107 protein-coding genes, 2 tRNA genes and 2 pseudogenes (2 of these 111 only partly in view) are annotated in these 112702 nt (G+C 66.2%); 67 read left to right on the forward strand and 44 right to left on the reverse strand.

Annotated elements, in window-relative coordinates:
- On the reverse strand, positions 1-908 hold the 5' portion of the coding sequence (locus E0E05_RS04050; RefSeq protein WP_131615556.1) for an ABC transporter substrate-binding protein. It extends 601 nt beyond the left edge of the window; only the first 908 of its 1509 coding nucleotides appear in the window; it begins with the start codon at positions 906-908; the stop codon falls past the left edge of the window.
- Between the two features lie 196 nt (positions 909-1104).
- Between E0E05_RS04050 and E0E05_RS04055 the strand changes: the two genes are divergently transcribed.
- Together E0E05_RS04055 and E0E05_RS04060 are read left to right on the forward strand one after the other, a co-directional pair.
- On the forward strand, positions 1105-2088 hold the full coding sequence (locus E0E05_RS04055) for an ABC transporter ATP-binding protein (RefSeq protein ID WP_244597917.1): 984 nt from the start codon (positions 1105-1107) through the stop codon (positions 2086-2088).
- The gene (locus E0E05_RS04060; RefSeq protein WP_131615557.1) at positions 2085-3074 is read left to right on the forward strand and encodes an ABC transporter ATP-binding protein; all 990 of its coding nucleotides are present in this window, start codon (positions 2085-2087) and stop codon (positions 3072-3074) included. The genes E0E05_RS04055 and E0E05_RS04060 overlap by 4 nt, the downstream gene beginning before the upstream one ends.
- A 37-nt stretch (positions 3075-3111) precedes the next feature.
- Here the strand turns inward: E0E05_RS04060 and nagA are convergent, their stop codons facing one another.
- From nagA to murA, 5 genes are all read right to left on the reverse strand, one after another.
- Complete coding sequence (gene nagA / locus E0E05_RS04065) at positions 3112-4254, reverse strand: N-acetylglucosamine-6-phosphate deacetylase (protein ID WP_131615558.1); 1143 nt, start codon at positions 4252-4254, stop codon at positions 3112-3114.
- Positions 4251-5291: an SIS domain-containing protein gene (locus E0E05_RS04070; RefSeq protein ID WP_158629268.1), complete on the reverse strand. Its 1041-nt coding sequence runs from the start codon at positions 5289-5291 to the stop codon at positions 4251-4253. Before E0E05_RS04070 ends, nagA begins: the two co-directional genes overlap by 4 nt.
- Complete coding sequence (locus E0E05_RS04075) at positions 5291-6094, reverse strand: GntR family transcriptional regulator (RefSeq protein WP_244597919.1); 804 nt, start codon at positions 6092-6094, stop codon at positions 5291-5293. Before E0E05_RS04075 ends, E0E05_RS04070 begins: the two co-directional genes overlap by 1 nt.
- 82 nt (positions 6095-6176) lie before the next feature.
- On the reverse strand, positions 6177-7070 hold the full coding sequence (locus E0E05_RS04080; protein ID WP_131615561.1) for a glucosamine kinase nucleotide-binding domain-containing protein: 894 nt from the start codon (positions 7068-7070) through the stop codon (positions 6177-6179).
- Positions 7067-8326, reverse strand: coding sequence for a UDP-N-acetylglucosamine 1-carboxyvinyltransferase (gene murA / locus E0E05_RS04085; RefSeq protein WP_131615562.1), 1260 nt, complete (start codon positions 8324-8326; stop codon positions 7067-7069). Before murA ends, E0E05_RS04080 begins: the two co-directional genes overlap by 4 nt.
- Positions 8327-8530: 204 nt before the next feature.
- Here murA and E0E05_RS04090 point away from each other — a divergent pair, with 204 nt between their 5' ends.
- Complete coding sequence (locus tag E0E05_RS04090) at positions 8531-9454, forward strand: N-acetylmuramic acid 6-phosphate etherase (protein WP_244597921.1); 924 nt, start codon at positions 8531-8533, stop codon at positions 9452-9454.
- A gap of 70 nt (positions 9455-9524) precedes the next feature.
- Here E0E05_RS04090 and E0E05_RS04095 read toward each other — a convergent pair.
- The 4 genes from E0E05_RS04095 to E0E05_RS04110 all read right to left on the reverse strand — a co-directional run bounded on the left by E0E05_RS04095 (position 9525) and on the right by E0E05_RS04110 (position 13710).
- Positions 9525-9601 (reverse strand) — tRNA-Arg (locus E0E05_RS04095).
- 232 nt (positions 9602-9833) lie between these two features.
- The gene (locus tag E0E05_RS04100; RefSeq protein WP_131615563.1) at positions 9834-11357 is read right to left on the reverse strand and encodes a sensor histidine kinase; all 1524 of its coding nucleotides are present in this window, start codon (positions 11355-11357) and stop codon (positions 9834-9836) included.
- Positions 11358-11435: 78 nt separating this feature from the next.
- Positions 11436-12863 (reverse strand): dihydrolipoyl dehydrogenase family protein, encoded by a 1428-nt coding sequence (locus E0E05_RS04105; RefSeq protein WP_131615564.1) that lies wholly within the window; start codon positions 12861-12863, stop codon positions 11436-11438.
- 58 nt (positions 12864-12921) lie between these two features.
- Positions 12922-13710, reverse strand: a complete 789-nt coding sequence (locus tag E0E05_RS04110) for a TVP38/TMEM64 family protein (protein WP_131615565.1) — start codon at positions 13708-13710, stop codon at positions 12922-12924.
- Positions 13711-14042: 332 nt separating this feature from the next.
- Between E0E05_RS04110 and rpmH the strand changes: the two genes are divergently transcribed.
- The 17 genes and pseudogenes from rpmH (at position 14043) to E0E05_RS04190 (ending at position 27562) form a co-directional block, all read left to right on the forward strand.
- Positions 14043-14180, forward strand: coding sequence for a 50S ribosomal protein L34 (gene rpmH / locus E0E05_RS04115; protein WP_131615566.1), 138 nt, complete (start codon positions 14043-14045; stop codon positions 14178-14180).
- A gap of 60 nt (positions 14181-14240) precedes the next feature.
- The gene (rnpA, locus tag E0E05_RS04120; RefSeq protein WP_131615567.1) at positions 14241-14639 is read left to right on the forward strand and encodes a ribonuclease P protein component; all 399 of its coding nucleotides are present in this window, start codon (positions 14241-14243) and stop codon (positions 14637-14639) included.
- On the forward strand, positions 14632-16482 hold the full coding sequence (yidC, locus tag E0E05_RS04125; RefSeq protein WP_131615568.1) for a membrane protein insertase YidC: 1851 nt from the start codon (positions 14632-14634) through the stop codon (positions 16480-16482). The genes rnpA and yidC overlap by 8 nt, the downstream gene beginning before the upstream one ends.
- 128 nt (positions 16483-16610) lie before the next feature.
- Positions 16611-17273: a CatB-related O-acetyltransferase gene (locus E0E05_RS04130; protein ID WP_131615569.1), complete on the forward strand. Its 663-nt coding sequence runs from the start codon at positions 16611-16613 to the stop codon at positions 17271-17273.
- Between the two features lie 147 nt (positions 17274-17420).
- Positions 17421-17972 (forward strand): annotated as a pseudogene (locus E0E05_RS17530) (fasciclin domain-containing protein); the annotation flags it as partial.
- A 60-nt stretch (positions 17973-18032) separates the two neighbouring features.
- Positions 18033-18563: a fasciclin domain-containing protein gene (locus E0E05_RS17535; RefSeq protein WP_244598043.1), complete on the forward strand. Its 531-nt coding sequence runs from the start codon at positions 18033-18035 to the stop codon at positions 18561-18563.
- 155 nt (positions 18564-18718) lie between these two features.
- The gene (gene yihA, locus E0E05_RS04140; RefSeq protein ID WP_131615571.1) at positions 18719-19399 is read left to right on the forward strand and encodes a ribosome biogenesis GTP-binding protein YihA/YsxC; all 681 of its coding nucleotides are present in this window, start codon (positions 18719-18721) and stop codon (positions 19397-19399) included.
- A 75-nt stretch (positions 19400-19474) separates the two neighbouring features.
- Positions 19475-20593 carry an acyltransferase family protein gene (locus E0E05_RS04145; RefSeq protein WP_131615572.1) on the forward strand — a complete coding sequence of 373 codons (1119 nt, stop codon included), beginning with the start codon at positions 19475-19477 and terminating at the stop codon, positions 20591-20593.
- Positions 20594-20726: 133 nt separating this feature from the next.
- A pseudogene (gene dnaJ, locus E0E05_RS04150) lies at positions 20727-21859 on the forward strand (molecular chaperone DnaJ).
- Positions 21849-22484 carry a class I SAM-dependent methyltransferase gene (locus E0E05_RS04155; RefSeq protein WP_244597925.1) on the forward strand — a complete coding sequence of 212 codons (636 nt, stop codon included), beginning with the start codon at positions 21849-21851 and terminating at the stop codon, positions 22482-22484. The pseudogene dnaJ and the gene E0E05_RS04155 overlap by 11 nt, the downstream one beginning before the upstream one ends.
- A gap of 65 nt (positions 22485-22549) precedes the next feature.
- Complete coding sequence (locus tag E0E05_RS04160; RefSeq protein WP_131615573.1) at positions 22550-23122, forward strand: NADPH-dependent FMN reductase; 573 nt, start codon at positions 22550-22552, stop codon at positions 23120-23122.
- Positions 23119-23829 carry an orotidine-5'-phosphate decarboxylase gene (gene pyrF, locus E0E05_RS04165; protein WP_131615574.1) on the forward strand — a complete coding sequence of 237 codons (711 nt, stop codon included), beginning with the start codon at positions 23119-23121 and terminating at the stop codon, positions 23827-23829. The genes E0E05_RS04160 and pyrF overlap by 4 nt, the downstream gene beginning before the upstream one ends.
- Positions 23830-23957: 128 nt before the next feature.
- Positions 23958-24269 carry a hypothetical protein gene (locus E0E05_RS04170; protein WP_131615575.1) on the forward strand — a complete coding sequence of 104 codons (312 nt, stop codon included), beginning with the start codon at positions 23958-23960 and terminating at the stop codon, positions 24267-24269.
- Positions 24270-24475: 206 nt separating this feature from the next.
- On the forward strand, positions 24476-24769 hold the full coding sequence (locus E0E05_RS04175; protein WP_131615576.1) for a DUF1330 domain-containing protein: 294 nt from the start codon (positions 24476-24478) through the stop codon (positions 24767-24769).
- A gap of 225 nt (positions 24770-24994) precedes the next feature.
- Complete coding sequence (locus E0E05_RS04180; protein WP_131615577.1) at positions 24995-26257, forward strand: polyhydroxyalkanoate depolymerase; 1263 nt, start codon at positions 24995-24997, stop codon at positions 26255-26257.
- A gap of 34 nt (positions 26258-26291) precedes the next feature.
- Entirely contained in the window at positions 26292-26813 is a 522-nt protein-coding gene (locus tag E0E05_RS04185) for a GNAT family N-acetyltransferase (RefSeq protein ID WP_131615578.1), read from the forward strand.
- Positions 26814-26968: 155 nt separating this feature from the next.
- Positions 26969-27562, forward strand: a complete 594-nt coding sequence (locus E0E05_RS04190; protein WP_192900436.1) for a transglutaminase-like cysteine peptidase — start codon at positions 26969-26971, stop codon at positions 27560-27562.
- A 42-nt stretch (positions 27563-27604) separates the two neighbouring features.
- Here the strand turns inward: E0E05_RS04190 and E0E05_RS17460 are convergent, their stop codons facing one another.
- Both E0E05_RS17460 and mbfA read right to left on the reverse strand, forming a co-directional pair.
- Positions 27605-27742 (reverse strand): hypothetical protein, encoded by a 138-nt coding sequence (locus E0E05_RS17460; protein ID WP_192900437.1) that lies wholly within the window; start codon positions 27740-27742, stop codon positions 27605-27607.
- 191 nt (positions 27743-27933) lie between these two features.
- A complete protein-coding gene (gene mbfA, locus E0E05_RS04195) occupies positions 27934-28917 on the reverse strand; it encodes an iron exporter MbfA (RefSeq protein WP_131615579.1) in 984 nt (327 codons plus the stop codon).
- A 111-nt stretch (positions 28918-29028) separates the two neighbouring features.
- Between mbfA and E0E05_RS04200 the strand changes: the two genes are divergently transcribed.
- From E0E05_RS04200 to lepA, 4 genes are all read left to right on the forward strand, one after another.
- Positions 29029-29520, forward strand: a complete 492-nt coding sequence (locus E0E05_RS04200) for a CYTH domain-containing protein (RefSeq protein ID WP_131615580.1) — start codon at positions 29029-29031, stop codon at positions 29518-29520.
- Positions 29517-30422, forward strand: a complete 906-nt coding sequence (locus tag E0E05_RS04205) for a CHAD domain-containing protein (protein ID WP_131615581.1) — start codon at positions 29517-29519, stop codon at positions 30420-30422. Before E0E05_RS04200 ends, E0E05_RS04205 begins: the two co-directional genes overlap by 4 nt.
- Before the next feature lie 81 nt (positions 30423-30503).
- Positions 30504-31337 (forward strand): C40 family peptidase, encoded by an 834-nt coding sequence (locus E0E05_RS04210; protein ID WP_131615582.1) that lies wholly within the window; start codon positions 30504-30506, stop codon positions 31335-31337.
- 64 nt (positions 31338-31401) lie between these two features.
- Positions 31402-33210 carry a translation elongation factor 4 gene (lepA, locus tag E0E05_RS04215; protein WP_131615583.1) on the forward strand — a complete coding sequence of 603 codons (1809 nt, stop codon included), beginning with the start codon at positions 31402-31404 and terminating at the stop codon, positions 33208-33210.
- A 169-nt stretch (positions 33211-33379) separates the two neighbouring features.
- On the opposite strand, the gene E0E05_RS04220 is transcribed toward lepA, so the two are convergent.
- Positions 33380-33453: transfer RNA gene (locus tag E0E05_RS04220), tRNA-Gln, on the reverse strand.
- A 189-nt stretch (positions 33454-33642) separates the two neighbouring features.
- Here E0E05_RS04220 and E0E05_RS04225 point away from each other — a divergent pair.
- The 3 genes from E0E05_RS04225 to E0E05_RS04235 all read left to right on the forward strand — a co-directional run bounded on the left by E0E05_RS04225 (position 33643) and on the right by E0E05_RS04235 (position 37865).
- A complete protein-coding gene (locus E0E05_RS04225) occupies positions 33643-35178 on the forward strand; it encodes a Ppx/GppA phosphatase family protein (RefSeq protein ID WP_131615584.1) in 1536 nt (511 codons plus the stop codon).
- 1 nt (position 35179) lies between these two features.
- Positions 35180-35872, forward strand: coding sequence for an RlmE family RNA methyltransferase (locus E0E05_RS04230; protein ID WP_131615585.1), 693 nt, complete (start codon positions 35180-35182; stop codon positions 35870-35872).
- A gap of 355 nt (positions 35873-36227) precedes the next feature.
- Positions 36228-37865: a DUF262 domain-containing protein gene (locus E0E05_RS04235; protein WP_131615586.1), complete on the forward strand. Its 1638-nt coding sequence runs from the start codon at positions 36228-36230 to the stop codon at positions 37863-37865.
- Between the two features lie 287 nt (positions 37866-38152).
- Here E0E05_RS04235 and E0E05_RS04240 read toward each other — a convergent pair whose 3' ends face one another.
- Together E0E05_RS04240 and E0E05_RS04245 are read right to left on the reverse strand one after the other, a co-directional pair.
- Complete coding sequence (locus E0E05_RS04240; protein ID WP_131615587.1) at positions 38153-39199, reverse strand: permease; 1047 nt, start codon at positions 39197-39199, stop codon at positions 38153-38155.
- Positions 39196-39507 (reverse strand): ArsR/SmtB family transcription factor, encoded by a 312-nt coding sequence (locus tag E0E05_RS04245; protein ID WP_131615588.1) that lies wholly within the window; start codon positions 39505-39507, stop codon positions 39196-39198. The genes E0E05_RS04240 and E0E05_RS04245 overlap by 4 nt, the downstream gene beginning before the upstream one ends.
- A 159-nt stretch (positions 39508-39666) precedes the next feature.
- On the opposite strand from E0E05_RS04245, the gene guaB reads away from it, so the two are divergent.
- Positions 39667-41169, forward strand: a complete 1503-nt coding sequence (gene guaB, locus E0E05_RS04250) for an IMP dehydrogenase (protein ID WP_131615589.1) — start codon at positions 39667-39669, stop codon at positions 41167-41169.
- 279 nt (positions 41170-41448) lie between these two features.
- Here guaB and E0E05_RS04255 read toward each other — a convergent pair whose 3' ends face one another.
- The 3 genes from E0E05_RS04255 to E0E05_RS04265 form a co-directional block, all read right to left on the reverse strand.
- Positions 41449-42285 carry a hypothetical protein gene (locus tag E0E05_RS04255; RefSeq protein ID WP_131615590.1) on the reverse strand — a complete coding sequence of 279 codons (837 nt, stop codon included), beginning with the start codon at positions 42283-42285 and terminating at the stop codon, positions 41449-41451.
- A 148-nt stretch (positions 42286-42433) separates the two neighbouring features.
- Complete coding sequence (locus E0E05_RS04260; RefSeq protein WP_131615591.1) at positions 42434-44023, reverse strand: hypothetical protein; 1590 nt, start codon at positions 44021-44023, stop codon at positions 42434-42436.
- A gap of 57 nt (positions 44024-44080) precedes the next feature.
- Positions 44081-45415, reverse strand: a complete 1335-nt coding sequence (locus tag E0E05_RS04265) for an SAM-dependent methyltransferase (protein WP_131615592.1) — start codon at positions 45413-45415, stop codon at positions 44081-44083.
- Between the two features lie 182 nt (positions 45416-45597).
- On the opposite strand from E0E05_RS04265, the gene E0E05_RS04270 reads away from it, so the two are divergent.
- Positions 45598-46887 (forward strand): RsmB/NOP family class I SAM-dependent RNA methyltransferase, encoded by a 1290-nt coding sequence (locus tag E0E05_RS04270; RefSeq protein ID WP_131615593.1) that lies wholly within the window; start codon positions 45598-45600, stop codon positions 46885-46887.
- 70 nt (positions 46888-46957) lie between these two features.
- Positions 46958-47485 carry a TspO/MBR family protein gene (locus E0E05_RS04275; RefSeq protein ID WP_131615594.1) on the forward strand — a complete coding sequence of 176 codons (528 nt, stop codon included), beginning with the start codon at positions 46958-46960 and terminating at the stop codon, positions 47483-47485.
- Positions 47486-47559: 74 nt separating this feature from the next.
- Here E0E05_RS04275 and E0E05_RS04280 read toward each other — a convergent pair whose 3' ends face one another.
- The gene (locus E0E05_RS04280) at positions 47560-48048 is read right to left on the reverse strand and encodes a YciE/YciF ferroxidase family protein (protein ID WP_131615595.1); all 489 of its coding nucleotides are present in this window, start codon (positions 48046-48048) and stop codon (positions 47560-47562) included.
- A gap of 216 nt (positions 48049-48264) precedes the next feature.
- Between E0E05_RS04280 and E0E05_RS04285 the strand changes: the two genes are divergently transcribed.
- The 3 genes from E0E05_RS04285 (at position 48265) to E0E05_RS04295 (ending at position 51902) form a co-directional block, all read left to right on the forward strand.
- The gene (locus E0E05_RS04285) at positions 48265-48684 is read left to right on the forward strand and encodes a GFA family protein (protein ID WP_192900438.1); all 420 of its coding nucleotides are present in this window, start codon (positions 48265-48267) and stop codon (positions 48682-48684) included.
- A complete protein-coding gene (gene guaA / locus E0E05_RS04290) occupies positions 48681-50243 on the forward strand; it encodes a glutamine-hydrolyzing GMP synthase (RefSeq protein ID WP_131615596.1) in 1563 nt (520 codons plus the stop codon). The genes E0E05_RS04285 and guaA overlap by 4 nt, the downstream gene beginning before the upstream one ends.
- Positions 50244-50306: 63 nt before the next feature.
- A complete protein-coding gene (locus E0E05_RS04295; RefSeq protein WP_131615597.1) occupies positions 50307-51902 on the forward strand; it encodes an endonuclease NucS domain-containing protein in 1596 nt (531 codons plus the stop codon).
- Between the two features lie 334 nt (positions 51903-52236).
- On the opposite strand, the gene E0E05_RS04300 is transcribed toward E0E05_RS04295, so the two are convergent.
- A complete protein-coding gene (locus E0E05_RS04300) occupies positions 52237-52884 on the reverse strand; it encodes a glutathione S-transferase family protein (RefSeq protein ID WP_131615598.1) in 648 nt (215 codons plus the stop codon).
- Positions 52885-52915: 31 nt separating this feature from the next.
- Positions 52916-54418: a CoA-acylating methylmalonate-semialdehyde dehydrogenase gene (locus E0E05_RS04305; protein ID WP_131615599.1), complete on the reverse strand. Its 1503-nt coding sequence runs from the start codon at positions 54416-54418 to the stop codon at positions 52916-52918.
- 100 nt (positions 54419-54518) lie between these two features.
- Between E0E05_RS04305 and E0E05_RS04310 the strand changes: the two genes are divergently transcribed.
- Positions 54519-55397 (forward strand): LysR family transcriptional regulator, encoded by an 879-nt coding sequence (locus tag E0E05_RS04310; RefSeq protein ID WP_131615600.1) that lies wholly within the window; start codon positions 54519-54521, stop codon positions 55395-55397.
- A gap of 27 nt (positions 55398-55424) precedes the next feature.
- Here the strand turns inward: E0E05_RS04310 and E0E05_RS04315 are convergent, their stop codons facing one another.
- On the reverse strand, positions 55425-55892 hold the full coding sequence (locus tag E0E05_RS04315) for an Lrp/AsnC family transcriptional regulator (protein ID WP_131615601.1): 468 nt from the start codon (positions 55890-55892) through the stop codon (positions 55425-55427).
- Positions 55893-56041: 149 nt separating this feature from the next.
- Between E0E05_RS04315 and E0E05_RS04320 the strand changes: the two genes are divergently transcribed.
- Genes E0E05_RS04320 through lpdA form a run of 9 tightly spaced genes read left to right on the forward strand, consistent with a single transcriptional unit; the run spans position 56042 to position 65624 of the window.
- Positions 56042-57193 carry an acyl-CoA dehydrogenase family protein gene (locus E0E05_RS04320; protein ID WP_131615602.1) on the forward strand — a complete coding sequence of 384 codons (1152 nt, stop codon included), beginning with the start codon at positions 56042-56044 and terminating at the stop codon, positions 57191-57193.
- A complete protein-coding gene (locus E0E05_RS04325; protein WP_131615603.1) occupies positions 57190-58245 on the forward strand; it encodes an enoyl-CoA hydratase/isomerase family protein in 1056 nt (351 codons plus the stop codon). Before E0E05_RS04320 ends, E0E05_RS04325 begins: the two co-directional genes overlap by 4 nt.
- The gene (gene mmsB, locus E0E05_RS04330) at positions 58242-59114 is read left to right on the forward strand and encodes a 3-hydroxyisobutyrate dehydrogenase (RefSeq protein WP_131615604.1); all 873 of its coding nucleotides are present in this window, start codon (positions 58242-58244) and stop codon (positions 59112-59114) included. The genes E0E05_RS04325 and mmsB overlap by 4 nt, the downstream gene beginning before the upstream one ends.
- Entirely contained in the window at positions 59111-59884 is a 774-nt protein-coding gene (locus E0E05_RS04335) for an enoyl-CoA hydratase-related protein (protein WP_131615605.1), read from the forward strand. The genes mmsB and E0E05_RS04335 overlap by 4 nt, the downstream gene beginning before the upstream one ends.
- A 31-nt stretch (positions 59885-59915) precedes the next feature.
- Positions 59916-60683, forward strand: a complete 768-nt coding sequence (locus E0E05_RS04340; protein WP_131615606.1) for an SDR family NAD(P)-dependent oxidoreductase — start codon at positions 59916-59918, stop codon at positions 60681-60683.
- Between the two features lie 7 nt (positions 60684-60690).
- A complete protein-coding gene (locus tag E0E05_RS04345) occupies positions 60691-61920 on the forward strand; it encodes a 3-methyl-2-oxobutanoate dehydrogenase (2-methylpropanoyl-transferring) subunit alpha (protein ID WP_131615607.1) in 1230 nt (409 codons plus the stop codon).
- Position 61921: 1 nt separating this feature from the next.
- Positions 61922-62935 carry an alpha-ketoacid dehydrogenase subunit beta gene (locus E0E05_RS04350; protein ID WP_131615608.1) on the forward strand — a complete coding sequence of 338 codons (1014 nt, stop codon included), beginning with the start codon at positions 61922-61924 and terminating at the stop codon, positions 62933-62935.
- Positions 62936-62937: 2 nt separating this feature from the next.
- A complete protein-coding gene (locus tag E0E05_RS04355; RefSeq protein ID WP_131615609.1) occupies positions 62938-64236 on the forward strand; it encodes a dihydrolipoamide acetyltransferase family protein in 1299 nt (432 codons plus the stop codon).
- Positions 64233-65624, forward strand: a complete 1392-nt coding sequence (gene lpdA / locus E0E05_RS04360; RefSeq protein ID WP_131615610.1) for a dihydrolipoyl dehydrogenase — start codon at positions 64233-64235, stop codon at positions 65622-65624. Before E0E05_RS04355 ends, lpdA begins: the two co-directional genes overlap by 4 nt.
- 51 nt (positions 65625-65675) lie before the next feature.
- On the opposite strand, the gene E0E05_RS04365 is transcribed toward lpdA, so the two are convergent.
- The 8 genes from E0E05_RS04365 to E0E05_RS04400 form a co-directional block, all read right to left on the reverse strand.
- Positions 65676-67037: a TRAP transporter large permease gene (locus E0E05_RS04365; RefSeq protein ID WP_131615611.1), complete on the reverse strand. Its 1362-nt coding sequence runs from the start codon at positions 67035-67037 to the stop codon at positions 65676-65678.
- Positions 67038-67067: 30 nt separating this feature from the next.
- Positions 67068-67535, reverse strand: a complete 468-nt coding sequence (locus E0E05_RS04370; protein ID WP_158629269.1) for a TRAP transporter small permease subunit — start codon at positions 67533-67535, stop codon at positions 67068-67070.
- 140 nt (positions 67536-67675) lie between these two features.
- Positions 67676-68710, reverse strand: a complete 1035-nt coding sequence (locus E0E05_RS04375; protein WP_210215756.1) for a TRAP transporter substrate-binding protein — start codon at positions 68708-68710, stop codon at positions 67676-67678.
- On the reverse strand, positions 68697-69518 hold the full coding sequence (locus E0E05_RS04380) for an SDR family NAD(P)-dependent oxidoreductase (RefSeq protein ID WP_158629270.1): 822 nt from the start codon (positions 69516-69518) through the stop codon (positions 68697-68699). The genes E0E05_RS04375 and E0E05_RS04380 overlap by 14 nt, the downstream gene beginning before the upstream one ends.
- The gene (locus E0E05_RS04385; RefSeq protein ID WP_131615614.1) at positions 69515-69937 is read right to left on the reverse strand and encodes a PCC domain-containing protein; all 423 of its coding nucleotides are present in this window, start codon (positions 69935-69937) and stop codon (positions 69515-69517) included. The genes E0E05_RS04380 and E0E05_RS04385 overlap by 4 nt, the downstream gene beginning before the upstream one ends.
- Positions 69937-70485, reverse strand: coding sequence for a PPC domain-containing DNA-binding protein (locus tag E0E05_RS04390; protein WP_131615615.1), 549 nt, complete (start codon positions 70483-70485; stop codon positions 69937-69939). The genes E0E05_RS04385 and E0E05_RS04390 overlap by 1 nt, the downstream gene beginning before the upstream one ends.
- Positions 70482-72077: an acyl-CoA synthetase gene (locus tag E0E05_RS04395; protein WP_131615616.1), complete on the reverse strand. Its 1596-nt coding sequence runs from the start codon at positions 72075-72077 to the stop codon at positions 70482-70484. Before E0E05_RS04395 ends, E0E05_RS04390 begins: the two co-directional genes overlap by 4 nt.
- 10 nt (positions 72078-72087) lie before the next feature.
- On the reverse strand, positions 72088-73257 hold the full coding sequence (locus tag E0E05_RS04400; RefSeq protein ID WP_131615617.1) for an acetyl-CoA acetyltransferase: 1170 nt from the start codon (positions 73255-73257) through the stop codon (positions 72088-72090).
- Positions 73258-73441: 184 nt separating this feature from the next.
- Between E0E05_RS04400 and E0E05_RS04405 the strand changes: the two genes are divergently transcribed.
- From E0E05_RS04405 to E0E05_RS04430, 6 genes are all read left to right on the forward strand, one after another.
- Complete coding sequence (locus tag E0E05_RS04405) at positions 73442-73843, forward strand: Lrp/AsnC family transcriptional regulator (protein WP_244597929.1); 402 nt, start codon at positions 73442-73444, stop codon at positions 73841-73843.
- 507 nt (positions 73844-74350) lie between these two features.
- On the forward strand, positions 74351-75880 hold the full coding sequence (locus E0E05_RS04410; protein ID WP_428977600.1) for a peptide ABC transporter substrate-binding protein: 1530 nt from the start codon (positions 74351-74353) through the stop codon (positions 75878-75880).
- 62 nt (positions 75881-75942) lie between these two features.
- Positions 75943-76866 (forward strand): ABC transporter permease subunit, encoded by a 924-nt coding sequence (locus tag E0E05_RS04415; protein WP_131615620.1) that lies wholly within the window; start codon positions 75943-75945, stop codon positions 76864-76866.
- A complete protein-coding gene (locus E0E05_RS04420) occupies positions 76863-77780 on the forward strand; it encodes an ABC transporter permease (protein ID WP_131615621.1) in 918 nt (305 codons plus the stop codon). Before E0E05_RS04415 ends, E0E05_RS04420 begins: the two co-directional genes overlap by 4 nt.
- A gap of 61 nt (positions 77781-77841) precedes the next feature.
- Entirely contained in the window at positions 77842-78780 is a 939-nt protein-coding gene (locus tag E0E05_RS04425; protein ID WP_131617889.1) for an ABC transporter ATP-binding protein, read from the forward strand.
- Positions 78773-79813 (forward strand): ABC transporter ATP-binding protein, encoded by a 1041-nt coding sequence (locus tag E0E05_RS04430; protein ID WP_131615622.1) that lies wholly within the window; start codon positions 78773-78775, stop codon positions 79811-79813. Before E0E05_RS04425 ends, E0E05_RS04430 begins: the two co-directional genes overlap by 8 nt.
- A gap of 10 nt (positions 79814-79823) precedes the next feature.
- Here the strand turns inward: E0E05_RS04430 and E0E05_RS04435 are convergent, their stop codons facing one another.
- Positions 79824-80234: an MAPEG family protein gene (locus tag E0E05_RS04435; protein WP_131615623.1), complete on the reverse strand. Its 411-nt coding sequence runs from the start codon at positions 80232-80234 to the stop codon at positions 79824-79826.
- A 165-nt stretch (positions 80235-80399) separates the two neighbouring features.
- Between E0E05_RS04435 and sbmA the strand changes: the two genes are divergently transcribed.
- Complete coding sequence (sbmA, locus tag E0E05_RS04440; RefSeq protein WP_131615624.1) at positions 80400-81698, forward strand: peptide antibiotic transporter SbmA; 1299 nt, start codon at positions 80400-80402, stop codon at positions 81696-81698.
- Positions 81699-82056: 358 nt separating this feature from the next.
- On the opposite strand, the gene bmt is transcribed toward sbmA, so the two are convergent.
- The 5 genes from bmt to E0E05_RS04465 form a co-directional block, all read right to left on the reverse strand.
- Positions 82057-83073 (reverse strand): betaine--homocysteine S-methyltransferase, encoded by a 1017-nt coding sequence (bmt, locus tag E0E05_RS04445; RefSeq protein WP_131615625.1) that lies wholly within the window; start codon positions 83071-83073, stop codon positions 82057-82059.
- A 76-nt stretch (positions 83074-83149) separates the two neighbouring features.
- On the reverse strand, positions 83150-83788 hold the full coding sequence (locus E0E05_RS04450) for a class I SAM-dependent methyltransferase (RefSeq protein ID WP_131617890.1): 639 nt from the start codon (positions 83786-83788) through the stop codon (positions 83150-83152).
- A 39-nt stretch (positions 83789-83827) separates the two neighbouring features.
- Positions 83828-85066, reverse strand: coding sequence for a BtaA family protein (locus E0E05_RS04455; protein ID WP_131615626.1), 1239 nt, complete (start codon positions 85064-85066; stop codon positions 83828-83830).
- A gap of 61 nt (positions 85067-85127) precedes the next feature.
- Positions 85128-85955 (reverse strand): UDP-2,3-diacylglucosamine diphosphatase, encoded by an 828-nt coding sequence (locus E0E05_RS04460; RefSeq protein ID WP_131615627.1) that lies wholly within the window; start codon positions 85953-85955, stop codon positions 85128-85130.
- Between the two features lie 224 nt (positions 85956-86179).
- Entirely contained in the window at positions 86180-88741 is a 2562-nt protein-coding gene (locus E0E05_RS04465; protein ID WP_131615628.1) for a GcvT family protein, read from the reverse strand.
- A 64-nt stretch (positions 88742-88805) separates the two neighbouring features.
- On the opposite strand from E0E05_RS04465, the gene E0E05_RS04470 reads away from it, so the two are divergent.
- Positions 88806-89099, forward strand: a complete 294-nt coding sequence (locus tag E0E05_RS04470; protein WP_131615629.1) for a hypothetical protein — start codon at positions 88806-88808, stop codon at positions 89097-89099.
- A 16-nt stretch (positions 89100-89115) separates the two neighbouring features.
- Here E0E05_RS04470 and E0E05_RS04475 read toward each other — a convergent pair whose 3' ends face one another.
- The gene (locus tag E0E05_RS04475; RefSeq protein ID WP_131615630.1) at positions 89116-90699 is read right to left on the reverse strand and encodes a trimethylamine methyltransferase family protein; all 1584 of its coding nucleotides are present in this window, start codon (positions 90697-90699) and stop codon (positions 89116-89118) included.
- A gap of 191 nt (positions 90700-90890) precedes the next feature.
- Here E0E05_RS04475 and E0E05_RS04480 point away from each other — a divergent pair, with 191 nt between their 5' ends.
- The 6 genes from E0E05_RS04480 to E0E05_RS04505 all read left to right on the forward strand — a co-directional run bounded on the left by E0E05_RS04480 (position 90891) and on the right by E0E05_RS04505 (position 98880).
- Entirely contained in the window at positions 90891-92570 is a 1680-nt protein-coding gene (locus E0E05_RS04480) for an NADH-ubiquinone oxidoreductase-F iron-sulfur binding region domain-containing protein (RefSeq protein WP_131615631.1), read from the forward strand.
- Positions 92571-92573: 3 nt separating this feature from the next.
- Positions 92574-93059: a GNAT family N-acetyltransferase gene (locus E0E05_RS04485; protein ID WP_131615632.1), complete on the forward strand. Its 486-nt coding sequence runs from the start codon at positions 92574-92576 to the stop codon at positions 93057-93059.
- Entirely contained in the window at positions 93052-93690 is a 639-nt protein-coding gene (locus E0E05_RS04490) for a LysE family translocator (RefSeq protein ID WP_131615633.1), read from the forward strand. The genes E0E05_RS04485 and E0E05_RS04490 overlap by 8 nt, the downstream gene beginning before the upstream one ends.
- Positions 93687-94049, forward strand: a complete 363-nt coding sequence (locus E0E05_RS04495) for a hypothetical protein (RefSeq protein WP_131615634.1) — start codon at positions 93687-93689, stop codon at positions 94047-94049. Before E0E05_RS04490 ends, E0E05_RS04495 begins: the two co-directional genes overlap by 4 nt.
- A complete protein-coding gene (fdhF, locus tag E0E05_RS04500; RefSeq protein ID WP_244597931.1) occupies positions 94046-97003 on the forward strand; it encodes a formate dehydrogenase subunit alpha in 2958 nt (985 codons plus the stop codon). The genes E0E05_RS04495 and fdhF overlap by 4 nt, the downstream gene beginning before the upstream one ends.
- Positions 97004-97224: 221 nt before the next feature.
- The gene (locus E0E05_RS04505) at positions 97225-98880 is read left to right on the forward strand and encodes an ABC transporter substrate-binding protein (protein WP_131615635.1); all 1656 of its coding nucleotides are present in this window, start codon (positions 97225-97227) and stop codon (positions 98878-98880) included.
- Positions 98881-98935: 55 nt separating this feature from the next.
- On the opposite strand, the gene E0E05_RS04510 is transcribed toward E0E05_RS04505, so the two are convergent.
- Positions 98936-99964 (reverse strand): SDR family oxidoreductase, encoded by a 1029-nt coding sequence (locus E0E05_RS04510; RefSeq protein ID WP_131615636.1) that lies wholly within the window; start codon positions 99962-99964, stop codon positions 98936-98938.
- A gap of 117 nt (positions 99965-100081) precedes the next feature.
- Positions 100082-100414 (reverse strand): TraR/DksA family transcriptional regulator, encoded by a 333-nt coding sequence (locus E0E05_RS04515; protein ID WP_039722872.1) that lies wholly within the window; start codon positions 100412-100414, stop codon positions 100082-100084.
- Positions 100415-100466: 52 nt separating this feature from the next.
- Here E0E05_RS04515 and E0E05_RS04520 point away from each other — a divergent pair, with 52 nt between their 5' ends.
- The 9 genes from E0E05_RS04520 to E0E05_RS04560 all read left to right on the forward strand — a co-directional run bounded on the left by E0E05_RS04520 (position 100467) and on the right by E0E05_RS04560 (position 107367).
- The gene (locus E0E05_RS04520) at positions 100467-101042 is read left to right on the forward strand and encodes an NnrU family protein (protein ID WP_131615637.1); all 576 of its coding nucleotides are present in this window, start codon (positions 100467-100469) and stop codon (positions 101040-101042) included.
- 74 nt (positions 101043-101116) lie between these two features.
- The gene (locus E0E05_RS04525; protein WP_131615638.1) at positions 101117-101788 is read left to right on the forward strand and encodes a tetratricopeptide repeat protein; all 672 of its coding nucleotides are present in this window, start codon (positions 101117-101119) and stop codon (positions 101786-101788) included.
- Between the two features lie 3 nt (positions 101789-101791).
- The gene (gene der, locus E0E05_RS04530; protein ID WP_131615639.1) at positions 101792-103219 is read left to right on the forward strand and encodes a ribosome biogenesis GTPase Der; all 1428 of its coding nucleotides are present in this window, start codon (positions 101792-101794) and stop codon (positions 103217-103219) included.
- Positions 103220-103382: 163 nt separating this feature from the next.
- Positions 103383-104510: a cell wall hydrolase gene (locus E0E05_RS04535; protein WP_244597932.1), complete on the forward strand. Its 1128-nt coding sequence runs from the start codon at positions 103383-103385 to the stop codon at positions 104508-104510.
- 185 nt (positions 104511-104695) lie between these two features.
- Positions 104696-105106, forward strand: a complete 411-nt coding sequence (locus E0E05_RS04540) for an AtpZ/AtpI family protein (protein ID WP_131615640.1) — start codon at positions 104696-104698, stop codon at positions 105104-105106.
- Positions 105107-105185: 79 nt separating this feature from the next.
- Complete coding sequence (locus E0E05_RS04545) at positions 105186-105938, forward strand: F0F1 ATP synthase subunit A (RefSeq protein WP_039722868.1); 753 nt, start codon at positions 105186-105188, stop codon at positions 105936-105938.
- 62 nt (positions 105939-106000) lie between these two features.
- The gene (locus tag E0E05_RS04550) at positions 106001-106228 is read left to right on the forward strand and encodes a F0F1 ATP synthase subunit C (protein ID WP_039722867.1); all 228 of its coding nucleotides are present in this window, start codon (positions 106001-106003) and stop codon (positions 106226-106228) included.
- 91 nt (positions 106229-106319) lie between these two features.
- Positions 106320-106862: a F0F1 ATP synthase subunit B gene (locus tag E0E05_RS04555; protein ID WP_131615641.1), complete on the forward strand. Its 543-nt coding sequence runs from the start codon at positions 106320-106322 to the stop codon at positions 106860-106862.
- Positions 106863-106884: 22 nt separating this feature from the next.
- Complete coding sequence (locus E0E05_RS04560; RefSeq protein WP_131615642.1) at positions 106885-107367, forward strand: F0F1 ATP synthase subunit B; 483 nt, start codon at positions 106885-106887, stop codon at positions 107365-107367.
- A 66-nt stretch (positions 107368-107433) separates the two neighbouring features.
- On the opposite strand, the gene rnhB is transcribed toward E0E05_RS04560, so the two are convergent.
- Both rnhB and E0E05_RS04570 read right to left on the reverse strand, forming a co-directional pair.
- Positions 107434-108096 (reverse strand): ribonuclease HII, encoded by a 663-nt coding sequence (gene rnhB / locus E0E05_RS04565; protein ID WP_131615643.1) that lies wholly within the window; start codon positions 108094-108096, stop codon positions 107434-107436.
- 183 nt (positions 108097-108279) lie between these two features.
- Complete coding sequence (locus E0E05_RS04570; RefSeq protein WP_131615644.1) at positions 108280-109443, reverse strand: PA0069 family radical SAM protein; 1164 nt, start codon at positions 109441-109443, stop codon at positions 108280-108282.
- A gap of 122 nt (positions 109444-109565) precedes the next feature.
- Here E0E05_RS04570 and E0E05_RS17320 point away from each other — a divergent pair, with 122 nt between their 5' ends.
- Positions 109566-110090: a glycosyltransferase family protein gene (locus tag E0E05_RS17320; RefSeq protein WP_158629271.1), complete on the forward strand. Its 525-nt coding sequence runs from the start codon at positions 109566-109568 to the stop codon at positions 110088-110090.
- Here E0E05_RS17320 and moaB read toward each other — a convergent pair.
- The 3 genes in view from moaB to E0E05_RS04590 are tightly spaced (at most 3 nt apart) and all read right to left on the reverse strand, a layout consistent with a single transcriptional unit that may run on beyond the window.
- On the reverse strand, positions 110082-110639 hold the full coding sequence (moaB, locus tag E0E05_RS04580) for a molybdenum cofactor biosynthesis protein B (RefSeq protein ID WP_131615646.1): 558 nt from the start codon (positions 110637-110639) through the stop codon (positions 110082-110084). The two genes, E0E05_RS17320 and moaB, sit on opposite strands and share 9 nt — an antisense overlap.
- Positions 110626-111582: a 4-(cytidine 5'-diphospho)-2-C-methyl-D-erythritol kinase gene (locus E0E05_RS04585; protein WP_244597934.1), complete on the reverse strand. Its 957-nt coding sequence runs from the start codon at positions 111580-111582 to the stop codon at positions 110626-110628. Before E0E05_RS04585 ends, moaB begins: the two co-directional genes overlap by 14 nt.
- Before the next feature lie 3 nt (positions 111583-111585).
- Positions 111586-112702 carry the 3' portion of a tetratricopeptide repeat protein gene (locus E0E05_RS04590; protein WP_158629272.1) on the reverse strand. Its footprint extends 629 nt past the window's final position, so only the last 1117 of its 1746 coding nucleotides appear in the window; its start codon lies beyond the right edge, outside the window; it ends in the stop codon at positions 111586-111588.

The following is a 112702-nucleotide window of genomic DNA, read 5'->3' on the forward strand; positions in this document are numbered from 1 at the left end:
CCCGCGCCGAACAGGGCGGCGGCGACGATGTCGTCGCGGTTGATCGCGTAGTTGATCGCCTCGCGCACCTTTTCGTTGTCGAAGGGCGGCCGCGTGACGTTGATGCCGATCAGCGAATAGGCCAGTTCAAGCGTGTCCTGCAGCTTGACGCCGGGCCGACCCTGGAACTGCTGCGCGGTGACGCCGTCGATGTTGGGAAGCATCTGGTACTGGCCCGACGTCAGGCCGACCTGGCGCGTGGCCGCTTCCGGCACGATGTTGAAGACGACGCCGTCGAGTTCCGGCTTGCCCTCCTGCCAGTAGTCGGCATTGGCCTCGAGCGTGATGGCGACGTCCGGCTGCCAGGACACGAAGGTGAACGGACCGGTGCCGTCCGGCGCGCGCTGCAGCGATTCCGTGTCGCCTTCGTACTTCGCCGGCACGATGGCGATCGAGGTCAGCGAGGAAAGAAGCGGCGCCGAGGGCGCCGAGAGATTCAGCACGACCGTCTGCTCGTCCGGCGTCTCGATGCTTTCGACGGCCGCAAGGCGGCTGGCCAGCGGCGAACCGGTCGTCTCGGCGAGCACCCGGTTGAGGCTCGCGGCCACATCGGCCGACGTCATCGTCCCGCCGCCGTGGAACTGCACGCCCTCGCGCAGGGTGAAGGTGTAGGTCTTCTTGTCCTCGGAAATCTGCCAGTCCGTTGCGAGGCCGGGCACGATGTTGAGCCCGGCATCGAGCGCGGTCAGCCCCTCATAGACAGTGCCGTCGATGATCTGGAACGACGAGAAGGCGGTGACGATGTGCGGATCGAGACCGGAGGGCGACTGCTCGACGGCGATGTCCAGCGTCGCCGCCATGGCCGGAACGGCCAGCATGCCGGCCACGGAAACGCCGCAGGCCAGAGTGAAGGTGCGAAGGCATTTCATGTTATGACGTTCTCCCAAAAATCGTTTCGCCGGTGACACGCGTGTTGACAATCCGCAGCCAAGCTGATGACCTAGTCCACCTCAATACCATTTCCCATGTCCTGACCGTTGTCAATATAACCAGTAAAGTACGAATTGGCGGTTGGGCGTGGCGAAATTCCCCCCTGACGAGGCCAGTCCCGGAGCGTACGAATTCGTGAAGCAGAGTTCAAACGAGCAGTCCGAGACCGCGCCATTGCTGGCGATCGAGGGGCTTCGCCTGTCGACCCGTTCGGCCGAGCTGGTCGAGGGCATCAGCCTCAGCGTCGGGCGCGGCGAGATGCTCGGATTGCTCGGCGAGTCGGGCTGCGGCAAGACGATCACGGCGCTGTCGGTGCTCGGCCTCCTGCCCAAACATGCCGTCCGTGTCACCGGCGGCCGGATCCTGTTCGAGGGCAGGGACATCGCCGACCTTGGCGAGGACGAACTCAACCGCATCCGCGGCAACCGCATCGCCATGATCTTCCAGGAGCCGATGACCTCGCTCAATCCGATCATGACGATCGGCGCGCAGATCGGCGAGGCGCTGCAGATCCACCGGCGCATGCCAGCAGCGAGCCGCAGGGCCGAGATCAAGCGGCTGCTGGGACTGGTCGGCCTGCCGAGCGAGGACGCGCAACTGGACCGCTATCCGTTCCAGCTTTCGGGTGGACAGCGCCAGCGCGTGATGATCGCGATCGCGCTCGCCTGCGAGCCGGCCCTTCTGATCGCCGACGAGCCGACGACCGCGCTCGACGTGACGATTCAGGCGCAGATCCTCGACCTCATCGCCGAGATGCGGCGGCGCTTCGGGATGGCCTGCGTGATGGTCACCCACGACCTCGGCGTCGTCGCCGAGACCTGCGACCGCGCGATCGTCATGTATGCCGGGCGCGTCGCCGAGGAGGGCCCGGTGGACGAACTGTTCGGCGCGCCGATCCACCGCTACACCGAGGCGCTGGTCGGCACCATTCCCGCCGCCAATCCGCCCGGCGCGCGCCTACCGGCGATCCCGGGCGCCGTGCCGCCGCCGGGTGACCGGCCGGCCGGCTGCGCCTTCGCCGGCCGCTGCGACCACGCGCTCGATGTCTGTGCCAGCCGGCCGCCGCCGGAAGTGCGCCGCGGCGCCCATGTCGGCTATTGCTGGAACCCCGCGTCATGAGCGCGCTTTTGTCGGTCCGCGATCTGGTCAAGCACTACCCCGCAGGCGGTGGCGGCAAGGTGCTGGCGCTCGACGGCATCTCGTTCGATCTCGACGAGGGCGAGATCCTCGGCATCGTTGGCGAATCGGGCTGCGGCAAGAGCACGCTCGGCCGCACCATCATGCGCCTTGACGATCCGACCAGCGGCCAGATCGTCTATGACGGCCGCGACATCGCCAAGATCGGCAGGCGCGAACTCAAGCAGGCGCGGCGCGACATCCAGATGGTCTTCCAGGACCCGTTCGGATCGCTCAACCCGCGCCATACCGTCGGCACCATCGTCGGCGAGCCGCTCGTCGTGCACGGCATCGCGAACCGCCGGGCGCGCATCGCCGAACTCCTCGATCTGGTTGGCCTGCCGCAGAGCGCGGCCGACCGGCTGCCGCATCAGTTCTCGGGCGGCCAGCGCCAGCGCATCGCCATCGCCCGCGCCCTGGCGATCAACCCGCGGATCATCGTCGCCGATGAGGCCGTCTCCGCGCTCGATGTCTCCATTCAGTCCCAGATAATCAACCTTCTTGCCGACCTGCGGCGGGAACTCGGCCTCTCGATCATCTTCATCAGCCATGACCTGTCGGTGGTACGCCACGTCAGCGACAGGATCGGCGTGATGTATTTCGGCCGGCTCGTCGAATACGGGCCCGCGCAGGCGATCTTCGAGACACCGCGCCATCCCTATACGCGTGCGCTTTTGTCGGCGGTCCCGCGTATTCCCGGAAGGGAGCTGGCGCAGGCCGCCGTCGCCGAGCGGATCGTGCTGACCGGCGATGTCCCCAACATCGCGCACCGGCCGCAAGGGTGCCTGTTCCACCCGCGCTGCTACTGGAAGCAGCCGCACTGTGAGACCGAGGCACCCGCGCTGCGCCGGCTGGAGGACGACCGGTTCGACGCGCGGACATGCGCATGCCATTTCGCCGATGACCGGGCGGTGACCGAACCGGCCTGACAGATCGGCGCCAACGGCTTTCGGCGCGGCCGCGTCCTCACATGCAGGGCATACCGGCGAGAAACATCGCCTCGATCCGCAGGTCCGCGCCGAGCGCGACGATGTCCGCCCGCGCGCCCCGGCTGAACGTGCCGTGCGCCGTGAGCCCGAGCATGCGCGCCGGGGCCGATGTCGCCATCCGCAGCGCGTCGACCGGAGCGACGCCGCAGGCCTGCACGCACAGGCGGATCGCCGAGATCATGTCCAGATCGGAGCCCGCAAGCGTGCCGTCCTCGAGCGTCAGCCGCCCGTTGGCGCGCTTCACCGTGCGGCCGTTCAGCGTGAAACTGTCCGACCGGTCGCCGACCGACGACATGGCGTCGGTGACGAGGGACAGCCTGTCGCGCGGTCCGTTCGCAAAGACCATCGACAGGACCGCTGGGTGGACGTGGTGGCCGTCCGCGATCAGGCCGATATGGACCGACGGGTTCTCGAGCGCCGCACCGATCAGGCCCGGCTCGCGGTGGTGCAGCGGCTCCATCGCGTTGAACAGGTGCGTCACCGCCCGCGCGCCGGCCGCGAAATAGCGCCGGGCCGCATCGTGGTCGGCGGCGGTGTGGCCAAGGCTGACGATCACCCCGGCATCGTCGAGCGCGGCGACGTCCTCCGGCGTGGCGTTCTCCGGCGCGATCGTCGCAACAACGCGGCCAAGACCGCCCCGGCACAGCATGGCGCGATCGGCGTCCTCCATCGGCCGGATGAACCGGGGCGCGTGCACGCCCTTGCGGGCGACGGAGATGTGCGGTCCCTCGAAATGGATGCCGATGATGCCCCGGCTGCCGCGTGCGATCGCCGCCGCTGCGGCATCGGCGGCCGCGCGCGTGACCACCACCTCGTCGGTGATGACCGTGGGCACCAATGCGGTGGTGCCGTAGGGCCGGTGCGCATCGGCGATCCGCTCGAGGCCTTCGGGGCTCGGATCGTCGTTGAACAGCACCCCGCCGCCGCCATTGACCTGCCAGTCGACAAAGCCCGGCGACAGAAGTTCGGCCTGCGTGTCGACGATCCGCGCGCCGGCGGGCGCGTCGTCGAGATGCGCCAGGCCCGTGACGATGCCGTTCTCGACGACGAGCTGGCGGTCGCGGTGGACGACCCAGCCGTCGAAGATCGTGCGTGCCCTGAAGACGGTGGCCGAACTCATACCGTCTCGGTGACCTTGCGGAGCAGTTTCGGCTGGTCCGGATCGAGGTCGAGATGCCCCGCATAGCGTTCCGCGAAGACGTAGAACGTCGCGATCTGGCTGATGCCGTCGAGCATCGCATCGGGCGCCGGCGCGCAGGGCAGGTAGGTGATGCCGGGACGGTCGACCGGCCGTTCGGCGGCGGGATCGGCGACGAAGACCCTCATGCCCGTGTCGGCCATGCGCGCCACGGCATCGATCAGCCCCTGGCGCGCCGCGTCGCGGGTCAGGAAGACAAGCGCGGCAAGCCCGCCCGCGGCAAGCTGGATTGGGCCGTGCAGCACCTCGGCGGAACTGTAGCTCTCGGCATGCACCTCGCAGGCTTCCTTGAACTTCAGTGCCGCCTCCTGGGCGATCGCCAGTCCAGGGCCACGGCCGATCACATAGAGCGACTGCCCCGGTTCGAGCGCTTCGACCAGCGGTTGCCAGTCGCAGCCAAGGGCCTCGTCAAGCGCGGCGGGCAGGGCATCCAGCGCGGACAGCAGGCGGTCTTCGCCGGCGAAATGGCCGGTCAGCGCCGCGAGCGCGGTCAGCGACAGCACGAACGACTTGGTCGCGGCCACCGCCTTTTCCTCGCCCGATGCGACTGGAAGCAGGCACTGGGCGCCCTCGGCAAGCGGACTGTCGAGCGTGTTGACGAGGGCAAGGTTGAGCGCCTTCTGCGCGCGCGCCATGGTCTGGAACGCGACGAGGTCGGGGCTTCGTCCCGACTGGGAGATGGAAAGGCATGCGGCGCGGTCGAGCCGCATCGACCGGCCATAGACCGAGGCGACCGACGGGCCGACCGATGCGACCGGAATGCCCGCGATCAGTTCGAACAGGTATTTGAAGTAGAGCGCCGCGTTGTCCGACGAGCCCCGCGCCATGGTGACCACCAGCGCGGGATCGAAATCGGCCATCTGGCGCGCGGCGTCGTGATAGGTGGCCGAATGGTCGCGAAGCTGCGCGGCGACCAGCGAGGGGATCTGCCGTGTCTCGCGGTGCATCAGGCTTGCCATCATGTCTCTCCTTTCATTGTCCTGGCGTGCGCGCCCGGCAGCGTCAGTTCGGCGAGGAAGTCATAGCGGTCGCCGCGATAATAGGACCGGGTGAACTCGATCGCGCGACCGCTTTCCAGCCGGGACAGGCGCTCGATGTAGAGCGCGGGCTCGCCTTCCTCGCATTCGAGCAGTTGCGCCTCGAACGCCGGAAGCCGGCAGGCATGCATGCGCTGCAGCGCCTTTTCGGGCAGGACGTTCTTGGCTTCCAGCGTCTTGTAGAGCGATTCCCGCATCCGCTCGACATCGGGCAGGATGCTGGCCGGAACCACCGCCATCTCGACGGCAAGGGGCTCGCCGTCGGCCAGCCGCAGCCGGTGGAGGCGGGCGACTTGTTCGCCCGGCGACAGGCCGAGCATCATCGTTTCCTCCATCGAGGGGTTGCCGATCGACCGTTCGATCCAGCGGGCGCTCGGCACGTGCCCGAGCGAGTGCATGTCCTCGCTGAAGCCGGTCAGCGTGCCCAGCGACTGTTCGATGCGATCGCTTTCCTCGCTGACATAGGTGCCCGAGCCGTGCCGCTGCTGAAGCAGGCCCTCCTTGACGAGAAGTTCGAGCGCCTTGCGGATCGTCACCCGTGACAGGCTGGTCGCCTCGACGATGCTGCGCTCGGACGGCAGTGCCTCGCCCGCCTTCCAGCTTCCCTCCCGGATCAGCTCGCGGATGCGGTTGGCGAGCTGGATGTAGCGCGGCGTCGGATTGTTCTCGTCGATCGGACTTTGATCCTGGAATATCTTGTCGAGTGAGATCGGTTGTGCCCTCAAAACATGCCACCTCTTGTCGAGCTTCGCGCGGCCGGCGCGGCGCCGCATCCATGTGCGATGATGCTGTCGCCGCCCCGCCGCATCATTCCACCGTCGCGGGTCGTCCGGCGAGAATCGCCGCGCCATCGAGACTGTCACCGAGTTGCGGGCTCAGTCGCCGGCGCAGGTCCGGCGCCAGCCAGCTCTCGATCACGCTCGCCAGTCCGCCGATCAGCGACAGCCGTTCCGCCCCCCGTTCGAACAGCGTCCGCCCGATCGTCTCGATCGCGGCAGCCGCATCCTGCATGATCCGGCGCGCGGCCGGATCGCCCTCGTCGGCATGCCGCACCACGATCGGGGCGAAGGCCGCGTAGTCGGTCGCCGTCGCGCGGTCCATCCACTGCACCGCCTGGCCCGGATCGTCGTCGAACCGCCCCATGATCTCGCCCAGAAGCGCGGTTCTGGCGATCCGCCCGTCATGGGCCATCATAGCCGCGCGCACCACGCGCAGGCCCAGATAGGCGCCGCTTCCCTCGTCCGAGATCGGAAAGCCGTAGCCGCCGATCTTGATCGTTTCGCCGGCAAGGCGCGCCAGACCGCAGCTGCCGGTGCCGACGATGACGATCGCGCCGTCCCGGCCGCCATGGGCGCCAAGGCAGGCGATCTCGCCGTCGCTTGCGAACCGCACCGAAGCGAACGGGTGCGCCCTGGCCTCGAGCGCTTCGCGCGCGCCCTGCCGCGAGAGGCCAGCAACGCCGATGCCGGCACGGATGTGGCCGGCCGCATCGCGGGCGATCCCGGCCTCGGCGAGCGCATTGCCGAACGCGGTCGAAATCGCCGCCCACGACGCGTCGATGCCGATCCGGGTCGCCGCCGGGCCGGCGAGACCACCGCCCAGAACCTTCCCGTCCGCCGTCTCGAGACGGGCCCGGCAGCCGGTGCCGCCGCCGTCGACCGCCATGAACAGCGCCCCGCCATCGCCCGCCGCCATCGTCATTCGGCGACCCGCTCGATCACCGCGCCGCAGCGGCGCAGCTTGCCTTCGATGTCCTCGAATCCCCGGTCGAGATGATAGACCCGGTGCACGATCGTCTCACCGCGCGCGACCAGGCCGGCAAGGACCAGTGACATGGAAGCGCGCAGGTCGGTGGCCATGACCTCGGCGCCGTGCAGTTCGCCGACGCCTGTGACGATCGCCGTCGCGCCATCCTGGCGGATCTGCGCGCCCATGCGCTGCAGTTCGGGCACATGCATGAAGCGCTGTTCGAACACCCGTTCGCGGATCGTCGAGACGCCCTCGGCCAGGCACATCAGCGCCATGAACTGCGCTTGAAGATCGGTCGGAAAGCCGGGGAAGGGTTCGGTCGTCACGTCGACGCTCCTGAGCGCGCCCCCGCGCCGGGCGATCAGTCCGCGATCGGAGGGGTATATGACGATGCCGGCCTGTTCGAGGATGTCGCAGGCCGCGCCCAGATGTTCGAGGCGCCCGCCGATGATCTCCAGTTCACCGCCGGTCATCGCCGCGGCGATCAGATAGCTCGCCGCCTCGATCCGGTCGGGCACGATCGTGTGGGAGACATCGTTCCAGCTTTCGGCGCCTTCGATCTGTACCTTGTAGGTGCCCGCGCCCTCCACCCGCGCGCCCATCGCGGTCAGGAAGGCGGCCAGATCGGCGACTTCGGGTTCGCGCGCGGCATTGACGATCTCGGTGGCGCCGCGCGCGCCGGCCGCCGCCATCATCGCCGTGTGGGTCGCCCCGACCGAGGCGATCGGCAGCACGATGCGCGCGCCCCTGAGCCCGTCCGGCGCGCGCACGTCATAGACGCCGCCGGCAAAGTCGACCTCGGCGCCCAGCGTCTCGAGCGCCTTCAGATGCAGATCGACCGGACGTGTTCCGATCGCGCAGCCGCCCGGCCGCGAGATGCGGGCCCGGCCGAACCGCACCAGAAGCGGTGCAAGGACCAGGAACGAGGCGCGCATGCGGCGCATGATGTCGTAGGGCGCATCGGCGGGACGCAGCCGGTCGGTGGAAAAGGCCAGCCGGCCATGCACCGGGGCCGGCGTCTCGATGCCGCATAGGGCGAGAAGGCCGAGCATGGAGCGGACATCTGTGACGTCGGGCACGTTGGAAAGGCGCACCTGCCCGTCACCGAGCATGGCGGCGGCGAGGATCGGCAGGGCGGCGTTCTTGGCGCCGGCCACCTGCATGGAGCCGGCGAACGGTTGACCGCCCCTGATGATCAGCTTGTCCAACACGACCCCGCTTTGTGACGACCGCCGGTGTCCATTATCGGATAAATCCAATCATTGTCCACTTCAAACCGTCTCGCCGGTGGCGGAGCACGCTTTCTGCTGGTGATCGCCGATTGTGGCTTGAAATCCAATGGTCGCGCGGTACAAATCATCGCCGACGCATGGCAAATTGGTCATGTTTTGGTATTACAAGGAGCGCTGATCGTGACCGGAACCGCCGAGGGTGCCGACCGTCCGGGGACCGAAACGCTGGAGCACGACGCGCCGTATCTCGACACGCTCGACGACGGGGCGCTTTTTGCGACCCTGCTCGGCAGCCAGGCCAAGGCCATCGGCGCGGTCAAGCGCGCCCGGCCGGCCCTGATCGGCGCCACCGTCGCCGCCGCCGAGGCGCTGCAGGAGCCGGGCTCGCGGCTGATCTATTGCGGCGCCGGCACTTCCGGCCGGGTCGCGCTGCTCGACGGGGTCGAACTCAATCCCACGTTCAACTGGCCCGAGGCGCGGCTGCACATTCTGGTCGCCGGCGGTTCGGCCAGCATCGTCGAGGCGCAGGAGGGGGCCGAGGATGACGGCGCCTCGGCCACGCGTGCGCTCGACGAACTGCGGCTCGGCGCCGGCGATGTCGTCGTCGGCCTCGCCGCCAGCGGCACGACGCCGTTCGTGCTGGCTGCCCTGGAGGCCGGAAACAGGGCCGGCGCGCTGACGATCGGCATGGCCAACAATGCCGGCACGCCGGTGCTTGCCGAGGCGCGCTGCCCGGTTCTGCTCGAGACCGGTGCCGAAGCGCTGGCCGGCTCGACCCGGCTTGCCGCCGGCACCAGCCAGAAGATCGCGCTCAACATCTTCTCGACCGCGCTCATGGTGCGGCTGGGCAAGGTCTATCGCGGCCGGATGATCGACATGCGCGTGACCAACCGCAAGCTGCAGGGCCGCGCGGTCGCGATCGTGCGCGATATCGTCGGCTGCGACGAGGCCCGCGCCCGCGAAGCGCTCGCGGCCTGCGAATTCGACGTCAGGCAAGCGATCCTCGTCGCGCGCGGCGCAACGCGCGCCCAGGCGCTGGCCTTGCTCGAACGGCACGGCGGCCGGATCGCCGACGCCGACCGGGAACTGACGCAGCAGGGCTGATCAAGCGCGGACGGGATGAAAGTCCCAAGCGCCGGTCAATCCGGCACAGCGTCTGCAATGCATGGGGGAATGGCGCACCCGGGAAGATTCGAACTCCCGACCCCCAGATTCGTAGTCTGGTGCTCTATCCAGCTGAGCTACGGGTGCTTTGCGCCGGCAACCCTCGGGGCCGGCAAGGCGGCTTGGTAGTCCGTGCCGCCGCAAATTGCAAGCGCCGTCAAGGCGATTTTTGGCGTGCCGTGACCGTCAGATGGGGACGCCGCAACGGCTTGCCAAGCGTACCTCGAAGCCGGCGACGTGACGGGTCGGATCGCGTGGTCGAACGCAACGCGCGGCAATGGGCCGGCTCGTCCGAAAGATCCCCCGCGCCCTCGGCCGCTCAGCGGCGATCGGCGGCCTTGCCGTCGCTCGCGGCGACGCGCAGTTCGGGACGGCGCGGCGTGCCCGGCCGGACGGTGTCGGGCGAAGCGTCCGGCAGTCGGATCTCGAAACGGGTTCCGACGGCGCGGTCCTCGCGCAGTTCCAGCGTGCCGCCATGGGCGCTAACCAGTTCGTGCGCGATCGCGAGCCCAAGCCCCGTGCCGCCCCTGCGGCCCGATCCGGAGAACGGGGCGAACAGATGCTCGCGCGCCTGCGCGGGAAGGCCCGGCCCCGTGTCCTCGACCGAGATGATCGTCGTCGCGCCCATCCGGCCGGCCGAGATCGACACGCGCTTGACGGTCGCCGGATCGTCGTCGCCGCGCAGCGCCTCGACCGCGTTGCGCACAAGGTTCATCAGGACACGGAACAGCTGTTCGGGATCGGCATCGACCTCAAGATCGTCCGGCACGTCGGTCGCGAACTGCACGCCGCCGTCGGGCTCGAGGCCAAGCAGATCCTCGACGTCGGCGACAATGCGCGCCAGCCGCACCCGCCGGCGCACCGGCGCCTTCTCCTGGGCCTTGCCGTAGGACAGGACGTCCGAGGTGTAGTTGGCGGCACGGTCGAGCGCGCGGATCAGCTTGGGCGCGAAGCGCTGCACGGCCGGATCGTCGGTCTCGGTCAGCCGGTCGCCGAGCAGTTGCGCCGAAGCGAGGATGTTGCGCATGTCGTGATTGATCTTGGAGACGGCGAGCCCGAGATCGGCCAGCCGTTTCTGGCTGCGCAGGGTCGACTGAAGCTGCGCCTGCATGCTCGCCAGTTCGCGCTCGGCAAGACCCAGCTCGTCCGATCGCGCCTCGGGCACGATCACCGCATCGGCGTCGGACGGGTTCTCGGCAAAGCGCAGCATCGACCGGGTCATCCGCTCGATCGGCCTGATCATGATCCGGTTGATGGCGAGGAAGACCAGCGTGGCGCTGATCAGCGCAATGATGATCGACAGAATCGCGATGTTGCGCGCGTAGATCAGCATCGCCGTGCGCAGATAGTCGTCGCTCATCACGAGTTCGATCCGGCCGTCGCTGTCGCCGATCGGTCCGGTCACGCGCAGCGACTTGTCGCCGCCGAAGAACAGCGTGGCGAACGCGTCGCGGATCGCGCCGAACGGCGAGAAGTCGGCGACGTCGACGTGCTGGTCGACCTCGTCCGGCATCTCGCTGACCACGAGCAGGTGCGAGCGGCCCTCCATGCGCAGCGCGATCGTCTTGGCGCCGATCGCCATCAGCACGTCGTTCTGCACCTGTTGCGGCAGGTCCGCGGTCGCTTCGGCCGTGATCAGCACGCTGGCCGCGGCGGCCGTGTTCAGCCGCTGTTCGAGCCAGGTGATGCGGAAATTGGCGACCGAGGGCACGAAGATGAGCACCTCGGCGATCATCACGAACAGGATGGTGAGCAGCAGCAGCTTGGCCGAAAGCCGCCGCCGGGGCCGCGCTGCGGCCGGCGGGCGTGGGTCGGGTCTGTCGTGTCCGGCCGTCTCGTTCATGTGGTCAAGATAGAGCGTTGCGCGCCGATCCGCCACGGCGCGGGGCGAAGATGGTCAATACGGCCATCCGCCGCCATCTCAGCCGAACCGGCGCAGGAAGCCGATCAGCCGGCGCACGGCGGGTTTGCGGGTCATCGGGGCAGAAAAGCTGGTGCCGGCGCGCTTGGCGATTTCGGTCATGGTCGGGTAGGGCGCGATGAACCCGCGCAGGTCGGACGCCTTCATCTTCTTCGAGATCGCCAGCGAGAACAGGTTGATCATCTCGCCCGCATTGGCGCCGACGATGCTGGCGCCTAGGATCCGCCCCCTGCGGTCGGTGACCATCTTGACCAGCCCGTCGGTCTTGCGCTCGGTCTGGGCCCGGTCGTTCTCCGCATAGGGCCAGCGAAGGATCGTGATGTCGCCCCTGGCCTTGCGCGCCTCGTCCTCGGTCATGCCGACATGGGCCAGTTCGGGGTCTGTATAGGTGGCCCAGGGCACGAGATCGCGCCGTTCCTTGCCGGGCACGCGGAACAGGATCGACTGGACGACGAGCCCCGCATGATAGCCGGCGACATGGGTGAACTGCAGCCCGCCGGCGACATCGCCGATGGCGTAGACCCGGCGGTTCGACGTACGCAGCGCCCTGTCGACCCTGATGCCCTTCTTGTCGTGATCGATGCCGGCTTCATCGAGGCCCAGGCCGTCGACATTGGCGGCCCGGCCGGTCGCAACCAGAATGTGCGTGCCGTCGACATGCGATTGCGCGCCGTCCTTTTCGACCGTCACGCGCACGCCCGACTTGCCCTTGGGCTCGACCGAGACGACCTTGGTTTCCTCGCGAATGTCGACGCCGTCGGCGCTCACCTTGTCGAGCACGATGGCGGCCAGTTCGGGATCGTCCTTGCCCATCGCCTTCATCGCCTCGATGACGGTGACGTTCGAGCCGAGCCGCCGGTGCGCCTGCGCCATTTCCATGCCGATCGGCCCGCCGCCGATGACGATCAGGTGGCCGGGACGCCGCGTCTGGTCGAACAGCGTCTCGTTGGTCAGGTAGGGCACCTGGTCGAGGCCCGCGATCGGCGGCACGAAGGCGCGGCTGCCGGTGGCGATGACGAAACGGCGCGCCTTGATCGTATGGTCGCCGGCGACGACGGTGTTCCTGTCGGTGAACGCGCCGCGCGCCTGGATCACCTTCACCCCGAGCGCGGTGAAGCGCTCCACCGAATCGTTGGGCGCGATCGAGGCGATCACGTCATGCACATGGTCGTGCACGCGGCCGAAATTGACCTCCGGCTCGACCGACTTGATGCCGAACCGGTCGGCGTGGCGCATGGTCTGCGCGGTCTTGGCGGCGGCGATCATCGCCTTGGAAGGAACGCAGCCATAATTGAGGCAGTCTCCGCCCATCTTGCCGGCCTCGATCAGCACCACCGACACGCCGAACGCGGCGGCCGCGGCGGCGACCGTCAGGCCGCCCGAGCCCGCCCCGATGACGCAGATGTCCGGCTTCAAGACCTCGCTCATGGTGATGTCGTCCCCTCGTTCCTTGGCTTTTTGTTTGCGTGGTCCGGCCGGTGGTGCCTCAGCTCTCCGGGGCGGCGTTGCGCCGGCGCCATTTCTTGATCGCGACCGGCACGGCGGCGACGATGGCGAGCGCGACGAAGGCCAGCGTGATCTCGGTGGTGATCAGATCACCGACCGTCGCGCTGGTGCCCGCCGCCTCGGCCGCGTCCAGCACCGAGCCGATGCCCTGGCCGAGCCAGGAATAGGCGATGACGCCGGGGAGGATGCCAAAAAAGGTGGCGATGACGTAGGTGCGTACCGGTACGTTGAACAGCGCCGGCGCGACGTTCATGATGAAGAACGGAAAGATCGGCGCGATGCGCAGCACCAGAAGGTAGCTGAACGCGTCCTCCTCGAACCCCTCGGCGAGCTTCTTGACGCGCCCGCGTCCGACCCGGTCGCGCAGGCTTTCGCCGAACGCCGAACGGGCCACCATGAAGATCGCCGTCGCCCCGGCCGTCGCGCCGACGGCGACCACGACCGTCGCGGTCAGCCAGCCGAACAGGAACCCGGCGAAGATCGTCAGGATCGATGCGGCCGGAAACGAGAAGGCGACCGCGACGGCATAGAGCGCGGTGAAGCCGAGCGTCGACAGCCAGAAGTTCGCATCGACGAATGCGGTCAGGCTGTCGCGGCTTTCGGCCAGAAACTCCAGCGTGAAGAACCGCTGCCATCCCATCAGATAGGCGAAGGTCAGCCCCGCCGCGATGACGATCAGCGGCGCGAACCGCCTGGCTTTTGCTGCGAGGCCGCCGTTGCGGGGCATCTCGGCGTCCTTTGTCATGGTCGTGGTCGATGTATCAGTCATCGCGGGCGTTTCCAATGCGGGTAAGCGGCGGCGTCCGGGCCGGCCTGCGGCGTAAAGGGATGCGCTTGAGATGACGGTCGCGGCATTCAAGAACAACTCACATCGGGGTGACACCACAATCCGTGATGGTCATCGCCGCAAAGCTCACGCGCCGGTGAACCGCCTGTTGGCCCCCGGTCGCCGGGCGATGATTGACTTTGCCGGCCCGTTCGCCCATAAGCCGGCCAACGTTCGGACAGCCGCGTCCGGCGACGGCTTGCCGTTGTCGCGCCGCTGCCCAATGGCCCAGACATGCACGAACGAGAAGGCCGCCCGGAGCGGCGGGTGATCCCATGACCAAACGCACCTATCAACCCTCGCGCCTGGTTCGCAAGCGTCGGCACGGCTTCCGCGCCCGCATGGCGACCGCAGGCGGCCGCAAGGTTCTGGCCCGCCGTCGCGCGCGCGGTCGCAAGAAGCTGTCGGCCTGACGTCCGCGTCGGCCCGGCGCGGGCTGACCGGCCGTGTCGAGCGGCACCAGGCCCTATGCGATGATGCGCAAGCGGGCCGAGTTCCTTGCCGCGCGCAACGGGACGCGGATCAATGGACGAACCGTGCGGCTCGAGATGCGGCGCCGGGATCCGGGTGAGGCGGGCGAGACGCCACGCGTCGGTTTCACCGTGACAAGAAAGATCGGCGGCGCGGTCGTGCGCAACCGCGCCAAGCGGCGTCTGCGCGAGGCGGTGCGGCTGGCTGCCGCGCGTGACATGCGCCCCCTTCATGACTATGTGATCATTTCCAAGCCTGATGTGTTGACTGCCCCGTTCAGCGCATTATGCGAGGATTTGCGTCAGGTGATTGCGCGTGCCCACGGCAGGGCGGCGCGCACCGGCCCCGAACAGACACCCGGACACCGAGGGCAACCGAGCCCGAAGCGGAGCCATGGATAACAACAACCGCAACCTGTTCCTGACGATCGCCCTGTCGGTGCTGATCCTGACGCTGTGGCAGATCTTCTACGTCAATCCGCAGATCGAGGCCGAGCGCCAGGCGCAGATCGAGCAGCAGGCCCAGATCGAGGTGCAGGCGCCCGAGGCGGCCGAGGACACCGCCGCACCGGCCACCTCCGGTGCCGAAGGCGACATCCCGCAGGCGACAGTTTCGGGCTCCGCGCCCGAAGCCGGTGCGGCTGGCGCCGGCGCGGCCGACCGCGACACGGCGGTTGCAGCGGCCGAGCGGCGCGTACCGATCGAAACGCCGACGCTGACCGGCTCGATCAACCTGACCGGCGCGCGCTTCGACGACCTTTCGCTGAAGAACTATCACGTCGAGGTCGACGAGGATTCGCCGATCGTCGATCTGCTGTCGCCGGTGACCGGGCCCGATCCCTATTTCGCCGAGTTCGGCTATACCGGCATCGACGGCGCGCCGGGTCCGACCGCCGAATGGCAGGTCGACGGCAACGCGGTGCTGACGCCCGATTCGCCGGTCACGCTGACCTATTCGGCGCCGAACGGCCTCGATTTCACCCGTCGGATCGCGGTCGACGACAATTACATGTTCTCGATTACTGACGAGATCGCCAACGCCGGCACCGGCGCGGTGGCGCTGCAGAACTACGGGCGCACGACCCGCTACACCATTCCGGCCACGCCGCCGATCTTCATCCTGCACGAGGGCATGATCGGCGTTACCGGCGAGGAGGGGCTGACCGAACTGACCTTCGGCGAGATGCGCGATGACGGCCAGGTCGTTCCGGGCAAATCGAGCGACGGCTGGCTCGGCATCACCGACAAGTACTGGGCCACGGCGATCGTGCCCCGCAACACGACCTACCAGCCGCGCTATTCCTTCTTCACCGACGGTTCGTCGCGCTATCAGGCCGACTTCCTGTCGGACGCGGTGACGATCAATGCCGGACAGTCGGCGACCGTCGAGAACCTGTTCTTCGCCGGCGCCAAGAAGACCCGCATCATCGACGCCTACGAGGCCGATCGCGACATCCGCCAGTTCGAGCTGATGATCGACTGGGGCTGGTTCCACTTCATCACCAAGCCGCTGTTCCACCTGCTCTACTGGCTGAACTCGGTGTTCGGCAATTTCGGCGTCGCGATCCTGATCGCGACCGTGCTGATCAAGCTCGTCTTCTTCCCGCTCGCCAACAAGTCCTACGCCTCCATGGCCCGCATGAAGGTGGTCCAGCCCAAGATGCAGGAGATCAAGGAACGCTACGGCGATGATCGCGAGAAGATGCAGAAGGCGATGATGGAGCTGTACAAGAAGGAGAAGATCAATCCGATCGCCGGCTGCTGGCCCGTGCTGATCCAGATTCCGGTCTTCTTCGCGCTCTACAAGGTGCTGTACGTGACCATCGAGATGCGCCATGCGCCCTTCTTCGGCTGGATCCGGGACCTGTCGGCGCCCGATCCGACCTCGATCTTCAACCTGTTCGGTCTTCTGCCCTACGATCCGTCCGCCGTGCCGCTGTTCGGCGCGTTCCTGATGCTCGGCGTCTGGCCGCTGATCATGGGTGTGACCATGTTCGTCCAGATGCAGATGAACCCGCCGCCGCCCGATCCGACAACGGCGATGATCTTCAAGTGGATGCCGGTGGTCTTCACCTTCATGCTGGCGACGTTCCCGGCGGGTCTGGTCATCTACTGGGCGTGGAACAACTTCCTGTCGATCATCCAGCAGGGCGTGATCATGAAGCGCAACGGCGCCAAGATCGAACTGTGGGACAATCTCAGGAACCTGTTCGGCGGCGGCAAGGCCGACAAGCCGGCCGAATAGCCCGGGGCCGATGGCTGATACGAACTGAAGGACCGCATGCGATGAACAATTGAGCTCCGATCCGCCACGCCGCGCCGTCGGCAGGGGTGGGTCTTCACCGACAGATCAACGCCCTTCGGAGCTCAATCATGCATGCCCGCAACACCGGACCCGATCCTCTCAACCCGTTTCCCATGGCCGGCCAGAACCGCGTCGGCCTCCTCAAGCCGCTGGTCGACGATCCGCTGATCGAGATCGGCGAGTTCACCTATTACGACGACCCGGACGGCCCCGAGCATTTCGCCGAGCGCTGCGTGCTCTATCATTTCCCGTTCGTCGGCGACCGCCTGGTGATCGGCCGGTTCTGTGCGCTGGCGACCGGCGTCACCTTCATCATGAACGGCGCGAACCATGCGATGGACGGGCTCTCGACGTTCCCGTTCAATATCTTCGGCCATGGCTGGGAGGCAGGGTTCGACCCGGCCTCCTGGGCGGCCGCGATCCGCGGCGACACGGTCGTCGGCAACGATGTGTGGATCGGTCGCGAGGCCATGATCATGCCCGGCGTGACGATCGGCGACGGCGCCATCGTGGCGGCGCGGTCGGTGGTCGCCTCCGATGTGCCGCCCTATGCGATCGTCGCCGGCAACCCGGCCCGCACCGTGCGCATGCGCTTTTCCGACGCGGACATCGCGCGCCTGGTGCGCCTTGCATGGTGGGACTGGCCCGTCGAGCGGATCGGTGAGGCGCTCGGTCCGATCCGGGCCGGCGATCTCGAAGCGCTCGAAGCGCTCGCCGCACGGCCCCGCTGAACCGGAAGCGGCGCGTTGGTGAGGCCGGCGGGCACCTGTCCGCCGGCCCGGCCGCGCGTCGTCGTGCCAAACGATTTGCAGCCGGGTGAAACTTTTCCTGCGGCCCTTCCGTGTCTTCGAACGAGGCAAACACAGGAGGACCTCGCAATGAAATTCATGACCAAGAAACTGCTCATGTCGGGCGCTGCCATCTTCGCCATGGCCGGAATCGCCACGGCCCAGGACAACCCGATGGTCGGCGGCGCGGCGATGCTCGCCGAACGCAACATCGTCGAGAACGCGGTCAACTCGGCCGACCACACCACGCTCGTCGCCGCCGTCAAGGCTGCCGGGCTCGTCGAGACGCTGCAGGGCGAGGGCCCGTTCACCGTCTTCGCGCCGACCAATGCCGCCTTCGACAAGCTGCCGGACGGCACCGTCGAGACGCTGCTGATGGAAGAGAACCGTGACCAGCTCGCCGATGTTCTCAAGTGCCACGTCGTCGGAGCGGAGGCCATGTCCGGCGCGATCGTCGGCATGGTCGACGATGATGGCGGAGCCCATCCGGTGCCCACGCTCGGCTCGTGCACCCTCACGGCCACCTATGAGGGTGACACCATCATGCTTGAGGACGAGAACGGCACGATGGCGACCGTGACGATCGCCGACGTCAAACAGTCCAACGGCGTCATCCATGTCATCGATGCGGTGATGACACCGGCCGCGTCCGCCGAGGGCATGCAGGGGAGCATGGAATCGGACGGCATGGGCTCCGATGACATGGGTTCCGATGACATGGGTTCCGATGACATGGCCATGGCCGAGGGCGACAACCCGATGGTCGGCGGCGCGCCCATGCTCGCCGAACGCAACATCATCGAGAACGCGGTGAATTCGGCCGACCACACCACGCTCGTCGCGGCCGTCAACGCCGCCGGTCTCGTCGAGACGCTGCAGGGCGAGGGCCCGTTCACCGTCTTCGCGCCGACCAACGCGGCCTTCGACAAGCTGCCGGACGGCACCGTCGAGACGCTGCTGATGGACGAGAACAAGGACCAGCTCACCAAGGTTCTGACCGCGCATGTGGTGGCGGGCGATCTGTCCGGTGCCGAACTGATGGAACGCACCCGGGCCAATGGCGGCCGCTACAACATGCAGACGGTCAGCGGCGACGCGATCACCGCCGACCTCGCCGGCGGCAAGCTCTACATCATCGACGAAAGCGGTGATGCGGCCGAGGTGACAATCGCCGACGTCGACCAGTCGAACGGCGTCATCCATGTCGTCGACAGCGTTCTTGTTCCCCGGTAAGCGGGACACGAACGTGGCGCCGCCCCGCCCGGTTTAGGCGGCGTCCGGACGACAGGCCCCGCCATGGTCTCCTGTGGCGGGGCCGTTTCGCGACGGCGATCCGCACCGCGCCGAACGCGCTTGAAGCGCCCGGCGCCATCGCCGATAAACGGGCCATGACCGAACCGGCAGAACTCCCCGTCGATGAAACCTCCCCCGTCTGGGCCGCTCTGAAGGCGACGGGCGCCTGGAGCTTCGTGCGCGGCGTGCCGGCCATGCGACATCTGCCGCCCGAAGGGCCGCCCGAAATCGCCTTCGCGGGCCGCTCCAATGTCGGTAAGTCCTCGCTGATCAACGCTCTGACCGGCAAGAACGGGCTGGCGCGAACATCGAACACGCCTGGCCGCACGCAGGAGCTCAACTTCTTCGTGCCCGACGGGTTTTCCGGCGCGCTCGACGACCTGCCGCCCCTGGCGTTCGTCGACATGCCCGGCTACGGCTTCGCCAAGGCCCCCAAGGAGACGGTGGACCGCTGGACCGAACTGGTCTTCGATTATCTGCGCGGCCGCACCACCCTCAAACGCGTCTTCGTGCTGATCGACGCGCGCCACGGCATCAAGACCAACGACGCCGAAGTGCTCGACCTGCTCGACCGCGCCGCGGTCTCCTACCAGATCGTCCTGACCAAGACCGACAAGATCAAGCCGCCCGCGATCGCACGGCTCGCGGCGGAAACCGCGCAGAAGACCGCGCGACGCCCCGCCGCCTTTCCCGGCGTGATCGCCACGTCGGCCGACAAGGGAAAGGGTCTCGACGACTTGCGGCGGGCCATCGCCTTTGCCGTGGCGCCGCGGTAGAGGCCGGGTTGCGGCAGTTAACCTTGGGTTGAACTTCACAACGATTTCCGGAATTCTCCCGGCTATACCGCCTGCATGGGTGCAGGAACGGCGACGCGATATCCCGAATACAGGACCTTCGCGGTCTGGAGGCTGATGGCGGCGATGCTCGTCATGAGCTACCATTTCTCGTTCGCCGCGCCCCATGCCGATGCGCTGACGCGATGGTTCGAGCACATGAACCCGCTCCTCGACATGTTCTTCGTGCTGTCGGGCTTTCTCGTCTACGAGCGCTACGGGCATCGTGTCTCCACCCGCCCCGATTATGCGTTTTTCCTGTTGCGCCGGCTGTCGCGGCTCTATCCTCTCCACATAGTCACGCTCGGCTTCTTCGTGGCGGTCGGTCTGGCCGGCCATGCCGGGCTGATCGAGGCGGGGGGACTGCACGATCGCTACGACATGGGCCAGCTCTGGACCAATCTGCTGCTGCTCCAGGCCTGGGGCGTGCACGACCAGCTCACATTCAACTATGTCTCCTGGTCGCTCTCGGGCGAATGGTTCGCCTATCTGTTCCTGCCCGTCCTGGCCTTCGCCGGTCTGCGCATGGGCCTTGCCGGGCTGATCCTCGTTCTGGCGGTGACGCTGGCCGGGCTTGAGTGGGCCAGCCGCGACGCCGTGGAGTATTCGCAGACCTGGTACGATGCCAAAAGCTGGGGCGCCTGGCGCATTTTCGCCGACTTCACCTTCGGCGCGATCCTCTACCGCATCGCCCGGCGCATGCCGGCCTCGATGGGGTCGCGCCCGGCCGGCTGGCTGCTGCTGGGGCTTTCGCTCGCCTCGATGTTCGCCGGCTGGGGCACCTATGCCGCGCTCGCCCTGATCGGCGGGGCGGTGGTCTTCATGGCCGTCGCCGAGCGCGAAACGCCGAGCCCGGGCGGACCGATGGCCGTGCTCGCGCCGGTCGCGGCCCTCTCCTATGGCGTCTACATGTGGCACCCGGTGATGGAGACCGTCTTCTTCTCCGGCGTCTGGAAGCTCGTCATCGGCGCGCCGCAGACCAACTGGATCTATGCGTTCGCCATAGTGCCGATGGTCGCCACCGTGCTCGTCGCCGCGCTGTCCCTGCGCCTGATCGAGAACCCCGCCGCGCGCGCCATCATGGCGCTGGGCCAGCGGCGCGGCATCGTCCGCACCGCCACGGTCAGCCCGGCGTAAGGGGGCTTGCCCACAATCATTGGTGCGCGCGGGTGGAATTTCTTTCCGGCACCGACTATCTGCATCGCACGAAAGGGTGCATTCGTTCGTTCGAGCGCCCGCATTGGTATGCGCGCATGTGAACTGGACAAATATGAAGGCCGATTTCTACGAGACATTGGGCGTATCCCGCGATGCCGACGAGAAGGCGCTCAAGAGCGCCTATCGCAAGCTGGCGATGAAGTACCACCCCGACCGCAATCCGGGCGACGCGACCGCCGAGCAGCGGTTCAAGGAAGCCGCCGAGGCCTACGAAACGCTCAAGGACCCGCAAAAGCGCGCCGCCTATGACCGCTTCGGACACGCCGCCTTCGAAAATGGCGGCATGGGCGGTGCCGGCGGCTTTGGCGGCGCGGGCGCGGCAGGCTTCGCCGACATTTTCGAGGACATCTTCGGCGAGATGATGGGAGGCGCCCGGGCACGGCGCGGTCCCGGCGGCCGCGAACGCGGCGCCGACCTGCGCTACAATCTCGAGATCACGCTGGAAGAGGCCTTCGCCGGCAAGACCGCCCAGATCCGGGTTCCCACCTCGGCCACCTGCGAGACCTGCTCGGGTTCCGGCGCCAAGCCGGGCACCAGCCCGACCACCTGTTCGACCTGCCATGGGGCCGGCCGCGTCCGCGCCGCGCAGGGCTTCTTCTCGATCGAGCGCACATGCCCGGCCTGCAACGGGCGCGGCGAGCAGATCACGGACCCGTGCGAGACCTGTCACGGCCAGGGCCGGGTGACGCAGGAACGGTCGCTGTCGGTCAACATTCCCGCAGGCATCGAGGACGGCACCCGCATACGCCTGGCCGGCGAGGGCGAGGCCGGCTTCCGGGCCGGACCGGCCGGCGACCTCTACATCTTCATTTCTGTGACCCCGCACGAGTTCTTCCAGCGCGACGGCGCCGACCTCTATTGCAAGGTGCCGATCTCGATGACCACGGCCGCCCTCGGGGGCAGTTCGAGGTGGGCACGCTCGACGGCACGCAGACGCGTGTGAAGGTTCCCGAGGGCACCCAGTCGGGCAAGCAGTTCCGGCTGCGGGGCAAGGGCATGCCGGTCATGCGCCAGGCCACGATGGGCGACCTCTACATCCAGATCGCCGTCGAGACGCCGCAGAACCTGTCCAAGCGCCAGCGTGAATTGCTGGCCGAGTTCGAGGACATCTCGGCCAAGGAAAACAGTCCGCAATCGACCGGGTTCTTCAACCGCATGAAGGATTTCTTCGACCTTGGCGATTGACCCCGACCTCGACCCGCGACGCAAGGACGATCGCGATGACACCTCCGGTGGCCGAGGCGGCGAGCTCGCCGACCGGCTGAGGTTCCTTGCCGCCATGGTGCGCTCGCCGCGCCATGTTTCGGCGGTCACCCCGACCTCGCGCCAGACGGCAATCGAGATGGCCCGTCCGATCGACCCCGACTCAGGCCTGCCGGTGCTTGAACTGGGGCCTGGCACGGGCCCGATCACCCGCGCGATCCTCGATCGCGGCGTTCCGCCCGAGAACCTTTACGCCATCGAGCATTCGGCCGAACTGTGCGCCCATCTCGAGAAGGCCTTTCCGGGCGTCAACGTCATCAATGGTGATGCCTTCGACCTCGACGCGACCCTGAACGGCCATGACGTGCCATTGTTCGATTGCGTCATTTCCGGGATTCCGCTGCTCAGCTTCGGCGCGAAACGCAGCAACGCGCTCGTGTCCGGCGCGCTCGACCGGGTGCCCGCCGGCCGACCGCTCGTGCAGATCACTTATTCTTCCAAGGCGCCGCTCGAGCCCGACGATGCCGGCATTCGCTGGCAGCGCAGCGCGCGCGTGATGCGCAATCTGCCGCCCGCGAGCGTCTGGCTCTATACCCGCCCGGATTGATCGCAGGCCCGGATTGGGATTTATTGCGCCGCACCATCCCAGCCGCAACCAACCGTCAGGCCATCATGCCCGCCAAGATCCTCATCATGCCCGGCTCCGTGCGGACCGGTTCCTACAACGTCTCGCTCGCACAGGCGGCCAACAAGGTCCTCGCCGAGATGGGCGCCGAAACGACGATGATCTCGCTGGGCGACTATCCGCTGCCGCTGGTCGACGAGGACCTGAAGAAGGACAAGGGGGTGCCGGACAACGCGATCAAGCTGGCGCGGCAGTTCGCGGCCCATGACGGCTTGTTCATCGCCTCGCCGGAATACAATTCGTCGATCCCGCCGCTCGTCAAGAACGCGCTCGACTGGGTCAGCCTGGCGCCAAAGGACATCAAGGCCTATTCCGGGCTGACCGTGGCGCTTGGCGCGGCCTCCAACGGGGCGCTCGGCGGCATTCGCGGGCTTTATCATCTGCGCTCGGTGCTGATGAATGTCGGCGCGCAGATCGTCACCGAACAGGCGGGCATTTCCCGTGCCGCCACCGCGTTCGGTGAAGACGGTCTGCCAACGGACGAACGGCAGCGAACCCTTCTTGAGAAGACCTGCCGGTCGCTGCTCGACCATCTTGTCGAGGGAAGGGGTCGCGCATGACCGGGCCCGCCCCCCGCGACCGGCTCATCGTCGCGCTGGACCTGCCGTCGGTCGCCGATGCCGAACGCCTGATTTCCACGCTCGGCGACACGGTCGGCTTCTACAAGGTCGGTTACCAGCTCGCGTTCGCCGGCGGCCTCGATCTTGCCCGTGAACTGAAGGCCGCCGGCAAGTCGGTGTTCCTCGACATGAAGCTTCTCGACATCGACAACACGGTCGCCAAGGGCGTCGAGAGCGTCGCGGCCATGGGCGTCGACATGCTGACCGTGCACGCCTACCCCAAGGCGATGGCGGCTGCGGCCGAAGCCGCGCGGGGCTCGGCGCTGACGCTGCTGGGTGTGACCGTGCTGACCTCGATGGACGACCTCGACCTGTCCGACGCCGGCTATCACGACAGCGCCGATGCCTTGGTGCTGAAGCGGGCGCGACAGGCGCGCGAGGCGGGCATGGGCGGCATCGTCTGCTCGGCGGCCGAAGCCGAGGCGGTCCGCGACGTGATCGGCCAGGACATGGCCGTCGTCACGCCCGGCATCCGCCCCGCCGGCGCCGATACCGGCGATCAGAAGCGCGTGGTCACGCCGGCCGATGCGATTGCCGCCGGCGCCAGCCATCTCGTCGTCGGCCGGCCCGTCAACGCCGCATCCGATCCGCAGGCCGCCGCGGCCGCGATCGTTGCCGACATCGCGGGCGCGTTCACGGCATCGTGACCGCAGAGGCGCCTGCCACCGGCTTCTCGCTCTCTCTTTCTTGGAACCTCGTCGACCGGGCCGCGTTCGTTGGGCAGGTTCACGGTCTATGCCGTGCCTTGAGACACGAGTGAAAAGAAGAGGAACTTATGATTAAGACCTTTGCCACAACGATCGCCGCAAGTGCCCTGATGATGGGCGCAGCCTTTGCTCAGTCGACCGCCCTCGACCCGGAACCGTGGCCGATGATGGACGACATGGAAATGAGCGATGACGCGATAGGCATCTTCGCCGATGACGAAGGCATGGTTCGCGAATTCGACGATTTCGCCATGCGTTACTCGGAGGCCGATGACGACATGCGCGCAGAAGCCAAGCGCATCTGCGAGGCCTATGCGGGAGACGACACCGTGACCAGCACGCGTGTGCGCAACCGCTGCCTGAGCGTCATCGACCAGTAAGGCTTCGAGCGTATTCGCTCTCGGAAAGGGGCGCGGCCATGCCGCGCCCCTTTCTCATGTCCGCCCGACCACAGCGCGTCACGCCGATGCACCCTGGGCCGGCCGTGGCTTTCGCCGGCGTGACGCCCGACCGGGCTCTTGCGCTCTCGCATTCCGCGCCGCCGTGCTGTAGTCCTCGCTGCGAGGGAGCCAAACGGGGAAAGCCGATGCCGAAAGGATACTGGGTCGCGCGCGTGACCGTGCATGATGCCGACCGATACAAGGACTATGTCGCCGCCGCGACACCTGCCTATCAGGAGTATGGCGCGACATTTCTGGTTCGCGGAGGCGAAATCGGCGCTTCCGAGGGAGAACCCCGGCCACGCAACGTGATCATCGAGTTTCCGACCTACGAGGCCGCGCTCGCCTGCTACAATTCGCCGACCTATGCAAAGGCCCGCGCCATTCGCCAGGAGATATCCGACGGCGAGATCGTCGTGGTCGCCGGGCACGAGGGCTGAGCCGGCGGGCTTTATGGTTAACGCGGCGTTAAGCCCTCCATACCGATACTGGCAGCAAGGTTTGGCGCAACCGGCGGGGGACCACCCTAGACAATAGCACCATTTTGCAGCCGCGAAGCTGGTGCTAGCCTGCCAATCGATTTATGTTGCCTTGCACAACAAGCGCGCCGGACCGGCGAGGCGCCTCGAACGCCGCCGGAGGGACCGCAAGGAAGGGGACGGCACATGTTCTACCATCTCTATGAGCTCAACCATGCTGCCGTGCAGCCTTGGCGCGCCGTGGCCGATGCGACCAAGCTGTTCTACCAGAACCCGCTGAACCCGGTGTCCCACACCCGCTTCGGGCGCACCGTTGCCGCTTGGGCCGAAGTGTTCGAGCGCACCACGCGCCGCTATGGCAAGCCCTCCTTCGAACTGCACGAAACCACGATCGACGCCAAACCGGTCCCGGTGGTCGAGAACGTGGTCTGGTCGAAGCCGTTCTGCAACCTGATTCACTTCCAGCGCGATCTCGCCCGGCCGCGGCCGTCCGACCCGCGCGTCCTGCTCGTCGCACCGATGTCGGGCCACTATGCGACGCTGCTGCGCGGCACCGTCGAGCGGTTCCTGCCCGAGGCCGAGGTCTACATCACCGACTGGGTCGACGCGCGCAACGTGCCGGTCTCCGAAGGCCACTTCGACCTCGACGACTACATCGACTACCTCATCGAGATGCTGAACTTCCTGGGGCCGGACGTGCACATCGTCGGCGTCTGTCAGCCTTCGGTGCCGGTGCTCGCGGCGGTATCGGTCATGGAGCAGCACAACAGCCCCAACGCGCCCACCACCATGACGCTGATGGGCGGGCCGATCGACACGCGCATCAACCCCACCGCCGTCAACGAACTGGCGGAAGAGAAGGATCTCGACTGGTTCCGCGACAACGTCATCATGCACGTGCCGTTTCCGAACCCCGGGTTCGGCCGGCCGGTCTATCCGGGCTTTCTGCAACTCACCGGCTTCATGTCGATGAACATGGACCGGCACATGATCGCGCAGAAGGACTTCTTCATGCACCTGGTGCGCGACGACGGCGATTCGGCCGAAAAGCACCGCGAGTTCTACGACGAATATCTCGCCGTGATGGACCTGACCGCCGAGTTCTATCTGCAGACGGTCGAAACGGTCTTCATCGAGCATTCCCTGCCCAAGGGCACGATGACCCATCGCGGCGAGCCGGTCGATCCGGGCGCGATCAGCCGCGTCGCCCTGTTCACGGTGGAAGGCGAGAACGACGACATCACCGGCCGTGGCCAGACAAGGGCCGCGCACGCGCTCTGCACCGGCATTGCCGACAACATGAAGGTGCATTACGAGCAGCCGCGCGTCGGCCATTACGGCGTGTTCAACGGCTCGCGCTTCCGCACCGAGGTCGCTCCGCGCATGCTCAATTTCATGCGCGCGCAGTCGCGCGTGACCAGCCGCAGCCGGATCCGTGCCGTCGCGTGATCCGTCCGGCGACGATCGCACCCGGCCTGTCGCGATGAGCCCGGATGTCCTCGTCCGGGCCGGCACGCCGGAGGATCGTCAGGCGATCGAGGCGCTCTATCCGCTCGTGTTTCCCGACGAGGATCTGCTTCCGCTCGTGCGGCAATTGCTGGACATGACCGACGCGACCGTTTCGCTCGTGGCCGTGGCGGGCGACAATGTGGTCGGCCACGTTCTTTTTACCCGATGCGATCTTCATGGGCGCAAGGTGGCGCTGCTCGGCCCGCTCGGCATCGATCCGGTCCGGCAGCGCAAGGGGCTCGGCGCTGCGCTGGTGCGCGCCGGCCTCGACCGATTGCGCGACGCCGCCTGCGAGCACGTCTTCGTGCTCGGCGATCCGGCCTACTACGGTCGCTTCGGCTTCCGCCCGGAACCAGGCGTCGCGACGCCCTGTCCGATCCCGGACGAATGGCGTGCCGCGTGGCAGTCGTTGGACCTCGCCGGCTACGGCCAAACGCCGCGCGGCAGGCTCGCCGTGCCCGAACCGTGGCGGGATCCGGCCCTCTGGGGCCCTTGAAAGACGCTTTCCGCGCCGTCATCCACAGGTCTTGACCGCCGTTAACCACGTCCCGCAGACGTGAACGCCGTGCCATTGTGCGCCATCGCCACGCGTGATTAACTTTTCGTTAACCGGTGAGACCCCGCCGGGGACGGACAAAGGGAGTGGGGCGCGTGCGCGTATCAGTGATGCTTGCGGCCGTGACGGCCGCGGCGACGGGTGTCGTCGCCGGACCGGCCATGGCCGGGGCGATGAAGACTGGCGGGCTGACCTCCCAGCCGATCGGCCACTACGAGTTCTGCCGGACCTATCGCGACCAGTGCATGCCCAAGCGCGGCAGCTACGAGCCCATCGCCATCGACCGTGGCGTCTGGGCCGACATTCTCGATGTCAATTCGTCCGTCAACATGGTGATCGAGCCGCGCAGCGACCTGGAGATCTACGGGCGCGAGGAAGTCTGGACCTATCCGGACGCGGCCGGTGACTGCGAGGACTATGTGCTGCTCAAGCGGCAGATGCTCATCAACAAGGGGCTGCCGCCATCCGGCCTGCTGATCACCGTGGTGCGCAAGCCCGATGGCGAAGGTCATGCCGTCCTGACCGTGCGCACTGACAGGGGCGACTTCGTGCTCGACAATCTGCGCACCGACGTGCGCCTCTGGACCGACACCGAATACACCTACCTCAAGCGCCAGTCCGAGCGCCATGCCGGCCTCTGGGTGTCGATCGAGATGCCCGACCGCGTCGTGGTCGGCTCCGTGAAATAGCTTTCCGACCGGACGGCCCGGATGCCGCTGGAGGCGACCGGCCTATCCGGCGTCGACCAGATTGATGCCGCCGCGCCGCGCGCAGGCCGGGCCCGGCCCGCGCATATAGTGACGCTCGGGCTGGTAGCTCGGCCAGATGAATTCACGGATCGACCGGATCTGATGATGAATGGCACGCATTGTTCCTGTCCCGTATGCGCGGCGCCCCTGCCGCTTCATGTGGGTCCGAGACTAGCGCGCCACAGATGAATTCGGCGTGAACGAGCGGGCCGAATCGATGCCTCAGGGGCCGGCGAATAACGCAATGCAAGCATCATCGCGCGACATGGTTAATGCCGGTTTAACCTTTGGCCGGCCGACCGGCCGAAGGTCTAGGCGTTGCCGATCAGCATGCCCGCCGCAAACACCAGTGCGCCGCCCAGCACCACCTGGAAGATCGCCCGGTTCCACGGCGTTTCCATATAGCGGTTCTGGATCCACGTGATCGCCCACAGTTCGATGAACACGACGATGATCGCCACGGTGGTCGCGGTCCAGAAGTGCGGGATCAGATAGGGCAGGGCATGGCCGAGGCCGCCCACGGTGGTCATGATCCCGGTCGCCAGCCCCCGCTTGATCGGCGAGCCGCGCCCGGAGATGACGCCGTCGTCCGAGGCGACCTCGGTGAAGCCCATCGAGATGCCCGCGCCGATCGAGGCGGCAAGCCCGACCAGGAACGTCGTCCACGTATCCTGGGTGGCAAAAGCCGTCGCGAAGATCGGCGCCAGCGTCGACACCGATCCGTCCATCAGTCCGGCAAGGCCCGGCTGGACGTAGGTCAGGATGAACTGCCGCCGCTCGGTGTGCTCCTCCTCGGCGCGCGCCTCCTCGGTCAGGTGCTCGGCCGCAAGTGCCTCGGCCGTCCGCTCGTGGCCGCTTTCGGCGAGCGCCAACTCGCCCAGCAGGGCACGCGTGTCGGCGTCCTGCGCCTGCTGCGCCGCCTTCAGATAGAAACGATGCGCCTGCGCCTCCATCGCCGCCGCCTGGGCGCGAACCTTCTCGAGCCCGAGCGGACGCACCAGCCAGTCCGGCTTGCGCTCGTAATAGCCGCGCACATGCTCGCGCCGGATCAGCGGAATGCGGTCGCCGAAGCGCTTCTTGTGCAGCGCGATCAGCCGGGCCCGATGCTCGTTCTCCTCTTCCGCCATGCCCTCGAAGACCCTGGCCGATTGCGGATACTCCTCGCGCAGCCCGTCGGCATAGGCCAGATAGATGCGCGCATCGTCTTCTTCCGAGGAGATGGCGAGGGCCAGAACCTCCTGCTCCGAAAGGGACGAAAAGTCCCGGCGCCCACCGCTGAAAAAGCGCGAAATCATGACTGTTTCCCACATAAATTAGAATAATTCTAAAATAGTCGACTCGCGCCGCGCGGGCAAGGCGACAATGCGCCGCTTGACGCCGGCTGCCGGGCAAACGAATTTCGTCTGATGGCCAGGGAGATCGAACGCAAGTTCCTCGTCGTTTCGGACGGTTGGCGTCCCGGCGCCAGACCCGTGGGTCGGTTGCGGCAGGGCTATCTGACCGAAGGCTCGCCCTCGCTTCGCGTCCGCGTGAAGGATGGAGACAAGGCACAATTGACGATCAAGCTCGGTCAGGGGCTCACGCGCGACGAGTACGAATACGAGATCCCGATCGGCGACGGCGAGCACCTGCTGGCCGCATGCGAGGGCCGTCTCGTCGACAAGACGCGTCACCTGCACGACGCAGGCGGAGATCGCGCCTGGGAGATCGATGTCTATCACGGCCCGCTCGACGGGCTGGTGACCGCCGAACTCGAACTGACCGATGAGAACGAGCCCGTGCCTGACGCCGACTGGCTGGGCAAGGAGCTCACCGGGGACCCGCGCTGGTCGAACGCTGAACTGGCAACCAAGGGAGCGCCGGTGCGTTTGCCGCCCAAAGGCAAGGACCAGCCATGACCTATCACATCGAACTGGACGCCCCGCTCGACCGGCAGGTGGCGCTGATCGCCGCCGACCAGGCGGGCAAGGCGCGCCATGCGCTGCTCGGCGGGATCGCCGATCGCGACGAGGCGATCCACGAGGCGCGCAAGCGCTTCAAGAAGCTGCGCGGGCTCTATCGCCTCGTGCGCCCCTGCGCCGGCGACTTCTACGATGCCGAGAACGCACGCCTGCGCGACGCCGCGCGGAACCTGTCGGTGATCCGCGATGCGGCCGCGTTGGTCGAGACGATCGACCGGCTTCGCGACGATCCGGCCCACGAGGGCGTCGTCGACGATCTCGATCATGTGCGCGCCCGCCTCGTCGAACGGCGCAACGCCATCGCCGAGCAGGGCGGCGGCCTCGACGACGCGATGGCCGATGCCGTCGCCGCCTGCGAGGCGACGATGGAGGCGGCCGGCGCGCTCGACCTCAAGCTCGATCCCGACGAGGCGGCCGCGTGCCTCGCCGACGGCATGACAAAGACCTACAAGCGCGGGCGCAAGGCGCTCGGCAAGGCGCGGAAGTCCGGCGATCCCGAGCAGTGGCACGAGGCGCGCAAGCGCATGAAGTACCACGCCATGCACTGCCGACTGCTGCGCCACGCCTGGCCGGGCTCGATGCGCCTGCGCGCACGCCAGGCCAAGACGATCGCCGACCTTCTGGGCGACGACCACGATCTGGCCGTTCTCGCCGCTCTCGCCGATGACGAACCCGATCAGGTCGGAGACAAGGGCCCCCGCGCCAGCCTTTCGCACGCCATCGGCCTGACATCGGAGCGGCTCCGGTCCGAGGCGGTCGCGCTGGCCGAACCGATGCTGGCCGACAAGCCCAAACGGCTGCGCGCCGCCGTCGCCGCGCTTTGCCGGCTGGCCGCCTGACGGACGCCTCACGCGCTGTTTAATCGGTCTTTCACTGCCCCACGTCTACAATGCGGGCGGGACCATGCCGCCGGGGACACGATGACCGAGCAGCGCGACACGATACTGGATCGACTGGGCCGCTGGCTGGCCGGCAGGCTGGAAGCCGAATCGTCCGGCTATCAGCCCTATACGCCGTCCGACCCCGCCACGCTCTACCGCGCGCTCGAACCGGGCGATGTCCTGCTTGTCGAAGGCAACCGGCAGATCTCTGCCGCCATCAAATATCTCACCCAGTCCACATGGAGCCATTCGGCGCTCTATGTCGGCGATGCGCTCGACGAGGAAGACGCCAACGGCCACCGCAAGCGGCTGGTCGAGGTCAATCTTGGCACCGGCTGCACCGCCGAGCCGCTGGAGAAATACGCCACCTACAACACCCGCATCTGCCGCCCGGGGGGGCTGACACCCTCCGACCGGCAGGCCGTGGTCGATTTCATGGTCGGCAAGATCGGCCTGAAATACGACAACAAGAACATCGTCGACATGCTGCGCTATTTTCTGCCGACCCCGCCGGTGCCGGTGCGCTGGCGCCGCCGGCTGATCCAGTTCGGCTCGGGTGATCCGACCCGCGCGATCTGCTCGACGCTGATCGCCGAGGCCTTCCAGCATATCCGCTATCCCATCCTGCCCGAAATCACCCGGGCGCCGGGCCGGGCCCGCGCGGTCTCGGACTATTCGCGCCGCGAGATCCTGCATATCCGCCATCATTCGCTCTATACGCCGCGCGACTTCGACGCCTCGCCCTATTTCGAGATCGTCAAGCCGACCCTGCGCTTCGGCTTCGACTACACGCGGCTGACCTGGCATCGGCCGGCGCCCGAGCGCGAGGCCGAGGCCGCCGCCCCCGCCGAACCGGTGGCGATGAAGGGGTGATCTTCACCGCACGCCGCCGCACTTCGCGCTTTCCCGCCATCGGTTTCGCCCCTATATCGGCGCCATGACACAGACCCCGCGCAGCCACATCCGCAACTTCTCCATCGTCGCCCATATCGACCACGGCAAGTCGACGCTCGCCGACCGGCTCATCCAGATGACCGGGTCGCTCGAGGAGCGCGAGATGAAGGAGCAGATCCTCGATGCGATGGACATCGAGCGCGAGCGTGGCATCACCATCAAGGCCAACACCGTGCGGCTCGAATATGATGCGGCCGACGGCGAGCACTATGTGCTCAACCTGATCGATACGCCCGGCCATGTCGACTTCGCCTACGAGGTTTCCCGGTCGCTCGCCGCCTGCGAGGGATCGCTGCTGGTGGTCGATGCCAGCCAGGGGGTGGAGGCGCAGACGCTCGCCAACGTCTACCAGGCGATCGACAACGACCATGAGATCGTCACCGTCCTCAACAAGGTCGACCTGCCGGCCGCCGACGTCGAACGCGTCAAGGCGCAGGTCGAGGAGGTGATCGGGCTCGACGCGTCCGACGCCATCGAGATTTCCGCCAAGACCGGGCAGGGCGTCGACCAGGTGCTCGAGGCGATCGTCAGGCATCTGCCGCCGCCGGCCGAGGGCGAGCGCGACGCGCCGCTCAAGGCGCTGCTGGTCGACTCGTGGTACGATGCCTATCTGGGCGTGGTTGTCCTCGTGCGCATAGTCGACGGCCAGATGAAGAAGGGCCAGACCATCCGCATGATGGGCACCGGCGCCAAATACCAGGTCGACCGGGTCGCCGCGCTGACGCCCAAGCTGGTCGTCATTCCCGAACTCGGCCCCGGTGAGATCGGCGTCTTCACCGCCTCGATCAAGGAAGTCGCCGACACGCGCGTCGGCGACACCATCACCGAGGACAAGCGGCCGACCGAAAAGATGCTGCCCGGCTTCAAGCCGGCCCAGCCGGTGGTGTTCTGCGGCCTGTTCCCGGTCGATGCGGCCGATTTCGAGGATCTGCGCGCCGCGATCGGCAAGCTCAGGCTCAACGATGCCAGCTTCTCCTACGAGATGGAGACGTCCGCGGCGCTCGGCTTCGGCTTCCGCTGCGGCTTTCTGGGCCTTCTGCACCTCGAAATCATCCAGGAGCGGCTGGCGCGCGAATTCGACCTCGACCTGATCGCCACCGCGCCCTCGGTCGTCTACCGCATGACGCTCACCGATGGCAGCGAGACCGAACTGCACAATCCCGCCGACATGCCCGACGTGGTCAAGATCGCCACGATCGAGGAACCGTGGATCAAGGCGACGATCATGACGCCGGACGACTATCTCGGCGCCATCCTGCAGCTTTGCCAGGAGCGGCGGGGCATCCAGACCGACCTTGCTTATGGCGGCAGCCGCGCGATGGTCACCTATGAACTGCCGCTCAACGAGGTGGTGTTCGACTTCTACGACCGGCTCAAGTCGATCTCCAAGGGCTATGCCAGCTTCGACTATCAGATCGAGGGCTACCGCGAGGGCGATCTCGTCAAGATGAGCATCCTGGTCAACGAGGAGCCGGTCGACGCGCTGTCCATGCTGGTGCATCGGTCCGCTGCCGAAAAGCGCGGCCGCGTCATGTGCGAAAAGCTCAAGGACCTGATCCCGCGCCACATGTTCAGGATCCCGATCCAGGCGGCGATCGGCGGCAAGGTGATCGCTCGCGAGACGATCTCGGCGATGCGCAAGGACGTGACCGCCAAGTGCTATGGCGGCGATGTCACGCGAAAACGCAAGCTTCTCGAGAAGCAGAAGGAGGGGAAGAAGAAGATGCGCCAGTTCGGCCGCGTCGAGATTCCCCAGGAAGCGTTCATTCAGGTGCTGAAGGTCGACAGCTAGCATCGCGAGCCGATGCATGCACTGGCTGTCGATGGGGCGATCGACCTTATTCTATCACTCGCGGGCAAGCGGCATTCTAATGGGTTCAGAACGCGTTTTGCGGAAGCCGCAGGGCAGGCAAGCCGATCTATCAGCGCTCCACGGGAGACGGAGTATTGGGAGAGGGGGATGGCTGGGGAACCTGGATTCGAACCAGGACTAACGGAGTCAGAGTCCGCGGGTCTACCGTTAACCTATTCCCCAGCAGGCCGGCCGAACCGGGCGGCGGTCCGGCCCGCGACCGTCCATATATGGCCTCTGGCCGCGCGATGCAATCGGGGCGGCGCTTTTTGCCTTTGCGAAATGTGACACCGCTGTTACGCTTCGGGCAACTGCAGATAGCGCGCGTGCTGCGCCCATCGGGCTGCGCTGCGCGGGAAAGAAGATGTGACGATGCCTGGACCGGACACGCTCGTGTCTCCGGCGGGCCCGTCGGCCCGCGACGAGGGCGGACCACGCTCGGGACGGGGCGACCAGGGTCTGACGGACAGCGATCGGCATAAGCCTGCGCCGACCGGCGAGGCCGCGCGCCCGACTGACGACCGGATTTCCCGCGGCGAAGACGCCCGTGAGCCCGATGGAAGCCGAACGGATGGGGCCCACGCCGATGGCGCCTCGGGCGGTGCCGGAAGCGATGCGGGACCCTTCGCCAAGCGGCCTTCCAAGCGCGGCCGTCGCCGCCGTCGCCGGTCGACGAGCGCCGATGCCCCACCCACCGACAAGCCCGCACCGCAGCGCAAGGGACGCCGGCGCAAGCCGCGCGGTACGGTCGTTGGCCCCGCCCGGAACGAGGCCGGCCTGCCGGCCGACACCGATGCCGGGCCCGCCGAGCGCGCGCCCGCGCCTTCGGCGCCGCCGCAGGCCCCCGCCCTCGCCAACCGGACGCGGCCATCCCAGGCCTATGCTGCGCTCGATCTGGGCACCAACAATTGCCGGCTCCTCGTCGCCGTGCCGGCCAGGCCCGGCGCGTTCCGCGTGGTCGATGCGTTCTCGCGGATCGTGCGCCTTGGCGAGGGGCTCGGCGCGAGCGGGCGCCTGTCCGATGCGGCCATGGACCGCGCGGTCGAGGCGCTGGCGGTGTGCCGCGACAAGCTGATCGCCCGGCCGGTCGAACGCACCCGGCTGATCGCCACCGAGGCCTGCCGGTCGGCCGACAACGGCGCGGCCTTCCTCGAGCGCGTCTATCGCGAGACCGGGCTCAAGCTGGAAGTCGTCGACCGGGAAACCGAGGCGCGCCTCGCCGTCGCGGGCTGCGGCTCGCTGGTCGACCGGACGGCGCGCTCGACGGTGCTGTTCGATATCGGCGGCGGATCGTCCGAGATCGCGGTGATCGATCTGGACCGGGGCGGCGGCCGCAACCTGTCCGACAACATCGTCGGCTGGACCTCGCTGCCGATCGGCGTCGTCACGCTCGCCGAGCGGTTCGGCGGCACCCATGTCGATCCGGAGAGCTTTGCCGCGATGGTCGCCCACGCCGAGGACCTGCTGGCCGATTTCGCCGCGCGCCATCGCCGGTCCGGCGGCGGCCGCGACGATGCGTTCCACCTGATCGGCACGTCGGGCACGGTGACGACGCTCGCCGGCATTCATCTGGGCCTGAAGCGCTACGACCGGCGGCGCGTCGACGGGCTGTGGATGGCCGACCACGAGGTCGACCGGATCAACGACCAGCTCCTGTCCTGGTCGTTCGACGAGCGGGTGGCCAACCCGTGCATCGGCCGCGACCGGGCCGATCTGGTGCTGGCGGGCTGCGCGATCCTGCAGGCGATCCGCAACGTCTGGCCGGCGCGGCGGCTGCGCGTCGCCGATCGCGGCCTGCGCGAGGGCCTTCTGACCGAGATGATGGCCGCCGACGGGGTCTGGCGCCGCAGCCGCTACCGGCGCGGCCGGGCGCGCGGCCAGTCCGCCCCCAAATCCGGAGGGCGCTAGGATGGCGCGCAAGCCGGCCCGGCCCGGCGGCCGGTCGATCAACCAGCATGTGCGGCGCAAGCAGAAGCTCAAGCCGTCCTCGCGCCGCTGGATCGAGCGGCAGCTCAACGATCCGTACGTGCAGCGCGCCAAGCGCGAGGGCATGCGCTCGCGCGCGGCCTACAAACTCAGCGAAATCGACGACAAGCACGCCATCCTGACCCGTGGCGCGCGCGTGATCGATCTGGGCGCGGCGCCCGGCGGCTGGTGCCAGGTGGCGGTGGAGCGGACCGGCTCGACGCCCGAAGAGCCGCTGGTGGCGGCGATCGACTATCTGGGCATGGACCCGGTCCCGGGCGTCACCGTGCTGGAGATGGATTTTCTGGACGACGACGCGCCGGGCCGGCTGATCGAGGCGCTCGGCGGCGCGCCGGACGTGGTTCTGTCCGACATGGCCGCGCCGACCGTCGGCCACCGCCAGACCGACCACATGCGCACCATGCATCTGGTCGAGGTGGCCGCCGAGTTCGCCATCGAGGTACTGGAGCCGGGCGGCCATTTCCTCGCCAAGACCTTCCAGGGCGGCACCGAAAAGGCGCTGCTCGACCGGCTCAAGAACCATTTCGCCAAGGTCATCCACGTCAAGCCCGACGCCAGCCGCGCCGAGTCCGTGGAGCTCTATTTGTTGGCCAAGGGCTTCAAGGGCAGGGGGTGAGGCCCGGCGTCTGCTGCCGGTGCTGCGGACGGAGTGGCCATTGGTCGGGCGTCCGTAACGGGCGGGAAGCTGTCATTCGCTGCGCTGGCGAGACCATCTATGAGATACTGGCCAAAGCGGCCATTCGCTGCGACGAGTGCTGATGACGGCTCTGCGGAAGCGGACCTCCAACGAACATCAGCTCGTAGTGAGTACACAAGCGGTCGTTCTCGCGGGTTACAGAATCGTATGAATTCAGTCTAAGACGCTTGTTCCTGAGAGATGTTGTAGGGTTTCTTATGCCGTCGCGGTTGTCCCACGTCACCGATCGTGTTCCAAGGTATTCTTATTCATTCTGAAGCTTAGAGGTGTCTTCATGTCTGTATCCACGTTGCTCGATGGCATCGAGAAGGGGCGCATCGTGCTTCCAGCAATCCAGAGGGACTTCGTATGGAATGAGGACAGGATCGAAAAGCTCTTTGATTCCCTGTTTCGGGGCTACCCTATCGGTGTTGTGCTGCTATGGGATACGACGGAAGCGATCCAGTACCGGACCTTCGTGGCGGATCATCGCCGCGGAGCAAAAGTGGCCTACAAGGTCCACGACGGGGATACGGTGCAGTTGGTTCTCGATGGGCAACAACGCCTGACCTCACTCTACATCGCACTGCGCGGCTCTCTCGACGGACGAAAGCTGCACTTCGATGTTCTTAGCGGGCGCAGTTCGGACGACGCGAGCGAGGAGAAGTATTCGTTCCGGTTCATGACGCCAGACGAGGCGAAGGCGCGGAATGCCGAAGCTCTCGAAGATGATGACGAGGAGGCGGCGCCATCGCATTACGTTGCATTGACAGACTTTTCCGGGCCATCCGCTCCCGGCAGCAAGCTACGCCGTAAGCTGACAAAGGATTTTGATCTCAGTGAAGAGGACGAAGACCGAGTTGGTGACAACCTGCAGAGGCCTGTGAACGTGATGACCGAAAGTGGTGGATTGCTCCAAGAGCAGGTGATCGACAGCGGACTTCCTCAATCGACACCACCCCGCAAGACCGTGTTCGACATCCTCGAGATCTTCATGCGGATCAACACGCAGGGCATTAACCTGACAAGGTCGGACCTTATCTTGTCGATGTTACGCCTCCACTGGCCGGACGCGACCGAAGCACTGCCGGAGTTTATCAATGATGTGAATTCGAAGAGCAGCATTCAGATCGACTCGGACTTTGTGATCCGCTGCATCTTCTCTGTGGCGGACTTGGGCACGCGGCTCGATATCGCCCTGCTGCGTAAGGCGAAGAACGTTGAGAAGGTAAAGGCGGCTTATGACAAGACTACGGCCGCAATAGGCTCAGCCATCGACTTTACCCAGGAAGAGTGTCGGATTGGGTCAGTGAAGTTACTCAATGGTCTGAATACTTTGGTGCCCGTAGTTCACTACCTCGCTGCAAAAGAGAAGCCGATCGTCGCGAACGCCGATAAGATGGACCTGCGCCGCACAATTTACTTGATCGCGTTCTCCGGGGTGCTGACAAAACACTCGGACAGCCGCCCTGGCGGCCTTATTCGCGACGCTCTCGGGGGCAACCCCGCGCATTTCCCCTATGACCGTGTAGCGCGCTACGTGAAGGCAAAGACTCGTATTGAGGGAGCAGACAACCAACTGTTTGGAAACCACGTTCCTCTGGCGCTGGCCTTGGTGCAGGGCAAAACGGACGGAAAGACACTCTACGCGCGCAACGTCGCGGAGACAGATCACATATTTCCACGCTCGAGGCACGGCGATGACCCGCTGATCGACGACATCGGGAACCTTTGGTTCCTGCCTCAGCATGTGAATCGCAGCAAGACGGATTCTAAGCCCGCCATCTACTTGGCTGATGTGGATGATGAGACGCTAGAGTCTGCGCTAATCGACCGCGAAGACCTGAGGAAGAGCTTAACGGCCTTCGTTAGGGCGCGCCGAAAAAAGATGATCACAGCGCTGCAGGAGCGAACCGGAATCTCGTCTCTATAACCGATAGCACACCGGGCATTGATCGGACGCGGCCAAAACCCTTTGCCACAACCTATGCGCAGAAGGACGTTCGGGCCTGACCCACTTCCCATGCAGCCGCAACGCCAGAAGGTTATCTCGGACAGAACCCCAAGCTACAAACCGACGTCGTCCTGGCACTTTTCCGGTTGGTAGCGGGAGCGGCCGTTCGCTGCAGCGAGTCGAACTTGCAACGAGGGCTCGGAGCAACCCCGCTGAACTGGCGTTTAATGTCCGCTAAGGGCCGCAACCTGACGGCCACCACCGCCTCACACCACCATCTGAAACAGCACGCCCGAGACGATCGCGCCGGTGACGCCGAGCGCCAGATAGGTCGCGAACACCGGCGCGCGCACCAGCGACCAGACCGCGGCCATGGCGGGGATCGAACTGACCGCGCCGGCGATCAGGAACGCCATCGCCGCGCCGTCGCTCATGCCCTGTTCGGTCAGGCCCGCCAGCAACGGGGGTGCGACATAGGAATTGAGGTAGGCGGGCATGCCGACCAGCGCCGAGACGACGATCGGGCCGAGCCCCTCGCCGCCGACGAGGCCGGCGATCAGCGAGGCGGGGACGTAGGTCACCAGCAGCGCTTCGAGCACGTAGGCCAGCGCCAGCCACTGGGCGAGGAAGGCGGCGTTGGCGCGCAGTTCGGCGCTGAAAATGTCGGTGCGATGCCCTTCGGCCCAGAACCGCCAGACGGGACGGCCATCGAACGGCGAGGGACCGCAGCCGCAGCCCTTGCGCACGGTTCCGCGCGAGACCGACGTGAACAGACCGCCCGCCGTCAGCGCCTTGACGATGAACCCGCCCGCCAGCCCGAGGCCGACCGCGGCGACCGCCTTGCCGATCGCGAACGGCCAGCCAAGCGCGGCTGCGGTGATCAGCAGCGTCGGCGGGTCGATCAGCGGCGAGGCGAGCCAGAACGCCATGATCGCCGACAGCGGCGCGCCCACCGCCAGCAGCCCGGCGATGAACGGGATCACCTCGCACGAGCAGAACGGGGCCAGCCCGCCGAACAGCGCGGCCAGCACGATGGCGCGGGTCTCGCGGCCCTCGAAGGCCCGGCCGATGGCCGCTTCGGCACCGGCCGCCTTGAGCCAGGCGATCAGGATCACCGCGAACGCGATGTAGGGCAGGGTGCCCAGGAACGCGGCCGCGGCAAAGCCGACGATCGCGTCGAACCGGGAAGGGTCGAGGAACGAGATGATCAGCGGAACGGCGATGACGATCGCCCATGGCGTCGCCAGCACGGCAAGCGGATTGGTCGTGCGCTCCGGCGTTGCCTGCGCGCTTCCGGTCTCGACGGTGCTCATGCGGCGTCCTCCCGATCGGAGGCGCTGTCGGCGCAGCATTCTTCGAGCAGATAGCCGCCCAGCCGTTCGAGATGATCGAACCGGGCGCGGTTGAAGACCGAGCGGCCCCGGCGCTCCTGCTCGATCAGCTCGGCCGAAGCCAGAAAGCGCAGATGGTGGGCGAGCGTCGAGGCGGCCATGGCGGTTCGCGCCTGAATGTCGCCGACGGTCAGACCCTCCGGACCCGCCTTGACGAGCAGAAGCAGCACTTCGAGGCGCGGTTCCGAGCCGATCGCCGCGAACCCTTGGGCGGCCTGTTCGATGTCCATCACAATCTCCTATAGAACTAGATTTCTAGTTATATCGTGATGAAACCCGTGTCAATCGGTGCGATGGGCCTTTTGCGATCGTGCGGGCCGTGATACGGGCCACTGCCAACGTGACCGGGCGGCGCGGCACCTCGCGCCCCGACAGGCGGGATTTTCGCGATGGCAAAGATCATTGAAACGGCAAGCGGGCCCTATGCCCTGACCTTCGACGACGTGCTGCTGCAGCCCGCCGCGTCCGAGGTGCTGCCGGCCGAGACACGGATCGGCACGACGATCGCACGCGACATCGAACTGTCGCTGCCGATCCTGTCGGCGGCGATGGACACGGTGACCGAATCGCGCCTCGCCATCGCCATGGCGCAGGCCGGGGGCCTCGGCATCATCCACCGCAACCTCAATCCCGAGGAGCAGGCCGAGGAGGTCCGCCAGGTCAAGAAGTTCGAAAGCGGCATGGTGGTCAACCCGGTGGTGATCGGCCCGGACGCGACGCTCGCCGACGCCAAGGCGCTGATGCGGGCCCATCGCATTTCCGGCATTCCGGTCGTCGAGGATGGCGGCATCGGCAGCCAGCGGCCCGGCCGGCTGGTCGGCATCCTGACCAATCGCGACGTGCGCTTTGCCTCCGACCCGGACCAGAAGGTCCACGAACTGATGACGCGCGAAGGCCTCGTGACCGTCCGCGAGAGCGTCGATCAGGAAGAAGCCAAGCGGCTGCTGCATCAGCACCGGATCGAAAAGCTGCTCGTCGTCGACGGGCGCGGTTTCTGCGTCGGCCTGATCACCGTCAAGGACATGGAAAAGGCCCAGCTCAACCCGCACGCGGCCAAGGACGCCCAGGGGCGGCTGCGCACCGGTGCCGCGGTCAGCGTCGGCGCGGACGCGCTCGAACGCGCCGAACGGCTGATGGACGCCGGCGTCGACGTGATCGTGGTCGACACCGCGCACGGCCACTCCGCGCGGGTGCTCGAGGCGGTCGGCGCGGTCAAGAAGCGCTCGAACGCCGTGCGCATCATCGCCGGCAACGTCGCCACCGCCGACGGCACGAAGGCGCTGATCGATGCGGGCGCCGATGCGGTCAAGGTCGGGATCGGGCCGGGCTCGATCTGCACCACGCGCATGGTCGCCGGTGTCGGCATGCCGCAGCTTGCCGCCGTGATGGGCGCGGCCGAAGTGGCGCACAAGCACGGCGTGCCGGTGATCGCCGATGGCGGCATCAAGCTGTCGGGCGATCTCGCCAAGGCCCTGGCGGCGGGCGCCGACGCGGCCATGGTCGGCTCGGTTCTGGCCGGCACCGACGAGAGCCCCGGCGAGGTCTATCTGCACCAGGGCCGTTCCTACAAGGCCTATCGCGGCATGGGGTCGGTCGGCGCGATGGCGCGCGGCTCGGCCGACCGCTACTTCCAGGCCGAGGTGCGCGACACGCTCAAGCTGGTGCCCGAGGGCATCGAGGGCCAGGTGCCCTACAAGGGACCCGTCGCCGGCGTCCTGCACCAGCTCGCCGGCGGCCTGCGCGCGGCGATGGGCTATGTCGGCGCGCGCGATCTGGCCGAACTGCACGAAAAGGCGCATTTCGTGCGCATCACCAATTCGGGCCTGCGCGAAAGCCACGCCCACGGCGTGCAGATCACCCGCGAAAGCCCGAACTATCCGGGCGGCGGGTGAGGGGCATCTTCGCGGCGGCCGTGCCGTTCCCTGACAAAGTGCCCGGCCTTCCCCTCCTTCGTCATCCTCGGCCATGAGCCGAGGATCCATTCCGTGAAGTACCCGCTGGACGCTTCGGCATCAGAACGCGCCGTGTCGTCGATCTCATCACTGGTCGCGGGCACAACGGAATGGATCCCTGGGTCAGGCCCAGGGATGACGGCGCATGGCCGCGAAAGCTCGGACTATCCGGGGGGAGGGTGAGGGGCGGGCGGACCGTCTACCCGTCCGCGTTCACGGTTACCTCTCGCCGGCACCGACGGATTTCAGGAAGTCCTCGCGGGGCTCGCACGCAGCCGTCGTCTCAAGGACCGACCGGTAATCACCTGTTTCGACCGCCGCCATCACCGCCGCACGGCGTTTGGGCGGCAGGCTGTCAAGATAGAGACCGTCGCTCGTTTCGGCGTCCTCGAACGTGAACGACGGCAAAGGCAGGCCGGCATCCACCTGTCGCTTGCGGCGCTCGACGAGGTAGAGTGCGACGTCCGGGTTGAGCGCGACGAACGCATCGATGCCGATGGTTCGGTGCTGCCGCGTCGCGGCGATGAACCGGTCGACAAGGCCCGGCATTTCATGGCGCATTGCAAGCGGGATCATCTCGGCGATGAGCTCCCTGAGCTCGGGGTCCGCCTCCCGGCTCGACCATCGTCCGCACCAGACCGGCAGGCCGCTGTGAAGGTCAAGCCAATGCAGCGGCGCCCGTACCATCCGTGTGAGCAGCGGATCGGCGAAATGGCATCTGACTTCGACGATGTAGGTCGAAAGCCCGACACCGCGAAGCCATGCCTGCCGCCATGCCGGGTCGTTCCGGAAATGCGCGAAACGCGGATATTTCTCGACATAAGCGTCGATCAGAACGTCGATCCGTCGTCCGCAACCGTCGGCCTGTTCGGCGTCCCAATAGCGCTCCCGGACATCGGGCTCCAGCTCCCGGTAGGGCGTCGCGGGGAACGCCGCAAACTGCTGGGGACCGTGAGCGGGGCTGGCAACATAGGCGGCCGCCCCGGCCGGTCCGGCAATCCATGCCGTGAACAGCGCGACGAGACCGAGGCGGAAAGACTTAATCCAACGGGGCAAATCCAATGAGATCATCGGAGCACGTATAGGAGATGACCGATGAAGATTACCACAAATGACGTCAAATCCAACCGATGCCGCGTCCTGGCTGAGAAAGACATGATGAGAGGCTTTTTCACTGCGCGGCGGGCGAAGAATCGTCCGATAACTAGTCTATTGACATTTGCTGTTCTTCGGAAGCCCGCATCGTCGACGCTCCTGATGGCGTCCGCACATGGATGACGGCGTCGGCGTCCACGTGAAGCCGCGTCCAGCCGTCGAGCCCGTCCATCACGGCAAGGTTCGGGTCGGCGGGCTTGAGTAACGTCCAACCGATTTCGTGCGCGTCGAGCAGCGGTTCGATTTCCTCGGGCTTGCCGGCCATGGCGATGGTCTCGGCGATGAACGCGCCATTGTCGAAAAGGCGGTCGGCGCGGCCGTCGATGAAGGTCGGGATGCCCGCGCGGATCAGCGCGCCGCCGAAATCGTAGCTGTTCATGACATTGCCTTCGAGACCGGCCGCGCGCGCCGCCGCGATGGCACTGGCGGGATAGACCGTGCCGGGCGGCTGCAGCCGGTCCGTCGTCAGGGCCGAGGCAATCAGCACGAGACCGAGCGCCGCCATCGCCGTGCAGACCGTGCGTGACCTGCGCCCGGCAAGGCGTTGCAGCCCGTCGAAATCGCCACGACGCTCCCATGCGCGGCGCGCCATACCGGGCAGGCAGCGGGCGATTTCACGCGCCAGAAGCGACTCGGTCAGCAGGTAGAAGAACGGCGCAAAGCGCGCATGCGTGACGAACATGTAGAGCATCAGCCCGACGAACACGGCCTTGGCCAGCGGCGCGCGCAGCGGCGTGGCGAGGAACGCGACGATGATCGCGATCAGGCTGAACGCGGCAAGCGGGTCGGCGCCGAAATCGAGCGGCTGCCATTCGGCGATGTGGGCCAGCGCGGCATTGTCGACCATGACGAATGTCGACGCGATCGCCTGCCAGCCGTACGGATGGACCATCGCCGCGACGGGGCACAAGGCGCCGAAGACGATCCAGCCGTGCAATGGGCGGTGGCGCCGGAGCGCGGCGAGCGACCAAGTGCCAGGCCGGGCCAGCAGATCGTCGCGGGCGGCGAAATGAACGAACGCCGCGCCGGCAGCGAGAAAACCGAGCGTGAAGCTGCCGTGCAGGTTGGCCCACAGCATCATCGCGCCGAGCGCAAGCAGGTCCGGGGCGCGCCGGTCGTCGGCTGCGTTCCACACGTGGATGACGAACCAGATGGCGAAAGGCAGCGCCAGCATGTGCGGCCGGGCGACGAAGACGCTGCTCGACATGCCGAACGCCCACAGCGCGACCGCAAGGGCCGGCAGCGGCGCCAGATGGCGCGCGAGCTGGCCGTGCACGAGGGCAAACGACGCGATGACCGCCGCGATCGTGATCGCGACGATGCCGGCCCAGCCGCCCAGATCATGCGCCAGCGACAGGACGACACCCGAAAGCCACTGCTTGGCGATCCATGGTGCGCCGTCAAAGGTGTGCGAATAGCTGTCGGCGACAGGAAACGCGCCGGTTGCCCTGATGTCCTGGCCGATGCGGATGTGCCAGAGCGTGTCCGGATCGTTCAGAAGGTTCGGCGCGACAAGGCACACCATCGCCGTCGCGAGCAGCAGGCCGAACGTGCGAACGCTCAGCGCGATCGCAGCGGGCCGCACGTCTCCGCCCGCCGCCGGCGCTGCGCCTGAAATCTGGCTCGTCGTGTCGGACATGGCTCACCGGACCGCTGCAAACCGGTCCAGCCTATCGGGCAAGCGCTTAAGAACGGCCTAAGCGGACGCCTTGCCGCTGCCCGAGCGGCGCGAGGCAGGCTTTGCCCCCTTCTTCGTGTGGGCATGGGCGGACTTGGCCCGCATCGGCCGGCGCTTCGGCGATGCGCCGGCGGCGAAGTCGGTGCGGCGGTCGTGCGAATAGAGGTAGTCGCGCACCACCGGCACCGCGTCCTGGCGCCGTGCGAGCTGCAATTGGAAGACCACGTGCTCGCCGTAGCGGAACGACAGTTCGCTCGAGGCGAGATAGAAGTCCCACATGCGCACGAAGCGCTCGTCATGGAGTTCGGCCGCCCGGTCGGCATTGGCCAGGAACCGTTCGCGCCAGGCGCGCAGCGTGTCGGCGTAGTGCAGCCGCAGGATCTCGGCGTCGAGCAGGTAAAGCCCCTGCGCCTCGATGTGCGGGACGAGTTCGGATAGCGCCGGAATATAGCCGCCCGGAAAGATGTACTTGTCGATGAACGGATTGGTGGTCGCCGGCGGTCCCGTGCGGCCGATCGTGTGGATCAGCGCGACGCCGTCCTCGGCCAGAAGCCGGCGCACCTGCGCGAAGAATTCGCCATAGCCGTTGATGCCGACATGTTCGAGCATGCCGACCGAAACGATCCTGTCGAATGTCTCATCGAGGCTGCGGTAGTCGGTCAGTTCGAACCGGGCCCTGTCGCCAAGGCCCGCTTCGGCGGCCCGTTCGCGGGCCGAGGCGAACTGCTCTGTCGACAGCGTCACGCCGAATACCTCGGCATCGGCGTGGCGGGCGAGATCGACGGCGAGCCCGCCCCAGCCCGATCCGATATCGAGCACGCGCTGGCCCGGCTCGATGAAAAGCTTGCGGGCGATGTGGCGCATCTTGGCCGTTTGCGCCTCGTCGAGCGACATGCCGGGCTCGGCGAAATAGGCGCACGAATACTGCATGTTCTCGTCGAGAAAGAGCCGGTACAGATCGTTGCCCAGATCATAGTGATGGGCGACGTTCCGGCGGGCGCGCGCCGGCGGGTGCGCCCGCTTGAGTGCGCGGCGGAGCCTGCGCATCGGCGATGTTCCGGCGACCGGCCGCTCGCCCGTGCCGTAAAGGTCCCGCCATAGCAGATCGAGCAGGGGGTAGATGCCGGCGTCCTCCGGCACCAGCGCCCCTTCCATGTAGGCTTCGCCGAACCTCAGGTCGGGATTGCGCAGGATACGGCCGATCCACCGCTCGTCCGTCAGCCCCACCGACAGTGCGGGCCCGGACGAAGTGCCATAATCTCTGGTGTGACCGTCGGGGAAGCGCACTTGCAGATGCGCCGATCGGATGTTCCGGCCAAGGAAGCGATCGAGTTGTCGGCCGTAGAAACCCATGTCCTTTCCGCCCGTTCTGCTCGGCCCGAAAGACACGCCCCGCCAACAGATTAAGCCAATTTCGGCGCAATGCCAATCAGCCCTGTCCGGTTCCCGGACGCGGGCCGGCCGGGCAGGCCCTTTCGCCCGGACCGCCGTTCGGCTAATGCGGCGCCGACGCGAACGAAGCGGAAGCGAAAACCATGCGCCTTGGCGGACGGGTGGCGGCGGCGATCGAAGTGCTCGCCGACATCGAAGACAACAGGAGACCGGCTTCGGTCGCGCTGGCCGACTGGGGCAAGACGCACCGTTTCGCAGGCTCGGGCGACCGCGCCGCGATCGGAAATATCGTCTATGACGCGCTGCGCCGCCGCGCATCTCTTGCCTTCCGCATGGACGAGGACGGTCCGGTCGCCCTGGCGCTCGGCGTCCTCGCCTTTTCGTGGGCGATGAGCACCGAGAAGATCGCCGAAGCGTTCACCGACGACAAGTTCGCCCCCGCCGTCCCGCTGGCACAACTCGAAGCAGCCGGCGCGCGCGATCTGACCTTTGCCGACCCGCATATCGAGGCCGACGTGCCGCCCTGGTGCGGCGACCTTCTTGCCGAGGGTTTCGGCGAGGAATGGGTCGAGGAGGCCAAGGCGTTCGCCGAGCGGCCGCCGCTCGACCTGCGCGTCAACACGCTGGCCGCAAGCCGCGACAAGGTGCTCAAGGCGCTGTCGAAGTCGGGCGCGAAACCGACGACGATCGCAAGACACGGCGTGCGCATCAAGGCGCCCCGCCGCGAGGGCCGCCTGCCGAACGTGCAGGCCGAACCGGCCTTTCAGAAGGGCTGGTTCGAGGTGCAGGACGAAGGTAGCCAGATCGTCGCCGACCTTGTTTTCGCGCAGCCCGGCGAACAGGTGTTCGACTTCTGCGCAGGCGCGGGCGGCAAGACGCTCGCGCTCGCCGCGGCGATGGAGAACAAGGGCCAGGTGCACGCGTTCGATGCCGACAAGCAGCGTCTGGCGCCCATCTTCGACCGTCTCAGGCGCGCCGGCACGCGCAACGTGCAGGTGCATGCGGCCGACGACGACCTCGCGCCGCTCGAGGGTCGTTTCGACAGGGTCGTGGTCGACGCGCCGTGCAGCGGCTCGGGAACCTGGCGCCGCCATCCCGATGCGAAGTGGCGCCTGACGCAGCAGCAACTCGAACAGCGCTGCGCCGAGCAGGCCGCCATTCTCGACGATGCGGTGCGCTTCGTCCGGCCCGGCGGCTATCTGTGCTACATCACCTGTTCGGTCTTCGCCGAGGAAAACGAAGCTCAAATCTATGCCTTCGGCGACCGGCATCCGGGCTGGTCGCTGCTTTCGGCCGGCGAGGTCTGGCAGGACCTTTACGGCTTCAACAAGCCGCAACCCTGGTCGGCTGATCTGAACTGCATCACGCTGACGCCGCGTTCGACCGGCACGGACGGCTTTTTCTTCGCGGTCATGCAGCGCGAGACCGGCTGACCGGAACCGGCGCCACTTGCCTCCGTTGATCCTGTTACCGATATCTCGATGAACGATGGAGTGGCCGGCCATGGGCAAGGACAACACGCTTGACGATCTGACCGGCGGACAGCACCGCCGCACCGACGAAAGGAAGAGCAGCTTGCGGCGTTGGCTCGTGCTCGCCGCCTTCATCGTGCTCGCCTGGGGCGGAGGCACACTGATCGGCGTGGCGACGCCACCGGGACAATGGTACGCCGACCTGCAGAAGCCGTTCTTCAATCCGCCGGCCTGGGTCTTCGGCCCTGTCTGGACGGTGCTCTACGTGCTCGTGGCGATCGCCGGCTGGCGCACCTGGATGCGGAACTATCGCGGCCTGACAATGCAGGTCTGGTTCGCCCAGCTTGCCGTCAACTTCCTCTGGTCCCCGGCATTTTTCGGCATGCAGCGTCCGGGCTATGCGCTGCTGATCATCGCCGTCATGATCGTTCTGACCGTTCTCTTCATGCGCCTTTCGGTGCGCGATGACGACAGGGCGAGTGCCTGGCTGATGGCGCCCTATCTTGCCTGGATCAGCTTCGCCGCGCTGCTGAACGCCGCCATCTGGTGGCTGAACTGACCGCATGAAAAACCCCGGCACCGGGCCGGGGTTTCTCGTTTCGTATCGCGGCTTGAGTGGTCCGCGCCGCCGCGTCAGGCCGCCTTCTTGTTGAGGCGATCCTCGGCGATGTCGGTGAGCTTGCCGTCGGCGCTCTTCTCCTCGGCGAGCGTGTCGCCAAGCAGCTTGACGGCCTCGTCGTTGCCCAGAAGCTTGGCCCAGGTGATCAGCGTGCCGTAGCGCGTGATCTCGTAGTGTTCCACGGCCTGGGCGGCGGCCGTCAGGGCCGCGTCCAGCGTCTCGGCGTCGTCGATCTCGCCCATCAGTTCCTCGGCTTCCTGGACGATGCCTTCGATCGCCGGGCATTCCTCGCCGGCCGGCTTCTTGTCGATCGTGCCGAAGACGCGCTCGAGCCGCGTGATGTGGTTGGCGGTCTCCTCGCGGTGCGTCTGGAACAGTTCCTTGAGCTTGTCGCTGTTGGCCTTCTCGACCATCTTGGGCAGGCTCTTGTGGATGTGCCGCTCGGCGAAATAAATGTCCTTGAGCGTGTGTTCGAAAAGGTCCGAAAGATCGGTAACAGACATGGTAGTCTCCTTTTGTCTGGGGCGCGCCGGACCTTGGCGTCCGGCTTGTCTGGCAAACGGTCGGTTCGCCTTCGCCGTTCCCTCGGCCGTGGCAAAAATATCGGCCGGCCGCCGCAATGCGTGGGTAGCTCGGGCCCCGGCCGGCTTGTCGATTGCGTCGGGGGCCGTGCTGGCGTAAGCGCGGACATATCGGCGTCAACGGCACGGAGCTTCAAAATGGCGGAGACCATGCGAACCGGCCGATGTCTTTGCGGCTCGGTCCGGTTCGCCGCCGAACCCCGGAAACCGCACATCGCCGCCTGCCATTGTGGCATGTGCCGGCGCTGGGCCTCCGGTCCGTTCATGGCCGTCCACTGCCGCAACGTGCGCTTCGAGAGCGACCGGCATGTCCGCCGTTTCCGATCCTCGGACTGGGCCGAGCGGGGCTTTTGTGACAGATGCGGCAGCACGCTCTTCTATCACATGCTCGGCTCGGACGAGTACGGAATGGCCGCCGGGCTCTTCGACGATCTGAAGGGGCTTCAGTTCGCGCTGCAGCTCTATATCGACCACAAGCCGGACTTCTACGCCTTCGCCCAGCAGACCAGAACCTTGACCGAGGCGGACATCGTCGCCCGAAACCCCGGATCCAAATGACCGAGACATCCCATCCCGAAACCGTGCTGATCGTCGACTTCGGCAGCCAGGTGACCCAGCTCATCGCCCGGCGCGTGCGTGAGGCCGGCGTCTATTCCGAGATCGTGCCGTTCCAGTCGGCGGACGAGGGGTTTGCGCGCCTTGCGCCGAAGGCCGTGATCCTGTCGGGCGGGCCGGCCTCGACCGTCGACATCGGCTCGCCGCGCGCCCCGCAGGCGATCTTCGAGGCAGGCGTACCCGTGCTCGGCATCTGCTACGGCCAGCAGACCATGTGCGCCCAGCTCGGCGGCGCGGTGGAGGGCGGCCATCATCGCGAGTTCGGCCGCGCCTTCGTCAGCGTCGAACGCCAGAGCCCGCTGTTTGAAGGGGTCTGGTCCGAGGGCGAAAGGCATCAGGTCTGGATGAGCCATGGCGACCGGGTGACCGCGCTGCCCGAGGGCTTTGCGGTGATCGGCACCTCGCCGAACGCGCCCTTCGCCGCCATCGCCGACGAGACCCGCCGCTATTATGGCGTCCAGTTCCATCCCGAGGTCGTGCACACGCCCGACGGCGCCCGGCTGATCGCCAATTTCGTGCACAGGATCGCCGGGCTGAAGGGCGACTGGACGATGGCCGCCTACAAGGACCAGGCGATCGCCGCCATCCGCGAGCAGGTCGGCGACGGCAAGGTCATCTGCGGGCTTTCGGGCGGCGTCGATTCCTCGGTCGCCGCCTTGCTGATCCACGAGGCGATCGGCGACCAGCTCACCTGCATCCTGGTCGATCACGGGCTGATGCGGCTGAACGAGGCGGCCGAGGTCGCCGAGATGTTCCGCCAGCACTACAACATCCCGCTCGTCCATGCCGACGCCTCCGACACCTTCCTCGACGCGCTCGACGGCGTTTCCGACCCCGAGCTCAAGCGCAAGACGATCGGCAAGCTGTTCATCGACGTGTTCGAGGCCGAGGCGAAAAAGCTCGGCGGCGCCGACTTCCTCGCCCAGGGCACGCTCTATCCCGACGTGATCGAGAGCGTCTCGTTCACCGGCGGCCCGTCGGTGACGATCAAGAGCCACCACAATGTCGGCGGCCTGCCCGAACGCATGGACATGAAGCTGGTCGAGCCGCTGCGCGAACTGTTCAAGGACGAGGTGCGCGAACTGGGGCGCGAGCTGGGCCTGCCCGACAGCTTCATCGGCCGTCATCCGTTCCCCGGGCCCGGCCTTGCCCTGCGCTGCCCGGGCGCGGTGACGCGCGACCGGCTCGACATCCTGCGCCAGGCCGATGCGATCTATCTCGACGAGATCAGGAAGGCCGGCCTTTACGACGCGATCTGGCAGGCCTTCGCGGTGCTGTTGCCGGTGCAGACGGTCGGCGTGATGGGCGATGGCCGCACCTACGAATATGTCTGCGCGCTGCGCGCGGTGACCTCGGTCGACGGCATGACCGCCGACTTCTATCCCTTCGACATGGGCTTTCTGGGCGAGGCGGCCACGCGCATCATCAACGAGGTCCGCGGCATCAACCGTGTCGTCTACGACGTGACCTCGAAACCACCCGGCACCATCGAGTGGGAGTAGGGGTGACTCTAACTGCTCGTCCCGATCAATGTTGTGTCAGAACACCAGCGTTCTAGTTCGGCCATGAAGACGACCAAGACTGAAGCGGAAATTCGAGATTTCCTCGCCCAGAACCTCGACATGATCGAGCCAGGGTTGGTGCTGCAGAAGAAGGAACAGCACCTTCCGAATGACGATGGAGCCACCGGCTTCGTCGACATTCTTGCACGCGACCAGAAAGGTCGCATCGTCATTATCGAAATCAAGAAATCGAACGCGACCGCGCGAGAAGCCGTACAAGAGCTCGTGAAATACGCAGCCTTGGTGCGCGCAAAATCGCTGATTAAGTCCACTGAGTATCGGCTGATCGTGCTCTCAGTCGAATGGCACGAGCTGCTGACGCCTTTCTCAGAATTCTATCACGTCACCCGCTACGACCTGAAAGGCGGACGAATCGTCCTAGGAGCGGACAGGCTTCCCGAGCGCATCGAATGGATCGAACCCTTACCAAAGCAGGCAGAGCGATCCTTCTCGCGACGACGCTTCATCTGGGAATACGATGATCTAGGGAAGGCGCGCGCCGGCGCGAAAGCCGGTGCTCAGCGCATGGAGGAAATCGGCCTGCGCAATTTCATCTTTGCCGTCATCACCCTAGCGGATGACAGCGAGGGCATCTCGCACCTCGTCTATTTTGCTCAACAGGAGGAGAGCGCAGAGTTTTATCGGGAGATCATTAACCGCCGTTTCTCCGGCGACGATTTGGAGGATTTCAACGCTTGGCTTGAGGATATGTCCGAGCCCAGCGACATCCTAGGTGAGCTGGCCGACAAAGCGTGGGACGGCAGCAGCGAGGAAGACTCGTTCTACAAGTTGATGGACGCGGAGGAGATGCAGATTTCCCACCCGGAGAAGGCTCAGCATTGGCTCTCCGAGGATGTCGCAAAAGAAGTTGAGGTCGTTCGGGTTGGCCTGTTCGATGAGGCTAATTTGTCAGATCGCGACCTGTTGGCCGAACTGCGCGGCATGCAGGGCGGCTCCACTCACTACGCCGACATTGTTGCATCTCTGGCGTCCAAGCCTGAGGTCGATGCCCTGCTGGCTGCCGGTGATGAGGTGTTCTTCTACAACCCGGTTTGGCGTGCTGCCGTGCACAACATTGTGGCCCATGCGCAGCACAGGGGCGCAGCGTCGCTAGAGCTGAAGGCCTTCTCAAACGACGATATTCTGAAGACGTTAGTTTGGATTCCGTCCGGCACCCCAAAATACGTTCCCATCTTTACAGCGAGGCTCAGCTTTGCGGACCATGAGGAGGTGTTCGCGGGAGTGGTCGATTGGAACGGCCATTGCCCTGATTGGAAGGCGTTGATCAATACGTATCTCGACGGCGACGCGAAAAGCCTCATGTGGCATCGCCACTTCGGATCGATCCGCTCTCTCAACGGAGAGATCATGGATTCCTTAGGCTTGAGCTACGGCCTGCTTCACAAGGCCGACCTCAGCAACGATGAGCCCGTTGTCCCGATCGTCTTTCAAGGTCTCTCATTCTCCGAACGGAAGAGCCCCAAAAAGCGATATTTCGAGATTCTGTCATGCAACGAGTTCATGTCGAGCGCTATCAGTAACGAAGCCAGCTTCGATTTTGAGTTCTCGACAATGCTGGGAAGCCAGATGGGCGACTGAAAGCTGACGGTACTTGTCAGTGTGCACGAGATATTGGCATTGTGCATTATGGAGTGCCAGATTCGGTCAATCGACGGCGATAGATGGCGGAGCCGCGAAATTTTTCTCATTCCAATTTCAAGCGTGAAGACAACAGGATAGCTTTTTGACGGGCCTGCTGCTGGATCTTCGCCCGAGCGGCCAAAAGTTATTCAAAGATTTCAATGCGTTATATTAGCAAAGATCGATTGAGTGGGAGTGAGGGGTAGAGGAAGCGGCGGCTCCGGGCGCCAAACGGCACTGCACGGCGGCCCGTCCCGCCCATGCAGGTGGCAATGGTCGTTCCCGGCGGCCATCAATGCTCCGGCAGTCCGGGCTCGGTCGCAACAAGGCTTGGCCGGGCGGCAACCGATGACCACCAGTCGGAAAGCGCCGAACGGCTGCGCAAGGCATCGGCACCTTCCGGCGCCATGGCGAAGTAGGCGATCATCGGGGCAAGGTGACAGTCCGCGAGAGTGAACGTGGTTCCGTTAAGCACCAACCCTTCTGCGGCCAGTCGATCCAGGGCATCGAGTACGATCGAGGAGGCTTTCAGGCCCGCTGCGATCTCGGCTTCGTTGGCTTTCTCCCCGGCCGCCGGTCGGAATATCGCGTGCTCGAACACCTGACGTATCAGCGGACGATAGGCGTAGCTGTCGACGATCGAGATCACCTGCATCATGCGCCCAAGCGAGGGGGCTGCCGTCGGTGTGAGTTCGGGCCCAGGGAAAGCCGCGTCGATGTAGCGGGCGATGGCGACCGTCTCGTAGATGTCGTACGCACCGTGGCTGAGAACAGGCACGCGCCCGAATGGATGTCTTTGGAGAAACGAGGCGGGCAGGCCCGCATCGAAGGGGTTCACGTCCTCGACCTCGTAGTCGACATCCTTCTCGAACAGGACGACGCGCGCGATGCGGTGGTAAACGCTGAACCGATAGCCGCGAAGCACGACGGACTTTGACATCACGCCTTTTACCAGCCGTCCTGCGATTGTGTCACCCGAGTGTCGGGATGGCGAACTGCACATCGTTGGCGGCGCTGGTTGGCCAGCGCGTCGTCGTGGTCTTCATGCGGGTGTAGAAGCGTATGCCTTCCATGCCGTGCATGTTGTGATCGCCGAAGTTGGACGCCTTCCACCCGCCAAAGGAATGGAACGCCATCGGCACCGGGATCGGAACGTTGACGCCGACCATGCCGACTTCGATGTCCTGGCTGAACCGGCGCGCCGTATCGCCGTTGGACGTGAAGACGGCCGTGCCGTTCGCGTAGCTGTGACGATGGATCAACTCGACGGCCTCGTCATAGGACCGGCGTCGAACGACCGACAGGACCGGGCCGAAGATCTCGTCCTTCCACACATCCATGTCCGGTGTGATGTGATCGAGAAGCGTCGCGCCCATGAAAAAGCCGTTCTCGTAGCCCTGCCTGTCCTGGCGGAAATCGCGGCCATCGACGACGAGCCTGGCGCCCTCCTGCTCACCGCGCCCGACATAGCCTCGGACCCGGTCCAGATGCGCGCCGGTGATCAACGGTCCCATCTCGGAGGACGGGTCGCTGGCCGGGCCGATCTTCAGCGCCTTAATCTTCGGCACCAGACGTTCGATCAGCGCGTCGGCGACGGCATCGGTGACCGGAACGGCAACCGAGATCGCCATGCACCGTTCGCCAGCCGACCCGAAGGCTGCGCCCATCAACGCGTCGGCGGCCATGTCCATGTCCGCGTCCGGCATGATGACGGCATGGTTCTTGGCGCCGCCGAGCGCCTGAACGCGCTTGCCGTTGGCCATGGCCGTGCGGTGGATGGATTCGGCCACCGCGGTCGAGCCCACGAAGCTCACCGTGCGAACATCTGGATGGTTAAGCAGCGCGTCGACGGCCCGCCTGTCGCCCTGAACGACATTGAAGACGCCGTCCGGAAGGCCGCATTCGGCGAGCCACGCGGCCAGCTTCAGCGCCGGCGATGGCACCCGCTCGGAAGGCTTGAGGACGAAGGTGTTGCCGCAGGCCAGCGCGACCGGGAACATCCACAAGGGCACCATGGCCGGGAAGTTGAACGGTGTGATACCGGCGCACACACCTAGCGACTGGCGGATGCTGTGGCTGTCGACGTCCGAGCCGACATTCTCGGAGAACTCGCCCTTGAGCAGGTGCGGCGCACCGACGGCGAACTCGACCACTTCGATGCCGCGCGTCACCTCGCCGAGCGCGTCCGCATGGGTCTTGCCGTGCTCGGCCGAAATCGTCTCGGCAAGCTCGTCGGCGCGCTCCCATAGCAGCGTCTTGAACCGGTCGAGAATGCGGGCGCGGCGCAACGGCGGCGTCTTTGACCACTCCGGCCACGCCTGCCGCGCGGCAGCCACGGCGCCATCCACCTCCACTTTGTCGGCCAGCGCGACCGACGTGTCGGACGCCCCTACAGCCGGATTGAAAACCGGCAAAGTGCGTCCGGACGCGCCGTCACGCATTGATCCGTCAACGAAATGGCCAATTACCGTCATCGCCTGGCTCCTCCATCCTGGTTGGCCGGCGGGCTATCATTTCATGCCATTCGAAAATATGGATAATGAAGGCGAACTGTTATCGGAATTCGGATATCAGATGAACTGGGACGATCTCCGCCATTTCCTGGCTGCGGCCCGGGCCGGCCAGATCCTCGGCGCCGCCCGGCGGATGGGCGTCAGCCAGTCGACGCTCAACCGCCGCATATCGGCGCTCGAAGCCGATCTGGGCACGCGCCTGTTCGAACGCTCGACCAGCGGTAGCGCGCTGACCGAGGCCGGATCGCGACTTCTGAAGAACGCCGAGCGGATGGAGGCCGAAGCGTTGCGGATCAGGGCAGGGCTTGCCGGTCCCGACACGCCGCTGACCGGAACCGTGCGGATCGGCGCACCGGACGGGTTCGGTGTGGCCTTCCTTGCCGGACGCATCGGAACGTTTGCCGCCCGACACCCGCAGCTGACCGTTCAGATCGTCCCGGCTGCGCGCAACTTCTCCCTGTCACGGCGCGAAGCCGACGTCGCCGTAACGGTGGGCCGGCCGTCCAAGGGAAGGCTGCGCGCCAAGAAGCTGACCGACTACACTCTGGGCCTTTATGCGTCCGCAGACTACCTGGACCGGATGTCGACGCCCCGCACCCGCGACGATCTGCGCAACCATACGCTGATCGGCTATGTCGACGACCTGATCTTCGCCCCGCAGCTGGATTTCGCCGTCGACCTGCCTGTGAAATGGCAATCGCGGATCGAGGTGTCCGGCGCCACCGGCCAGTACGAAGTCGCGCGTGCCGGCGCCGGAATCGGCATTCTGCACCGTTTCATGGCCGAGGACGATCCGGCCCTTGTCCAGGTCCTGCCGGAGATCGTTCTGACGCGCAGCTACTGGGCCGTCTGGCACGAAAGCCATCATGCAAGCCGCCGGGTGCGCGCCGTCGTCGACTTCCTGGACGAAGCGGTGCGCGATGCCAGAAGCTGCTTCTGACGCGCACGCTGCCACCGTGGCGCGCCTTCAGCCGGGCACGTAGGAACTGACGCGTTTGAGACAGCGCAGCGAGAAGCTCGACTTGGAATGCCGCAGACCGGCGATCTTGAAAAGACGCTCGCGCAGGAACTCCTCGACGCCGCGTGTTCCGTCGGCGACGATCTTCACATGGAAGTCGTGATCGCCCGCCATCAGGTGAACCTCGAGCACCTCGGGAAAATCGGCCATTGCCTTGCCGAACGCCTCGAGCACGCCGGTTTCGTGCTGATCGAGCGACACTTCCACCATGACCGTCTCGCCGACGCCCAGCGCCTCGTGATTGAGGACCGCCGTGTAGCCGGAGATCACACCTTTCTCCTCCAGCCGCTTGACGCGCTGCCAGCACGGGCTCGCCGACAGGCCGACGGCCTTGGCCAGTTCGGCATTGGTCAGACGTCCGTTCGCGACCAGCGCCTTCAGAATGCGGCGATCGATTTCGTCAATCGGTTTGGACACAGTTGATTCTCATGCTTCTTCCAGTCGATGGAGAAGATAATTCTGCGAAATCGCGAATTTGGCAAGCGATAAAGGAGCACTTTCTACACGGACTGAGCTAACCTTTCCTCATGGGAGGCCCCGCGGGGTTGCGAAACGGGAGCAGCAGTTTGGACTTCGCGCTATCCGAGGGGCAGCAGATGCTCTTCGACACCGCTTTCGACTTCGGTCAGGAACAGATCGCGCCGCATGCCCAAACCTGGGAACGGGCGGGTACGATCCCGCGAGAGCTGCTTCGGAGCGCCGGCGCGCTTGGCTTCGGCGCCCTTTATGTGCCCGAACAGATGGGTGGCTCGGGCCTGTCGCGCCTTGATGCGACACTCGTGTTCGAAGCGCTCTCCGCCGCCTGCCCGTCCGTGGCCGCTTTCATCTCGATCCACAACATGTGCGCGCACATGATCGCGCACCACGCCACAGACGCATTTCGGGACGCGTGGCTCGAGCGCATGGTGACCATGGAGGCGATCGCCTCCTATTGCCTGACCGAGCCCGGGTCGGGGTCTGATGCGGCGGCGCTGCGCACAAAGGCGACCAACACCGGCGGCTCTTATGTGCTGAACGGCACCAAGGCCTTCATCTCGGGCGGCGGGTATTCAGACCTCTACATCGTCATGTGCCGCACGGGCGAGGAAGGCGCGCGCGGCATTTCGGCGATCGTCGTACCTGATGGCACCGAGGGCCTGAGCTTCGGTGCGGCCGAGCGCAAGATGGGCTGGCGCGCCCAGCCGACGGCGCAGGTGCAGCTTGACGATTGCGCGGTCGATGCGAGCCACCTTCTGGGCGCCGAAGGCGAAGGCTTTGCCATTGCCATGGCGGGCCTCGATGGCGGGCGGCTGAACATTGCAGCCTGCGCGCTCGGTGGTGCGCAGGGCGCCTTGCGCATGGCGCTGGACTATGTCGGCGAGCGTCAGGCGTTCGGGCGGACCATCGACCAGTTCCAGGGCCTGCAGTTCCGCCTCGCCGATATGGAAACCGAACTGCAGGCCGCGCGGGTCTTTCTGCGGCAGGCCGCCTGGAAGCTCGACACCGGGAGCCATGACGCGACGGTCCACTGCGCCATGGCCAAACGGTTCGTCACCGACACCGCCTTTCGGGTCGCCAACGATGCTTTGCAGCTCCTGGGCGGCTATGGCTATCTGGAGGATTACGGCATCGAGAAGATCGTACGCGACCTGCGCGTCCACCAGATCCTCGAAGGCACCAACGAGATCATGCGCGTCATCACGGCACGGTCGCTTCTGCGGGAGCGTGGAAGCCGATGACCGACGACCCCGAAGTCCTGATCCGGCGGCAGGGCCGCGTCGGCCACATCACACTGAACCGGCCGCAAGTCCTCAACGCGCTGTCGCCGGCCATGATCGACGCCATTTCGAACGCGCTGTCCGAATGGGCGCGCGACCGCGACATCGCGATGGTGCTGGTCGATGCGGCGGGCGAGCGCGCCTTTTGCGCCGGCGGCGACATCAATGTGCTGTATGAACGCGCCCTCGCCGGCGATCATGAATTCGGCCGCGCATTCTGGCGCGCCGAATACCGGATGAACGCGCAGATCGCGCACTTCCCGAAGCCGTTCGTGGCCTTGGTGCACGGCATCGTCATGGGCGGCGGCGTTGGCGTGTCGCTGCATGGTTCGCACCGCATCGTCACCGACACGGTGAGGTTCGCCATGCCCGAATGCGCGATCGGCCTGATCCCGGATGTCGGCGCGTCGCTCCTGCTCGGTCGCACGCCGGGGCACTTCGGCGAGTTTCTGGGCCTGACAGGGCGCCGGCTCGATGCTGCCGAAATGGTGTATTGCGGTCTGGCCGATCAGATCGTTCCGGCCGGCGCGATGGACGATCTGCGCGCGGCCTTGCTTCAAAGTGGCGATCCGGGATCGGCACGGCAGTTTGTGACAGAGCCCGGCCCAGCGGCCATCGCCGGCGAAAGGGCCTCGATCAATGCCGTGTTCGGCCTCGACACGATCGAACTGATCCTGGAGGCGTCGCGGGCGCTGGACAATGGTTGGGGCGCGGAGGTGCAACGTCTTCTGCGTGCAGGCTCGGTGTTGTCGCAGCAAGTTGCCCTTTTGACGATCCGCAAGGCCCGCCGGCACGGCTCGGTCGTCGCCGCGCTCCGGGACGAATTCCGGTTCACAGCGCGTGCCACAGAACATGCCGAACTGCTCGAAGGCATCCGTGCCGCCGTCATCGACAAGGACCGCGATCCGCAGTGGCGCTACCGGACTCCGGACGATGTGCCGGACACGCTTCTGGCCGAGTTCGGCGAGAAGGCACCCGGCGGCGACTTCGCGTATCTGGAGAAACGCCCATGAGGATCGCATTCATCGGACTGGGTAACATGGGCGCGCCGATGGCGCGCAACCTTGTCGCCGCCGGGCATGACGTGACCGGCTTCGATGCCCAGCTCACCTCTGTTGACGGCATCGCCCTTGCGTCTTCGGCCACCGACGCCGTTGCCGATGCCGAGGCGATCATCACCATGCTCCCCAACGGCGACATTCTGCGCAGTGTCTATGCGCAGATCGTTCCGGCGGCGCCGGCCGGAAGCCTGTTTGTCGACTGCACCACAGCCGACGTTGACAGTTCCGTCGCGGTGGCACGCCAGGCCGAACAGGCGGGCCATCTGGCGCTCGATGCTCCGGTGTCCGGCGGCGTCGCCGGGGCGCAGGCCGGCACGCTGACATTCATGGTCGGCGGGTCGCATGCGGCGTTTGAACGGGCGGCAGCGCTCTTCGACGTGATGGGCCAGCGCGCCATCGCCTGCGGACCGTCCGGTTCCGGGCAGGCGGCCAAGATCTGCAACAACATGCTGCTCGGCATCACCATGGCCGGCACCTGCGAAGCGATTGCGCTGGCCGACAGTCTCGGGCTCGACCGGCAAGCCTTCTTCGACGTCGTTTCGACCTCATCGGGCCAGTGCTGGTCGGTCAACACCTATTGCCCGATGCCGGGCATCGGTCCCCTCTCGCCCGCCGACAACGATTACCGGCCGGGCTTTGCCGCCGAACTGATGCACAAGGATCTCGACCTCAGCCAGAAGGCGGCCGAGGCCTCCGGAACGGCGACCCCACTGGGCGCCAGGGCGACCGATCTCTATCGCGCGTTCGTGGAGGGCACGGGCGCGGGCAAGGATTTTTCCGCCATCCTCAAGCATATCGCAGCCTTGAAGAGGTCCTCATGAGCGAACCCTCAATCATTTCGGAGCGGCGCGACCGCGTGCTCCTGATCACTCTCAACCGACCCGGGCAGCTCAACGCACTCAGCGCGGACACGATTGCCGAACTCAATGCGCTTCTGGTGCCGGCCGACAAGGACCCGTCGCTGGGGTGTATCGTCATCACCGGCAGCGAAAAGGCATTCGCCGCCGGCGCGGACATCAAGGAGATGCAGGACAAGTCCTATCAGGCGATGGCGCGACAGGACTATTTCGCCGAGTGGGAGACGTTTGCCCGGCTGCGCACGCCGCGCATCGCCGCCGTCAACGGCTATGCGCTCGGCGGCGGCTGCGAACTGATGCTGATGTGCGACTTTGCCATTGCCGGCCGGTCGGCAAGGTTCGGCCTGCCGGAGATCAAGCTCGGTGTCATGCCGGGCATGGGCGGCACGCAGCGGCTGCCCCGGCTGGTCGGGCGCGCGCTGGCGATGGACCTGATCCTCACCGGGCGGACGATGGAGGCCGACGAAGCGCTCGCCGCCGGTCTGGTCGCGCGCCTCGTCGAGGACGATGCCGTCGTCGAGACGGCCTTGCAGGCGGCGCAGACCATCGCTGGCTATTCGAAACCGGCGACGCTTCTGGCCCGCGATGCCGTCAACAGGGCCGACGAGGTCTCGCTGTCGGAAGGCACGCTGTTCGAGCGGCGCGTGTTCCATTCCCTGTTTGCCACGAGCGATCAACGCGAGGGCATGACGGCGTTCGTCGAAAAGCGGCCGCCGGTCTTTACCGGAAACTGACACGGCGCCGCAGCAGCGCAGGAGGGTAGGGATGGACATCGGGGCAAACACGCCCGTCGTCGTGGCCGGTGGAGCGTCCGGTCTGGGGGCCGCCGTCGTGAGACATTTCGCCGGGCTCGGCGCGCCGGTCGGCTTTCTGGATCGCGACGAGGTCGCCGGTCAGAAACGCGCCGAAGAGCTGGACGCGGCGTTCGCGGCGGCCGACGTGTCCGACTGGGACAGCGTGAACGCTGCGCTGTCGACCTTGCGCGACAGGAATGGTCAGGAACGGATTTGCGTCAATTGTGCCGGCATCGCACCGGCCGCGCGAACGGTCTCGCGCAGCGGCGCGCACGATCCGGCTCTGTTCGCCAAGGTTGTCGCGGTCAATCTGGTCGGGACGTTCAATGTGGCGACACTCAGCGCCACCGGGATGAGCGCGCTCGAGCCCGTCAACGATGATGGCGAGCGCGGGATCATCATCAACACGGCCTCCGTCGCGGCCTATGAGGGGCAGATCGGCCAGATCGCCTACGCAGCTTCCAAGGGTGGTGTGGCGGCGATGACGCTGCCGATGGCCCGCGATCTCGCCGGGCTTGGCATCAGGGTCGTCACGCTTGCACCGGGCATTTTCGCGACGCCGATGGTCTCGGCCTTTTCGACCCAGGTTCAGGAGGCGCTGGCCCAAAGCGTGCCGTTCCCGCGGCGTCTCGGCCAGCCCGAGGAGTTCGCCCGGATGGCCGCCGCGCTTGTCGAAACAACGATGATGAACGGCGAGATCGTGCGCGTCGACGGTGCCATCAGGATGCAGCCGAGCTAGAAACGCGATGACCGATCTTCCCCTCAGCCTGTACGTGCCCGAACCGGCTTGCCGCCCCGGTGGCGAGCCCGATTTCTCGGACTTCGAAGTGCCCAAAGCCGGGGCGATCCGCCGGCCGGCTATCGACGAGGCGCCCGAGAACATGCGCGACATGGCCTTCTCGATCGTGCGCGTGCTCAATCGAAAGGGCGAAGCGGTCGGTCCCTGGGCAGGCTCACTGACCGAGGACGAACTGAAGGCCGGGCTCCGGGACATGATGACGCTGCGGCATTTCGATGACCGCATGCTCAAGGCGCAGCGTCAGGGCAAGACGAGCTTCTACGCGCAGCACCTGGGCGAGGAAGCGGTCGCCTGCGCCTTTCGCCGGGCGCTCGAAGACGGAGACATGAACTTCCCGACCTATCGGCAGGCGGGGCTTCTGATCGCCGGCGGCTACCCGCTCGAGACGATGATGAACCAGATCTTCTCCAACGCCCGCGATCCGCTCGAGGGCCGGCAGCTGCCGATCTTCTATTCGTCAAAGGACCACGGCTTCTTCACAATCTCGGGCAATCTGGGCACCCAGTTCATCCAGGCCGTGGGCTGGGCGATGGCGTCGGCGATCTCGGGCGACACGCGCATTGCGGCGGGCTGGATCGGCGACGGGTCGACCTCCGAAAGCGACTTCCATGCGGCCATGGTGTTCGCGTCGACCTACAAGGCGCCCGTGGTGCTCAACGTTGTCAACAATCAGTGGGCGATCTCCACCTTCCAGGGCATGGCGCGGGGCAATGCCGGCACGTTCGCGGCGCGCGGGCACGGCTTCGGCATTCCGGCAATACGCGTCGACGGCAACGATTTTCTTGCCGTTCACGCCGTCGCCAGATGGGCGGCCGCACGCGCCAGGGCCGGCCATGGGCCAACCCTGATCGAGCATGTGACCTATCGCGCCGGCGCCCATTCGACCTCCGACGATCCCGGCGCCTACCGGATCAAGCACGAATTCGATGCTTGGCCGCTGGGTGACCCGGTCGCAAGGCTCAAGGAGCATCTTGTCACGCTGGGCATCTGGTCGGACGAGCGTCACATCCAGGCCGACGCGGAAATCCTCGATGAGGTCAAGGCTGCACAGAAGGCGGCCGAGGCGTCGGGCACCATGATCTCGGGGCCCGCGCCGTCGCCGCGCAGCATGTTCGAGGGCGTTTATGCCGAGATGCCTGACCACCTGCAGCGGCAGCGCCAGGAGGCGGGGTACTGACATGGCCCGGATGACGATGATCGAGGCCATCCAGAACGCCCATGACGTGGCCATGGAGCGGGACGCCAGCGTCGTCGTTTTCGGCGAGGACGTCGGCTATTTCGGCGGGGTCTTCCGTTGCACGGCCGGGCTGCAGAAGAAGTACGGCAGCCACCGCTGCTTTGATGCGCCGATCAACGAGAGCGGCATCGTCGGCGCGGCGATCGGGATGGCAGCCTATGGCTTCAAGCCCGTCGTCGAGATCCAGTTCGCCGACTACATGTACCCCGCCTACGACCAGATCGTCAGCGAGGCGGCCCGCATCCGCCACCGTTCCAATGGAGATTTCACCTGTCCGCTTGTCATCCGCATGCCCACCGGCGGCGGCATCTTCGGCGGCCAGACGCACAGCCAGAGCCCCGAAGCGCTTCTCACGCATGTCTCGGGCCTGAAGGTCGTCATTCCCTCCAATCCGCGCGACGCGAAGGGCCTGTTGACGGCGGCGATCGAGGATCCCGATCCGGTGATCGTTCTTGAACCCAAGCGCCTCTACAACGGTCCGTTCGACGGCCATTACGACCGCCCGATCGCCGCCTGGAAGAAGCATCCGCTCGGCGAGGTCGATGACGGCCACTTCACCACACCACTCGGCAAGGCCGCCATTTACCGGCCCGGCTCCGACCTGACCGTCCTGACCTATGGCACCATGGTCTATGTCGCCGAAGCGGCCGCCCATGAAACCGGCATCGATGCCGAGATCATAGATCTGCGGACGCTTCTGCCGCTCGACATGGGTGCGATCGAGGCGTCGGTCGCCAGGACAGGCCGGTGCGTGATCATCCATGAAGCGACGCGAACCTCGGGCTTTGGCGCGGAGCTGAGCGCCGTTGTCCAGGAACTCTGCTTCTACGCGCTCGAGGCGCCGGTCACACGCGTGTGCGGGTGGGATACGCCCTATCCGCATGCGCAGGAATGGGCCTACTTTCCCGGTCCCGATCGGGTCGCCGCCGCGTTTCGCGCCGTCATGGAGGCCTGATCATGGGCGTCTACACCATCGTCCTGCCCGACGTGGGCGAAGGAATCGCAGAAGCTGAACTCGTCGAGTGGAACGTCGCCATCGGCGACACGGTCCGCGAGGACGACGTGCTCGGCACGGTGATGACGGACAAGGCCGCCGTCGAGGTCCCGTCCACGGTGACCGGTCGCGTCGTCTGGCTCGCCGGCCAACCGGGCGACACCCTCGCCATCGGCTCGAAATTCATCCAGCTCGACGTCGATGGGCAAGGCAACGACGCTTCGGCCGGGGATGGTGTGGTTTCCGATGAAGCGGCCGCCGCAGAACCCCGGACCGTTGCCGAAACGGTTCCGGCCATGCCGTCCGATCCGTCGCCGCCAACGGCCCGGCCCGACAGTTCCTCGCCAGAACCCGAGGAGTCCCTCCAGCGGACATCCGTGGCCCAACGCAAGCCTCTCGCCTCGCCGGCGGTCCGAAGACGGGCGCGCGAAGCGGGTGTCGACCTGCGGCAGGTTACGGGCTCCGGACCTGCCGGCCGGATCGGCCAGGACGATCTCGATGCCTTCATCGCCGGCGCTGGGCGTCCGCGTGCCGGAAGCGGACGCCCAGCTGCCAAGGGCACGACGACCCGCAAGGTCGTCGGCATGCGCCGCCGCATCGCCGAGAAGATGGCGCTGTCCAAGAGCCGCATTCCGCATATCACGATCGTCGAGGAGGTCGATGTTACCGAGCTCGAAGCGCTGCGGTCGGGGCTCAACGGCCGACACGCGCAAAAGCGCGGCAAGCTGACCGTGCTTCCGTTTATCGCGACCGCGCTCGTGCGTGGCATCCAATCCCATCCGGGCATGAATGCCCACTTCGACGATGAGGCCGGCGAGATCGAGGAGCATGCCGCAGTCCACATCGGGATCGCCACCCAGACCGAAGCAGGCCTCGCCGTGCCCGTCATCAACCATGCCGAGGCGCGGAACCTGTGGGATCTCGCCGCGGAGATCGACCGGCTGGCGACCGCGACGCGCGACGGCAAGGCGACGCGCGACGAACTGACCGGATCGACGATCACGATCACCTCGCTTGGCCCGCTCGGCGCGATCGCGACGACGCCGATCATCAACCACCCCGAGGTTGCGATCGTCGGTGTGAACAAGATGGCGATGCGGCCGATCTGGGACGGCGCGGCGTTTCGGCCGCGCATGATGATGAACCTGTCCTGCTCGTTCGACCACCGCGTGATCGATGGCTGGGATGCCGCAATGTTCGTCCGCACGCTCAAGACGCATCTGGAGACGCCGGCGCTCCTGTTCCTGGAGGCGGACCAATGAGCGTCGGCAAGTGCAGCCTGCTGGTGTTGGGTGCGGGGCCGGGCGGTTATGTCTGCGCGATCCGGGCCGGGCAAATGGGCATCGACACCGTCATCGTCGATGAAATGGCGCCGGGCGGAACGTGCCTGAATGTCGGTTGCATACCCTCCAAGGCGCTCATTCACGCGGCCAACGAGTTCCACAAGATCACCCATGCATCGGACCAATCCGCCCTTGGAATCAAGGCGGCGGCGCCAACCATCGACCTGGGCGCGACGGTCGGGTGGAAAGACGCGATCGTCCGGCGCCTGAACGGCGGCGTCGAGGGCCTGTTCAAGAAGGCCGGCGTGCGCCACATTCGCGGACGCGGCGAGGTCCTTGACGGCAAGACCGTGCGGGTCTTCCGGGATGGCGGCGAAGAAACGATCCGGACCGATGCGCTGGTGCTCGCCACGGGATCGGCGCCGGCGGAACTGCCCTTTCTGCCCTTTGGCGGCAAGGTGATCAGCTCAACCGAAGCGCTCTCGTTGGCCGAACCGCCCACCGCGCTGGCGGTCGTCGGGGGCGGCTATATCGGCCTCGAACTTGGAACGGCGTATGCGAAGCTCGGTTCACGCGTCACGGTCATCGAGGCGGAACAGCGCATACTGCCGCAATACGACGCAGCGCTCACCCGCCCGGTCGAACAGAGCCTCGAACGTCTCGGGGTGACCGTGCTGACACGAACCAAAGCGCTGGAGCTCTCGGACAAGGGGCTTTGCGTCCAGCACGCCGACGATGGCCCAAGCGACATCGATGCGGACCGGATCCTCGTGACGACCGGCCGCACGCCGCGCATTCGCGAGGCTGGCATCGAGGGGCTGGCGCTGACGTTGACGCAGGACGGCTTCATCGCAGTCGACGACCGCTGCGCAACGTCCATGCGCGGCGTTTACGCGATCGGCGACATCACCGGTGACCCGATGCTGGCCCACAAGGCGATGGCGCAGGGCGAGCTTGTCGCCGAGGTCGTCGCCGGTCGCCGGTCTCGCTGGGACAGGACCTGCATACCGGCGGTGTGCTTCACCGATCCCGAGATCGTGACCTGCGGGCTGCTTCCGGATGAAGCGGCCAAGCAGGGCTTCGATGTATCCGTCGGCCAGTTCCCGCTCGCGGCCAGCGGGCGCGCGATGACCATGGAGGCGGCCTCGGGCTTCGTGCGGGCCGTCGCCGAGCGCTGTACCGGCCGCATCCTCGGCTTGCAGGCGGTCGGGCGCGACATTTCCGAACTGTCGACGGCGTTCGCGATCGCCATCGAGATGGGCGCCGTAGTGGACGACATTGCCGGCGTCATCCATGCGCACCCCACGCTTGGCGAGGGGCTTCAGGAAGCCTGCTTCGCAATCGGTGGCAAGACGATCCACGTCTGAGCCGTCAGCGCCGATCTTGCGGGCGCCGCCTGCGGGGCGGCGCCTTGTGCGTCAGTTGAAGAGCTGGTTCGGCAACCACAGCGCCAGGTTCGGAAACTCCAGCACCAGCGCGAGCGCGACCAGTTGCAGCACGACGAACGGGATGATGCCGCGATAGATATCGCCGATCGTGACCAGATCGCGCGCCGTCCCCTTGGTGTAGAACAGCGCGAAGCCGAAGGGTGGCGTCAGAAAGCTCGTCTGCAGATTGATCGCGACGAGGATGGCGAACCAGTAGACGGCGTCGACGGATGCGACGTGATCGCCGAAATCGAGCAGCTGGACGATCGGCGCGAAGATCGGCAACACGATCAGTGTGATCTCGATCCAGTCGAAGAAGAAGCCCATCACGAAGACCATCAGCATCAGGATGGCAAGGATGCTCCACGGCCCGAGAACGCCCGTGTCGACCAGCGACAGGACGAGTTCCTCGCCACCAAAGCGCCGGAACAGATAGCTGAATGCGGTCGCGCCGACGAAGATGAAGAAGATCATCGAGACGGTCGTCAGCGAGCGGCCGAGAACATGGTTGAGGCCGGGCAGGGTCAGTCGACGGCGGAAGACGGCCAGGGCGAGCGCTCCGAGCGCCCCGACCCCTGCTGCCTCGGTCGGTGTTGCCCAGCCGCCAAGGATCGAGCCGAGCACCAGGCCGATCAGCAATGCGGGCGGTATGAACCCGGAGGCCAGCTTGCCGGCAAGCGCCCGTTTCTCGTCAGCCGTCAGTGGCGTCGATGCGCGGGGCGCAAGTTTCGGCCGCATGAAGCTGATCGCAACGATGTAGACCAGATAGAGCCCCGACAGGATCAGACCCGGAACGAGCGCGGCCATGAACAGCTTGCCGACCGAGATCGTCAGCAGGTCGCCCATGATCACCAGCATGATCGAGGGCGGGATAAGAATCCCGAGCGTTCCCGATGCGGCGATCGTTCCCGTCGCCAGCGATGGCGCATAATTGTTGCGCAGCATCATCGGCAGGGCCAGCAGGGTCAGCATGGCGATCGAGGCGCCGATGATCCCGGTCGAGGCGGCGAGGATGGTCCCCATCAGCGTCACCGACAAGGCGAGACCTCCGGGCACCCTGCGCATCAGGGTCTGCAGACCTTCGAGCAGATCCTCGCCGATCCCGCTCTTTTCCAGGAGCGTGCCCATGACGACGAACATCGGCACCGCGACCATGACCGGGTTGGCGACGATGCCGCTGAATATCCGGTTGATCAGCAAGGGCAGGTGAACGAACCGGATCTCGCCCATCGCCAGTCCGATTCCGGCAAAGACCAGCGACACGCCACCCAGGACGACCGCGACCGGCAAGCCCGAGAAGATGAACAGCGCAAGGCTGACAAACATGATGATGGGGAGCCATTCAGCGAACATGCCAAAGTCCTCAAACGGGGCCGGCGGCCACTACGGGTCTGGAAAGAACGGGGTGTCGGGCGCTTTGCCGCCGGTTCTGAGCGCATCGATGCAGCGCGCCAGGATCGACAGGGCCGACAGGATGACGAGTGCGAAGCCGATCGCAAGGAACGACTTGATGATCCAGCGATTTGGCAGGCCGCCACCGCCGACCGACCCCTCGCCGGTCGCCCAGGCGCGCAGCGCATAGTCGATCGAGAAGTGAAACAGGAAGCCCAGATAGGGGATCAGGAACAACACGATCCCGAGCACCTCGAGCCAGATCTTGGCCCTTGGCGGAAAGCTCCCGCGCAGAAGATCGACGCGCACATGCGCGTCCTTGAGGTAGGTTGCGCCGAAGCCAAGCAGCATGGCCGCGCCGTGCAGGTGCCATTGCAACTCCTGCAGCATGGTCGACCCGGTGTTGAAGAACTTCCGGCCGACGACGTCGTAGCCGATGACGAAGGCGAGGCAGAACAACAGCCAGCCGCCAGCGAAGTGGCCCGCCCGCGGGAGAGCCGCGCATATGTGTGCAATTGATTGCAGCATGAGTCCGTCCGGTCGCTGGGGCCCACCCCGGCCTTGTGGTCAGGGTGGGCGAGCTTCGGTTCGGCCGCCGATCAGCGCAGATAGCCCAGTTCGCGCCAGATCTCGTAATTGTCGCGGAATTCGGTGTAGGACGCCCAGGTCCGTGCGAAGTCGGCGTCTTCGGTCAACTCATCGACCACCTCAAGCCACGCCGTCTGCATTGCCTCGAGGATTTCCGGCGACCAGGTGTGCAGCGTCACGCCCTGTTCCTGAAGCTGTGCCAGGGCATCGAACTGGATCGCTTCGCCCCATGCGATGGACTCGGCGACAGCCGAACGGCACACCTCGTTGACGATCGCCTGATTGCGTTCGCCCAGATCGTTCCAGACATCGAGATTGATCAGCAGGGAGAACAGCGAGGTCTGTTGATGCCAGCCCGGGAAGTAGTAGTGGCCGGCATAATTGTTCATGCCCAGCGCGAGATCGAGCGCGGGCATCGAGATTTCCGCCGCATCGATCGTGCCCAGTTCGAGCGCCGGCACCGTGTCGCCGACCGGCAGGGTCTGTGCCGAGACGCCCAGCTTCTCCATCACGCGCGCGCCAAGGCCGAAGAAGCGCATCTTCTTGCCCTTCAGGTCATCGAGCGTTTCGATGGGCTCGCGGAACCAGCCCGACGCTTCCGGCGGGATCGTCGAGCACAGGATCGGCTTGATGTTGTGGCCGGCCGAGATCTCGTCCCAGATCTCCTGACCGCCGCCATGGTAGTACCAGGCCAGGTATTCCGGCGCCTCCGGTCCGAACGGCACCGAGGTGAACATGGCCGCCGACGGGATGATGCCCTGCGCGAAGCCCGGCGAATACCAGGCGGCGTCGACCGCGCCGGTGGAGACCGCGTCCCATGCCTCGGGGGCCGGCACCAGCGCGCCGGGCTCGTTGAAGTTGAGCGACAGTTCACCGCCGCTGATCAGCTCCATGCGCTTGCCGATCTCCTGGCCGATCTCACCGATGATCGGAAACGTGCCCGGATAGACGCTGGTCATTTCCAGCGTCTGCGCATGCGCCGTCGCCGAAGCGAACAGAGCAGCGCCGATCGCCACGACCGCGACGGAGTTGTTAGATGCCTTCATGGTATTCCTCCCTTTTGTGGAATGCTCTTTCGGTGGCAATGACACCGGCCGAAAGGAATCCGCCGTCGGCCGCGAGCACCTGCCCGCAAACGAAACCGGATGACGGCGAAACGAGAAAGCCGATCACGTCGGCGATTTCCTCGGGCGAGGCGTATCGTCCGATCGGCATGCGGGCGATCCAGGCCTCCCTGGCTCCCGGCGACGCGGTGACGCCCCGCACCATCGGTGTGTCGACGGGGCCCGGCGCGACGGCGTTCACGCGAATGCCCAACGGAGCCAGTTCGGTCGCCATGGTGCGGGTGAGCTGGTGAACGGCGCCCTTGGAGGCGCCGTAGGCGCAACGCCCCGAATTGCCGGTCAGGCCGGAGACCGAACCGATATTGACGATGGCCGCAGGCCCGCCGTTGGCGCTTTGATGGGCGTCCACGAACCGGCGTGAGGCCATGAAGGTGCCCATGACATTGACCTCGAACATGGTGCGCATCAGTTCGTCGGTCGTGTCGAGGAAGTGGCGGTTTCGCGCGATGCCGGCCGCATTGATCAGGCCGCCCGGCCGCCCGCCGAGTTGTCGCAAGGCGGCCCTGAAGGCCGCATCGAGTGCCTCGCCGTCGCATATGTCGACACAGGCCGCCATCGCCCGGTCCGGCCGCCACCAGCGCTCGTCGCGAAGCGAGCCAAGAGCCGCCTCGTCGCGGTCGAGCAGTGCGACCTGCGCGTCCCGCTCAATGAGCCATGCGGCACAGGCGCGGCCAATGCCTGAGGCGGCGCCCGTGACGAAGCACACCGTGTCGGCGAACGGGCCGGTCACGGTCTCGGCTCCGCAGCATTCTCGGGCGTCTCCGAAACGACCCATTCCTCGATGGCCAGTTCGAACGTCACGCAGACGAGGTTCTTGCCGCGCATGAACCGGCCGCCGCCGATGCGGCCGTCAGGTCCTGCGATCATGCCGTGCAGGACGGCCACCGGTTTTCCGCCGGCGGCCGTCCGTACCTCACCCGCAAGGCCGACCACTTCGACGGCCGGGCCGTAGACCACGGTCTCCGACCCGTCGCCGCAATCCACGCAGGCGTCTGTCAGGCTGCCAAGGCTGCCACGGATGAAGCCGTTGAGAACGCCGGCCTCGTCGCAGATCGTTTCGATGGCCGTGACCAGGTCTTCGTTCGGCCTCACGCGGCCATAGACAACGCGCCCGACCGAACCCGCCTCCGCGTGTACCAATTCCCCCATCACGCCGGCTCCCCGATGGCGGCCGGCGCGAACACGGCATGGTTGGTTTCCAGGTCGGGCGACTGGTGCACGTCGATCTGCTCGAAGAAGGTCGCGCGCAGGCGCAGCCCCTCGCGGCCGACGATGCAGCGAGCCGGGTCGAGATGCCCGCCTCCAAGTGTGCCGCTCGCCGGCAGTGCGAACCACGCATGGCTGTGAACCATCCGCGCGCCGTCGACGGACCATCCGATCGTCGCCGAGCCGCCGAGCACGGTGGCATCGGCAAAGCACAGCCAGTCCGTATAGGTCGCAACGGTCCGCCCGGTAACATCGGGCGCGGCAAGGCAGTGCACGCACCGGGAAAGCTCGCCCGACAGAAGCGTGAAGACGGCGGCAGGCGCCTCGCCAGCGGCATCGACCAGACCGGACAGGAGGTCGACTCCCGTGGGCAGCACGACAAGGGCCGCCCGGGCCGAAGGCTCGCTGGCGGTCACGAGCCGCGACGCTGCCGCAGGACCGGGGTGGCGCATGGAGCGCGGCTCAAAGCGCGTGGCGATATCGGCGATCATTGCGCCTCCTCCGCCAGATCGTCCCCGGCCTGCAGCCGCTCGAGGATCGCCTGCCTGACGAGGTTCTTGGTAACCTTTCCGTAGCCCGACCGCGGCAGCTGCTCGAAGCGCTCGAACCGTTTCGGGATCTTGTAGGATGCGATCTTGCCGGACAGGTGGGACTTCAGGTCGGGTAGCGGGGCATCCGGGCTGCGCAGCACGATCGCCGCCACGCCGATCTCGCCCCATTTGTTGTCCGGAATCCCGACGACGCTGACCTCGCAGACTTCGGGATGGGCGGCCAGCTTCTCCTCGATTTCGAGCGGATGAATATTCGAGCCGCCCGAGATGAACATGTCCGACTGGCGCCCGGTGATGTAAAGGAAGCCTTCGTCATCGAAATGGCCGACATCGCCGGTGCGGAACCACCCGTTCCGGAAGGCGGCGGCATTGGCCGCTTCGTCGTTGTAGTAGCCGCTGAACACGGCCGGACCGATGACGCATATCTCGCCGGTTTCGAACGGGCCGAGACTGCGTCCTTCCGCATCCTGGATCGCGATCTGCATGCATGTCCGTGTGAAGCCGCAGGTCCCGATCCGCGCCTCCGGACAATCTTCGATTGCGTGCATGTGCGGCGGTAGGACCGTGATGTTGCCGGTCACCTCGCCCAGTCCGAAATACTGGACGAGACAGGGGCCCAGCTTGCGCAGTGCCTGTTTCTGATGCGCCCGCAGCATCGGCGCGCCCGCATAGATGACATGGCGCAGGCTGGTGTGGTCGAACCGGTCGGCTGCCTCGTGCTCGGCCAACGCGGAGAGGATGCTTGGCACGGTGAAGATGTTGGATATCCGGTGCTTCTCGATCAGCGCGAAGACGGCAGCCGGATCGAGACTGCCGGGATCGGAAAGGACCGTTCCGACACAGCGCGCCACCTGAACGAGCTGATGGATTCCGGCGCCATGCGAGAGCGGTGCAACCACCAGCGAACGGTCCGTTTCGGTCATGCCCGGCATCAGATCGGCGAGGTGGTTGTTGATCACGAATGCCATCTGGCCGTGGGTCAGAACGCCCGCCTTCGGGCTTCCCGTCGTGCCCGAGGTCAGAAAGAACCAGCAGGGGTCGTCACGCTCGACGGGTGCCGCCCGGAACCTGTTGCCGTGACCCGCGCGGACCAGATCGCCATAGCGGTATTCGCCCGGCCGCGGTTTGCCGATGCAGATCGCCAGCCTGGCGCCGGCCGCGAGCGCCGCATCGGCGTGCTCGGCAAAGGCCTCGTCGTAGATGACGGCCGAGGCGTCCGTGGTCTTGGCGATATGGGCCACGTCATCGGGCACCACGCGGTAGTTCGTGGGCACCCATACGGCGCCGATCTTGAAGATGGCGAACATCGTCGCGAACATCTCGTTCGAGTTGCGCGCGTGCACGAGCACCTTGTCACCGCGCCCGATGCCGAGCTTGCACAGTGAGTTCGCCGCGCCGTCGACACGAGCGTTCATCTCGGCCCATGTCCAGACGCGATCTCCGCTGACGATCGCCTGGCCCGTCGGGTATCGGCGGGCGGCCTCGGTGAGCAGGTCGCCCAGGTTCATCACCCTGTTTGAGATACGCTGCATGGCCGGCGCCCTAGCGAAGACGCTCGAGGATGGAGACGTAGTTGGCGACCGCCGCACCGCCCATGTTGAAGACACCGGCCAGTTCGGGCGCGTCGAGCTGCATCTCGCCGGCATCGCCGCAAAGCTGCATCGCTGCCATGACATGCTGCGACACGCCGGTCGCACCGATCGGATGGCCCTTGGACTTGAGGCCGCCGGACGGGTTGACCGGCAAGCGCCCGTCTCGTGTCGAAATGCCCTCGTCGATGACACGGGCTCCGTCACCCGGCTCGGCCAGGCCCATCGCCTCATATTCGATCAGTTCGGCGATGGTGAAACAGTCGTGGGTCTCGACGAACGACAGATCGTCGTTCGTGACGCCCGCGGCGCTGCGCGCCGCTGACCATGCGCGTGCCGCGCCCTCGAAGGCGGTTGCCGTCCTCAGGCTCAACGGAAGATAGTCGTTGACCTGTTCGGCTGCGCGGAAATGGACCGCCTTCCTGGCCGTGCGCAGTGCCGTTTCGGTGTCGGTCAGAACGACCGCGGCGGCGCCGTCCGAAATCAGCGAGCAATCGCTGCGCCTGAGCGGGTCGGCGACGAGCGGGTTCTTGTCGGACACCTGCCGGCAGAACTCGTAATCCAGCGCCTTGCGCATGTGCGCATAGGGGTTCTTCGCGCCATTGTGATGGTTCTTGGCCGCGATCCGCGCCAGGCTGTCGGTCTTGTCGCCATGTTTCTGGAAGTAGGCACGGGCGATCCCGGCAAAGACGCCGGCAAACCCGCCTTCGACGTCCGCTTCCTGCTTGTGGTACGAGGCGCCGAGCAGGATTTCGCCGACCTCCGAGGTCGGGGTCGCCGTCATCTTCTCGACACCGACGACGAGAACGTGCCGCGCCGACCTGCTTTCCAGCGCGCGCAGGCCGGCATGAATGGCGGCCGAGCCGGTGGCGCAGGCGTTTTCCACGCGCATGGCGGGCACGTGGCGCAATTCCGGAACGGCCAGCGCGACCAGCGCGCCCAGAAAATCCTGCCGCCCGAAGCCATTGTTGAAGGCGCCGACGAAGACCGCGTCGATGTCAGCCGGCTCCAGGCCGGCATCCGCAATGGCCGGTCCGGCAACCTCGGCGATCAGCGCTTCGGCGTCGACCGCCTCCGACCTGCCGAACCGTGTGTGTGCCCACCCGGTGATGCATGCTGACATTTTGCCCTCCCGCTCGTCGGACGCATACTATGTCCGAGCTTGAGCAAATTCTTGTCTGATTATCTTGTTCTGGGTATTTTTTTGACATACAATCAGCAGGTTTTTACCGGATTGAGCATGAAACATGTCTGCCATTGATGATACGGATCGCCGGATTCTGCGCGTGATGCAGGAGGATGGATCCTTGACCGTTTCGGAGATCGCCGAGCGGGTCGGGCTGTCACAATCGCCCTGTTCGCGGCGCATCAGCCGGTTGACGGAAGAGGGCATCATCTGCGGCAAGGTCGTCCAGCTCGACCGAAAGAAGCTCGGCTTCGACGTGATCGTCCTGGTCCGGATCAAGCTGACGGAGCATGGCCGCCAGGCTCTGAACGTGTTTCAGGAAGCGGCAATGCTGATTCCCGAAGTGCAGGTGATCCAGCTCATGCTGGGCGAGTTCGACTTCAACGTCCGCGTGGTGGTGCGCGACATGGACCATTTCCAGACGCTTCTGCGTGAGAAGCTGGTCATGCTGCCGGGCGTCCAGGAGATTCAGAGCACGGTCATTCTCGAGGAAATGAAGTACACGACGTCGCTGCCGCTGTGAGGGTGCCGACGTTCCCCGTCGGCCCAAGGCTCGACAAGGATCGAGCGCACGCTCGCGTCGTCGATCGAGGTCTTCAGCGCCCGCGTTTCTCGTTCTGCGAGATAGGATGACGGGGCGATGCCGTTCGATCGCGGTTCTGATCGCACCATCGATCGTATCCGAACAGTCGAGCGGGAGCAGGGGTTTGCGAAGTGGCCGCTGGGCGCCCTGGCCGCATTTCGCAGACCCGGCGCCCGCCTGTGCCCAGATCGCGCAAAGCAGCGCGCCCCGCATCGATGATCGAAGGCGAATGGTACCCAAGTAGAGAAGGGTAATTCCTTGCGGTTGACCGCGCTCGAAAGCGGGCCTTTACTCGCGCCAATCGGTCGCCGCGGCCATCGCCCGGACGTCCACCATCGCGGCCCGCTTCGGGTCGCCACCCGAAAACCCGTTTTGGGAAAGGCATCATCCATGCTGCTCAACAGGAACCTCACGGCCGCGGCAGCGGCCACGGCGATCGCGCTGCTTATGGCCGCGCCCGCCGACGCGCGCGTTCTGAACATGCACAATGGCGGCGACGTCACCTCGCTCGATCCGCACAAGGTCTCCGGCGACTGGGAGAACCGCGTCGTCGGCGACATCTTCGAGGGGCTCGTCACCGAGGACGTCAATGCCGAGCCGATCCCCGGCATGGCCGAGAGCTGGGAAATCTCCGACGACGGGCTGGTCTACACCTTCACGCTGCGCGAGGACGCGGTCTGGTCCGACGGCGAGCCGGTGACGGCGGACGATTTCGTCTTCGCGTTCCAGCGCCTGATGGACCCCGCAACGGCCGCCGACTACGCCTATCTGCAGTACACGATCAAGAATGCCGAGGCGATCAACACCGGCGAGAACGAGGCGCTCGACAGCCTCGGCGTCAAGGCGCTCGACGACCGGACGCTCGAGATCACGCTGGAGAACCCGACGCCCTACCTGCTCAGCGCCCTGACCCACTACACCGCCTATCCGATCCCGCAGCACGCGGTGGAAGCCAATGGCGACGAGTGGGTGCGCGTCGAGAACATCGTCGTCAACGGGCCCTACAAGCCCACCGAATGGGTGCCCGGCTCGCACGTTCTCACCGAGATCAACGAGAACTATTACGACGCCGGAAACCTGGCGATCGAAGGCGTGAAGTTTTTCACGCTGGAAGATGAATCGGCCGCGCTGAAACGCTACCGTGCCGGCGAGTTCGACATCCTGACCGAGTTCCCGACCGACCAGTATCAGTGGATGCAGGAGAACCTGCCGGGCGAGGCGCGAGTCGCGCCGTTCGCGGGCCTTTACTACTACGCGGTCAACACGCAGCAGGAGCCGTTCACCGATCCCAACGTGCGCAAGGCGCTGTCGATGTCGATCAACCGCGAGGTGATCGGTCCGCAGATCCTGGGCACCGGCGAACTGCCGGCCTATTCCTGGGTTCCGCCGGGCATGGCCAATTACGGCGATCCGGCGCGCGTCGACTGGGCCGACATGGACTATGGCGCCAAGGTCGAGGAAGCCAAGCGGCTGCTCGAGGAAGCCGGCTTCAACGAGGACAACCCGCTGTCGCTCCAGTTGCGCTACAACACCAACGAGAACCACAAGCGCATCGCCGTCGCCGTCGCCGCCATGTGGAAGCCGCTCGGCATCGAGGTCGAACTCTACAACACCGAGACCAAGGTGCACTATGACGAGCTGACCAAGGGCATCCTCGATGTGGCGCGCGCCGGCTGGCTCGCCGACTACAACGACGCCTTCAACTTCCTGCAGCTTCTGGAAACCGGCGTTCCGTTCAACTACGGCCGCTGGTCGAACGAGGACTATGACGCGCTGCTGGACGAGCAGGCGACCATCACCGATCTGGAAGAGCGCGCGGCGGTCATGAAGGAAGCCGAGCAGATCGCGCTCGACCAGTCCGCCTCCATCCCGATCTACTATTATATCTCGCGCAACGTCGTGAAACCCTACATCGAGGGGTTCGAGGACAATGTGTTCGACATCCACCGCACCCGCTGGATGTCGATCAACGAGTAGGACGAAACGTGTGACCCTGTCCGGCGGCCCGCGCGGCCGCCGGATACCTCCGGAGTGTCGCCATGCTCGGCTATGTCCTGCGTCGCCTCGCGACGATGGTCCCGGTTCTGTTCATCGCCGTCACGGCGTGCTTCTTCATCCTGAGGCTGGCGCCCGGCGGGCCCTTCGACGGTGAGCGCCCGCTGCCGCCGGCGATCCTCGAAAACCTCGCCGCGCACTACAATCTCGACAAGCCGCTGATCCAGCAATATCTCATCTATGTCGGCAACGTGCTGCGCGGCGATCTCGGCCCGTCCTTCATCAACGAGGACTTCTCGGTCGCCGAGCAGATCGCCATCGGCCTTCCCTATACGATGATCGTCGGCGGACTGGCCTTCGTCGTCGCCATCGTGGTCGGCGTGATCTCCGGCGTCCTCGGCGCGCTCTATCAGAACCGCCTGCCGGACTATCTGTCCGCCGCGATCATCCTGATCGGGCTGATCCTGCCCAACTTTCTGATCGCGCCGATCCTGCAACTCATCTTCGGCGTCGAACTGGACTGGCTGCCGGTCGGCGGCTGGGGCGACGGCTCGTGGGAGTATCTGGTCCTTCCCGTCGTCGTGCTCGCCTGGAGCCATGCCGCGCGCATCTCGCGGCTGATGCGCGGCTCGATGATCGAGATCCTCAACGCCAACTTCATCCGCACCGCGCGCGCCAAGGGCATCGGTCCGCGCCTGATGATCACCCGTCACGCGATCCGGCCGGCGCTGATGCCGGTCGTCAGCTATCTCGGCCCGGCGGCCGGCTACCTTTTGACGGGCTCGCTGGTCGTCGAGCAGATCTTCGGCATTCCCGGCATCGGCCGCTTCTTCATCAATGCCGCGCTGAACCGCGACTACGGCATGGTTCTGGGCACCGTGATCTTCTACATGGTGCTGATCGTTGTCCTGAACCTGCTCGTCGACATCGCCTATGCCTGGCTCGATCCCAAGGTCCGGACCCGATGATCCTTTATTCCGCGCTGCGCGAGAACGCCGTCGACGATCTTGCCAACCATGTCGCAAGGGCGCCCAAGGGCCGCTCGCTGACCCAGGATGCGATGCGCCGACTGCGCAAGAACCACGCGGCCGTCGCCTCGCTGTTCCTGCTCGCCTTCATCGTCATCGCCGCGCTGATCGGCCCCTATCTGGTGCCCTACGACTACGAGACGCCCGACTGGAACGCCTTCCGCGCGCCGCCCTCGTTCGACACGGGCCACTATTTCGGCACCGACCAGAACGGCCGCGACCTTCTGGCGCGCACGCTCTACGGCACCCGCGTGTCGCTTCTGGTGGCGCTGGTCGCAACCGCCGTGTCGATGATCATCGGCGTGCTCTATGGCGCGGTGGCCGGCTATATGGGCGGACGCGTCGACCAGGCCATGATGCGCTTCGTCGACATCATGTACGCGCTTCCCTACATCCTGTTCGTCATCCTGCTCATGGTGATGTTCGGGCGCAACGTCTATCTGCTGTTCGCGGCCATCGGCATGATCGAGTGGCTGACGATGGCGCGCATCGTGCGGGGTCAGACGATCGCGCTGAAGGAGCGCGAATTCGTCGAGGCGGCGCGTGCGTCGGGCCAGCCCGCCTTCAGGATCATCACCCGCCACATCATCCCCAACCTCACCGGCCCGGTGATCATCTACGCGGCGCTGACCGTGCCCGAGATCATCGTCACCGAGAGCTTCCTGTCCTATCTGGGCTTTGGCGTGCAGGAGCCGCTTACCTCGCTGGGCACGCTCATCTCCGAGGGCGCCGACGTCATGGAGGTGATGCCCTGGCTGCTCCTGTTCCCCTCCATCTTCCTCGTCGCGCTGCTTCTGAGCCTGTTGTTCATCGGCGACGGCCTGCGCGACGCCTTCGATCCCAAGGACCGCTGACCCCGTGACGGCACAGCTCACACTGACCGACTACTCCGTGCGCTTCGACACGCCCGACGGCATGGTCAAGGCGGTCACGGAGATGAACCTGACGCTGCAGCAGGGTGAAAAGCTCGCCGTGGTCGGCGAGAGCGGGTCGGGCAAGAGCCAGTGCTGGCTCGGCGTGATGGGGCTTCTGGCCCACAATGCGCGCGTCACCGGCCGCGCCGAGTTCGGCGGCCGCAACCTGCTCGAGATGTCCTCGCGCCAGCTTGACCGGATCAGGGGCCGCGAGATGTCGATGGTCTTTCAGGACCCGATGACCGCGCTGAACGCGACGTTGCGCATCTCGCGCCAGCTCACCGAGCCGCTCGAGGTGCATTTCGGCATGGGCCGGGCCGCGGCCGAAAAACGCGCCATCGCCATGCTCGAGCGGGTCGGCATTCCCGACCCGGCCAAGCGCTTCCGGCTCTACCCGCACGAACTTTCGGGCGGCATGCGCCAGCGCGTCGTTATCGCCATGGCGCTGCTGGCCGAGCCCAAGGTGCTGATCGCCGACGAGCCGACCACCGCGCTCGACGTGACGATCCAGGCGCAGATCCTCGAACTGTTCCAGGAACTGGTCACCCAGATGGGCACGACGCTGGTGATCATCAGCCACGATCTTGGCGTCGTCGCGGGGCTCGCCGACCGGGTCGCGGTCATGTATGGCGGCCGCATTGTCGAGAATGCGCCGGTGGACGACCTCTTCGCACGGCCCGCCCATCCCTATGCGGAGGCGCTGCTGCATTCCATTCCGCGCGTCGACCGCGCCGAGAGCGAGATCAGGCCGATCGCCGGCCGGCCGCCGAGCCTCGTCGATCTGCCCGCCGGCTGCAGCTTTCATCCGCGCTGCGCCTATGCCGAGGACGCCTGTCAGGCGGCCGTGCCGCCGCTGGCCGATGTCGGACGGAACCGCACGGCGGCCTGCATCAAGCCGCTGAACGCGCCGCGCAAGCAGGAGGCGCTGGCCGATGAATGAAGCGCCAAGCCCATCGGGCGAGACCCGGGACGGCCCTCTGCTCGACGTTCAGGGGCTCGTCACCGAATTCGAGGTCTCGCAGGGCCTGTTCGCGCGTCCGGCGCGGCTGCGTGCGGTCAACCATGTCGACCTGACGCTGGAGCCCGGCGAGACGCTGGGCATCGTCGGCGAGAGCGGTTGCGGCAAGTCGACGCTCGGCCGTTCCATCATGCGCCTGATCGAGCCGACCGAAGGCCGCATCCTCTGGCAGGGCCGGTCGCTGACCGAGCTGACCGACGAGCAGATGCGCCTTGCGCGCCGCGACATGCAGATCATCTTCCAGGACCCGATCGCCTCGCTCGATCCGCGCATGACCGTCGGCCAGATCATCGCCGAGCCGCTGACCGTCTTCGAAAAGGGTCTGAGCCGTGCCGAGCGCACCGCGCGCGTGGTCGAGACCATGGACGCGGTCGGCCTTGCCCCCGAGATGATCAACCGCTTTCCGCACGAGTTCTCCGGCGGCCAGGCGCAGCGCATCGGCATCGCCCGCGCCATCGTCACGCGGCCAAGGCTCGTGGTCTGCGACGAGCCCGTCTCGGCGCTCGACGTGTCGATCCAGGCGCAGATCGTCACGCTGCTCAAGCGGCTGCAGGAGGAATTCAACCTCGCCTATCTGTTCATCAGCCACGATCTGTCGATCGTCCGGCTGATTTCGGACCGTATCCTCGTGCTCTATCTGGGCCAGGTGGTCGAGATCGGCGACGAGGATGCCGTGTTCGACAATCCCGCCCATCCCTACACGCAGGCGCTGCTGGCCGCCGCGCCCATTCCCGACCCGGTCATCGCGCGCCAGCGCCAGAGCCATCCGCTGATCGGCGATCCGCCATCGCCGCTTGATCCGCCGCCCGGATGCGTGTTCTCCAGCCGCTGTCCGCACGTGCACGACGCCTGCCGCAAGGCCCAGCCCGACCTGCGCACCGCCCCGACGGGACAGAAAGCGGCCTGCGTTCTGGTCGACGAGACCAGCGTGCCGAAACTGCCGGAAGGACAATAGGGCAGGGCGCTCAGGAGATGAGCGACCAGAGCCCCGCACCGATCAGCCACAGCGCCAGGCCGAACGTCGCCAGCGCGGCGATGCCGAAGCCGACGAAGCGCTGCCACAGTGGCGCCCGCTTCTGGATGAAGTGCCAGGCGTGCAGGGCCCGGCCGATCACGAACGCCAGTCCGAGCCCGTGCACGGCGACGAGGGGCACGACCGTCAACGCGCCGATCGCCAGCATGATCAGGAACAGCGGCATGTTCTCGGCGGCGTTGGCCTGTCCGCGCATGATCTTCGCCAGGTGCTTGTTGCCGCCATCGCCGACGGCGATCATGTGGGCGCGTCGCAGCGTGCCGATGGCGTTTGCGAGCCAGAACATGATCAGCATGCACAGGCCGGCATAAAGGCCGGTGGCCGTGAGCGCGGGGTCGGTCATGGTGTCTCTCTTGCGGCGGTTGGTGCGGGCGTCTGCTTAGCCTGCTTTGATGTTGAGCACACGACGAATTGAGCCCGGATTGATCGCTGGCCCTGTTTTTCAACGTCAATTGGCCTACAACCCTCACAAACACTTTTCCGTTGACCGTCCGCAAGAGGACCGCCGGTGTTCAAATCCTTCTTCCCCCAGCCCAAGCCCTTTTTCCTTTCCGCCCTGGCCTGGACCGCGATCGTCATGATCGGCTGGTACGCCGGCCTTGGCCGGCTCGGCGCCTCGATCGGTCTCGGCATCACCGCCGAAGGCGAGGAACCTGTCATCGGCCTCGGCCATTTCCTGACGCCCGAGTTTCTCTGGTTTTACGTCTATTACGGGATCGCCGTCGCCCTGTTTGCGGCCTATTGGCACCGGCGCGCGCACCATCCCTGGGAGATGTGGTCGATCCTCGGCTCGGCCCTGATCCTGTTCGTGACCTATTTCAACGTGCAGGTCTCGGTCGCCATCAACAACTGGCGCCGGCCGTTCTTCGACGGCGTCCAGGAGGCGCTGACCGAGGGCTCGACGGTCACGGCGGCCGACCTGTTCGGCCTGATCCTGATCTTCGCGCAACTCGCCTTCCTGTTCATCGCGGTCATCGTCGTCTTCCGCTTCTATGTCAGTCACTGGATCTTCCGCTGGCGCACCGCGATGAACGACTACTACATGGCCCGCTGGAAGCAGGTCCGGCACATCGAGGGCGCCTCCCAGCGCGTGCAGGAAGACACGATGCGCTTTGCCGGAATCATGGAGGGCCTGGGCGTTTCCGCCGTCGACGCGGTGATGACGCTGATCGCGTTCTTGCCGGTCCTGTGGACCCTTTCGCAGTATGTGACCGAACTGCCGATCGTCGGCGAGATCCCCGCGCCGCTGTTCACCGCGGCGATCGTCTGGTCCCTGTTCGGGACCGGCATGCTGGCGCTGGCCGGCATCCGCCTGCCGGGTCTTGAGTTCAAGAACCAGCGCGTCGAGGCGGCCTACCGGAAGGAACTGGTCTATGGCGAGGACCGCGCCGAGCGGGCCCAGCCGCCGACCGTCCGCGACCTGTTCGGCGATGTCCGGCGCAACTATTTCCGGCTCTATCTGGAATACATGTATTTCAACGTGTTCCGCTTCGCCTACCTTCAGGCGGACAACATCTTCGTCTATATCCTGCTGATCCCGACGATCGTCGTCGGTGCGTCGGTGGGCTTCACCTTCGGCATCCTCCAGCAGATCCTGACCGCCTTCAACCAAGTGTCGAACTCGTTCCAGTATCTGGTCAATTCCTGGACGACGATCGTCGAGCTTCTGTCGATCTACAAGCGGCTGCAGTCGTTCGAGGCGGCGATCGACGACAAGGATCTGCCGGACATCGATCGCGAATGGCTCGAGATCCACGGCGCCGGCGGCGGCGAAGCCGATGTCGAGACGGTGGGCAGCGGGGTGTAGGCGGGCTTCGAGCTGTTGCGGCTGGCGCGGCGGCTCTCACACTTGCGGCGCTACGGGCTGGTTCGAGCCTGGCTCGACAGACAGTGACCGGGCCCGGTGCTCAGATCCCATCCCATTAATGGGTAAGGAGTAGAGGCTTGCGCGCGAAAGCACGTGGCTATCGCGATTCTTACCCCCACCCTTCATCCCTCCCAAGCAAGCGTGGGAGGGAGGACGTGAACATCGCATCTTGCTTCCGATTGCGGTGCCAGGTGCCGGCTTGGCAGGTGAAGCTGATGATCGAAGTCCCCCTCCCACATCTATGGGGGAGGGGTGAGGGGTGGGGGCTACACTCGTGAGCCAGACGTCGGCCCTGCCGTCACCCCCGCCGGCGGCCGCGCCGCTCGCGCTTGGGCGCCGCTTCGCCGTCGGCCGCCGGGCTGTTGACCAGCGGTCCGATCCGCTCGACGATGATCTCGCGCGTCAAGGCGCCGTTCTTCCGGTGTTCGTCCAGCGCCGTGCGCATCGCCTTCAGATGTTCGAACGAGGTGCCGCAGCAGCCGCCGATGATCTGCGCGCCGCCATCGATCGCAAGCCGCACATAGTCGGCCATCAGTTCGGGCGTGCCCGAATAGACGATGTTCTCGCCCTGGAACTCCGGGATGCCGCAATTGCCCTTGACGATGATCGTCGCGTCCGGGGCGCCTTCGCGCATGTCGATCAGCGAGGACAGGATGTCAGAGGCGCCGACCCCGCAATTTGCGCCGACCGCTGCCGGCTTCCTCGAAACCGGGTCGAACACGTGCGCGATGTTCTTCGGATGCAGCCCCATCATCGACTTGCCGGCCGTGTCGAACGAGGCGGTGCAGGTATAGGCCATGCCCTCGGCGCCGGCCGCTTCGGCGGCGGCGCGCATCTCGTCGGGCGCCGACATGGTCTCGATCCAGATCACGTCCGCGCCGCCCGCCTTCAATCCGGCGACCTGCTCGCGGAACGCATCGACCGCGTCGTCGTAGGTAAGCTTGCCGAGCGGAACCAGCAGTTCACCGGTCGGGCCGACCGAACCGGCGACGATCACCTTGCGCGGGGCGACGTCGGCCACCTTGCGGGCGATTTCGGCGGCCGCCCTGTTGAGTTCGTGCACCCGGTCCTGCGCATGGTGCAGCTTGAGCCGGTGGCGCGTGCCGCCGAACGAATTGGTCAGGATGATATCGGAGCCGGCGTCGACGAAACCCTGATGCAGCGCCACGATCTTCTCGGGCGCCTCGATGTTCCACAACTCCGGCGCGTCACCCGATTCAAGACCCATCGCGAACAGGTTCGTACCGGTGGCGCCATCGGCGAGCAGCACGCCCTTTTCGGCGATCAGGGCGGCGAGTGGATTGTCGGCGGTCATGGACGGCTCCGGTCACGCGGGAAATCGCATAACCACATAAAGAAGTCTTTATGTCATTGCAATCGCGATCCTGCGATCAGGACGAAGCCGTAGAGGACCGGACGATCCGGCCGTAGCGCGCATAGTCCCGGTAGAGCGATCTGAAATGCGCCTGCGCCCCGTGCGCGGCGGCGACCTGGGCCATGACCGCTCCGAGATCGGCGCGCGGGGCGACGTGGAACTTGGCGAGCCAGCCATGCAGCGCCTTTCCGAACCAGCCCGGCAATCCGTCCTGCTGACCGAAATCGACAACATGCAGTTCGCCCCCCGGCGCCACCACCTCCATCGCGTGGGCGATCGCTTCCTTCCAGACCGGGATCATCGATACCGAATAGGAGATGAAGACGCGGTCGAAGCTTTTGACGCCGAACAGCGTTTCGGGATCGAAATCGGTCGCATCGCCCTCGGCGAGCGTAACCCGGTCCTGAAGGCCCTTGCGCGCAATGGTCGTCTGCGCCGACTTGAGCATCTGGGCCGAGATGTCGAACCCGTAGAGCCGGGCATGAGTATAGTGGCGCGCAGCCAGCGCCAGATTGCGGCCGGTGCCGCACGCCACTTCGAGCACCGTGCCGCCGGCCGGAACGCCGAGTTCGCCGATCATGTGGTCGCGGCCGAGCAGATAGTATTTGCGCGTCAGATCATAGATGTGGCGCTGGTTGCGGTAGACCGCATCCATCAGCCGGGAGTGGCTGGCGGTGTCCGTGTCCGTCACCGATCAATCCCTCAGCGTGTAGAGGTGGAATCCGCCATAGATCGCCGAGCGGTCCTTGCGGTGCAGGTCGGCCGAACGCTCGGCATGATAGTCCCAGCGGCCGAGCAGGCTGTCCGAAACCCGGCCGGGCAGGATCGTCTCGATGCCGGCGGTGCGGAAGATGACCCGCGCGCCGGGGCGGGCGGTGCGGGTGATCTGCGTCCACAGATCGTTGAGCTGGGCGTCCGTCATCCAGTCCTGCGCGTCGAGCAGCACATAGCAATCCTTCGACGCGGCGGGCGCGTCGCTCAGGAAGTCGGTCAGAGTCCTGTTCCGGATCGAGGCCTTGTGCGCATTGGCGCGCACCGTCTCGAAGTTCTCCCGCTGCAGGTACGGCGGCAGCGGCCCTTCTCCGGAAGGGTCATAGCCGCGGTTGAAGGCGGCCCATGCGAAGTAATTGTCCCTGACAGGGAAATCGCACATCAGCGCGCGCGTCCGCTCGGTCAGCACGGCGTGCATGTCGCCGTCGGCCGCGCTTGCCAGCGCCTCATACTGCTGGGGCGGAATACCGAGGCCGAACAGCGAGGCGCGGTTGAGCGTGATCCAGCGGATGACACGGCTGTCGATGGCCGGCCTCACCTTGTCTTCGAAGAAGCGCTTCTGCTCGTCGAGATCGCGGCAGCGCACGAACCCGGTCAGGTCGACCCCGTTCAGCCGGGCGATCCGGTGGGCCCAGGAAATGAACAGGCCGAGCGCGCCGTAGCGGTAGAAGCCCCTTTCGAACATGGCGATGCGCCGGCCCGTCACCCCCATGCGGCCGTTCCAGTAATCGACGGTGGCGACGTCGAGATGCGGCGCCAGATGGCGGTCGAACAGGTCGGCATTGCCTTGCACATCGGCCCGGCCGAACATCCGGAAGAACGCCTCGTGGTCCGGCAGGTGCACCGGCGCCGCATATTTGAGCCGGTTGAGCGCGATATGGGCGGGAGACAGATCGACCGCCTCCACCGAGGCCGGCCCGGCGGTCAGATAGCTCATCACGTTGCAGCCGCCCGAGGCGATGGCGACGATCGCATCGTCCGGACCGATCTCGAGCGCCTCCATGTCGACCACCGGGTCTTCCCAGATCTGCGCGTAGACGAGCCCGGTGAAGGTGTGCGCGAAGAGCCGCTCGAGCAGCCCGGTTACGCTCAGCGCGCTGTTCTGCTGGACGGCGCCCCCGAGCTGGGTGCGGACGGTTGGGTTTGCGGAAGGCGAGCCCATCTTGGTCGGGTTCCTCTGGATTGCGCGTGTCGATGAGGGCCGGTGGCCCCGGCCCGGCGGGTCAGGCAGCGCGCGGCTTGACTTTTGCAGGCTTGCCGGCCTTGGCCGCCCGCAGATCGATGAGCTTCGCCCGGCGGCGGGCGCGGGCGATCTCGACCCAGTCGATCAGCACCATCTCGCCCGTTTCGGTCTCCGCGATCGCCGTGCAGCTTTCCACCCAGTCGCCCGTGTTCACGTAGCGGATGCCCGCCTGCGACTTGATGGCGGCGTGGTGGATATGCCCGCAGATGACGCCGTCCACCCGGCTGCGTCGGGCTTCGGCGGCGAGCGCCTCCTCGAACGCGCCGATGAAGTTGACCGCCTGCTTGACCTTCAGCTTGAGCCATCTGGACAGCGACCAGTACTGGCCACCCCACAGGCGCTTGACGCGGTTGAACCAGCCGTTGAACCACAGCGCCGCCGTGTAGGCCCAGTCGCCGATATGGGCGAGCCACTTGGCGTTGCGCACCACCATGTCGAACTGGTCGCCATGGATGACGAGATACCGCGTGCCGTCGGCCGTCTCGTGGATGTCGCGGTCCCGAACGTCGATCCCGCCGAAGTGCGAACCCAGATAGGAGCGCATCACCTCGTCATGATTGCCGGGAATGTAGATGATCTCGGTGCCCTTGCGCGCCTTGCGAAGAAGCTTCTGGACGACGTCGTTGTGGGTCTGCGGCCAGTACCAACCCTTCTTCAGGCGCCAGCCGTCGAAGATGTCCCCGACCAGATAGATCCGGTCGGCATCGTGCTCGCGCAGGAAATCGATGAGCATTTCGGCCTGACAGCCGCGTGTTCCAAGATGGATGTCGGACAGAAACAGCGTCCGGAACCGCTGCGGCTCGTTCATGGTCAGTCCCACCAAAGCTCGTTTGACATCGCTGAATCAGATTCGTGTGTCAGCCATGTGACCCACACCGTTGTTCCGTCTACGCAAAATGTGGAAACTCGGATCGCACGGGCGATGCGGGAGCGTGACCCGTCCGATGCCCGATCCCCTCCGGCTTGTCAAAGATGATCCGCCGCGTTTCCGGACGCGGCGGGGGAGTGGACGACTGTGCGACCGCGTCGGCGTCAGGCGACCCCGCGCATGCGCTTGCCTTCCGGATCGAAGGGCGGTTCGACCGCGATCACCGCCGGACGGCGCACGCCCAGAACCTCGATCTCGAACAGTCCAGTATCCCCATGCTCGGAGAGCGGAGCGGGCACATAGCCCTGCGCCATCGACTTGCCGACGCCGTGCGCAAAGCCGCCCGATGTCACCCAGCCGACGACGCGCCAGTCGCCATCGGTGATCGTCGCCATGCCGGGCGGCTCGATCGTCTCGCCCGAACCGTTGAAGCGGCGCGGACCGACCTCGTGCGGTGGCGCGACCGTGCCGTAGTCGGTTTCGCCGACCTTCGCCCAGATCGGCTCGTCATGCATCACGTCGGCCGTGTCGGCATCGATCATGAACGACACGCGGCGCAGCTTCGGCCCCTGCTCCTTTTCGCGGGCGGCGGCCTCGCGGCCGATGAAATCGTTCTTGGACAGCTTGACGAACCGGTCCATCGACCCCTCGAACGGGCCGTAGATCGGCCGCAGTTCGTGGCCCCAGGTCGGGAAGTTCTTCTCGAGCCGCATCGACAGAAGTGCCCGCATGCCGAAGTCGCGGATACCGAACTCGGCGCCGGCCTGCTTGATGTCGGTGTAGAGCTTGCGCAGATAGGCCGGCTCGCACCACAATTCATAGCCCAGATCGCCCGTGTAGGAGATGCGGCTGACGATGCAGGGCGAGCCCTGCACGTCGATCTCGCGGCTGTCCATGAAGCGGAAAGCCTCGTTCGACACATCGGTGTCGGTGAGTTTCTGCAGGACGGCGCGGCTGTTGGGTCCGGCGATAGAAAGGCCCATCAGCGTCATGCCGAAGCGCCGCACGGCGACCGAGCCGTCCCCTGGCAGGTGCTTTTCAAACCAGCGCATGTGATAGACCTGCGCCGCCGACGAACCCCAGATCATGAAGCGGTTCTCGCCCAGCTTGGCGATGGTGAAGTCGCCGATCAGCTTGCCGAACTCGTTCAGCATCGGGGTCAGCACCATGCGCCCGGTCTTCGGCATGGTGTTGGTCATCAGGTGCGACAGGAAGGCCTCGGCGCCTTCGCCGGTAACCTCGTATTTGGCGAAGTTCGACACCTCCGTGATGCCGACATTGTCGCGGACGTTCTTCACCTCGGCGGCGACGTGATCGAAATCGTTCGACCGGTGGAAGCTGACGACATCGTGCGCCTCCTCGGCCGATGGCGCGTACCATAGCGGCGTTTCAAGCGCCCATGAATCGCCCATGACGGCATGGTTCTGGGCGACCTGGATATCGTAGATCGGCGTGGTCTGGTGCGGCCGGGCGGCGGGCAGTTCCTCGTTGGGATAGCGGATCCGGAAGCGGCGCGAATAGTTCTCGCGCACCTTGGCGTTGGTGTAGCGCAGGGTGGCCCAGTCGCCGAAGCGGGCGACGTCCATGCCCCAAACGTCGGCGCCCGGATCGCCATGCACCATCCAGTTGGCGAGCGTCAGCCCGACGCCGCCGCCCTGGCTGAAGCCGGCCATCACCGCGCAGGCCGACCAGTAATTGGTCAGGCCCCGCACCGGCCCGACCAGCGGATTGCCGTCGGGCGCGAACGTGAAGGGCCCGTTTATGATCTGCTTGATGCCGGCCTTCTCGAACGGCGGGAAATGCGCAAAGCCGATCTCCAGCGACGGCGCGATACGATCAAGGTCCGGCGCCAGCAGCTCGTGGCCGAAATCCCATGGCGTGTTCACCGGCGACCAGGGCCGGCAGGCCTGCTCGTAGGTGCCCAGCAGCATGCCGTTGCGTTCCTGGCGCGTGTAGATCTCGCCGGCAAAATCGACCGCATGGATCAGTTCGCGGCCGTAGCGCTCGTTGAATTCAAGCACCTCGGGCATGTCTTCGGTCAGAAGATACATGTGCTCCATGGCGAGCAGCGGCAGTTCGAGCCCGACCATGCGGCCCACCTCGCGCGCCCAAAGACCGCCCGCATTGACCACATGCTCGGCGCGCACCGTGCCCTGCTCGGTGATCACGTTCCACGTGCCGTCGACGTCCTGCGTCAGCTCCCTGACCGGATTGCGCAGGACGATCTCGGCGCCAAGGTTCCGTGCGGCCCGCGCATAGGCGTGCGTCGTGCCCGAAGGATCGAGATGGCCCTCGACCGGGTCCCACAGCGCGCCGACGAACTGGCTCTCGTCCATCAGCGGGAACATCGCCTTGGCCTCGGACGGGGTGATCAGTTCGGTCTGCATGCCAAGATGGCGCCCCTTGGCGTGCAGCGTGCGCAGGAAATCCATCCGCTCGGGGCTCTCGGCCAGCATCACGCCGCCGGTCAGGTGCAGCCCGCAGGACTGGCCGGAGACCTTTTCGAGTTCGTCATAGAGCCCGACCGTGTAGGCCTGCAGCTTGGCGACGTTCGGGTCGCCGTTGAGCGTGTGAAAGCCGCCCGCCGCGTGCCAGGACGAGCCCGATGTCAGTTCCGAGCGCTCGATCAGCATGATGTCGGTCCAGCCGGCCTTGGCCAGATGATAGAGCACCGAGCAGCCGACGACCCCGCCTCCGATGACGACGACACGCGTGGATGTTTTCATGATGACTTCCTTGTCAGGCGCATTTGTTCACGATATATTCCATTCCGAAAGAGGAATGGCGTCGATGACCGAGGATCAGTTTCAGAGCCTGAAGTCGATGATCGAGGCGATGAGCGCCCGCATGGAGGCGCGCTTCGAACAGGTGGACAGGCGTTTCGAGCAGGTCGACAAGCGCTTCGAACACGTCGACGAACGCCTGACCGGGATCGACAAGGATCTGATGCGCATCGATGCCGTTCTGGCGACGAAGCCGGATACCGGCGCGATCTACGCGGTCGCCTTCACGATGATGGTCGGCACGGTCGGCATGGTCTTCGGCGCCGTGCTTGTCGCCAATGCGCTGGGCTGGCTGAACTGACCGTTCGCACGTCATCTCAAAAGTCCGTCGGCGCGCCGCCTTCCTGTTTGCGGCGGGCGACGAAGTCCTCCAGTTCCTCGCGGATCGCCGCGTCCATCGGTGGCGGCTCGAATTCGGCGAGAATCTGCTTCCAGATCCGGTTGGCCCGCTCGACGGTCTGAACCGCGCCGCGATCGCGCCAGTTCTCGTAATTGCTCCAGTCGGACAGAAACGGCGCGTAGAAGGCGGTCTCGTAGCGGTCCTGCGTATGCTGGATGCCGAAGAAATGCCCGCCCTGGCCGACTTCGGCGATCGCCTCGAGCGCGATCTCGTCGGCGTCCCATTTCACCGGCTTCATATAGGCGATGAGCTGCTGGACCTGCTCGCAGTCGATGATGAATTTCTCGTAGGACGCGCACAGCCCGCCCTCCAGCCAGCCGGCGGCGTGATAGACCACGTTCGTGCCCGAGGTGATCGCCGCGAACAGCGAATGGGCGCTCTCCCAGGTCGCCTGGTTGTCGGGGGCGTTCGAGACGCAAGTGTTCGACGAGCGCAGCGGCAGGCCGTAATGGCGGGCCATCTGCCCGGTCATCTGCGTCGTCCGGATATAGTCGGGCGTGCCGAACGCCGGCGCGCCGGTCTTCATGTCGACGTTGGACGAGAACGTGCCGATCGCGCACGGGCAGCCCGGATTGATCGTCTGGATCAGCGCGATGGCGCACAGCGATTCCGCCAGCGACTGGGCGACCGTGCCGGCCAGCGTGATCGGGCTCATCGCGCCGGCCAGCGTGAACGGGGTGACGATGGTCGGCTGACCGCGCCGCGCCAGCCGCATCAGCCCGTCGATCATCGGCCAGTCATGCTTGAGCGGCGAGGTCGAATTGATGTTGGTGTACATGCGCGGCGTGGCGTCGAACTCGTCATGGGTCAGCCCGCCGGCGATGCGCACCATCTCCATGACGTCCTCGACCCGCTCGGAGCCGAGCGAATAGGCGTGCACGACCTTGTCGGTCAGCGTCAGCTTGTCATAGAGGCAGTCCAGATGCCGGATCGAGGGATGCAGGTCCATCGGCTCGACCGGATAGCCGCCGGCGAAATGCAGGCAGTTGAAATACTGCGTCAGCTTGATGAGGTCCTGATAGGCCGCGCGATCGCCGGTGCGGCGCCCCCGGTCGAGGTCCGAGCAGCTTGGCGGAGAGGAGACGTTGCCGAACACGATATGGTCGCCGCCGATCGTGATCCGGCGCGCTTCGTTGCGCGGCGTCAGCGTGAAGGCGCCCGGCGCCAGCGCAATCTTCTCCATGATGAAGTCGCGGCCGAACCGCACGCGCGCGCTGTCGGGCGTCTCCCTGTCGATCAGGCAGCCCTCGCTGCGGAAGATCTCGACCGCCTCGCGGTTGAGGAACTCGACGCCGACCTCCTCGAGAATGCGCATCGTGCCGTCATGGATCGCCTCGACGCCTTCGGGCGGCAGCGGTTCGATCGGCCTGTCGCTGTTGACGGGGACTTCCCATGGCATCTGCCGGATCGCAGCACCGCCGCGCCGCTGGTTGCCCGCGCGGCCGCCGCGCTTGAGGCGCTTTGGCGGCTCCGGAACGGCTTCGCTGATCAAGGTGTCCATGCGGGTCTCCCTGACCCGACACTGTCGCCCCGGCCTGCAACCATCACGATCAATTCTTCGACCTACAGGGCTGGCAATGCGACATCGGAGCCGTGCCGCCATGGTGATCACGACGCGCGGTTGACGCTTCAAGGAAAGTCATCTTGTTTGCGCCGCGTTAGCGTGCCGGGCATCAGGAGCCGACCAGACCGATGAACCAGATCGAACCCGCCCGCCGCCGCAAGGCGCATCTGCCCAAGGGCCGCCAGCTCGACGACGTCGCGCTCGACGAGGTGCGCCTGGTTCTCGGAGCGGCGCCGCGCCGGCGCGACCTGCTGATCGAGCACCTGCACCGTATCCAGGACACCTATGGCTGCCTGGAGGCGCGCCATCTGCGCGCGCTCGCCGAGGAGATGCGCCTCAGCCAGGCCGAGGTGTACGAGGTCGCTTCGTTCTACGACCACTTCGATGTGGTCAGGGAAGGCGAGGCAAAGCCCGCGCCGCTGACGGTGCGCGTGTGCGATTCAGTCTCCTGCATGCTGGCCGGCGCCGAAGCCCTGATCGGCGAACTCGAAGCGACCGCCGACCCCGCGCTCATTCGTGTGGTGCGCGCGCCCTGCATGGGCCGCTGCGCGACCGCGCCGGCCGCCCGTATCGGCAACCGCGAGGTCGATGATGCCAGCGCCGCCGGGCTTGTCGAAATGGCCGAGACCGGCGCCTTCGACGTCGCCGTGCCCGACTACATCGCCCTGCACGCCTACCTCGAATTCGGCGGTTATCAGGTCCTCGAACGGGTCCGCGCCGGTGATGTCGGCGCCGACACGCTGATCGAGATGCTGTCCGGCGCCAGCCTGAAAGGGCTTGGCGGGGCCGGCTTTCCGGCCGGAAAGAAATGGGGGTTCGTGCGCTCCTATCCCGGCCCGCGCCTGATGACGATCAATGGCGACGAGGGCGAGCCGGGCACGTTCAAGGACCGCCACTATCTGGAGACCGATCCGCACCGCATGCTCGAGGGCGCGCTGGTCGCCGCCCACATCGTCGAGGCCGACCGCATCTACCTTTACATGCGCGACGAATATCCGGCCGTCCTTGAAATCCTGCGCACCGAGATCGCCGCGCTCGAGGAGGCCGGCCTGTGCGAGCCGGGCTTCATCGAACTGCGGCGCGGGGCAGGGGCCTATATCTGTGGCGAAGAGAGCGCCATGATCGAATCGATCGAGGGCAAGCGCGGCCTGCCGCGCCATCGCCCGCCCTATATCGCCGAGGTCGGCCTGTTCGGCCGGCCGACGCTCAACCACAATGTCGAGACGCTGTGGTGGATCAGGGACATAGTCGAGAACGGGGCGGACTGGTTCGCCGCTCAGGGCAATGAGGGCCATCCCGGCCCGCGCTCCTGGTCCGTCTCGGGGCGGGTGAAGGAACCCGGCGTCAAGCTGGCCCCGGCCGGCGTCACCGTGCGCGAACTGATCGAGGACCATTGCGGCGGCATGGCGGACGGGCACACCTTCAAGGCCTATCTGCCCGGCGGCGCCTCTGGCGGCATCCTGCCGGCGTCGATGGACGACATTCCGCTCGATTTCGGCGACACGCTGTTCCGGCACGGCGCGTTCGTCGGCAGCCACGCGGTCGTGATCCTGTCGGACAGGGACAATATCCGCGACGTGACGCTGAACCTGATGCGGTTCTTCGCCCATGAGAGCTGTGGCCAGTGCACGCCGTGCCGGGGCGGTACGGAGAAGCTCGTGCAACTGCTCGAACGCGACGGTCCTCTGGACGAACCCACCATCCGCGATCTCGAGCAGGTGATGCGCGATGCGTCGATCTGCGGTCTCGGCCAGGCAGCGCCCAACCCGGTCAATCATCTGCTGACGCACTTCCGGGAGGACCTTTGACCGATGGAGATACGCCAGGCGACCGATGCCGATCTGCCGTCACTTGCCAAGGTGATGGACGAGGAGAACATCCACTATGAGGGCTCGAATGCTCTGCCGGTCGATCGTGTGCTGCCCAAACTCGAGCGTTGGTTCTCGGCCAACAACGATACGCGGGTCCTCGTGGCCGTCGATGGCGAGAGTGTATTGGGCTTTGCAACGCTCGTGCCTCTTTTCCCGGCGGGCAATCTCAATGTGTCCATGTTCATCAAGGACCTTTACGTCGCCGCCGATGCACGTGGTCGCGGCATTGGTGAAGCGCTCATGCGACGGAGTGCAGCCGAGGCGCGCCGGCTTGGTGCGACACGGCTCGAACTGACGGTTGACGGTGACAATTCCCGTGCCAAGGCGCTTTACGAAAGGCTCGGCGGTTCTGATACGCACAAGAGCTACCTGCGCTGGGAAGGCGGCGCGATGGCCATGCTTGCTGGGGAGATTGAGAATGCTTGAAGCCTATCTGATCACGCTGACCGGGGTCGTTCTGGCGCAGGCCGCGCCCGGACCCAATCTTCTGGCCGTCGCGAGCGCCGGACTGGGGCAGGGACGCAAGGCGGCGCTGATGACCGTCATGGGCGTTTCGACCGGCATGATGATCTGGGCCGTCGCGGTGGCGTTCGGTCTTGCCGCGGTGCTTGCGATCTATCCGAAGCTGCTGACCGCGATGAAGATCGCCGGTGGCGCCTATCTGCTCTGGCTCGCCCTGCGCGCGCTTCTGTCGGCCCGGCGCGGCGGCCAGGCGAGCATCCGCGCGCACGGCGCGGCCCTGTCGGCGGGCGCCGCGTGGCGACGCGGACTTCTGGTGGTATTGACCAACCCCAAGGCCGCATTGATGTGGACGGCGGTGGGCACGTTCCTGTTCGGCTCGGGCCTTGCGGCCTGGCAGGTGGTCGTCTTCGGCCCGCTCGCCGCCCTGTCGGCGATGGCCGTCTATGGAAGCTATGCGTTCCTGTTCTCGTCGGGCTTCGCCGGACGCGCCTATCAGCGTTTCGCCCGCTGGATCGAGGCCGCGTTCGGGCTGGCGTTCGGCGCCCTCGGCGGACGCCTGCTGCTTGATGGCGTAAGGGAGATGCGTGCGCCATGAACTCTGCTGCCACGAACGCCGACCCCTACGAGCGCATCTTCGCGCTGAACAACGCGATACGCTATGTGGCCATCTATCGGGCCGGGAAGCTGCAAAGCCGGCAAAGGGAAGGCCTTGCCGGAGCATCTTCCGGTGAGAGCGACCGCTACGAGGAACTGCTCGTCAATCCGACACTCCTGACGCTTGCCCGTCAACGCGGCAACATCGACTGCGGCGGCGCCGAATTCGTTATCGTCGGTTATGGCAATTTTCTCCAGCTCGTGGTCGCTTTGCCCGACGGACACGTTTCGGTCTGCTTCGACCGCGCCGCCGACCCGCTGGACCATGTCGAGGCGATCAGGAAGGCCTTTGCACCATGAGCAAGACCGTTTCGTTCACGCTCGACGGCAGGACCGTCACCGCCGAACCGGGCGAGACGATCTGGACGGTCGCCAGGCGCGAAGGCACGCGCATCCCGCATCTGTGCCATCTCGACAAGCCCGGCTACCGGCCCGACGGCAATTGCCGCGCCTGCATGGTCGAGATCGAGGGCGAGCGCACGCTGGCAGCCTCCTGCATCCGCAAGCCCGCCGAAGGCATGAGCGTGCGCACCGACACCGACCGCGCCGATAGGGCGCGCCGCATGGTGTTCGAAATGCTTGCCGCCGACATGCCCGCCCGCGCCGAAAGTCCGGACGATCAATCGGCTTTCTGGCAATGGGCCGAGACGATGGGCATTGGCGGGTCGGAGCGATTGCCGTCGAAGTTCGGTCAGACGACCCCTCACCCTTACCCTCTCCCCGCGTGCGGGGAGAGGGAGGCCTCGGCATCGGGGCTCGCGTCCCCTTCTCCCCGCACGCGGGGAGAGGGTACGGGTGAGGGGCAAACTCCCCGCGTGAGGGGAGACGGTGAGGGGCAAATGGCCGAAGGCTTGGGCGAGGTCGGGCACGCCCCCCTCCACGACCTCACCAACCCGGCGATCGCGGTCAATCTCGACAGCTGCATCGCCTGCGGGCTGTGCGTGCGGGCCTGCCGCGAGGTGCAGGTCAACGACGTGATCGGCATGGGCGAGCGCGGCCATCACGCGGTCCCGGTCTTCGACATCCACGATCCGATGGGGCTTTCGACCTGCGTGACCTGCGGTGAGTGCGTGCAGGCGTGCCCGACCGGCGCGCTCTACGAGAAGACGCTGATGGACGAGGCCGGCCGCACCCGCGCCATCCACGAGTTCGACGGGACGGTCGATTCCGTCTGCCCGTTCTGCGGCGTCGGCTGCCAGACCACGATCAACGTCAAGGACGGCCGCATCGTCCAGGTCGACGGCCGCGACGGCCCCGCCAACGAGAACCGGCTCTGCGTCAAGGGCCGGTTCGGCTATGATTACGTGATGAGCCCCGAGCGGCTGACCAAACCGCTGATCCGCCGCGATGACGCGCCCAAGGCCGGCGACATCGACATGCGCTTCATGAAGGTGACCGACATCTTCCGCGAGGCGTCATGGGAGGAGGCGCTGGAACGCGCCGCATCCGGCATTGCGAAGATCCGCGACGAACGCGGCGGCGGCGCGCTCGCCGGCTTCGGCTCGGCCAAGGGCTCCAATGAAGAGGCCTACCTGTTCCAGAAGCTGATCCGGCAGGGTTTCGGCACCAACAATGTCGACCATTGCACCCGGCTGTGCCACGCATCGTCGGTGGCGGCGCTTCTGGAAGGGGTCGGCTCGGGAGCGGTCTCGGCGCCGTTCACCGACGCGCTCAAGGCCGACTGCATCGTCGTCATCGGCGCGCGTCCGGCGACCAACCATCCGGTCGCGGCGACCTATTTCAAGCAGGCCGCAAAGGACGGCAAGAAGCTGATCGTCATCGATCCGCGCCGGCAGGAGCTGATGCGCCATGCCTCCCATCCGGTCCAGTTCACGCCCGGTTCCGATGTGGCGCTGCTCAACGCGGTCCTGCATGTGATCGTCGACGAGAAACTCTATGACGAGCAGTACATCCAGGCCCATGTCGACGGGTTCGACGCGCTGCGCGAAAAGGTCAGGGACTTCTCGCCCGAGGCGATGGCCGAAGTCTGCGGCGTGTCCGCCGAGACGATCCGCGACGTCGCGCGCACCTATGCCACTGCCGAGCGCTCGATCATCTTCTGGGGCATGGGCATCTCCCAGCACACGCACGGCACCGACAATTCGCGCGGCCTGATCGCCTTGTCGCTGATCACCGGCCATGTCGGCCGCCCCGGCACCGGCCTTCATCCGCTGCGAGGGCAGAACAACGTGCAGGGCGCCTCCGATGCCGGTCTGATCCCGATGATGTATCCGGACTACCGGCTCGTCGAGAACGCCGACGTGCGCGCCTCGATGGAGGATTTCTGGGGCAGGTCGCTCGATCCGAAGCGCGGCCTCACGGTGGTCGAGATCATGGACGCGATCCATGCCGGGGACATCAGCGGCATGTACATCATGGGCGAAAACCCGGCCATGTCCGACCCCGACCAGCACCACGCCCGTGCGGCGCTTGCAAAACTCGATCATCTGGTCGTGCAGGACATCTTCCTGACCGAGACCTGCTGGCATGCCGATGTGGTCCTGCCGGCCTCGGCGCAGGCGGAAAAATGGGGCACCTACACCAACACCAACCGACAGGTGCAGATCGGCCGTCCGGCGCTCGACCCGCCCGGCGAGGCGCGCCAGGACTGGGAATTGATCGTGGAACTTGCCAACCGGATCGGCCTTGACTGGCAATATGACGGTGTCGGCGCGGTCTACACCGAAATGGCTTCGGTGATGCCGTCGCTGAAGCACATCTCCTGGGAGCGTCTGCTCGCCGAGGATTCGGTCACCTATCCGGTCTCCGAGCCCGGCGGCTTCGGCAACGAGGTGATCTTCACGGACGGCTTCCCGACCGCCGACGGACGCGGCCGGCTGGTGCCCGCCGATCTGCGCCCGCCCGACGAGGTGCCCGACGAGGACTATCCGCTGGTGCTGACCACCGGCCGGTTGCTCGAACACTGGCACACCGGCGCGATGACCCGCCGCGCCACCGTGCTCGACGACATCGAGCCCGAGGGCATCGCCGCCATGAACCCGCGCGAGATCGGCCGGCACGGTTTCAAGCCGGGCCAGATGATCGCCGTCGAGACCCGGCGCGGCACGATCCAGGCCGTGCTGCGCGCCGATCGCGAGGTGGCCGACGGCATGATCTTCATGCCGTTCTGCTTCAACGAGAGCCCGGCGAACGTGCTGACCAACCCGCAGCTCGACCCGTTCGGCAAGATCCCCGAGTTCAAATATTGCGCCGCGCGCGTCAGCCGCGTCGCACAGGCCGAGGCGGCCGAATAGGCCGGCCGCCTTTGTCGCCGCCACGGAAAAGATAAACGGCGCCCGCAAGTTTGACTTGGGGCGGGCCCGCCTTATGATCCTCTTTGTCAGGGTCGGAAGGCGATGTCCTTCCATAGAGCCCGCAATGACACCCGCTTGAAGAGCGTCCGGCGGAAGAACGGGGCGCGCAGATCAATCCGAAAACCGAACCCATCCGATTGCCCCGAAGGAGCAATGCATCCATGCGCGTACCCGCAAGAACGCACACCGAATACATCCATCCGGCCGCCCGTAACGCCGCCGACGAGGCGCGCGCCGGAACGCTGTCGCGCCGCGAATTCTTTGCCCGCGCGACCTCGCTCGGTGTCGGCGTCGCCGCCGCCTATGCGATGATCGGACTGCCGGCGCCCAAGGCCCGCGCGGCGACGCCGCAGCAGGGCGGGACGCTGCGCATCCAGTCCGAGGTGCGCCCGCTCAAGGACCCGCGCACCTATGACTGGCCGCAAATGTCGAATTACACGCGCGGATGGCTCGAATATCTGGTCGAGTACAACCGCGACGGCACGATCCGGCCGATGCTGCTGGAGGACTGGTCGGTCAGCGACGACGCGACCGAATATGTGCTCAATCTGCGCCGCGGCGTGAAATGGAACAATGGCGACGATTTCGTCGCCGAGGATGTCGCCTTCAACATCGAGCGCTGGTGCGAGCGCGAAGTCGAGGGCAATTCGATGGCCGCCCGGCTCGATGCGCTGATCGACCCCGACACGGGGACCGCGCGCGAGGGCGCCATCGAGGTGGTCGACGATCACACGGTGCGGCTCAACCTGCCGCGCCCGGACATCACGCTGATCGCCGGCATGTCCGACTATCCGGCGCAGATCGTTCCGCGCGGCTTCGGCGGCGATCCGCTTGCCGATCCGGTCGGCACCGGCCCCTATCTGCCCGGCGAATATGCGGTCGGCGATCGCGGCGAACTGGTGAAGAACGAGGACCATGAATGGTGGGGCGAGGGCGCCTTCCTCGACCGCATCGTCTATGTCGATTACGGCACCGAGCAGGCCGCCGTCGTTTCCGCCGTCGAGTCCGACGAGGTCGACATGGTCTACGAATCGATCGGCGATTTCGTCGCCATCATGGACCAGTTCGGCTGGGCCAAGTCCGAAGCGGTGACCGCGAACACGCTGGTCGTGCGGCCGAACCAGCAGGCCGAGGTTGACGGCGCGACGCCCTATGCCGATGCCCGCGTGCGCCGCGCGCTGGCCCTGGCCGTCGACAATCAGGTCTGTCTGCAGCTTGGTTATGCCGGGCTCGGCACGGTGGCCGAGAACCATCATGTCTGCCCGATTCATCCCGAATACGCCGATATCGGTCCGGCCGAGTTCGACCCCGAAGCGGCGATGGCGCTGATGGAGGAGGCCGGCATGGCCGACTTCGAGCACGATCTGATCTCGATCGACGATTCATGGCGCAAGCCGACGGCCGACGCGGTGGCGGCGCAGCTGCGCGATGCCGGCATCAAGGTCAAACGCACGGTGCTGCCCGGTTCGACCTTCTGGAACGACTGGACCAAATATCCCTACAGCGTGACCGACTGGGCCCAGCGCCCGCTCGGCGTGCAGGTCCTGTCGCTCGCCTATCGCACCGGTGAGGCGTGGAACGAATCGGGCTTTGCCAACGACGAGTTCGACCGGCTTCTGAACGAAGCGATGGCCGTGCCCGACCCGGACGAACGGCGCGATCTGATGGCGCAGATCCAGACGATCCTGCGTGAGGAAGGCGTGGTCATCCAGCCCTACTGGCGGTCGACCTACCGGCACGCCAAGCCCGACGTGATCGGTGCCGAACAGCATCCGACCTTCGAGATCCATGTCTACAAGCTGGCCTGGGCCGCCTGACGCGTCCGCAAACGATGACGGGCCGGCGCCGCCAAGCGCCGGCCTGTTTGGTCCGTCAAAGGCCGTTGTGCGCGATCACGCTTTTCGCCGCATCCACCGCCGCCTGATCGACCGGGCGAAATTCGATGCCGAGTTCCCGCCGTGCCCGCTCGCCGGAGACCTTTTTGCGGACATCGAGAAGCGGCACGATTGTTTTGATCTCCTTGTCGAACATCCCGAGCATCCGGATGACGAAGTTCGGAGCGCGGCGCGTCGTGATCTTTCGCTCCGGCAGACCGGCATCGATCGCCCGGGCCATGTCGGGGAACCACATGAAGCCGGCCGCGCCGATGAAGCGCTTGCCTGCCGATTCGGGCACCGAGAGCGCCTTGACGTGCATGTCGGCGATGTCGCGGACGTCGACGCAGGTGAAGCCGAAGTTCGGCAGCATCGGGTCCTTCGACCGCACGATCCGCTCGATCACCTGCAGCGACGTGCCGTAGTTGGCATCAAGCGCCGGGCCGATCACGAAGCCGGGATTGATGACCGTCAGCGCTATCTCCGGCGCCTCGCCTTCGACGAAATCCCATGCCGCCTTCTCGGCGAGCGTCTTCGACTTGCCGTAGGCGTTGATCTGCGGATCGTCGACGTCGCTCCAGTCATCCTCCGTGAAGACGTCGCCCGAGGCTGGCCTGCTCTTCTCGGCGACCGCGACGACCGACGAGGTGAGCACCACCCGGTCGACGCCGGCGGCCCTGGCGGCCTTGAGCGCGCGCAGCGTGCCGTCCACCGCCGGACCGATCACCTCGTCCTCGTTCTCGGGCTGGACCAGCGGGAACGGCGAGGCCGTGTGCAGCAGCGCGTCGGCGCCTTCCAGCGCTTCCGCCCATCCCTGGTCCTGCGTCAGGTCGAGTTCGGCAAAGCTCAGATGGCTGTCGGCGACAGCCGGATCATCGAGATGCGGCCGGACAGCCGCCCGCACCTCCTCGCCGCGTTTCGAAGAGCGTACCGTGCCGCGGACCTGGTATCCCTGCCGCAGCAGCGCCAGAACGATATGCTTGGCGATGAAGCCGGACGCGCCCGTCAGGACGATGAGTTGGGACATGATTGGCGTCCTTTCGTGTTGACAATGTCAAGACAGCTAAGCGCGATGTTGACAATATCAAGATGTGCGACCGCATCCGTTTCGCCTGGCACGGCCATCCCGGCAATTCGGGGGTCTTCAGCGCGCGCAGCGCACGCAACGTTCGGCCATCGGATCGATGGCCAGGCGCTTGTCGGCGATCTCTTCGCCGCATTCTTCGCAATACCCGTACTCGCCCTCGGCGATGCGTCGTTCGGCCATGTCGATACGCACCAGATCGCGGCGGCGGGCACGCGCGGCCGCCTGCGCCATCGCCTGCTGCTGCATGGCGTCCATGCGTGACAGCCGGCCGACGGCGACCTGGTCGAGTTCGACCGGCGCGCCCGCTTCCTCGCCGAGCGCCAGGAAACGCTCGATTTCGGCGCGTGCTGCGGCAAGGCGCGTCTTGGCCTTTTCGATATCGGCTGTCATAGGGGCAGGTTAGAAAGCGCCGGCGGGCGGCGCAAGGCAAGCGGGGAGCAAGATGGTCTGGCTGATCCTGGGACTGGTGCTTTTTCTGGGCATTCACTCGGTGCGCATGGTGGCGCCCGGGTTTCGCGATCGTCTGATCGCCGAACGCGGCGAGAGCGCCTGGAAGGGCATCTACTCGGTGGTCGCGCTGATCGGCCTGGTGCTGCTGGTCTGGGGTTTCGGCCAGGCGCGGCAGGTCGCGCCGGTGCTTTGGGTGCCGCCAACCTTCATGGCGCACATCAACCTCTTGCTGATGCTGCCGGCGCTGATCCTGCTGGTCGCCTCGCAGCTCCCGGCCGGCTACATGAAGCGCGCGGTCAAGCATCCGATGATCCTGGCGGTGAAGATCTGGGCGTTCGGCCACCTTCTCGCCAATGGCGATCTGGCGTCCCTTCTTCTGTTCGGCGCGTTCCTGGCATGGGGCGTGTGGAACCGCATCGCGGTCAAGCGGCGCGGTGATCCGGTCTTTGGCGAACCGAAAGCGATGTATGACGGCATCGCCGCCGTCGTCGGCACCTTGATCTATCTGTGGCTGATCCTGCAGGGTCATCTGTGGCTGTTCGGCGTGCCGCCCATTGCGGTGGCCTGAGGTCGCCACCACTTACAATGCGCGCCGTTTGCAGCTAAAGCGGCGCTCACTTTCGACTGTTCCGGGTAGGCGTGATGTCCGACGACGGGTTTTTCCGCGAGGTAGAAGAAGAGCTACGCTCCGACAAGCTCAAGAGCCTGTGGGAGCGGTTCGGCATCCTCATTATCGGCGCGGCGGTGCTGATCGTGGTCGGTACGGCCGGCTATCTGGCCTGGGACCGCTATTCGGCGAGCCGTGCCTCGGCATCGGGTGACCGGTTCCTGGAAGCGCTCAACCTCGCCAACGCCGGAAACTATGACGCGGCGATGGTCGAACTCGAGGCACTCGAGGAGGACGGCTTCGGCCAGTACCCCGTGCTCGCGCGGATGCGCTCTGCGACCGTTCAGGCCAGCAGCGGCGAGCCCGATGCCGCCGTCGCCAGCTTCGATGCGATCGCCGCGGACCGTTCGGTGCCCGACGCACTGCGCGACATTGCCCGCCTGCGCGCCGCCTACATCCTTGTCGACCATGGCGATTACACCGAGGTCGCCGCCCGCGCCGAGCAACTGACCGGCCCGGAGCATCCGCTGCGTCATTCCGCGCGCGAGGCGATGGGCCTGGCCGCCTACCGGGATGGCCGGCTCGCCGACGCCCAGCGCCTCTTCAACGACATCCTCGGCGAGGAATTCGCTCCCCAGGGCGTTGCCGGGCGCGCCCAGCTCATGATCGAACTGATCCAGGCCAGCGGCGCGGTCGCCGAGGGCTGACCGATGGCCTTCACCGTCGCCATCGTCGGCCGGCCCAATGTCGGCAAGTCGACCCTGTTCAATCGTCTGGTCGGCCGCAAGCTGGCGCTGGTCCATGACGAGCCCGGCGTCACCCGCGACCGTCGCCGTCACGAAGCGCGGCTGATCGATCTGAAGTTCGATGTCATCGACACGGCCGGCCTCGAGGAAGGCGGCGCCGACACGCTGCCCGGCCGCATGCGCGCCCAGACCGAAATCGCGCTCGCCGAAGCCGATCTTGCCCTGTTCCTCGTCGACGCCAAACACGGCCTGACCGCCGACGATCGCACCTTCGCCGACATTCTGCGCCGGTCCGGCAGGCCGGTGGTTCTGGTCGCCAACAAGGCCGAGGCACGCGGTGCCGAGGCCGGCCTTTACGATGCCTACGCGCTCGGTCTTGGCGAAGCCGTGCCGGTCTCCGCCGAACATGGCCAAGGACTGATCGATCTGCGCGATGCGATCGTCGAGGCGCTCGGCGAAGACCGGGCGCTGGCCGGCGAGACCGCCGGCGTCGAGGGCGAGGAGGCCGAAACCGATGTCGCGATAAGCGAGACCGAAGAGGACGCGCCCGACAGCTATGACGAGACCCGGCCGATCCGCATCGCCATCGTCGGCCGGCCCAATGCGGGCAAGTCGACGCTGATCAATGCGCTGATCGGCGAGGACCGGCTTCTGACCGGGCCCGAAGCGGGCATCACGCGCGATTCGATCTCCGTGGACTGGCAATGGCGCGGCCGCGGCGTACGCCTGTTCGACACGGCCGGCATGCGCCGCAAGGCGCGCGTTCAGGAAAAGCTCGAAAAGCTGTCGGTCGGCGACGCGCTGCGCGCCATCCGGTTCGCCGAAGTCGTCGTTATCGTCTTCGACGCGCTCGTGCCGTTCGAGAAGCAGGATCTGCAGATCGTCGATCTGATCGCGCGCGAGGGCAGGGCGCCGGTTATCGCCTTCAACAAGTGGGATCTGGTCGAGGATCGGCAGGCGCATCTGGCCGACCTGCACGAGCGCACCGCGCGGCTGCTGCCGCAGATCAGGGGCGTGCGCGCCGTGCCCGTCTCCGCCGAGACCGGTTACGGGCTCGACCGGCTGATGGAGGAGATCGTCGCCACGCACCGTGTGTGGAACCGGCGCGTGCCGACCGCGCGGCTCAACCGCTGGCTGGACGCGGTCGCCCAGCATCATCCGCCGCCGGCCGTGTCCGGACGGCGCATCAAGCTAAAATACATCACCCAGGCCAAGACGCGGCCGCCGGGTTTCGTGCTGTCCTGCTCGCGTCCCGAGGCGCTGCCGGCCTCCTATGTGCGCTACCTGACCAATGCGCTCAGGGACGATTTCGAACTGCCGGGCGTGCCGCTCCGGTTGATGCTGCGCTCGCCGGACAACCCGTTCGCCCACAAGGCCAAGCGCCGCCGCTGACCGGTTCTCGCCGGCCCGTGGGCCGCGTTAACGAAACGTGACCGCTCACTTAACGGGCCGTCAAGGTTAATCCTCCATTGTGCCGCTCTGTTCGCCCTGCGACCCTTGGCTTTGTGGAGTTGGCCCTGTGCGTTTGTTGCGTCTTTTTGGCACGCGGATTTTCGTGCCTGTTGCGTTCGCCGTTACCGTTCTCGTCACCAATCCCGCCCAGACCTCCCTTCAGGACATGTCCAGCCTGATCTCCGGGCTCGACACCGCGTCCGAGGACCGGTGGCTGATGCATGTCAGCCGCGCCGGCGTTGGCTCGATCCATTCGGCCGAGGTGAAATTCGGTGTCGATGCCGGCGTGACGGGCTCGATCCGCAAGCCCTCCGGCGCCGATACGGGGCTCGGCGATATCGCGGTCATGACGGGCAAGACGGTGCTGCCCGAAACGCCCGACGAGACACGCGTGAACCGCGCCGAAAAGGCCGGCCGCATCGCCGCCGTGGTGCCGTCGGCGCCTCCCAAGGACTTCTCCGCCGGCTCCATCTTCGAGCGGCAGTCGAACCTGCTGCGCCCGACCATCGAGGACGGCATCCAGATGGCGTTCGTCAAGCCGGATCTCGACGGCAACGAACTGCGCATCGCCAGCGCCTTCCACGTGCGCAAGCCCGCGCCCGAACCGCAGGTGCCGGCGATGATCGCCAGCCTGGTGACGAACACCACGCCCGATATCCTCGCGACGGCTTATGCGCCGCCCGAGCCGGACTTTGCCACCCAGTCTCCGTTCGCAAGCCTTCTGCGCGAGGAGCCCGAGACGTCGCGCGGACGGTTCATCCCGCCCGTTCCGCGCGATGACCATGACTGGGCCGACAATCCGCTGCCGGCGCGCGTCTTTTCCGCACGCGAGCAGAAGTGCCTCGCCGAGGGCATCTATTTCGAGGCGCGCGGTGAAAGCGCCCGCGGCCAGGCCGCGGTCGCCCAGGTGATTCTCAATCGGGTCCGCAACCCCACCTTCCCCGGCTCCATCTGCGGCGTCGTCTATCAGAACCGCACCTGGCGCAATCGCTGCCAGTTCTCGTTTGCCTGCGATGGCATCCGCGACCGGATCACCGAGCCGCACATGTGGCAGAAGGCCAAGGACATCGCCATGGCGACGACGGCCGGCAAGATCTGGCTCGACGAGGTCGGCTCGTCCACCCACTACCACGCCACCTACGTTAATCCGCGCTGGGCGCGGTCGATGAAACGGCTCACGCGCATCGGACTGCATGTGTTCTACCGCACCTATGGCGGCGGCTGGAGCTGACCCGGATCGGCCTTTGGCCGTAGCTGCGGCGATTTGGCATTTTAAGGCGTAAATCTTTGTAATAAAAACAGATTTCGGCGCGTGCTGCGCTGCCCAATCCGCCTTGACGAATGTCCGGGCCGAAACTATGTTGCGCGCAAATTTGAGGGGGCCGGGGGCTCGTCTCGCGCAATTCGGTCAGAGGCATGGCTGCATCAAAGCCACCATTCACTCCGGCCGGCGGCGAAGAGACCGGGCAGCAAGTCCGCTCAGGCCATGATGCCGATCTCGAACAGCGGCGCCGGGTGCTCAACGAAGCACTGGCGGAGCGGGACCGCCGAAGGTCTCCGGCAGGTTCGGATCGGCAAAATGGTGCCGGGTCCGGAATCGGCGCGGCGCTCAAGATGTCCAGCGAATTCGTCGCGGGCATTCTCGTGGGTGCCGGTTTGGGATACCTGCTCGACCAGTTTGCCGGCACGAGCCCATGGGGATTGATTGTTTTCCTCATGCTCGGTTTCGCCGCCGGTGTGCTGAACGTGCTGCGCGCGGCCGGGGTGGTCGCAGAACCCGCAGCGGGCGTTCGCGCGAAACGGTCGGGCGACGACGACACGACATGACGCGGCGTGCCGCGCAACGATAAACAGGGTCCGGCCCGCGCCATGCGGTGCCGTGGCGGACAGGACGGAGACAGGCGCGTTGGCGAACGACCCGATCAAGCAGTTCGAGATCAGCCCGATCGTTCCGCTCGAAAACGTTGCCGGGCTCGATCTGTCCTTCACTAATTCCTCGCTCTTCATGGTGGCGACCGTCGCCACGGCATCGGCCTTTCTCTATTTCGGCAGCGCCAACCGGGGCTTGGTGCCCAGCCGGCTGCAGTCGATGGCCGAAATGTCCTACGAGTTCGTCGCCTCGATGCTGCGCGACGCCGCCGGCAGCGGCGGCATGCGTTTCTTCCCGTTCGTCTTCTCGCTGTTCATGTTCGTGCTGGTCGCCAACCTGTTCGGCATGTTCCCCTACTTCTTCACCGTCACCAGCCACATCATCGTCACCTTCGCGCTGGCGATGCTGGTGATGGGCACCGTGATCATCTACGGCTTCATGAAGCACGGGCTCAAGTTTCTCGGCCTGTTCGTGCCCGAGGGCGTGCCCGGCGTGCTGGTGCCGCTGGTGGTCGCCATCGAGGTAATCTCGTTCCTGTCCCGACCCATCAGCCTGTCGGTGCGTCTGTTCGCCAACATGCTGGCCGGACACATCACGCTCAAAGTGTTCGCAGGCTTCGTCGTCTCGCTGAGCGCGCTCGGCGCGGTCGGCATCGTCGGGGCGATCCTGCCGCTGATCATGGTGATCGCCATGACGGCACTCGAATTCCTGGTCTCGTTCCTCCAGGCCTACGTCTTCGCGGTTCTGACCTGCATGTATCTCAACGACGCATTGCATCCGAGCCACTGATCCCACACGGCGGTCCGCCGCCCAGTCCCATCCGCCAATTCACCGTTCAAAGGAGCTCGACAATGGAAGCGGAAGCAGCAAAGTTCATCGGCGCCGGTATCGCATGCCTCGGCATGGGTGGCGCGGCCATCGGCCTCGGCCAGATCTTCGGCAACTATCTGGGCGGCGCGCTGCGCAACCCGTCGGCCGCCGACGGCCAGTTCGGCCGCCTGATCTTCGGCTTCGCCGTGACCGAAGCTCTCGGCATCTTCTCGCTGCTGGTCGCCCTGCTGCTGCTCTTCGCAGTCTGATCGACCGCACCCAACGGGATGCGCCGGCGCCGCCGGCGCGTCCGGGCGCCGCATCGGCGGCGCCTGAACCCACCGCCCGTGGAAACCTGCCATGTTCGTGACCACCGCATTGGCCGCCACCACCGAAGCCGCCCAGGAGGGCAGCGGCGCCTTTCCGCCGTTCGATTCCGCCACCTACGCTTCGCAGCTCTTCTGGCTGGCGATCACCTTCGGCATCTTCTACTGGTTCATCGCCCGGGTGATCTCGCCGCGCATCGGCGAGATACTGGAAACCCGGCAGGACCGGATCGCCGGCGACCTCGACATGGCCCGCGATCTTCAGCGGCAGGCCGACGAGGCCCATGCCGCCTACGAGCAGGAACTCGCGCAGGCCCGCTCGACGGCCGGCGAGATCGGCCAGAAGGCGCGCGACAAGGCCAAGGCGGAAGCCGAGGCCGAGCGCCAGAAGGTCGAGGCCGATCTGGCCAAAAAGCTCGACGAAGCCGAAAAGCGGATCGCCTCGATCCGCGAGAAGGCGATGGCCGAGGTCGGCACGATCGCCGGCGACACCACCGGCGAGATCGTTGACCGGCTCGTCGGCGCGAAGGTGAGCAAGGACGAACTGGCCAAGGCCATCGAAACGGCGCGCCGGTAAGCGAACCGAAGGGATCACACACATGCTCGATTCAAGCTTCTGGGCGCTCGTCGGCCTGATCCTGTTCTTCGGGATCGTCTACTACTTCAAGGTGCCGGGCATGGTCACCGGCGCGCTCGACAAGCGCGGCGACCGGATCCGCAACGAGCTCGAGGAAGCTCGCCGTCTGCGCGAGGAGGCCCAGCAGCTGCTGGCCGAATACCAGCGCAAGCGCAAGGAAGCCGAAAGGGAAGCCGAGGCGATCGTCGAGGCGGCCAGGGGCGAGGCCGAGCAGATCACCGCCGAGGCCAAGGAAAAGACCGAGGAATATGTCGTCCGGCGCACCCAGCTAGCCGAACAGAAGATCGCGCAGGCCGAGATCGATGCCGTGAACGCGGTGCGCGCGTCGGCCGTTGACGTCTCGATCGCGGCTGCCGAGAAACTGATCGGCGAAAAGATGACGGCCAAGACGCGCGGCGATCTGTTCAAGTCCTCGCTCGACCAGGTCAAGAGCCACATGAACTGATCGCAAGCTCGTCTGGCTGAAGTGTCGGGCCGCGCTTTCGGGCGCGGCCTTCTCTTTGGCGGACGGTCAGCCCCGGGCGAGCGGCCGGAAGGTGAAACGGTGCACGCGCATGATGCCGCCGGCCCGCACGATCGCCGCCCGATGCTCCTCGGATCCGTATCCCTTGTGCGCCGAAAGACCGTAGTCGGGATGGGCCTGACAGAGACGGGCCAGCATGCGGTCGCGCGTCACCTTGGCGACGATCGAGGCCGCGGCGATCGACACCGAGCGGGCATCGCCCTTGATCACCGACCGCGTACGGACATGGCCGACGATGCCGTCGGGCACATCGCGGCCGTCGAACAGGGCGCCGTCGGCCTCGGTCGCCAGCGCATCCAGACAGGCGCGCATCGCGGTCAATGTGGCCTTGCGGATGTCCGAGCGGTCGATCGTGCCGGCGCAGCATGAGGCGATGCCGACCGCGCGCCCGGCACCCATGATCGCATCAAAGAGCGCTTCGCGCCGGCCGGCCGTCAGCGCCTTGGAATCGTTCAGCCCGGCGATCGGCACGGCGCGGTCGAGCACGACGGCGGCGGCGACCACCGGCCCGGCCAGCGGTCCGCGCCCGGCCTCGTCGACGCCCGCCACGCACAGACAGCCATCGTCGACAAGCGCGCATTCGAGCGCATCGTCCGGCATGGCCGGGACGGGTTCGAAGAGAAGCGGAGAATCGGCGACACGGGTTGCCATGGGTTCGACATCCCATGCCGTCCGATTCTCCGCAAGGGTCCGCCGGGGCCGCACGTTCGGCAGGTCGGGCGGCTGCGGTTCGGCAGGAAACCGCGGGCTTTGGCGGACCATGGCTCCGCAGGGGCCGGCCGGCGGGGGACGGGCCTGTGCCGGATGGGCGGAGCCAATGTCGTGGACGCGGGGTTACAGGAGTTCGAGCTGCTCCCCTGCCGGTTTCGGCCTGACGAACAGGTCGGTGCGCAGCGGCTTGCCGCGCGCCGACAGTCCCAGGCGCTTGCAGGCCATTTCCATGCGTCGGGCGATCTGCCACGCATAGGGGCCGGTGCCGCTCATGCGCTTGCTCCACTCGGAATCGTAGTCCTTGCCGCCGCGCATCGACCGGATCAGGCTCATTACGTGCCGGTAGCGCTCCGGATAGTGCCGAAGCAGCCACTCCTTGAAGACCGGTGCAACCTCGAGCGGAAGCCGCAGCAGCACGTAACCGGCCTGCGTCGCGCCCATAGCGGCGGCGGCGTCGAGGATCTTCTCGATCTCATGATCGTTAAGCCCCGGGATGATCGGCGCGACCATCACCGAACACGGCACGCCGACGGCCGACAGCGCCTTGATCGCCTCGAGCCGCCTGGTTGGCGTCGAGGCGCGGGGCTCCATCGTCCGCGCCAGCATGCGGTCCGTGGTCGTCACCGACAGCGCCACTTTCGCCAGTCCCTTTTCGGCCATGCGCGCCAGGATATCGGCATCGCGCACCACGAGCGCCGACTTGGTGACGATGCCGACCGGGTGATTGTGGCGTTCGAGCACTTCCAGGATCGACCGCATCACCATCCATTCGCGCTCGATCGGCTGATAGGGATCGGTGTTGGTGCCGATGGCGATGGTCCGGGGTTCGTAGCCCGCGCGCGTGATCTCCTTTTCGAGCAGCCTGGCCGCATCGGGCTTCACGAACAGGCGAGATTCGAAGTCGACGCCCGCCGAAAGCCCCGCATAGGCGTGCGTGGGCCGCGCGAAACAGTAGACGCAGCCATGCTCGCAGCCCCGATAGGGGTTGATCGACCGGTCGAACGAGATGTCCGGCGACTGGTTGCGCGTGATCACGGTTCGCGCCCGTTCCACCTGCACCTCGGTCTTGAACGGCGGCAGGTCCTCAAGGCTCTGCCAGCCATCGTCCACCTCGACCGTTGCCAGCGCCTCGAACCGGCCGGCCGGATTGATCGCGCTCGCCCGGCCGCGCACCCGGCGCCGGTCGACCCGCATGCCCGACGCGTCGATGTGCTGGTTGGCCGCCGCCGCACCGTCGGCGGCGCCCAGGCTTCCGGCAAACTGATCGGCTTCGGCGATCGCCTTCATGGCGCGCTCCCTTCGACTCGCTTCGGTTTCGATGACTATTTTCCTAGCGCACGAAAGAGAACAAGACAAGAACATTCATGCGGAATTTTGCGTTGCGCCGCAACATGGGATAGGCGACTGCGATGCTCACGGTGCTGGTTCCGACCCGCAATGACGAGGATGCGCTGGCCCGCATGCTGCCGGCGCTGGTGCCGCATGCCGTCAGCGGCAACATCGTCGATGTCATCGTCATCGATGCCGCTTCGCAGGACGGCACGCGCCGCGTCGCCGAGATTGCCGGATGCACGATCATCGATGCCGATGGTACCGACGTGCCCGCCCTCATCGAACTCGCGCGTGGTCAGTGGCTCCTGATACTCGAGCCGGGCGCTCGCCCGATCGGCGACTGGATCGGCGCGGTTGAAACCCATGTGAACAGCCCGGCCGGGGCAGGCGCGGCACGGTTTTCCATCGCGCGCGATCCCGACGCGCCATGGTGGCGGCGCATGTTCGCACCGGGCAGGGCGACGGGCGCGTTCCACCGGGGGCTGCTGATTTCGCGATCCCAGGCGGCCGCCCTTGCACGGCCCGGCATGGCCCTCGCCGACCTGCCGCGCGGGCTCGCCGTGCGCACGCTGCGCGCCGCCGTTCGGCCGCCGTCAGCCTGAGCCGGCCTTGCCCCGCTTCAGGTGCTCGTCCAGCCGCGGCATGATCTCGACGAAGTTGCACGGCATGTGGCGGTAGTCCAGCTGCCATTTCAGGATGCCGTCCCAGCCATCCTTGCAGGCGCCCGGCGAGCCGGGCAGCACGAACACGAACATCGTGCCGACAAGGCCGGCGGTGGCCCGCGACTGGATCGTCGACGTGCCGATCTTGTCATACGAGATGCGGTGGAAGACCTGCGAAAAGCCGTCCATGTGCTTGTCGAACATCGGTTCCAGCGCGTCCGGCGTGACGTCCCGTCCGGTAAAGCCCGTCCCGCCCGTGGTGATGACCACGTCGACGCCGTCGTCGGCCGCCCAGGCGCGCACCTGCCCGGTGATCGCGTCGTGTTCGTCGGGTACGATCGCATAGCCGGCCACGACGTGACCAGCCGCCTCGATCCGGTCGATCAGCGTGCGGCCGGAGCGGTCGTCGTCAGCCGTCCGGGTGTCCGACACCGTCATGACGGCGATGTTCAGCGCGATGAAGGGGCGGCTTTCGTCAAGCCCGGACACGGAACGCGCCCTCGCTTGCCAGTGGCACCTCGGCCTGCGGGTTGAGCAGCGCCGGACGCACCCACCAATCGTCGTGCACCGCCGACAGTTCCTCGGCCGCAGCCCGCGCGGCGTCCATATCCCCGTAAAGGGCGAAGCAGGTGGCGCCGGAACCGGACATGCGGGCCAGCGCCGGCCTCGTTTCGGCAAGCGCGTCGATCACCGCGTCGATCGTCGGCGCCAGCATCCGCGCCGGCTCTTCGAGATCGTTGCGGGTGTTTGTCGCAAGCCACCGCGCGAGCGCGCCGGCGCCGGCGAAGCCCGCTTCCGGCAGCGACGGCATGGCCGCGTTGGTGCGGTTGCGCAGCGCGCCGAACACCGCGGGCGTCGCAAGGGGAACGCCTGGATTGACCAGAACCGCCGGCAGCGGCGGCAGACCGTCGACCAGCGTCAGATCCTCGCCGATGCCACGCGCGATCAGCGCGCGGCTTTCGATGCACATGGCGATGTCGGCGCCCAGTTCGGCGCAGATCGCTTCGCGCGCCCGCGTCGTGATGGCGTCGGGGGCGCCCCACAGGCGCGCCAGAAGACGCAGCGTGGCCCCCGCATCGGCCGAACCGCCACCCAGACCCGAGGCGACGGGCAGATGCTTTTCTAGCGTGATTGCGGCAGGCGAATGCGCATCGACACGCGTCTGAAGCCAGTCGCGCGCCCGAAGGACCAGATTGTCGTCGGCATCGTCGAGTTCACCGGCTGCCGGCCCTTCCACCACGAAGCGGTCGCGGCCGGCATGGTCGGCGCTCAGCCGGTCGGCGGCGGCCTCGTCGGCGAAGACGACCAGCGTTTCCAGAAGGTGATAGCCATCGGGACGGCGGCCCGTGACGTGCAGGCACAGATTGACCTTCGCCGGCGCAAGGGCGCTGATCGGCCCCGTGGTCACCGGAACGCCGGTCGAAGCCCGCACGGATCAGCCATCATTGCCGGATGCGGTGCCGCTGGCCTGTTCGGCCGCGCCATTGTCGATCCGGCTCGTCGCGATCATCGGTTCGCGGCCCGCATTGGCATCGGCCAGCTTTTGTCGGATCTCCGCCAGATCCTCTTCCTCCCCCTCCATGGCGAGCGCGCGCGACCATTGATAGGTCGCCTCGAGCTGCCGTCCGACCCGCCAGTAGGCGTCGCCCAGATGATCGTTGATGATCATGTCCCGCGGGCGCAGTTCCGTCGCCGTCTCGAGCTGCTCTACCGCCTTTTCGAACTCGCCCAGCCGGTAGTAGGCCCAACCGAGCGAATCGACGATGTACCCGTCCCGGGGGCGCTGGGCGACCGCGGTGCGGATCATGTCGATGCCCTCGTCGAGGTTCATGTTCATGTCGATCCACGAATAGCCCAGATAGTTCAGCACGTCCGGCTGGTCGGGCACGAGCGTCAGCGTGTGCTTGAACACGCGCTCGGCCTCCGGCCAGCGGTCGGTGCGCTCATAGGCGATGCCGAGGCGGTAGTGCACCTGCCAGAAGCGCGGCTCGTCGAGGTCGAGCTGCTCGATCGCCGCCGCATAGACGTCGGCCGCCTCGTCGAATTCCTTCAGCGACGAATGCACGCCGCCGAGCGCGAGATAGCCCCTGAAATCGTTCGGGTCCGCATCGATCAGCGCGCGAAGCTGCGCCTTGGCCTCGTCGTTCCGGTCGAGATCGGACAGCGCCAGACCGCGCTGCAGCGCCGAAATGTGCGCCAGCGGCGAATCGGACGGAACCGCGGCGTAGTAGCGGATCGCCTTGTCCGTCTGACCGAGCGCCTCGGCGATGCCGCCGAGTTCGAACAGGATCTGCGCATTGTTCGGCCAGAGGGCGCGGCCCAGTTCCAGATAGAGGGCTGCGAAATCCTCGGCGCCGTCGCGGTTGATGGCCGAACCCAGATTGAGCAGGATTTCGGCTGCGCCACGCTGTGGCGTGGCGATGATGCTGCGCGAGCCCGCCGGCGTGTCGATCGTCTCGGCGACGGCCAGCATGTCGGGATTGTTCGGCGCGATCTCGAGCCCCCGCGCGATCGCCGCGCGCGCCTCGGCCAGTTTGCCGTTGCGCGCAAGG

Origin of the sequence: Roseitalea porphyridii (assembly GCF_004331955.1) — a bacterium.
Taxonomy (GTDB): Bacteria; Pseudomonadota; Alphaproteobacteria; order Rhizobiales; family Rhizobiaceae; genus Roseitalea; species Roseitalea porphyridii.

Excerpts from the sequence above, each read along its gene's own strand:
- E0E05_RS04060 (WP_131615557.1), top strand. The coding sequence starts at position 2,085 with ATGAGCGCGCTTTTGTCGGTCCGCGATCTGGTCAAGCACTACCCCGCA.
- nagA (WP_131615558.1), bottom strand. The coding sequence starts at position 4,254 with ATGAGTTCGGCCACCGTCTTCAGGGCACGCACGATCTTCGACGGCTGG.
- E0E05_RS04070 (WP_158629268.1), bottom strand. The coding sequence starts at position 5,291 with ATGGCAAGCCTGATGCACCGCGAGACACGGCAGATCCCCTCGCTGGTC.
- E0E05_RS04080 (WP_131615561.1), bottom strand. The coding sequence starts at position 7,070 with ATGACGATGGCGGCGGGCGATGGCGGGGCGCTGTTCATGGCGGTCGAC.
- E0E05_RS04100 (WP_131615563.1), bottom strand. The coding sequence starts at position 11,357 with ATGAACGAGACGGCCGGACACGACAGACCCGACCCACGCCCGCCGGCC.
- E0E05_RS04105 (WP_131615564.1), bottom strand. The coding sequence starts at position 12,863 with ATGAGCGAGGTCTTGAAGCCGGACATCTGCGTCATCGGGGCGGGCTCG.
- E0E05_RS04110 (WP_131615565.1), bottom strand. The coding sequence starts at position 13,710 with ATGACTGATACATCGACCACGACCATGACAAAGGACGCCGAGATGCCC.
- rpmH (WP_131615566.1), top strand. The coding sequence starts at position 14,043 with ATGACCAAACGCACCTATCAACCCTCGCGCCTGGTTCGCAAGCGTCGG.
- rnpA (WP_131615567.1), top strand. The coding sequence starts at position 14,241 with ATGATGCGCAAGCGGGCCGAGTTCCTTGCCGCGCGCAACGGGACGCGG.
- yidC (WP_131615568.1), top strand. The coding sequence starts at position 14,632 with ATGGATAACAACAACCGCAACCTGTTCCTGACGATCGCCCTGTCGGTG.
- E0E05_RS04130 (WP_131615569.1), top strand. The coding sequence starts at position 16,611 with ATGCATGCCCGCAACACCGGACCCGATCCTCTCAACCCGTTTCCCATG.
- E0E05_RS17535 (WP_244598043.1), top strand. The coding sequence starts at position 18,033 with ATGGGTTCCGATGACATGGGTTCCGATGACATGGCCATGGCCGAGGGC.
- yihA (WP_131615571.1), top strand. The coding sequence starts at position 18,719 with ATGACCGAACCGGCAGAACTCCCCGTCGATGAAACCTCCCCCGTCTGG.
- E0E05_RS04145 (WP_131615572.1), top strand. The coding sequence starts at position 19,475 with ATGGGTGCAGGAACGGCGACGCGATATCCCGAATACAGGACCTTCGCG.
- E0E05_RS04160 (WP_131615573.1), top strand. The coding sequence starts at position 22,550 with ATGCCCGCCAAGATCCTCATCATGCCCGGCTCCGTGCGGACCGGTTCC.
- pyrF (WP_131615574.1), top strand. The coding sequence starts at position 23,119 with ATGACCGGGCCCGCCCCCCGCGACCGGCTCATCGTCGCGCTGGACCTG.
- E0E05_RS04170 (WP_131615575.1), top strand. The coding sequence starts at position 23,958 with ATGATTAAGACCTTTGCCACAACGATCGCCGCAAGTGCCCTGATGATG.
- E0E05_RS04175 (WP_131615576.1), top strand. The coding sequence starts at position 24,476 with ATGCCGAAAGGATACTGGGTCGCGCGCGTGACCGTGCATGATGCCGAC.
- E0E05_RS04180 (WP_131615577.1), top strand. The coding sequence starts at position 24,995 with ATGTTCTACCATCTCTATGAGCTCAACCATGCTGCCGTGCAGCCTTGG.
- E0E05_RS04185 (WP_131615578.1), top strand. The coding sequence starts at position 26,292 with ATGAGCCCGGATGTCCTCGTCCGGGCCGGCACGCCGGAGGATCGTCAG.
- E0E05_RS17460 (WP_192900437.1), bottom strand. The coding sequence starts at position 27,742 with ATGCGTGCCATTCATCATCAGATCCGGTCGATCCGTGAATTCATCTGG.
- mbfA (WP_131615579.1), bottom strand. The coding sequence starts at position 28,917 with ATGATTTCGCGCTTTTTCAGCGGTGGGCGCCGGGACTTTTCGTCCCTT.
- E0E05_RS04200 (WP_131615580.1), top strand. The coding sequence starts at position 29,029 with ATGGCCAGGGAGATCGAACGCAAGTTCCTCGTCGTTTCGGACGGTTGG.
- E0E05_RS04205 (WP_131615581.1), top strand. The coding sequence starts at position 29,517 with ATGACCTATCACATCGAACTGGACGCCCCGCTCGACCGGCAGGTGGCG.
- E0E05_RS04210 (WP_131615582.1), top strand. The coding sequence starts at position 30,504 with ATGACCGAGCAGCGCGACACGATACTGGATCGACTGGGCCGCTGGCTG.
- lepA (WP_131615583.1), top strand. The coding sequence starts at position 31,402 with ATGACACAGACCCCGCGCAGCCACATCCGCAACTTCTCCATCGTCGCC.
- E0E05_RS04225 (WP_131615584.1), top strand. The coding sequence starts at position 33,643 with ATGCCTGGACCGGACACGCTCGTGTCTCCGGCGGGCCCGTCGGCCCGC.
- E0E05_RS04230 (WP_131615585.1), top strand. The coding sequence starts at position 35,180 with ATGGCGCGCAAGCCGGCCCGGCCCGGCGGCCGGTCGATCAACCAGCAT.
- E0E05_RS04235 (WP_131615586.1), top strand. The coding sequence starts at position 36,228 with ATGTCTGTATCCACGTTGCTCGATGGCATCGAGAAGGGGCGCATCGTG.
- E0E05_RS04240 (WP_131615587.1), bottom strand. The coding sequence starts at position 39,199 with ATGAGCACCGTCGAGACCGGAAGCGCGCAGGCAACGCCGGAGCGCACG.
- E0E05_RS04245 (WP_131615588.1), bottom strand. The coding sequence starts at position 39,507 with ATGGACATCGAACAGGCCGCCCAAGGGTTCGCGGCGATCGGCTCGGAA.
- guaB (WP_131615589.1), top strand. The coding sequence starts at position 39,667 with ATGGCAAAGATCATTGAAACGGCAAGCGGGCCCTATGCCCTGACCTTC.
- E0E05_RS04260 (WP_131615591.1), bottom strand. The coding sequence starts at position 44,023 with ATGTCCGACACGACGAGCCAGATTTCAGGCGCAGCGCCGGCGGCGGGC.
- E0E05_RS04265 (WP_131615592.1), bottom strand. The coding sequence starts at position 45,415 with ATGGGTTTCTACGGCCGACAACTCGATCGCTTCCTTGGCCGGAACATC.
- E0E05_RS04270 (WP_131615593.1), top strand. The coding sequence starts at position 45,598 with ATGCGCCTTGGCGGACGGGTGGCGGCGGCGATCGAAGTGCTCGCCGAC.
- E0E05_RS04275 (WP_131615594.1), top strand. The coding sequence starts at position 46,958 with ATGGGCAAGGACAACACGCTTGACGATCTGACCGGCGGACAGCACCGC.
- E0E05_RS04280 (WP_131615595.1), bottom strand. The coding sequence starts at position 48,048 with ATGTCTGTTACCGATCTTTCGGACCTTTTCGAACACACGCTCAAGGAC.
- E0E05_RS04285 (WP_192900438.1), top strand. The coding sequence starts at position 48,265 with ATGGCGGAGACCATGCGAACCGGCCGATGTCTTTGCGGCTCGGTCCGG.
- guaA (WP_131615596.1), top strand. The coding sequence starts at position 48,681 with ATGACCGAGACATCCCATCCCGAAACCGTGCTGATCGTCGACTTCGGC.
- E0E05_RS04295 (WP_131615597.1), top strand. The coding sequence starts at position 50,307 with ATGAAGACGACCAAGACTGAAGCGGAAATTCGAGATTTCCTCGCCCAG.
- E0E05_RS04300 (WP_131615598.1), bottom strand. The coding sequence starts at position 52,884 with ATGTCAAAGTCCGTCGTGCTTCGCGGCTATCGGTTCAGCGTTTACCAC.
- E0E05_RS04305 (WP_131615599.1), bottom strand. The coding sequence starts at position 54,418 with ATGACGGTAATTGGCCATTTCGTTGACGGATCAATGCGTGACGGCGCG.
- E0E05_RS04310 (WP_131615600.1), top strand. The coding sequence starts at position 54,519 with ATGAACTGGGACGATCTCCGCCATTTCCTGGCTGCGGCCCGGGCCGGC.
- E0E05_RS04325 (WP_131615603.1), top strand. The coding sequence starts at position 57,190 with ATGACCGACGACCCCGAAGTCCTGATCCGGCGGCAGGGCCGCGTCGGC.
- mmsB (WP_131615604.1), top strand. The coding sequence starts at position 58,242 with ATGAGGATCGCATTCATCGGACTGGGTAACATGGGCGCGCCGATGGCG.
- E0E05_RS04335 (WP_131615605.1), top strand. The coding sequence starts at position 59,111 with ATGAGCGAACCCTCAATCATTTCGGAGCGGCGCGACCGCGTGCTCCTG.
- E0E05_RS04340 (WP_131615606.1), top strand. The coding sequence starts at position 59,916 with ATGGACATCGGGGCAAACACGCCCGTCGTCGTGGCCGGTGGAGCGTCC.
- E0E05_RS04345 (WP_131615607.1), top strand. The coding sequence starts at position 60,691 with ATGACCGATCTTCCCCTCAGCCTGTACGTGCCCGAACCGGCTTGCCGC.
- E0E05_RS04350 (WP_131615608.1), top strand. The coding sequence starts at position 61,922 with ATGGCCCGGATGACGATGATCGAGGCCATCCAGAACGCCCATGACGTG.
- E0E05_RS04355 (WP_131615609.1), top strand. The coding sequence starts at position 62,938 with ATGGGCGTCTACACCATCGTCCTGCCCGACGTGGGCGAAGGAATCGCA.
- lpdA (WP_131615610.1), top strand. The coding sequence starts at position 64,233 with ATGAGCGTCGGCAAGTGCAGCCTGCTGGTGTTGGGTGCGGGGCCGGGC.
- E0E05_RS04365 (WP_131615611.1), bottom strand. The coding sequence starts at position 67,037 with ATGTTCGCTGAATGGCTCCCCATCATCATGTTTGTCAGCCTTGCGCTG.
- E0E05_RS04375 (WP_210215756.1), bottom strand. The coding sequence starts at position 68,710 with ATGAAGGCATCTAACAACTCCGTCGCGGTCGTGGCGATCGGCGCTGCT.
- E0E05_RS04385 (WP_131615614.1), bottom strand. The coding sequence starts at position 69,937 with ATGGGGGAATTGGTACACGCGGAGGCGGGTTCGGTCGGGCGCGTTGTC.
- E0E05_RS04390 (WP_131615615.1), bottom strand. The coding sequence starts at position 70,485 with ATGATCGCCGATATCGCCACGCGCTTTGAGCCGCGCTCCATGCGCCAC.
- E0E05_RS04395 (WP_131615616.1), bottom strand. The coding sequence starts at position 72,077 with ATGCAGCGTATCTCAAACAGGGTGATGAACCTGGGCGACCTGCTCACC.
- E0E05_RS04400 (WP_131615617.1), bottom strand. The coding sequence starts at position 73,257 with ATGTCAGCATGCATCACCGGGTGGGCACACACACGGTTCGGCAGGTCG.
- E0E05_RS04410 (WP_428977600.1), top strand. The coding sequence starts at position 74,351 with ATGGCCGCGCCCGCCGACGCGCGCGTTCTGAACATGCACAATGGCGGC.
- E0E05_RS04415 (WP_131615620.1), top strand. The coding sequence starts at position 75,943 with ATGCTCGGCTATGTCCTGCGTCGCCTCGCGACGATGGTCCCGGTTCTG.
- E0E05_RS04420 (WP_131615621.1), top strand. The coding sequence starts at position 76,863 with ATGATCCTTTATTCCGCGCTGCGCGAGAACGCCGTCGACGATCTTGCC.
- E0E05_RS04425 (WP_131617889.1), top strand. The coding sequence starts at position 77,842 with ATGGTCAAGGCGGTCACGGAGATGAACCTGACGCTGCAGCAGGGTGAA.
- E0E05_RS04430 (WP_131615622.1), top strand. The coding sequence starts at position 78,773 with ATGAATGAAGCGCCAAGCCCATCGGGCGAGACCCGGGACGGCCCTCTG.
- E0E05_RS04435 (WP_131615623.1), bottom strand. The coding sequence starts at position 80,234 with ATGACCGACCCCGCGCTCACGGCCACCGGCCTTTATGCCGGCCTGTGC.
- bmt (WP_131615625.1), bottom strand. The coding sequence starts at position 83,073 with ATGACCGCCGACAATCCACTCGCCGCCCTGATCGCCGAAAAGGGCGTG.
- E0E05_RS04450 (WP_131617890.1), bottom strand. The coding sequence starts at position 83,788 with ATGGATGCGGTCTACCGCAACCAGCGCCACATCTATGATCTGACGCGC.
- E0E05_RS04455 (WP_131615626.1), bottom strand. The coding sequence starts at position 85,066 with ATGGGCTCGCCTTCCGCAAACCCAACCGTCCGCACCCAGCTCGGGGGC.
- E0E05_RS04460 (WP_131615627.1), bottom strand. The coding sequence starts at position 85,955 with ATGAACGAGCCGCAGCGGTTCCGGACGCTGTTTCTGTCCGACATCCAT.
- E0E05_RS04465 (WP_131615628.1), bottom strand. The coding sequence starts at position 88,741 with ATGAAAACATCCACGCGTGTCGTCGTCATCGGAGGCGGGGTCGTCGGC.
- E0E05_RS04470 (WP_131615629.1), top strand. The coding sequence starts at position 88,806 with ATGACCGAGGATCAGTTTCAGAGCCTGAAGTCGATGATCGAGGCGATG.
- E0E05_RS04475 (WP_131615630.1), bottom strand. The coding sequence starts at position 90,699 with ATGGACACCTTGATCAGCGAAGCCGTTCCGGAGCCGCCAAAGCGCCTC.
- E0E05_RS04480 (WP_131615631.1), top strand. The coding sequence starts at position 90,891 with ATGAACCAGATCGAACCCGCCCGCCGCCGCAAGGCGCATCTGCCCAAG.
- E0E05_RS04485 (WP_131615632.1), top strand. The coding sequence starts at position 92,574 with ATGGAGATACGCCAGGCGACCGATGCCGATCTGCCGTCACTTGCCAAG.
- E0E05_RS04490 (WP_131615633.1), top strand. The coding sequence starts at position 93,052 with ATGCTTGAAGCCTATCTGATCACGCTGACCGGGGTCGTTCTGGCGCAG.
- E0E05_RS04495 (WP_131615634.1), top strand. The coding sequence starts at position 93,687 with ATGAACTCTGCTGCCACGAACGCCGACCCCTACGAGCGCATCTTCGCG.
- fdhF (WP_244597931.1), top strand. The coding sequence starts at position 94,046 with ATGAGCAAGACCGTTTCGTTCACGCTCGACGGCAGGACCGTCACCGCC.
- E0E05_RS04505 (WP_131615635.1), top strand. The coding sequence starts at position 97,225 with ATGCGCGTACCCGCAAGAACGCACACCGAATACATCCATCCGGCCGCC.
- E0E05_RS04510 (WP_131615636.1), bottom strand. The coding sequence starts at position 99,964 with ATGTCCCAACTCATCGTCCTGACGGGCGCGTCCGGCTTCATCGCCAAG.
- E0E05_RS04515 (WP_039722872.1), bottom strand. The coding sequence starts at position 100,414 with ATGACAGCCGATATCGAAAAGGCCAAGACGCGCCTTGCCGCAGCACGC.
- E0E05_RS04520 (WP_131615637.1), top strand. The coding sequence starts at position 100,467 with ATGGTCTGGCTGATCCTGGGACTGGTGCTTTTTCTGGGCATTCACTCG.
- E0E05_RS04525 (WP_131615638.1), top strand. The coding sequence starts at position 101,117 with ATGTCCGACGACGGGTTTTTCCGCGAGGTAGAAGAAGAGCTACGCTCC.
- der (WP_131615639.1), top strand. The coding sequence starts at position 101,792 with ATGGCCTTCACCGTCGCCATCGTCGGCCGGCCCAATGTCGGCAAGTCG.
- E0E05_RS04540 (WP_131615640.1), top strand. The coding sequence starts at position 104,696 with ATGGCTGCATCAAAGCCACCATTCACTCCGGCCGGCGGCGAAGAGACC.
- E0E05_RS04550 (WP_039722867.1), top strand. The coding sequence starts at position 106,001 with ATGGAAGCGGAAGCAGCAAAGTTCATCGGCGCCGGTATCGCATGCCTC.
- E0E05_RS04555 (WP_131615641.1), top strand. The coding sequence starts at position 106,320 with ATGTTCGTGACCACCGCATTGGCCGCCACCACCGAAGCCGCCCAGGAG.
- E0E05_RS04560 (WP_131615642.1), top strand. The coding sequence starts at position 106,885 with ATGCTCGATTCAAGCTTCTGGGCGCTCGTCGGCCTGATCCTGTTCTTC.
- rnhB (WP_131615643.1), bottom strand. The coding sequence starts at position 108,096 with ATGGCAACCCGTGTCGCCGATTCTCCGCTTCTCTTCGAACCCGTCCCG.
- E0E05_RS04570 (WP_131615644.1), bottom strand. The coding sequence starts at position 109,443 with ATGAAGGCGATCGCCGAAGCCGATCAGTTTGCCGGAAGCCTGGGCGCC.
- E0E05_RS17320 (WP_158629271.1), top strand. The coding sequence starts at position 109,566 with ATGCTCACGGTGCTGGTTCCGACCCGCAATGACGAGGATGCGCTGGCC.